General features: G+C 37.5%; 105 protein-coding genes, 3 tRNA genes and 2 pseudogenes (2 of these 110 only partly in view). 45 read left to right on the top strand and 65 right to left on the bottom strand.

Annotation, left to right across the window (positions count from 1 at the left end; all coding sequences use genetic code 11):
- The 8 genes from ACLHG9_RS02180 to ACLHG9_RS02145 form a co-directional block, all read left to right on the top strand.
- Positions 1-1,185, top strand: partial view of a GMC oxidoreductase gene (locus tag ACLHG9_RS02180; RefSeq protein ID WP_410219879.1) — the 3' portion only. It extends 516 nt beyond the left edge of the window; 1,185 of the gene's 1,701 nt are visible here — the last part of the coding sequence; the start codon falls outside the window, past its left edge; its stop codon occupies positions 1,183-1,185.
- Positions 1,186-1,265: 80 nt separating this feature from the next.
- The gene (locus ACLHG9_RS02175; protein WP_410219878.1) at positions 1,266-2,420 is read left to right on the top strand and encodes a Gfo/Idh/MocA family protein; all 1,155 of its coding nucleotides are present in this window, start codon (positions 1,266-1,268) and stop codon (positions 2,418-2,420) included.
- Between the two features lie 3 nt (positions 2,421-2,423).
- Positions 2,424-3,479, top strand: a complete 1,056-nt coding sequence (locus tag ACLHG9_RS02170) for a sugar phosphate isomerase/epimerase family protein (protein WP_410219877.1) — start codon at positions 2,424-2,426, stop codon at positions 3,477-3,479.
- Between the two features lie 44 nt (positions 3,480-3,523).
- Entirely contained in the window at positions 3,524-3,907 is a 384-nt protein-coding gene (locus ACLHG9_RS02165) for a c-type cytochrome (RefSeq protein ID WP_410219876.1), read from the top strand.
- 28 nt (positions 3,908-3,935) lie between these two features.
- The gene (locus ACLHG9_RS02160; RefSeq protein WP_410219875.1) at positions 3,936-5,396 is read left to right on the top strand and encodes a Gfo/Idh/MocA family protein; all 1,461 of its coding nucleotides are present in this window, start codon (positions 3,936-3,938) and stop codon (positions 5,394-5,396) included.
- A 14-nt stretch (positions 5,397-5,410) separates the two neighbouring features.
- Positions 5,411-6,100 carry a DUF1080 domain-containing protein gene (locus tag ACLHG9_RS02155; RefSeq protein WP_410219874.1) on the top strand — a complete coding sequence of 230 codons (690 nt, stop codon included), beginning with the start codon at positions 5,411-5,413 and terminating at the stop codon, positions 6,098-6,100.
- Between the two features lie 62 nt (positions 6,101-6,162).
- Positions 6,163-7,395 (top strand): nucleoside permease, encoded by a 1,233-nt coding sequence (locus tag ACLHG9_RS02150; RefSeq protein WP_410219873.1) that lies wholly within the window; start codon positions 6,163-6,165, stop codon positions 7,393-7,395.
- A 16-nt stretch (positions 7,396-7,411) separates the two neighbouring features.
- Positions 7,412-8,293 (top strand): sugar phosphate isomerase/epimerase family protein, encoded by an 882-nt coding sequence (locus tag ACLHG9_RS02145; protein ID WP_410219872.1) that lies wholly within the window; start codon positions 7,412-7,414, stop codon positions 8,291-8,293.
- Here the strand turns inward: ACLHG9_RS02145 and ACLHG9_RS02140 are convergent.
- Together ACLHG9_RS02140 and ACLHG9_RS02135 are read right to left on the bottom strand one after the other, a co-directional pair.
- A complete protein-coding gene (locus ACLHG9_RS02140; RefSeq protein WP_410219871.1) occupies positions 8,290-9,033 on the bottom strand; it encodes a YdcF family protein in 744 nt (247 codons plus the stop codon). The two genes, ACLHG9_RS02145 and ACLHG9_RS02140, sit on opposite strands and share 4 nt — an antisense overlap.
- Positions 9,034-9,035: 2 nt before the next feature.
- Positions 9,036-11,630: a lamin tail domain-containing protein gene (locus ACLHG9_RS02135; protein ID WP_410219870.1), complete on the bottom strand. Its 2,595-nt coding sequence runs from the start codon at positions 11,628-11,630 to the stop codon at positions 9,036-9,038.
- A 54-nt stretch (positions 11,631-11,684) separates the two neighbouring features.
- Between ACLHG9_RS02135 and ACLHG9_RS02130 the strand changes: the two genes are divergently transcribed.
- The 3 genes from ACLHG9_RS02130 to ACLHG9_RS02120 all read left to right on the top strand — a co-directional run bounded on the left by ACLHG9_RS02130 (position 11,685) and on the right by ACLHG9_RS02120 (position 15,154).
- A complete protein-coding gene (locus ACLHG9_RS02130; RefSeq protein WP_410219869.1) occupies positions 11,685-12,674 on the top strand; it encodes an aspartate-semialdehyde dehydrogenase in 990 nt (329 codons plus the stop codon).
- A 146-nt stretch (positions 12,675-12,820) separates the two neighbouring features.
- Positions 12,821-14,233: a D-alanyl-D-alanine carboxypeptidase/D-alanyl-D-alanine-endopeptidase gene (gene dacB, locus ACLHG9_RS02125; RefSeq protein ID WP_410219868.1), complete on the top strand. Its 1,413-nt coding sequence runs from the start codon at positions 12,821-12,823 to the stop codon at positions 14,231-14,233.
- 9 nt (positions 14,234-14,242) lie between these two features.
- Entirely contained in the window at positions 14,243-15,154 is a 912-nt protein-coding gene (locus tag ACLHG9_RS02120; RefSeq protein WP_410219867.1) for a TIGR01777 family oxidoreductase, read from the top strand.
- Positions 15,155-15,215: 61 nt separating this feature from the next.
- Here the strand turns inward: ACLHG9_RS02120 and ACLHG9_RS02115 are convergent, their stop codons facing one another.
- The 7 genes from ACLHG9_RS02115 to ACLHG9_RS02085 form a co-directional block, all read right to left on the bottom strand.
- Positions 15,216-16,067, bottom strand: coding sequence for an FKBP-type peptidyl-prolyl cis-trans isomerase (locus ACLHG9_RS02115; RefSeq protein ID WP_410219866.1), 852 nt, complete (start codon positions 16,065-16,067; stop codon positions 15,216-15,218).
- Positions 16,068-16,541 (bottom strand): FKBP-type peptidyl-prolyl cis-trans isomerase, encoded by a 474-nt coding sequence (locus tag ACLHG9_RS02110; protein ID WP_410219865.1) that lies wholly within the window; start codon positions 16,539-16,541, stop codon positions 16,068-16,070.
- Positions 16,542-16,741: 200 nt separating this feature from the next.
- Positions 16,742-18,535: an acyl-CoA dehydrogenase family protein gene (locus ACLHG9_RS02105; protein WP_410219864.1), complete on the bottom strand. Its 1,794-nt coding sequence runs from the start codon at positions 18,533-18,535 to the stop codon at positions 16,742-16,744.
- A gap of 46 nt (positions 18,536-18,581) precedes the next feature.
- Complete coding sequence (locus ACLHG9_RS02100; protein ID WP_410219863.1) at positions 18,582-19,757, bottom strand: acetyl-CoA C-acyltransferase; 1,176 nt, start codon at positions 19,755-19,757, stop codon at positions 18,582-18,584.
- A gap of 142 nt (positions 19,758-19,899) precedes the next feature.
- Positions 19,900-20,115, bottom strand: a complete 216-nt coding sequence (locus tag ACLHG9_RS02095) for a four helix bundle protein (protein WP_410219862.1) — start codon at positions 20,113-20,115, stop codon at positions 19,900-19,902.
- Between the two features lie 30 nt (positions 20,116-20,145).
- Positions 20,146-22,551, bottom strand: coding sequence for a 3-hydroxyacyl-CoA dehydrogenase/enoyl-CoA hydratase family protein (locus ACLHG9_RS02090; RefSeq protein WP_410219861.1), 2,406 nt, complete (start codon positions 22,549-22,551; stop codon positions 20,146-20,148).
- Positions 22,532-22,990: a MarR family winged helix-turn-helix transcriptional regulator gene (locus ACLHG9_RS02085; protein ID WP_410219860.1), complete on the bottom strand. Its 459-nt coding sequence runs from the start codon at positions 22,988-22,990 to the stop codon at positions 22,532-22,534. Before ACLHG9_RS02085 ends, ACLHG9_RS02090 begins: the two co-directional genes overlap by 20 nt.
- 182 nt (positions 22,991-23,172) lie before the next feature.
- On the opposite strand from ACLHG9_RS02085, the gene ACLHG9_RS02080 reads away from it, so the two are divergent.
- Complete coding sequence (locus ACLHG9_RS02080; RefSeq protein WP_410219859.1) at positions 23,173-24,381, top strand: MFS transporter; 1,209 nt, start codon at positions 23,173-23,175, stop codon at positions 24,379-24,381.
- A 215-nt stretch (positions 24,382-24,596) separates the two neighbouring features.
- On the opposite strand, the gene ACLHG9_RS02075 is transcribed toward ACLHG9_RS02080, so the two are convergent.
- The 8 genes from ACLHG9_RS02075 to ACLHG9_RS02040 form a co-directional block, all read right to left on the bottom strand.
- The gene (locus ACLHG9_RS02075) at positions 24,597-24,878 is read right to left on the bottom strand and encodes a GNAT family N-acetyltransferase (RefSeq protein WP_410219858.1); all 282 of its coding nucleotides are present in this window, start codon (positions 24,876-24,878) and stop codon (positions 24,597-24,599) included.
- Positions 24,803-25,141, bottom strand: coding sequence for a GIY-YIG nuclease family protein (locus ACLHG9_RS02070; RefSeq protein ID WP_410219980.1), 339 nt, complete (start codon positions 25,139-25,141; stop codon positions 24,803-24,805). Before ACLHG9_RS02070 ends, ACLHG9_RS02075 begins: the two co-directional genes overlap by 76 nt.
- A gap of 66 nt (positions 25,142-25,207) precedes the next feature.
- Positions 25,208-25,287 (bottom strand) — tRNA-Val (locus ACLHG9_RS02065).
- Complete coding sequence (locus tag ACLHG9_RS02060) at positions 25,276-25,527, bottom strand: GIY-YIG nuclease family protein (RefSeq protein ID WP_410219857.1); 252 nt, start codon at positions 25,525-25,527, stop codon at positions 25,276-25,278. Before ACLHG9_RS02060 ends, ACLHG9_RS02065 begins: the two co-directional genes overlap by 12 nt.
- A 63-nt stretch (positions 25,528-25,590) precedes the next feature.
- Positions 25,591-25,665 (bottom strand) — tRNA-Val (locus tag ACLHG9_RS02055).
- Between the two features lie 112 nt (positions 25,666-25,777).
- A tRNA-Val gene (locus tag ACLHG9_RS02050) sits at positions 25,778-25,855 on the bottom strand.
- A gap of 78 nt (positions 25,856-25,933) precedes the next feature.
- Positions 25,934-26,659, bottom strand: coding sequence for a DNA repair protein RecO (gene recO, locus ACLHG9_RS02045; protein WP_410219856.1), 726 nt, complete (start codon positions 26,657-26,659; stop codon positions 25,934-25,936).
- Entirely contained in the window at positions 26,660-27,007 is a 348-nt protein-coding gene (locus ACLHG9_RS02040) for a diacylglycerol kinase family protein (RefSeq protein ID WP_410219855.1), read from the bottom strand.
- A 128-nt stretch (positions 27,008-27,135) separates the two neighbouring features.
- Between ACLHG9_RS02040 and ACLHG9_RS02035 the strand changes: the two genes are divergently transcribed.
- Positions 27,136-29,490, top strand: coding sequence for an efflux RND transporter permease subunit (locus tag ACLHG9_RS02035; protein WP_410219854.1), 2,355 nt, complete (start codon positions 27,136-27,138; stop codon positions 29,488-29,490).
- Here the strand turns inward: ACLHG9_RS02035 and ACLHG9_RS02030 are convergent.
- Complete coding sequence (locus tag ACLHG9_RS02030) at positions 29,487-29,759, bottom strand: isoleucyl-tRNA synthetase (protein ID WP_410219853.1); 273 nt, start codon at positions 29,757-29,759, stop codon at positions 29,487-29,489. The two genes, ACLHG9_RS02035 and ACLHG9_RS02030, sit on opposite strands and share 4 nt — an antisense overlap.
- A 256-nt stretch (positions 29,760-30,015) precedes the next feature.
- Between ACLHG9_RS02030 and ileS the strand changes: the two genes are divergently transcribed.
- The 6 genes from ileS (at position 30,016) to ACLHG9_RS02000 (ending at position 36,500) form a co-directional block, all read left to right on the top strand.
- The gene (gene ileS / locus ACLHG9_RS02025; RefSeq protein WP_410219979.1) at positions 30,016-33,411 is read left to right on the top strand and encodes an isoleucine--tRNA ligase; all 3,396 of its coding nucleotides are present in this window, start codon (positions 30,016-30,018) and stop codon (positions 33,409-33,411) included.
- Positions 33,412-33,415: 4 nt separating this feature from the next.
- On the top strand, positions 33,416-33,799 hold the full coding sequence (locus ACLHG9_RS02020) for a TraR/DksA family transcriptional regulator (RefSeq protein WP_243357563.1): 384 nt from the start codon (positions 33,416-33,418) through the stop codon (positions 33,797-33,799).
- A complete protein-coding gene (locus ACLHG9_RS02015; protein WP_410219852.1) occupies positions 33,799-34,401 on the top strand; it encodes a lipoprotein signal peptidase in 603 nt (200 codons plus the stop codon). Before ACLHG9_RS02020 ends, ACLHG9_RS02015 begins: the two co-directional genes overlap by 1 nt.
- Positions 34,402-34,485: 84 nt before the next feature.
- The gene (locus tag ACLHG9_RS02010) at positions 34,486-35,172 is read left to right on the top strand and encodes a DUF1080 domain-containing protein (protein WP_410219851.1); all 687 of its coding nucleotides are present in this window, start codon (positions 34,486-34,488) and stop codon (positions 35,170-35,172) included.
- A gap of 219 nt (positions 35,173-35,391) precedes the next feature.
- The gene (locus ACLHG9_RS02005; RefSeq protein ID WP_410219850.1) at positions 35,392-36,081 is read left to right on the top strand and encodes an SIMPL domain-containing protein; all 690 of its coding nucleotides are present in this window, start codon (positions 35,392-35,394) and stop codon (positions 36,079-36,081) included.
- 107 nt (positions 36,082-36,188) lie between these two features.
- Entirely contained in the window at positions 36,189-36,500 is a 312-nt protein-coding gene (locus tag ACLHG9_RS02000) for a hypothetical protein (RefSeq protein ID WP_410219849.1), read from the top strand.
- 66 nt (positions 36,501-36,566) lie between these two features.
- On the opposite strand, the gene serS is transcribed toward ACLHG9_RS02000, so the two are convergent.
- Entirely contained in the window at positions 36,567-37,838 is a 1,272-nt protein-coding gene (gene serS, locus ACLHG9_RS01995) for a serine--tRNA ligase (protein ID WP_410219848.1), read from the bottom strand.
- Positions 37,839-37,956: 118 nt separating this feature from the next.
- On the opposite strand from serS, the gene rsmI reads away from it, so the two are divergent.
- From rsmI to lspA, 4 genes are read left to right on the top strand one after another with little or no spacing between them, the layout of a single operon-like run.
- Entirely contained in the window at positions 37,957-38,676 is a 720-nt protein-coding gene (gene rsmI, locus ACLHG9_RS01990; protein ID WP_410219847.1) for a 16S rRNA (cytidine(1402)-2'-O)-methyltransferase, read from the top strand.
- A gap of 1 nt (position 38,677) precedes the next feature.
- On the top strand, positions 38,678-39,319 hold the full coding sequence (locus ACLHG9_RS01985; RefSeq protein WP_410219846.1) for a PH domain-containing protein: 642 nt from the start codon (positions 38,678-38,680) through the stop codon (positions 39,317-39,319).
- A 56-nt stretch (positions 39,320-39,375) separates the two neighbouring features.
- Positions 39,376-41,013 carry an apolipoprotein N-acyltransferase gene (gene lnt / locus ACLHG9_RS01980; RefSeq protein WP_410219845.1) on the top strand — a complete coding sequence of 546 codons (1,638 nt, stop codon included), beginning with the start codon at positions 39,376-39,378 and terminating at the stop codon, positions 41,011-41,013.
- Positions 41,010-41,519 carry a signal peptidase II gene (gene lspA / locus ACLHG9_RS01975; RefSeq protein WP_410219844.1) on the top strand — a complete coding sequence of 170 codons (510 nt, stop codon included), beginning with the start codon at positions 41,010-41,012 and terminating at the stop codon, positions 41,517-41,519. Before lnt ends, lspA begins: the two co-directional genes overlap by 4 nt.
- Here lspA and ACLHG9_RS01970 read toward each other — a convergent pair.
- A complete protein-coding gene (locus ACLHG9_RS01970) occupies positions 41,516-42,097 on the bottom strand; it encodes a DUF4136 domain-containing protein (RefSeq protein ID WP_410219843.1) in 582 nt (193 codons plus the stop codon). The genes lspA and ACLHG9_RS01970 overlap by 4 nt on opposite strands.
- A 187-nt stretch (positions 42,098-42,284) precedes the next feature.
- Between ACLHG9_RS01970 and ACLHG9_RS01965 the strand changes: the two genes are divergently transcribed.
- Positions 42,285-42,644, top strand: a complete 360-nt coding sequence (locus tag ACLHG9_RS01965; protein WP_410219842.1) for a hypothetical protein — start codon at positions 42,285-42,287, stop codon at positions 42,642-42,644.
- 259 nt (positions 42,645-42,903) lie between these two features.
- On the top strand, positions 42,904-45,000 hold the full coding sequence (locus ACLHG9_RS01960; RefSeq protein ID WP_410219841.1) for an ATP-binding protein: 2,097 nt from the start codon (positions 42,904-42,906) through the stop codon (positions 44,998-45,000).
- Between the two features lie 23 nt (positions 45,001-45,023).
- Here the strand turns inward: ACLHG9_RS01960 and ACLHG9_RS01955 are convergent, their stop codons facing one another.
- The 3 genes from ACLHG9_RS01955 to ACLHG9_RS01945 form a co-directional block, all read right to left on the bottom strand.
- Positions 45,024-46,811: a response regulator gene (locus ACLHG9_RS01955; RefSeq protein WP_410219840.1), complete on the bottom strand. Its 1,788-nt coding sequence runs from the start codon at positions 46,809-46,811 to the stop codon at positions 45,024-45,026.
- A 104-nt stretch (positions 46,812-46,915) separates the two neighbouring features.
- A complete protein-coding gene (locus tag ACLHG9_RS01950) occupies positions 46,916-48,556 on the bottom strand; it encodes an NAD+ synthase (RefSeq protein ID WP_410219839.1) in 1,641 nt (546 codons plus the stop codon).
- 18 nt (positions 48,557-48,574) lie between these two features.
- A complete protein-coding gene (locus tag ACLHG9_RS01945; protein WP_410219838.1) occupies positions 48,575-49,228 on the bottom strand; it encodes a porin family protein in 654 nt (217 codons plus the stop codon).
- 24 nt (positions 49,229-49,252) lie between these two features.
- Between ACLHG9_RS01945 and gldB the strand changes: the two genes are divergently transcribed.
- Both gldB and ACLHG9_RS01935 read left to right on the top strand, forming a co-directional pair.
- Positions 49,253-50,287, top strand: coding sequence for a gliding motility lipoprotein GldB (gene gldB / locus ACLHG9_RS01940; protein WP_410219837.1), 1,035 nt, complete (start codon positions 49,253-49,255; stop codon positions 50,285-50,287).
- Positions 50,288-50,315: 28 nt separating this feature from the next.
- Entirely contained in the window at positions 50,316-51,098 is a 783-nt protein-coding gene (locus ACLHG9_RS01935) for a patatin-like phospholipase family protein (RefSeq protein WP_410219836.1), read from the top strand.
- Here ACLHG9_RS01935 and ACLHG9_RS01930 read toward each other — a convergent pair.
- Both ACLHG9_RS01930 and gcvT read right to left on the bottom strand, forming a co-directional pair.
- Complete coding sequence (locus ACLHG9_RS01930) at positions 51,095-51,805, bottom strand: 2-phosphosulfolactate phosphatase (RefSeq protein ID WP_410219835.1); 711 nt, start codon at positions 51,803-51,805, stop codon at positions 51,095-51,097. The two genes, ACLHG9_RS01935 and ACLHG9_RS01930, sit on opposite strands and share 4 nt — an antisense overlap.
- 79 nt (positions 51,806-51,884) lie before the next feature.
- Positions 51,885-52,964: a glycine cleavage system aminomethyltransferase GcvT gene (gene gcvT / locus ACLHG9_RS01925; RefSeq protein WP_410219834.1), complete on the bottom strand. Its 1,080-nt coding sequence runs from the start codon at positions 52,962-52,964 to the stop codon at positions 51,885-51,887.
- An 869-nt stretch (positions 52,965-53,833) separates the two neighbouring features.
- Between gcvT and ACLHG9_RS01920 the strand changes: the two genes are divergently transcribed.
- Together ACLHG9_RS01920 and ACLHG9_RS01915 are read left to right on the top strand one after the other, a co-directional pair.
- Positions 53,834-54,451: a sugar O-acetyltransferase gene (locus ACLHG9_RS01920; RefSeq protein ID WP_410219833.1), complete on the top strand. Its 618-nt coding sequence runs from the start codon at positions 53,834-53,836 to the stop codon at positions 54,449-54,451.
- 16 nt (positions 54,452-54,467) lie between these two features.
- Positions 54,468-55,253, top strand: a complete 786-nt coding sequence (locus ACLHG9_RS01915; RefSeq protein ID WP_410219832.1) for a DUF3050 domain-containing protein — start codon at positions 54,468-54,470, stop codon at positions 55,251-55,253.
- Between the two features lie 5 nt (positions 55,254-55,258).
- Here the strand turns inward: ACLHG9_RS01915 and ACLHG9_RS01910 are convergent, their stop codons facing one another.
- The gene (locus ACLHG9_RS01910; protein ID WP_410219831.1) at positions 55,259-55,681 is read right to left on the bottom strand and encodes a YybH family protein; all 423 of its coding nucleotides are present in this window, start codon (positions 55,679-55,681) and stop codon (positions 55,259-55,261) included.
- Between the two features lie 130 nt (positions 55,682-55,811).
- On the opposite strand from ACLHG9_RS01910, the gene ACLHG9_RS01905 reads away from it, so the two are divergent.
- Together ACLHG9_RS01905 and ACLHG9_RS01900 are read left to right on the top strand one after the other, a co-directional pair.
- Entirely contained in the window at positions 55,812-57,059 is a 1,248-nt protein-coding gene (locus ACLHG9_RS01905) for a metallophosphoesterase (protein WP_410219830.1), read from the top strand.
- Between the two features lie 32 nt (positions 57,060-57,091).
- On the top strand, positions 57,092-57,985 hold the full coding sequence (locus ACLHG9_RS01900; protein WP_410219829.1) for a hypothetical protein: 894 nt from the start codon (positions 57,092-57,094) through the stop codon (positions 57,983-57,985).
- Here the strand turns inward: ACLHG9_RS01900 and ACLHG9_RS01895 are convergent.
- The 3 genes from ACLHG9_RS01895 to ACLHG9_RS01885 are packed head-to-tail and all read right to left on the bottom strand — an operon-like array spanning position 57,982 to position 62,287.
- On the bottom strand, positions 57,982-58,671 hold the full coding sequence (locus tag ACLHG9_RS01895) for a response regulator transcription factor (RefSeq protein ID WP_410219828.1): 690 nt from the start codon (positions 58,669-58,671) through the stop codon (positions 57,982-57,984). The genes ACLHG9_RS01900 and ACLHG9_RS01895 overlap by 4 nt on opposite strands.
- Positions 58,672-58,711: 40 nt before the next feature.
- The gene (locus ACLHG9_RS01890; RefSeq protein WP_410219827.1) at positions 58,712-60,382 is read right to left on the bottom strand and encodes a sensor histidine kinase; all 1,671 of its coding nucleotides are present in this window, start codon (positions 60,380-60,382) and stop codon (positions 58,712-58,714) included.
- A gap of 15 nt (positions 60,383-60,397) precedes the next feature.
- Complete coding sequence (locus ACLHG9_RS01885) at positions 60,398-62,287, bottom strand: alpha/beta hydrolase family protein (protein ID WP_410219826.1); 1,890 nt, start codon at positions 62,285-62,287, stop codon at positions 60,398-60,400.
- A 345-nt stretch (positions 62,288-62,632) separates the two neighbouring features.
- Between ACLHG9_RS01885 and ACLHG9_RS01880 the strand changes: the two genes are divergently transcribed.
- From ACLHG9_RS01880 to rfbC, 3 genes are read left to right on the top strand one after another with little or no spacing between them, the layout of a single operon-like run.
- Positions 62,633-64,438 (top strand): tetratricopeptide repeat protein, encoded by a 1,806-nt coding sequence (locus ACLHG9_RS01880; protein ID WP_410219825.1) that lies wholly within the window; start codon positions 62,633-62,635, stop codon positions 64,436-64,438.
- Between the two features lie 15 nt (positions 64,439-64,453).
- On the top strand, positions 64,454-64,756 hold the full coding sequence (locus tag ACLHG9_RS01875; RefSeq protein ID WP_410219824.1) for a DUF4286 family protein: 303 nt from the start codon (positions 64,454-64,456) through the stop codon (positions 64,754-64,756).
- A gap of 13 nt (positions 64,757-64,769) precedes the next feature.
- The gene (rfbC, locus tag ACLHG9_RS01870) at positions 64,770-65,324 is read left to right on the top strand and encodes a dTDP-4-dehydrorhamnose 3,5-epimerase (protein ID WP_410219823.1); all 555 of its coding nucleotides are present in this window, start codon (positions 64,770-64,772) and stop codon (positions 65,322-65,324) included.
- 114 nt (positions 65,325-65,438) lie between these two features.
- Here the strand turns inward: rfbC and ACLHG9_RS01865 are convergent, their stop codons facing one another.
- Genes ACLHG9_RS01865 through ACLHG9_RS01850 form a run of 4 tightly spaced genes read right to left on the bottom strand, consistent with a single transcriptional unit; the run spans position 65,439 to position 67,634 of the window.
- Positions 65,439-66,281, bottom strand: a complete 843-nt coding sequence (locus ACLHG9_RS01865; protein ID WP_410219822.1) for an OmpA family protein — start codon at positions 66,279-66,281, stop codon at positions 65,439-65,441.
- 36 nt (positions 66,282-66,317) lie between these two features.
- Positions 66,318-66,980: a DUF2461 domain-containing protein gene (locus tag ACLHG9_RS01860; protein WP_410219821.1), complete on the bottom strand. Its 663-nt coding sequence runs from the start codon at positions 66,978-66,980 to the stop codon at positions 66,318-66,320.
- Positions 66,981-66,986: 6 nt separating this feature from the next.
- On the bottom strand, positions 66,987-67,418 hold the full coding sequence (locus ACLHG9_RS01855; RefSeq protein WP_410219820.1) for a DUF983 domain-containing protein: 432 nt from the start codon (positions 67,416-67,418) through the stop codon (positions 66,987-66,989).
- A 15-nt stretch (positions 67,419-67,433) separates the two neighbouring features.
- Positions 67,434-67,634: a hypothetical protein gene (locus ACLHG9_RS01850; protein ID WP_410219819.1), complete on the bottom strand. Its 201-nt coding sequence runs from the start codon at positions 67,632-67,634 to the stop codon at positions 67,434-67,436.
- A 227-nt stretch (positions 67,635-67,861) separates the two neighbouring features.
- Here ACLHG9_RS01850 and ACLHG9_RS01845 point away from each other — a divergent pair, with 227 nt between their 5' ends.
- The gene (locus tag ACLHG9_RS01845; RefSeq protein ID WP_410219818.1) at positions 67,862-68,005 is read left to right on the top strand and encodes a hypothetical protein; all 144 of its coding nucleotides are present in this window, start codon (positions 67,862-67,864) and stop codon (positions 68,003-68,005) included.
- A 105-nt stretch (positions 68,006-68,110) separates the two neighbouring features.
- Here ACLHG9_RS01845 and ACLHG9_RS01840 read toward each other — a convergent pair whose 3' ends face one another.
- The 9 genes from ACLHG9_RS01840 to ACLHG9_RS01800 all read right to left on the bottom strand — a co-directional run bounded on the left by ACLHG9_RS01840 (position 68,111) and on the right by ACLHG9_RS01800 (position 85,573).
- Positions 68,111-68,299 carry a hypothetical protein gene (locus tag ACLHG9_RS01840; protein WP_243357628.1) on the bottom strand — a complete coding sequence of 63 codons (189 nt, stop codon included), beginning with the start codon at positions 68,297-68,299 and terminating at the stop codon, positions 68,111-68,113.
- 201 nt (positions 68,300-68,500) lie between these two features.
- On the bottom strand, positions 68,501-72,466 hold the full coding sequence (locus ACLHG9_RS01835) for a S8 family serine peptidase (protein WP_410219817.1): 3,966 nt from the start codon (positions 72,464-72,466) through the stop codon (positions 68,501-68,503).
- A 158-nt stretch (positions 72,467-72,624) separates the two neighbouring features.
- Positions 72,625-74,190 carry a T9SS type A sorting domain-containing protein gene (locus ACLHG9_RS01830; RefSeq protein ID WP_410219816.1) on the bottom strand — a complete coding sequence of 522 codons (1,566 nt, stop codon included), beginning with the start codon at positions 74,188-74,190 and terminating at the stop codon, positions 72,625-72,627.
- Between the two features lie 361 nt (positions 74,191-74,551).
- Positions 74,552-75,391 (bottom strand): hypothetical protein, encoded by an 840-nt coding sequence (locus tag ACLHG9_RS01825; protein WP_410219815.1) that lies wholly within the window; start codon positions 75,389-75,391, stop codon positions 74,552-74,554.
- A 683-nt stretch (positions 75,392-76,074) separates the two neighbouring features.
- Positions 76,075-77,409: a DUF4302 domain-containing protein gene (locus ACLHG9_RS01820; protein ID WP_410219814.1), complete on the bottom strand. Its 1,335-nt coding sequence runs from the start codon at positions 77,407-77,409 to the stop codon at positions 76,075-76,077.
- 1 nt (position 77,410) lies between these two features.
- Positions 77,411-78,826, bottom strand: a complete 1,416-nt coding sequence (locus ACLHG9_RS01815; protein ID WP_410219813.1) for a substrate import-associated zinc metallohydrolase lipoprotein — start codon at positions 78,824-78,826, stop codon at positions 77,411-77,413.
- Positions 78,827-78,845: 19 nt separating this feature from the next.
- Positions 78,846-80,363 (bottom strand): RagB/SusD family nutrient uptake outer membrane protein, encoded by a 1,518-nt coding sequence (locus ACLHG9_RS01810; RefSeq protein WP_410219812.1) that lies wholly within the window; start codon positions 80,361-80,363, stop codon positions 78,846-78,848.
- Between the two features lie 18 nt (positions 80,364-80,381).
- On the bottom strand, positions 80,382-84,020 hold the full coding sequence (locus ACLHG9_RS01805; RefSeq protein WP_410219811.1) for a SusC/RagA family TonB-linked outer membrane protein: 3,639 nt from the start codon (positions 84,018-84,020) through the stop codon (positions 80,382-80,384).
- 326 nt (positions 84,021-84,346) lie between these two features.
- Positions 84,347-85,573, bottom strand: a complete 1,227-nt coding sequence (locus tag ACLHG9_RS01800) for a FecR family protein (RefSeq protein WP_410219810.1) — start codon at positions 85,571-85,573, stop codon at positions 84,347-84,349.
- A gap of 398 nt (positions 85,574-85,971) precedes the next feature.
- On the opposite strand from ACLHG9_RS01800, the gene ACLHG9_RS01795 reads away from it, so the two are divergent.
- From ACLHG9_RS01795 to ACLHG9_RS01770, 6 genes are all read left to right on the top strand, one after another.
- On the top strand, positions 85,972-86,817 hold the full coding sequence (locus tag ACLHG9_RS01795; protein WP_410219809.1) for an RteC domain-containing protein: 846 nt from the start codon (positions 85,972-85,974) through the stop codon (positions 86,815-86,817).
- 272 nt (positions 86,818-87,089) lie between these two features.
- A complete protein-coding gene (locus ACLHG9_RS01790; protein WP_409965949.1) occupies positions 87,090-87,443 on the top strand; it encodes a helix-turn-helix domain-containing protein in 354 nt (117 codons plus the stop codon).
- 25 nt (positions 87,444-87,468) lie between these two features.
- Entirely contained in the window at positions 87,469-87,750 is a 282-nt protein-coding gene (locus tag ACLHG9_RS01785) for a helix-turn-helix domain-containing protein (protein WP_409965950.1), read from the top strand.
- 99 nt (positions 87,751-87,849) lie between these two features.
- Positions 87,850-89,310: a DUF3945 domain-containing protein gene (locus ACLHG9_RS01780; RefSeq protein WP_409965951.1), complete on the top strand. Its 1,461-nt coding sequence runs from the start codon at positions 87,850-87,852 to the stop codon at positions 89,308-89,310.
- A 6-nt stretch (positions 89,311-89,316) separates the two neighbouring features.
- Positions 89,317-91,413, top strand: coding sequence for a type IA DNA topoisomerase (locus ACLHG9_RS01775; protein WP_409965952.1), 2,097 nt, complete (start codon positions 89,317-89,319; stop codon positions 91,411-91,413).
- A complete protein-coding gene (locus ACLHG9_RS01770) occupies positions 91,403-92,284 on the top strand; it encodes an ORF6N domain-containing protein (protein ID WP_410219808.1) in 882 nt (293 codons plus the stop codon). Before ACLHG9_RS01775 ends, ACLHG9_RS01770 begins: the two co-directional genes overlap by 11 nt.
- A gap of 51 nt (positions 92,285-92,335) precedes the next feature.
- Here ACLHG9_RS01770 and ACLHG9_RS01765 read toward each other — a convergent pair whose 3' ends face one another.
- Together ACLHG9_RS01765 and ACLHG9_RS01760 are read right to left on the bottom strand one after the other, a co-directional pair.
- Entirely contained in the window at positions 92,336-93,094 is a 759-nt protein-coding gene (locus tag ACLHG9_RS01765; protein ID WP_409965954.1) for a hypothetical protein, read from the bottom strand.
- Between the two features lie 18 nt (positions 93,095-93,112).
- On the bottom strand, positions 93,113-95,242 hold the full coding sequence (locus ACLHG9_RS01760) for a DUF262 domain-containing protein (RefSeq protein WP_410219807.1): 2,130 nt from the start codon (positions 95,240-95,242) through the stop codon (positions 93,113-93,115).
- 182 nt (positions 95,243-95,424) lie between these two features.
- Here ACLHG9_RS01760 and ACLHG9_RS01755 point away from each other — a divergent pair, with 182 nt between their 5' ends.
- Positions 95,425-95,862, top strand: a complete 438-nt coding sequence (locus ACLHG9_RS01755; protein WP_409965956.1) for a DUF1896 domain-containing protein — start codon at positions 95,425-95,427, stop codon at positions 95,860-95,862.
- Positions 95,849-97,957, top strand: a complete 2,109-nt coding sequence (locus ACLHG9_RS01750; RefSeq protein WP_410219806.1) for an N-6 DNA methylase — start codon at positions 95,849-95,851, stop codon at positions 97,955-97,957. The genes ACLHG9_RS01755 and ACLHG9_RS01750 overlap by 14 nt, the downstream gene beginning before the upstream one ends.
- 650 nt (positions 97,958-98,607) lie before the next feature.
- On the opposite strand, the gene ACLHG9_RS01745 is transcribed toward ACLHG9_RS01750, so the two are convergent.
- The 4 genes from ACLHG9_RS01745 to ACLHG9_RS01730 form a co-directional block, all read right to left on the bottom strand.
- Entirely contained in the window at positions 98,608-99,411 is an 804-nt protein-coding gene (locus ACLHG9_RS01745) for a helix-turn-helix domain-containing protein (RefSeq protein WP_410219805.1), read from the bottom strand.
- 20 nt (positions 99,412-99,431) lie between these two features.
- Positions 99,432-100,418 (bottom strand): aldo/keto reductase, encoded by a 987-nt coding sequence (locus tag ACLHG9_RS01740; protein ID WP_410219804.1) that lies wholly within the window; start codon positions 100,416-100,418, stop codon positions 99,432-99,434.
- Positions 100,419-100,421: 3 nt separating this feature from the next.
- Positions 100,422-101,069, bottom strand: coding sequence for an NAD(P)H-dependent oxidoreductase (locus ACLHG9_RS01735; RefSeq protein WP_379661224.1), 648 nt, complete (start codon positions 101,067-101,069; stop codon positions 100,422-100,424).
- A gap of 280 nt (positions 101,070-101,349) precedes the next feature.
- A complete protein-coding gene (locus tag ACLHG9_RS01730; RefSeq protein WP_410219803.1) occupies positions 101,350-101,688 on the bottom strand; it encodes a winged helix-turn-helix transcriptional regulator in 339 nt (112 codons plus the stop codon).
- Positions 101,689-101,802: 114 nt separating this feature from the next.
- Between ACLHG9_RS01730 and ACLHG9_RS01725 the strand changes: the two genes are divergently transcribed.
- Entirely contained in the window at positions 101,803-102,567 is a 765-nt protein-coding gene (locus ACLHG9_RS01725) for an SDR family NAD(P)-dependent oxidoreductase (protein WP_410219802.1), read from the top strand.
- Between the two features lie 538 nt (positions 102,568-103,105).
- On the opposite strand, the gene ACLHG9_RS01720 is transcribed toward ACLHG9_RS01725, so the two are convergent.
- The 8 genes and pseudogenes from ACLHG9_RS01720 to ACLHG9_RS01685 all read right to left on the bottom strand — a co-directional run.
- Positions 103,106-103,261 (bottom strand): hypothetical protein, encoded by a 156-nt coding sequence (locus ACLHG9_RS01720; protein ID WP_410219801.1) that lies wholly within the window; start codon positions 103,259-103,261, stop codon positions 103,106-103,108.
- Positions 103,261-103,698: a DUF6010 family protein gene (locus tag ACLHG9_RS01715; RefSeq protein ID WP_410219800.1), complete on the bottom strand. Its 438-nt coding sequence runs from the start codon at positions 103,696-103,698 to the stop codon at positions 103,261-103,263. Before ACLHG9_RS01715 ends, ACLHG9_RS01720 begins: the two co-directional genes overlap by 1 nt.
- A gap of 455 nt (positions 103,699-104,153) precedes the next feature.
- Positions 104,154-104,513, bottom strand: a complete 360-nt coding sequence (locus ACLHG9_RS01710) for a rhodanese-like domain-containing protein (protein WP_410219799.1) — start codon at positions 104,511-104,513, stop codon at positions 104,154-104,156.
- On the bottom strand, positions 104,510-104,821 hold the full coding sequence (locus tag ACLHG9_RS01705; protein ID WP_410219798.1) for a DUF3817 domain-containing protein: 312 nt from the start codon (positions 104,819-104,821) through the stop codon (positions 104,510-104,512). Before ACLHG9_RS01705 ends, ACLHG9_RS01710 begins: the two co-directional genes overlap by 4 nt.
- A gap of 37 nt (positions 104,822-104,858) precedes the next feature.
- Positions 104,859-105,317, bottom strand: a complete 459-nt coding sequence (locus ACLHG9_RS01700; protein WP_410219797.1) for a hypothetical protein — start codon at positions 105,315-105,317, stop codon at positions 104,859-104,861.
- 56 nt (positions 105,318-105,373) lie between these two features.
- Positions 105,374-105,769: a hypothetical protein gene (locus ACLHG9_RS01695; RefSeq protein ID WP_410219796.1), complete on the bottom strand. Its 396-nt coding sequence runs from the start codon at positions 105,767-105,769 to the stop codon at positions 105,374-105,376.
- A gap of 80 nt (positions 105,770-105,849) precedes the next feature.
- Positions 105,850-106,440, bottom strand: a complete 591-nt coding sequence (locus tag ACLHG9_RS01690; protein WP_410219795.1) for a TetR/AcrR family transcriptional regulator — start codon at positions 106,438-106,440, stop codon at positions 105,850-105,852.
- 112 nt (positions 106,441-106,552) lie between these two features.
- A pseudogene (locus ACLHG9_RS01685) lies at positions 106,553-107,944 on the bottom strand (TraM recognition domain-containing protein); the annotation flags it as partial.
- Between ACLHG9_RS01685 and ACLHG9_RS01680 the strand changes: the two are divergent.
- Positions 107,940-110,861, top strand: a pseudogene (locus ACLHG9_RS01680) (helicase-related protein); the annotation flags it as partial. The pseudogenes ACLHG9_RS01685 and ACLHG9_RS01680 overlap by 5 nt on opposite strands.
- Before the next feature lie 9 nt (positions 110,862-110,870).
- Here ACLHG9_RS01680 and ACLHG9_RS01675 read toward each other — a convergent pair.
- The 9 genes from ACLHG9_RS01675 to ACLHG9_RS01635 form a co-directional block, all read right to left on the bottom strand.
- Positions 110,871-111,698 (bottom strand): RteC domain-containing protein, encoded by an 828-nt coding sequence (locus ACLHG9_RS01675; protein ID WP_410219794.1) that lies wholly within the window; start codon positions 111,696-111,698, stop codon positions 110,871-110,873.
- Positions 111,699-111,787: 89 nt separating this feature from the next.
- Entirely contained in the window at positions 111,788-112,159 is a 372-nt protein-coding gene (locus tag ACLHG9_RS01670; RefSeq protein WP_410219793.1) for a cupin domain-containing protein, read from the bottom strand.
- On the bottom strand, positions 112,149-112,700 hold the full coding sequence (locus ACLHG9_RS01665; RefSeq protein WP_410219792.1) for a DUF1572 family protein: 552 nt from the start codon (positions 112,698-112,700) through the stop codon (positions 112,149-112,151). The genes ACLHG9_RS01670 and ACLHG9_RS01665 overlap by 11 nt, the downstream gene beginning before the upstream one ends.
- Positions 112,701-112,704: 4 nt before the next feature.
- Positions 112,705-113,244, bottom strand: a complete 540-nt coding sequence (locus tag ACLHG9_RS01660) for an AAA family ATPase (RefSeq protein WP_410219791.1) — start codon at positions 113,242-113,244, stop codon at positions 112,705-112,707.
- On the bottom strand, positions 113,244-113,594 hold the full coding sequence (locus ACLHG9_RS01655; RefSeq protein ID WP_410219790.1) for a nuclear transport factor 2 family protein: 351 nt from the start codon (positions 113,592-113,594) through the stop codon (positions 113,244-113,246). Before ACLHG9_RS01655 ends, ACLHG9_RS01660 begins: the two co-directional genes overlap by 1 nt.
- 6 nt (positions 113,595-113,600) lie before the next feature.
- Complete coding sequence (locus ACLHG9_RS01650; protein ID WP_410219789.1) at positions 113,601-114,104, bottom strand: DinB family protein; 504 nt, start codon at positions 114,102-114,104, stop codon at positions 113,601-113,603.
- 10 nt (positions 114,105-114,114) lie between these two features.
- Positions 114,115-114,468 carry a DUF6176 family protein gene (locus ACLHG9_RS01645; protein WP_410219788.1) on the bottom strand — a complete coding sequence of 118 codons (354 nt, stop codon included), beginning with the start codon at positions 114,466-114,468 and terminating at the stop codon, positions 114,115-114,117.
- A gap of 3 nt (positions 114,469-114,471) precedes the next feature.
- Complete coding sequence (locus tag ACLHG9_RS01640; protein ID WP_410219787.1) at positions 114,472-114,918, bottom strand: PaaI family thioesterase; 447 nt, start codon at positions 114,916-114,918, stop codon at positions 114,472-114,474.
- Between the two features lie 3 nt (positions 114,919-114,921).
- Positions 114,922-115,343, bottom strand: partial view of a GNAT family N-acetyltransferase gene (locus tag ACLHG9_RS01635; protein WP_410219786.1) — the 3' portion only. It continues 19 nt past the right edge of the window; the window shows 422 of its 441 coding nt (coding positions 20-441); its start codon lies off the right edge, out of view; the stop codon is at positions 114,922-114,924.

Raw genomic sequence — 115,343 nt, 5'->3', positions numbered from 1 at the left:
AATTGGCCGCTCCTTCCCGACGGACAGTTTCTTCCTCCTATGCAGTTAAACTGCGTAGAAAAAAGCGTTAAGGCACGTATAGAAGAACGCTATAACAAGCAAAGAATAATGACCATTGGTCGTGTGGCCAATCTTACAGTTCCACATAAAGGAAGAGGTAGCTGCCAATACCGTAATCTATGCAGCAGAGGTTGTCCGTTTGGTGCTTATTTTAGCACACAGTCTTCTACCCTGCCAGCCGCAATGGATACGGGCCGATTAACTTTAAGGCCTTACTCTATTGTAAACCATATCATTTACGATAAAGACACTAAAAAAGCTAAAGGCGTAATGGTAATTGATGCCGAAACCAATAAAAGCATGGAGTTTTATGCCAAACTGGTTTTTGTAAATGGCTCAACTTTAGGTACTACATTTATCCTTCTTAATTCTACTTCTGATGCGCATCCAAATGGTTTAGGTAATGCAAGCGGGCAATTAGGTCACAATTTAATGGACCACCATTTCCGTTGTGGCGCCAGTGGTGAGGCCGAAGGCTTTGACAACAAATACACCTATGGCCGCAGGGCAAATGGCATTTATGTTCCTCGTTATCAGAATTTTGGAAACGACAAACGTGATTATTTAAGAGGATTTGGTTACCAGGGAGGCGCCAGCCGCCAAAACTGGCAGCGCGATGTGGCCGAATTATCATTTGGTGCAGGCTTAAAAGAAAAAATGACCAAGCCAGGCAAATGGACCATGGGATTAGGGGGATTTGGTGAAATGCTGCCTTATTATGAAAACAGGGTTTACATTGACCACACTAAAAAAGACAAATGGGGTCAGCCGGTACTGGCAATAGATTGCGAGTACAAAGAGAACGAGAAAAAAATGCGTCTTGACATGATGAATGATGCTGCTGAAATGCTTGAAGCAGCTGGTATGAAAAATGTCAAAACTTACGATAACGGTTGCTACCCAGGTATGGCTATCCACGAAATGGGTACCGCAAGAATGGGTAAAGACCCTAAAGAGTCTGTGCTAAACGAATGGAATCAAATGCACGAAGTTAAGAATGTATTTGTTACAGATGGTTCATGTATGCCTTCTATAGGTTGTCAGAACCCTTCATTAACATTTATGGCATTAACTGCCCGTGCTGCAGATTATGCAGTTAAAGAACTTAAAAAAGGTAACATCTAATTGAGCCAAAAGATACGAAGTATAAGATTTAAGGTACTCCAACCCTAAATCTTATACTTCTTACCTTACACCTTAGAAACATGGAACAAAAAATAAGAATGGGGATGATTGGCGGTGGCAGAAATGCTTTTATAGGCGCTGTTCACCGCATGGCTGCTAATTTAGATGGATTAATAGAATTATGTTGCGGGGCTTTAAGTTCTGACCCTGAAAACGCAAAAATATCGGGAAGAGAATTATTTCTTTCTGAAAACAGAATATATGGCAGCTACGAAGAAATGATAGCAAAAGAACGTAACCTGCCTGTACATGAAAGAATGCAGTTTGTGAGTATTGTTACACCTAACCATAAACACTTTGAACCAGCTATGCTGGCTTTATCAAACGGCTTTCATGTACTGATTGATAAGCCCGTTGCCTTTAGCCTTGCAGAAGCAAAAGCTTTACAGCAAAAGGTTAAAGAAACAGGTTTACAACTTTGCCTTACCCATACTTATTCGGGTTACCCAATGGTAAAACAGGCAAAACAAATGGTTGCTAACGGCGATTTTGGTCAAATTAGAAAAATCTGTGTATTGTACCCGCAGGGCTGGTTAAGCGAAAATACAGACAGCAGCAACAAACAAGCGGCCTGGCGTACCGATCCTTCAAAAAGTGGTATTAGCGGTTGCATGGGCGATATAGGTACACATGCTGCACATTTAGCAGAATACATCTCTGGCTCAAAAATAACCAAAATCTGCGCAGACCTGAATACAGTAGTTAAAGGAAGAAAACTGGACGATGATGGTAACATTCTGCTAAAATTTGACAATGGTGCCAATGGCATATTGATGGCTTCGCAGATTGCAGCCGGAGAAGAAAATGCATTAAAAATTTCTGTATATGGAGAAAGAGGCTGTTTAGAATGGCATCAGATGGATCCTAATAACTTAATTGTACGCTGGTTAGATCAGCCTATGCAAATTTACAGAACTGGTAATGCCTATCTGCTCGAAATTGCAAAGCAAAACACACGTACACCTGCCGGCCATCCCGAAGGTTACCTCGAAGCCTTCGCTAATATTTACAGAAACTTTGCCTTAACCTTAAACGCTTTACAAAACCAGGAAAAACCTTTGCCTCAGTATTTAGATTTTCCAGGTATAGAAGATGGCGTAAGAGGAATGGCCTTTATCGAAAATGTGGTTGCCTCTGGCAAATCAGATTTAAAATGGCATAATTTTGAAATATAGAATATGAAAACCATACAAGGACCCGCAGTATTTTTAGCCCAGTTCATTAGCGACGAAACACCTTTCAATTCATTAGATTCTATTTGCAAATGGGCAGCCGATTTAGGTTTCAAGGGCATACAGATGCCTACTTTAGACTCTCGTTTTATTGATTTGAAACTGGCAGCCGAAAGCAAAACCTATGCTGATGAGTTAATCGGAAAAGTTGCTGCTCACGGATTAAAAATAACAGAACTGTCTACACATTTACAAGGACAACTCATTGCCGTACATCCGGCTTACAACGAGCTTTTTGATGCATTTGCTGCACCTGAAGTAAGAAATAATCCAAAAGCACGTACCAAGTGGGCCGTGCAGCAACTTAAATATGCGGCTAAAGCTTCTCAAAATTTAGGATTAAAGGCACATGCCACTTTTAGCGGCTCTTTACTATGGCAGTTTTTTCATCCCTGGCCGCAACGCCCTGAAGGTTTGGTTGATGAAGCTTTTACCGAACTGGCCAAACGCTGGTTGCCTGTACTAAATGAATTTGACCGATGCGGCGTAGATGTATGTTATGAAATCCACCCCGGCGAAGATCTTTTTGATGGCATTACCTATGAAATGTTCTTAGAAAAAGTAAACCAGCACCCACGTGCCTGTCTATTATATGACCCTTCTCACTTTGTACTTCAACAGTTAGATTATATCCAGTATATCGATTTTTACCATGAACGCATTAAAGCATTTCATGTTAAAGATGCCGAATTTAATCCAACGGGCAAACAAGGTACTTTTGGAGGTTACCAAAGCTGGCTGAACAGAGCGGGCAGGTACCGCTCACCAGGCGACGGACAGGTAGATTTCAAAACCATTTTCAGCAAATTAACTCAATATGGATTTGAAGGTTGGGCTGTAATGGAATGGGAATGCTGTCTTAAAAATCAAGAAGACGGAGCCAGAGAAGGTGCTGAGTTTATTAAAAAGCATATCATCAATGTAACACATAAAGCATTTGATGATTTTGCTGCAACCAATGCCGATGATAACCTCAACAAAAAAGTATTAGGCTTATTATAAATTAATTTTTTGCTCCTATATTTAACTAACAAAAACTAACACACATGAAAAAGAGATTTTTAATAGTAGGAACCGTAGTTTTATTTGCCATATCATTTACCAGAGCAGATAGTAAAGTTAAAACCGAACCCGATAGCCCAAACCCGGCTATTAACATTACCCCGATACAAATGACCGGAGGAGAATTACTAATTGCAAAAGCAGATTGTATTGGCTGTCACCACAAAACAAATAAACTGATTGGCCCTTCTTATACCGATGTGGCAAAAAAATATCCTAACAACGAGAAGAGCATCAGTTATCTGGCCGATAAAATCATCAAAGGCGGTTCGGGCGTTTGGGGAAAAATACCAATGACCCCTCATCCAAAAGTTACTAACGCAGATGCTAAACTGATGGCCAAATACATTTTGTCCTTAAAAAAATAAACATAATCAACCCAAACCTATTTAAAGTATGAGCACAGAAACTGACCAAAAATTGGCTCAAAGCAGAAGAAGTTTTTTGAAAAACAGCGCCATTGCCGGAGCTGCTTTCATGATTGTTCCAAGACATGTTCTGGGAGGTAAAGGCTTTTTAGCCCCCAGCGACAGGCTTATCGTAGCCGGGATTGGCGTAGGTGGAAAAGGCGACTCTGATTTGCGTATGATCAGCGAAAGCGGAAAAGCCGACATTGCTTATTTATGTGATGTTGATACCCGACGAGCGGCAAACAGCGTTAAACGTTTCCCCAAAGCCAAATTTTATAAAGACTGGCGTGAAATGTTCGACAAAGAACATAAAAATTTTGATGCCGTTACAGTTTCAACCCCAGATCATAATCACGCCATACAAGCACTTGCCGCTATGCAGCTCCGTAAACACGTGTACGTACAAAAACCGCTTACACATGATATTTACGAAGCCCGTATTTTAACGGCAGCCGCCAAAAAATATAAGGTAGTAACTCAAATGGGCAACCAGGGTGCCAGTAATGATGGTCCCCGTTTATTGAGAGAATGGTATGATGCAGGCTTAATTGGCGATGTGCATACTGTTTATGCATGGACAGACCGTCCAGTATGGCCTCAGGGAATAGCATGGTCTAAAACCAGTGCCGAAGTACCGAAAGAATTAGACTGGGATTTATGGCTGGGTACCGCGCCTTACAAAGATTATGTAGAAAAATTAGTTCCTTTTAACTGGAGAGGCTGGTGGGATTATGGTACCGGCGCTTTAGGTGATATGGGCTGCCACTTATTAGAAACCCCTTTCAGCGTGCTTAATCTTAAATACGCTACAGAAGTTGAAGCCAGCGTAGGTTCAGTATATGTAGATGAATTTAAACGTGGCTATTTTCCTGAAAGTTGCCCACCATCAAGCCATGTTACTTTAAAATTCCCTAAAACAGATAAAACAGCAGGAGATGTGACCGTACACTGGATGGATGGTGGTATACAACCTACACGTCCTGAAGAATTAGGCGCCGATGAAATGTTTGGAGATGGTGGTAACGGTACGCTATTTATCGGTACAAAAGGCAAAATGATGAGCAACACCTATGGCGATAAAGCCCGTTTGTTACCTTTGTCGAGAAACGAAAATCTAAATGTTCCGCAAAAATTCGCCCGTGTACCTAATCAGGCTTCAGGCCATTATGCGCAATGGGTTGAGGGCTGTATTGCCGGCTATGGTAAAAAAGAACTGAGCTCGCCATTTGAAATTGCAGGTCCATTAACAGAATGCTTACTGATGGCCAATTTAGCTATCCGTGCTGCCGATATACAAAACCTCGATGCAAAAGGAAAAGTGAGCTATCCTGGCCGTTATAAAAAATTATTATGGGATAATAACCAAATGAAGGTAACCAATTTTGACGATGTAAACCAGTTTGTAAAAAGACAATACAGAAACGGCTGGTCTTTAGGCGAAAAATAACATTAACTAAACAGATGAAAAAATATATCACAACTTTTATACTTTTTACAGCCTTAGGCTCAGCAGCATTTGCTCAAAAAGCTGAAAAAGGATTTAAAGCCATTTTTGATGGCAAAACCACAAAAGGCTGGCATACTTATGGAAAAGATTTTGCAGGTAAAGGCTGGACCGTAGAAGACGGTGCCATTCACTTTGACCCTAAAGCCAAAAATAACGATGGCGGCGATCTGGTTACAGACAATGAATACGGCAACTTCCATTTAAAATTAGAATGGAAAGTAGCCCCTAAAGCAAACAGCGGCATCATTTTTTACGTACATGAAGACCCCGCTAAATACAAACAAACTTACCTTACAGGCCCCGAAATGCAGGTTCTAGATAATGAAGGTCATCCTGACGGCAAAATAACCAAACACCGTGCAGGCGATTTGTATGATATGGTAAAAAGTAGCAGCGAACCTGTAAAACCTGTGGGCGAATGGAATGAGGCAGAAATTATTTCAGATAAAGGAAACCTTACTTTAATTCTGAACGGGGTTGCCGTAGTAAAAACAACTTTATGGGATGACAACTGGAAAAACCTGATTGCCAACAGCAAATTTGCAAAATGGGAAGGTTTCGGCACCTATAAAACCGGTAAAATCGCTTTACAGGACCACGGCGATGAAGTATGGTACCGCAACATCAGAATCAAAAAACTATAAAAACCTTAAAAGTGTAAGCGCTCAAAAGCCTTACACTTTTTTACTGAATAAAACTAACAAACATGAATACTACTATACGCTTTAAACTATCATTTATGATGTTCCTCGAATTTTTTATTTGGGGAGGATGGTTTGTAACCCTTGGTACATTTCTGGATAAAAATCTTACGGCTTCGGGGCCAGAAATTGGTGCTGTATTTTCTACCCAGTCATGGGGGGCGATTATTGCTCCGTTCATTATTGGTTTAATTGCCGACAGGTATTTTAATGCCGAAAGAATATTAGGTATTTTGCACATCATAGGCGCCATATTAATGTACCAGATGTATAATGCAACCAATATTTCGGTATTTTATCCTTATGTATTTGGATATATGGTATTGTATATGCCTACTTTAGCATTGGTAAACTCGGTTTCTTTTAACCAGATGGGCGATCCTGAAAAAGAATTTTCAAGTATCAGAATTTGGGGAACTCTTGGCTGGATTTTCGCGGGTGTGCTGATCAGCTACTTTTTCCATTGGGACTCACAAGCATCAACTGCAAACGGCGCGTTAAAAAACACTTTCTTATTATCAGCAATTGCTTCACTGGTCTTAGGTTTATTTAGTTTTGCTTTACCAAAAACACCACCTAAAAACCAATCGACAGAAAAGGTAAAAGTGTCTGAAATTTTAGGTTTAGATGCTTTAAAACTACTCAAAGACAAGAACTTCCTGATTTTCTTTATCTCATCAGTATTAATCTGTATCCCATTAGCTTTTTATTACCAAAATGCCAATTTATTTCTTTCTAAGATAGGCGTAGATAATCCGACAGGAAAAATGACCATCGGTCAAGCTTCAGAAGTGTTATTCTTATTGGCAATTCCGGTTTTCTTTAAAAAATTTGGTTTCAAAAAAACCATATTGGTAGGTATGCTGGCATGGACAGTAAGGTACTTGCTATTTGCTTTTGGTAATGCCGGCGAATTGAGCTTTATGCTTATTTTGGGCATTGCACTCCATGGTATTTGCTATGATTTCTTCTTTGTATCAGGACAAATTTATACCAACTCTAAAGCAGGCGAGAAATTTAAAAGTTCAGCTCAGGGACTTATCACTTTGGCTACCTATGGTGTAGGTATGTTAATTGGCTTTATTGTTGCTGGACAAATTACCGAAACTTATAAGACCAATGGTCTTGAAGATTGGAAAATGATATGGACAATTCCAGCTGTTATTGCTGCATTTGTAGCCTTGTTATTTATCCTCTTATTTAAAGATAAAAACAGCGCCTCATCTCAGCAAAACTAATTTATATTGTAAGAGTATGACAAATTCCCGCAGAGATTTTTTAAAAAACGCCATGTTTGCTGCTGCGAGCATGGCTGTATTACCCCAATGGCTAAACGCTGCCGAAAGAAAAGGCAAAGCTGTGGGCATTCAATTATATACCTTAAAAGATATAATCAATAATAACGTTAAAGAAGTTATTGAAAATGTGGCAAAAGCCGGTTATGGCGAAGTAGAATCTTATGGTTATGTACCTAAGGGCAAATTCTGGGGGCTTACGCCTACTGAGTTTAAGACTTTGCTTGATCAGCATGGATTAAAGGCTCCGAGTGGACACTATGATTTTGAGAGCTACATTGAAACAGGCAACCTCGATTCGATCAAAGCTTACATTGACGTAGCCAAAACTTTAGACAGCAAATACATTACAGCCCCTTGGCTGGCTACCAAGCTCCGTAAAAATGCGGATGATTATAAATCGATTGCGGAAAAATTAAATATTGCAGGAGAGTTGGCTAAAAAATCGGGATTGGCAATTGCTTACCATAACCACGATTTTGAATTTAAAACCTTTGATGGCAAAACAGGCCTGAAGCTTTTATTGAGCCAAACCGACCCTAAACTGGTGAGTTTTGAACTGGATCTATACTGGGCAGAACATGCACAAAATCACCCATTAGATCTGTTTGCAAAATACCCGGGCAGGTTTAAAATGTGGCATGTAAAAGACATGAATAAATTAAACCGCAACGATAATACCGAAGTTGGTAATGGCACTATAGACTTTAAACCCATTTTTAAAAAAGCTGCTACTTCTGGTATGGAGCACTTCTTTGTAGAACAGGAAAATAACTATGTGCCTACCATTTACGATTCGATTAAAACAAGTTGCACTTATATTAAAAGCAAGTTAATCTAATTTACACCTATTTTTATGGCCATACAACCTACCCATTCTTTGATGAGCGAGGTCCATTTATCCAAAGCCTGAACATCAGGGATTAAATAATCATTCCATTGATGGTCGGAGTGAGCGATAAAATCTGTAGGGTAAAGATCAACATTGCTGTAACCCATTTCTTTTAATAAAAGCTTTGTACGCGGAATATGCCAGGCACTTGTAATAATAAGTATCCTGGCATTTTTATTATTAATGAGCTTAAAGCTGTACAGTAAATTCTCTCTTGTATTACGGCTATTGTTTTCTACTAGAACAGCACTATCAGGCACACCTATTCTCTGCAAATAAGCTGCAACATCATCAGCCTCTTTTGGTCCCTTTACAAACAAGTTTGCACTACCGCTACTGATTAATATTTTAGCGATTACCCCATCTTTATACAATCTGTAAGTTTGGAGAAAACGATCGGCAGAATCATGAAATTCAATCTCGTTATTTCTAAGGTTTTTACCCGAAAAACCACCTAACAAAATGCCATAATCGTAGGTCTTTAAAGCAGGATATTCAGCCTCGTAAAGCTTAGCAACACTTGATGCAATAAACGAATTGCTAAAGAAAAGCAAAGTACATAAGGCTGCAATCAAATAATATTTTCTGCGCTGTAGCCGCTTAGAAAAAAGCGCAGCCAACAACAATACAATAACCCAGGTAAGAGGTCTGATGGCTACTACCAATAATTTAGAAAAGACAAAGGACATGCTCAGTTCAGTTTAGCGGCCAGGACACAGGTTTTAGTAAAGCGCTCCACCTCACCTTCCGCGGTAAAAGTTTCAAATTTAACAACATAAACACCTACTTTACATAACTTACCATTATTATCCAATCCATCCCATTCCAAACTCCCCTGTATAGGCATAGAACTGTTCCTGATCAGGTTTCTTACCAATACCCCCTTATCTGTGTAAATATTAACGGTTGCCAGATTTCCGTTCTGCTTAAAACGATAATTAATCTGCAAAGTATCTTCAAAACCATCCTGGTCAGGAGAAAAAGTTTTACTTGACAAAACCACCCCATTCTTTAGAATTCCATTTTCCTGTTGCGAATTTTCTGAGGTAGGTGTAGCATAACCTGCTATGGCTGCTGCAGATTGCCAGTTTGTGCTTTCATTTGTATTTCTGCTAAAAGATACCCTTTCAAGAGATACACCTTTATAATTTTTCAGCAAGTGATGATGCATCTTTTCATGATAAGAAAAACTGTCTATAATTTTATCTTCCACATATAGCATCACTGTTCCTTTATCATTATTATATGCTGGCATACTTTGCATTTTTATCATTTGGGCGGGATATTTAACCGGGTAGGTTTCTTTTACATGCTCAATATTGGCACTTAACACCCAATAGGTTTTTGGATGGATGAGCAAAGAAACCTCACTGATGTTTTTATCGTTCTTTCTATCAGCGTTAGCTATTTTTAAGTCTTTTAAGTCTAAGATATCATCTGTATTGTTGTAAATTTCTACAAATTCGGCTCCCCTTACCTTGGGATTAAATAATACCTCACTGATCAGAATACCATTAGGCAATATATCTTTAGCATAAAAGCACTTCGATATATTTTTCCCCGCCTGCATTTCTGCTCCCGAGCAATTGACCAAATTACTACAGGTTAAGGTATATTCAATTCCTTTGGTTAAATCCTTCTCAAAGGCGAGGATAACGGTTTTATAAAGCGGTTCGATCAATTCTATAGAAATTGGTACACCCACACCATTATTCACGTTATAATTAGTGATATTTCCTGCTATATGAGCCACCAGCGATTTATTAAAATCTATCTGGATAGTACGAGGGTTTATAATCTTTGTTAAAACGATTTGAGGTCCCTGAGTATCATTAGCATTATTATAAACAGAGTTCTTGCTTCCCGGTGTACCCCCATTTTCGGCAATTGCTGCTATCCAGTTTGCCCCACCTGTACAATTGCTGTAAGGATTAATCAGTTCCAATGAAAATCCGCCCGTTTTCTTCTTTGCATCCTGATACCATGTATCGGCATAGCTTACCTCATCTATCAGGTTATCTTGCGCATCATATATTTTAAGACTTGCTTTGGCATTGGTTAAAGCTGGCCAAGAGGTCAAACCCATTGTTTTACCAAAAGGTTTTAAAAGAGGTACATTTGCATTTGCACATAAAATGAGGTATTGTTTGGGTGCAAGTGTATCTGCATTAAATACAATTGATTTTGTTACCGCATCTTTACTGTATTTCCAGCCGTTTACAATAATGTATTCATCAGATTTATTCCAAAGTTCTATATACTCTACATCAGGCAAACCCTTTGCTCCTTTAGGATTAGCCATGATTTCATTGATGGTTACATCACCTCTCTTTACTATATATTTCTTAATATGCAGAAAGTCCTTACTCTGAGGAACAGACATAACATTGTTTCTTAAATCTGCTATATTGCTAACTGTTAAGGTATAATTTCCTGAAGGAATTGCATCTGGATAACTCAATTTAATTTTAGCTGGATTAATACCTGATTCTGCCTTTTTAGGAGTACCCAAACCTGAAAGGACATAGTTCGAAATATTTAGGGCTGTTGAGTTTACAGCTTTATCAAAAGTAAGCTCAAAAGACTGGTCATCAAGCGATTTCACATCCAGTAATTGCGGAGGAGCGGGCACATAATTTTCAATTTTAAAATCAGTAAAATAGAATTGGTCAAATCTGTTTGCAGTTGAATATCTGCAATATACCCCAAAATATGAAGTAGAAATAAAAGTATTGTCTATTACTGAGCCATCAAAAGTAAAATTCCTGTTTCCTGTAAAATCAGTATAGATATCCCAACGTCCGTTAAGATCTCTTTCTATCCTAACTCTAACTGTTACCATATTGGCATTGGGTCTGGGTTTATCGGCTAAACTAAGCAACGTTGTTGATATGGTACCATTCTGTTTAACCAGAAAGAAATTCTCTGCATTAGAGGGAGAACCTAATTGCAAGTAATAGCCTTGCATGCCTGAGGTTGAGCTGAGATCTTCTTTATTGGAAATAAGGTAAATACGTGGATAGTTGGTAGTACTGGGGTCAAAACCTAATTTTAAATAAAACTCCCATACCGCAGCTGAGGCCAAAGCATTAGGTGTACTTAAATAAAGCGTTGAAGATGCTTGCGGCCCGTTAGATTGAAGATAACCGTTACTAACCCTGAAATAGTTCACAGTTCCCAACCACTTGGGGCCGGAAGTAAAATCTCCGTCAGAAAAATCATCAATTAGCTGAGCAGAAACCAGTTTAGAGCATATTATTAGAAATAAAAGTAAAGTTTTTCTCATATTTGAGAATTCAACATCCTTAATATTAAATATAGTAAATAAATCAAGAAAAAAATGAAAGTTGCAGTAGTAGGTGCCACAGGCTTAGTGGGTACCGTTATGTTAAAAGTATTGGAAGAGAGAAATTTCCCGATGACAGAATTGATCCCCGTTGCTTCAGAAAAAAGCGTTGGTAAGAAGATTATGTATAAGGGTAAGGAATTTCCAATTGTTAGCATGGAAACTGCCATACAATTACGTCCAGATATTGCTTTATTTTCTGCCGGGGGGAGTACTTCTTTAGAGAACGCACCTAAATTTGCCGCAGTAGGCACAACGGTTATTGATAATTCATCGGCCTGGAGAATGGATGAAACCAAAAAATTAGTGGTTCCAGAAGTTAATGCCAAAGTTTTAACCAAAGAAGATAAGATCATTGCTAACCCTAACTGTTCAACTATACAAATGGTAGTAGCCTTACAGCCTTTGCACGAGAAATATAAAATTAAACGTGTTGTGGTTTCTACTTATCAGTCTGTTACCGGAACAGGGGTTAAAGCAGTTGATCAGTTGATGAATGAACGTAAGGGAATTGATGGGCCTAAAGCTTATCCTTATGAAATTGATCTAAACGTACTTCCTCACATTGATGTTTTCCAAGATAATGGGTACACTAAAGAGGAAATGAAAATGATCAAAGAAACCAACAAGATCATGGGCGATGACCATATCAAAGTAACTGCTACCACAGTGCGTATTCCGGTAATGGGCGGACACTCAGAATCTGTAAATGTTGAATTTGAAAATGATTTTGATTTAAGCGAACTACGCAGCATTTTAGAAAATGCCCCTGGTATTATCGTAGTTGACGATGTGGCCAATCTTAAATACCCAATGCCAAAAGATGCGCATCAAAGAGATGAGGTTTTTGTAGGCCGTTTACGCAGAGACGAATCACAGCCTAATACTTTAAATATGTGGATCGTGGCTGATAACCTGCGTAAAGGTGCGGCCACAAATGCTGTACAAATTGCCGAATATTTAGTAGAAAAGGCTTTAGTATAAAATTGACAGAGGTTGTTTAAAATAAAACTTAACGTCATTCCATACTCAATATGGAATCTTCATTAACTTCATTTAGATCCCTGAAACAAGTTCAGGATGACGAAATGTAATTTTAAACAACCTCTTACTTGCCAAACCCAAACCATATGAAATTCCTGAAACTATCTTTCCTTTTTATTGCCATTTGTCAGATGAGTTTTGCACAATCTGTTGCGCAAAAACTTGAAACAGCATTTAAAAATTTCGAGAACGATGAGCAGAACAAATACGCTACAGCCTCGTTGTGTGTATTAGATGCCAATACCGGAAAAATCATCTACGCAAAGAATGAAAATACCGGACTGGCTACTGCTTCTACGTTAAAAACCATTACCTCTGCAACGGCTTTTTATCTTTTAGGAAAAGATTTCAAATATGAAACTTTATTAAGCTATACAGGTGTTATTGATAACAAGGGCACTTTAAAAGGAAATATTATTATCAAAGGTTCTGGAGATCCTACTTTGGGTTCTTGGCGTTACGAACAAACAAAAGAAAATAATATACTGAACCAATGGGTTAATGCAATCAGAAATGCGGGTATTAAAAAAATTGATGGCTCAGTAATCGCTGATGATTCTGCCTTTGGCACTCAGACCATGCCTGAGGGATGGACCTGGCAGGATATGGGTAATTACTATGGTGCGGGCGGCGGTTCTATTTGCTGGCGTGAAAATCAGTTCGATGTAAATCTTAATCCCGGAAAAAATGTTGGAGATGATGTAAGCATAAGTTCTATCTCGCCTGCTATGCCTTATTTAATGCTTGTTAACGAGCTGAAAACTGGCAGCAAGGGTTCTGGTGATAACGCTTATGGTTTTTTACCTCCTTACACCAATGTTGCTTATATGCGTGGCACATGGGGTCTCGATATCAGCAAAAAAGGTATTTCTTTAGCTCTGCCTGATGGTGCTTTTGATGCGGCCTACAGGCTACAGGATACCTTAAATCGTTTAGGCATCAATGTAGTTGAACAAGCCGCTACTTCACGCCTATTATCGCTGGCAAAAAAAACATTAGATACGGCCAACAAACACCAATTACATTCTTATCTTTCACCTAGTTTGAGTGAAATCGTTTATTGGTTCAACAAAAAAAGTATAAATCTATATGGTGAGCAACTTTTAAAAACCATTGCTTATCAGCAAAATAAACCCGGCACCACAAGAAGTGGGGCCAATACCTTAATTAATTTCTGGGGTTCAAAAGGCATAGATAAGAAAGCACTTAATATTATTGATGGCAGCGGCCTTTCTCCGGGCGACAGGGTAACCACTTTTGCCATGGCTTCGATATTATTTCAGGTGCAGAAAGAAAGCTGGTTTGGCGATTATTATAATTCGTTACCTGAGTACAATGGCATGAAAATCAAAAGTGGAAACATAAGCGATGTTACGGCCTATGCAGGCTATCATACCGATAAAAAAGGAAATAAGTACGTGGTAGTTATTAATGTTAACAATTACTACGGATCGGGTATTAGTCGTAAACTTTTTACTGTACTGGATGTTTTAAAATAAACATTTGACATGGATAAACGCATTTTAATTACAGGTGCAACCGGTCTGATCGGTAAAGAATTAGTTCAACTTCTTTTGCTACATGGGTACAAAGTTTCTATTCTTAGCAGACATGCTATTTCGACAACAGGAGTTGATGTTTATCTATGGGACATCGCTAACAACCAGATTGACCTTAAAGCTTTTGACAATGTAGATGTTCTGGTACATCTGGCAGGAGAAAGCATTGCAGCCAAAAGATGGACTAAAAGGCAAAAGAAAGAAATCATTAACAGTCGTGTAAATTCTGCGAACCTCCTTTTCGAAACGGTTAAAAAACACCAGATACCTCTAAAAAAATTCATATGCTCATCGGCAGTGGGCATTTACGGCGATAGAGGAACAGAAGTGCTGACCGAAAACAGCAGGTTGGGCAATGGCTTTTTGCCGCTTTGTTGTAAACTATGGGAAAATGCTGCCGACCAGTTCAATACCTTAGGCATAGATGTAGTAAAAATAAGAACAGGTTTTGTTTTATCTGATCAGGGAGGAGCTTTAGGTCCTATAACCAAAATGATACGATGGTATTTAGGCGCACCCTTGGGTTCAGGTAAACAGCTTGTTCCTTGGATACATTTAAACGATTTAACCGCAATCTATTTAAAAGCCATTAGTAATAATAAGATGAAAGGCACGTATAATGCCTGTGCCGCTAATCCCGTTACCAATAAAACACTTACAGTTGAAATTGCCAAAATTTTAAAGAAGCCTATTCTGCCACTTCATGTGCCCAGCTTTATGCTTCGTTTATTGATGGGAAAAATGAGTATTTTACCTTTAATGAGTACCCTCACAAGCAATCGCAAACTGGAACAAACAGGTTTCAGCTTTAAATTTGATACGCTGCAATCTGCATTAAAGGATATATTTCATAAAAACTAAAACTAAAAAAGCGTTACCGGAAACCCTGTAACGCTTAGACTATTTTATATAATTTCTTTTATTAGTTAGTTACTTTTATAATATCTATGGTAAAGTCTAACACTGAATTAGGTGTTATGGCTCCTGTTGATGCACTTCCATATCCATATTTTGAAGGCAAGAAAATACGCACTTTTGCACCTGAATTAAATAACGGTAAGATTGTTCTCCAACCTGAAATTACCCCATTTAATGTAGTACTAAAAGAATCGCTCGAATCGAAAGTTGTTCCATTCAGCAATTTACCCACATATTTAACTTCAAGTGTAGAATAATCATCTATAGCATCTGAACCTGTACCCGGTGTAATTACCTGATAATAGATTCCTGATGAATGTCTAACTGCATTAGTAATATTATTTGCGGTTAAAAATGCTTTGATCCTGTTTTCATCTAATTCAACCTGAGAAGCTTCTTTAAAGATTTTCAGGTCGGTTACAATTACCTCGTTAGATGGAATATTTCCATTACCATTCTTACCAAAAGCTAAATAAGACGGAATAATAATTTTAGCATGTCCTCCGCGTTTTAATTTATACATCACGGTTCTAAAAGCCCCTGGCGAAGTAACATAACCTACATAGGTAGCACTGTTTGAGTAGATATCATTACTCTGGTATACCTGTCCATCTAAAGATTTAATATCAAAATCATACAGTACGGAATCAGTATTTTTAAGAAAATTACCTGTACCCTCATTAATAATCTGGTAATAAAACCCCAACGTATCTTTCATTGAGAGGTTATTTTTCTTGATATAAGCTTCAATTTTAGCTTTATCAACGCTTTCTATGCTTTCGTACTCTTTTGTACATGAGTTAAACACTACAAAAGAAACCAGCAATATGGCTGTATATAAAAATATTTTACGCATTTATTTTACGCTTATTAAATCTACTGTAAAATCTAAAACTGAATTTTTGGGTATACCTGGGCCTGGCGATTCGTTTCCATAAGCTAAAGTTGATGGGATCAATAGTCTTATTCTTCCCCCCGGTTGTATCAAGGGAATCCCGATAGTCCAGCCTTTAATTACCTGTGATAATGAAAAAGTAATTGCCTGCTTTGATTTATCAAACACGCTTCCATCTAACAGCTTACCTTCATAATTTACGGTTACCGTAGAAGACGCATTAATCTTAAAATCTCCCGTACCCGGCGTAATAATCTGATAATATAATCCCGAACTATGCTTTGTGGCACTGATGTTATTCTTCTTTATAAAATCAACAATCAGACCATCGTCAATACCGGCCTGCTTCTCAGCATTATATTTATCTTTACTGCATCCTGTAATTAATCCGGCAACTACAAAAAACACCAATAATAGTTTGGCTTGAAACTTCATGAAGCAAAAATAATCTTTTAGAACGGTTACTACAATTTTTAACCAATTTTAACAAATGAAAAAGAGGCTGTTCAAAAATCAAACATCATTCCCTACTCGATATGGAATCCTTTCAGTCAAAATATGACTATTTTTAAGACCCCTGATACATTCAGGATGAAGAAGAATTGTTTAAACAGCCTCTTTGGTATAGGATATGATTAGAAACAATATTTATTGGCTTCTATAATTTGTTTTGCCACATTCTGACGGGCTTCTTTAACATTAAATGGTTCAACTTTAGTAAATCTGCGTAAACCTACCAACATCATGCGTAATTCATCGCCCTCTGCAAAGGCCCATAATGCTTCTTTACCAGCCTTGGCAACTCCGTCAACAGCTTCTACCAAATAAATGCGCATTAAATCCAGCTGACCTTTACAAGCTTCTTCTCCTTTTAAGCTCACCAGCTTCTCTGTTCTTAATATTGTCGATTCCAGCACATATACATAACCTGCCATATCTGCAATATTCATTAAAATCTCCTGCTCTTTGCTTAGGCTCATCATTAATTTCTGTACAGCCGCTCCTGCAACCATCAAAGTAGCTTTCTTAAGGTTAGCTAATACTTTTTTCTCGGCAGCAAATAAAGTATCATCTTCTTCACCAAATTCAGGAATAGCCATCAGCTCGTTTGCTACTGCTGTCGCCGGGGTCATTAGATCTAGCTCTCCTTTCATAGCTCTTTTCAGCATCATATCCACAGTTAGCAAACGGTTGATTTCATTAGTGCCTTCAAAAATTCTGTTGATACGGGCATCTCGATAAGCTCTGTCCATAGGTGCATCTGCGCTAAAACCCATACCACCATAAATCTGCACCCCCTCATCTACCACATAATCTAAAGCCTCAGATCCCCAAACTTTCAGAATAGCACATTCAACAGCAAATTGCTCTACCGATTTTAATTTTGCTTTAGAAGGTTCCATTCCTCCTGCTACCAATGCATCGTAGGTGTCGTCAATATTTTGTCCCGCACGATAGTTAGCTGCATCAACAGCATATACTTTAGAAGCCATTTCGGCTAATTTATAACGGATGGCACCATATTTAGATATCTGACGGCCAAATTGCATACGTTCATTTGCATAATTTACAGCCGTGCTTATGGTCTGTTTTGATGCACCTATAGCCGCAGCCGATAATTTGATACGCCCTATATTCAAAATATTTACAGCAATCTTAAACCCATTTTGTCTTTCAGAAAGCATATTCTCTATCGGAACAGGACAATCATTAAAGAAAATCTGTCTTGTAGAAGAACCTTTAATACCCATTTTATGTTCTTCTGGGTTCATGGTTATGCCACCAAAATCACGTTCAACGATAAATGCGGTCAGGTTCTCATCTTCATCAATTTTGGCAAATACAATAAAGATATCAGCAAAGCCACCGTTGGTAATCCACATTTTCTGTCCATTGATGATATAATGCTTCCCGTCATCGCTTAATTTCGCTTTGGTTTTACCTGAGTTTGCGTCAGAACCCGAATTAGGTTCGGTTAAGCAATAAGCTGCTTTCCATTCGCCAGTTCCTAACTTAGGAATATATTTTGCCTTTTGCTCTTCATTACCATAATACAAGATAGGCAGTGTACCGATACCTGTATGGGCAGATAAGGCTACAGCAAAGGAATGTCCAGCTCCTACAACATCTGCTACCAGCATGGAAGTATTAAAATTCTTACCAAAGCCCCCATATTCTTCAGGAACAGATACACCTAAAATACCCAGTTCGCCTGCTTTTGTTAACAAATTCGGCATAAATTCCGGATCTTCCTGCTTATCGATCTTTTCAAGATTAGGAAAAACTTCTGCTGCCAAAAAATCACGACAGGTTTGGGCAATCATTTGCTGTTCTTCGTCAAATTCTTCTGGGATAAATACATCCTGATAAGATGTTTCTTTGATTAAGAATTCTCCGCCCTTGATTATCTTTTTATCTGTATTTTCCATTATTTCAGCTATTTTAAGATTTATGTCTTTCTAATAATTTTATTCGTTAAAGCAATTCAAAAATACCTGCAGCTCCCTGTCCCGTACCCACACACATGGTAACCATGCCATATTTCTGCTTTCTTGCTTTAAGTTCATTCAGGATTTGAACGGTTAATTTTGCTCCGGTACAGCCAAGTGGGTGCCCTAACGCAATCGCCCCACCATTTACATTTAGCTTATCTGTATTCAGATTCAAGTTTCTGATAATAGCTAAAGATTGAGAGGCAAAAGCTTCATTCAGTTCTATCAGGTCAATATCATCTTGTTTTAAACCTGCTTGTTTTAAAGCTTTCGGAATAGCCTCTATAGGTCCAATACCCATAATACGTGGTGGAACGCCTGCAACTCCATAGCTTACTAATCTGGCAATAGGTTCAACCCCTAATTCTTTCAGTTTTTTTTCTGAAACCACTATCACAAAAGCGGCCCCGTCTGATGTTTGCGAAGAGTTACCTGCTGTGATACATCCACCAGCCGCAAAAACAGGTTTTAGTTTAGCCAATTTTTCAATAGTCGTATCTGCTCTTGGTCCTTCATCGGTATCTACTATATATGAGCGGGTTTTCTTTTTCAGATTTTCATCCAAATAGGTTTCATTTACCGTTATAGGGGCAACTCCTGCTTTTAGATGCCCGTTTTTTATTGCATTGATAGCTTTTTGGTGCGAATTGAAAGCAAAGACATCCTGATCTTCGCGACTTACATTAAATTCTTTAGCTACCGCTTCTGCAGTTAAGCCCATTCCCCAATACCAATCCGGATGATTTTTAGCAACCACAGGATTGGGCACTAATTTCCAGCCACCAAATGGCATACCACTCATTACCTCAACACCTCCCGCAATGACACAATCTGCCATACCTGCTTTTATTTTTGCTACAGCCGTAGCAATGGTTTCCAGTCCTGAAGCACAGTATCTGTTCATCGTCACCCCTGGTACTTTATCGGTACCTAAAGACATGAGGCTGATCATGCGGGCCACATTAAGCCCCTGCTCTGCTTCAGGGGTTGCATTACCCACAATAACATCGTCAATTTCTTCTTTATTTAAATTAGGTACAGATGCAATCAGTTGTTTAATCACATCTGCTGCTAAATCGTCTGCTCTTGTAAAGCGGAACACACCTCTTGGTGCTTTTCCTACCGCTGACCTAAGACCTGCAATGATATATGCTTCCATATTGTTTAGTATTTAGATGTTAGTATTCAGATTATTTTTGAGTCTTAAATGAAAAGCATAATTCATTTTTTGCTATTCATTTATTTTCTCTGATAAGACATCTAATTCATTTGTTTTAAATAATTTAAGCTGAAAGAGATAATTAGTTGTGTTTTACTTCGTAAGAAGATGCACGAGCAATTGAAAGAAAATATGAAAACCCCTTAACCGAGTTTCTACCTGCTCCTTCTGCTATATTAGAGCGAATTGAAATAGAGGCTCTATTTATCTGACTAATAAGTCCAAACTCCTCTTGTTTAAAAAATCTGGCCGTAATGCAATAGTTCTGCCATATTTTCAATTCCTTATACTTATGCATTCTTAAAGTTTAATCACTATCTAACTACTATTAATTTCTCAACGGTTTACCTTTTGTAATAATAGACTGGATACGCTCTAATGTTTTTCGCTCTGTACATAATTGCAGAAACGCCTCACGCTCCAGATCCAATAAATATTGTTCAGACACTTCTGTAGGTGCAGACAAATCTCCTCCGCACATTACGTAACCTAACTTTTCAGAGATTTTCTGGTCATGTTCAGAAATGTAATTTCCGGCCCGCATGCTGTTTGCCCCTGCATAAACAATACCCAAACCCTGGTTACCTAAAACCTTAATATCTTTTCTTTGAACTGGTTTTGTATAACCTGCTTCTGCCAATTCTATAGCTTTTGCTTTTGCATCTGCCAGTAAACGTGACCTGTTCATGGTAATACTTGCTTTTTCTTTTTGTATGTAACCTAGCTCTATAGCTTCTTGCGCTGATGTTGACACCTTAGCTGTGCCAATGGTCAAGAAACGTTCTTTTAACGTATTTTGTGCAATTTGATCATCTTTTAACTCATCTCCGGCTCTTAAAGCAAATTCTTTGGTACCTCCGCCACCTGGTATTACACCTACACCAAACTCCACCAATCCCATATAAGTTTCGGCACTCATCTGTACATGATCAGCATGCAAACTAAATTCGCAACCACCGCCCAATGTTAAATTAAAAGGAGCTACAACAACCGGAACCGCTGAATAGCGGATACGCATTGAAGTATTCTGGAACATTCTAATTGCCATATTTAACTCGTCCCACTCCTGCTCTACGGCCATCATAAAGATCATTCCAACATTTGCTCCCGCTGAGAAGTTTCCCCCATCGTTCCCAATTACCACTCCACGGTATTCTTTTTCGGCCAGGTCAATGGCTTTATTGATTGCTTGCAACGTATCCCCTCCAATGGTATTCATCTTAGAATGAAATTCTACATTTAAAATACCATCTCCTAAATCGATAATAGAAGCTCCTGCATTTTTATAAATGGTTTTGGCAGCTCTTAAATGATCCAGTACAATCAAATCCTCAGTACCAGGAACATTTTTATAAGATTTGGTAGGGATATCATAATATTGCCTTACCCCGTTTTCTACTCTGTAAAAAGTAGTAAATCCTGCCGCGAGCATTTCATGTACCCATGCTGCAGCCTCATGCCCGTAGGACTTCATGCCCTCTATAGCTTCTTTTACGCCCACAGCATCCCAAACTTCAAAAGGACCTAATTCCCAAGCAAAACCTGCCCGCATTGCATCATCTATACGATACAACTCATCTGATATTTCGGGAATACGGTCTGATACATACTCAAACAAGCCATAAAAAGAAGTTCTGAACAGCTCTCCGGCTTTGTCTTTAGCCGTTGCGAAAACCTTCATCCTGTCTGCAACCCTGTCAATGGTTTTTGTCATTTCTAAAGTAGCAGACTTAACTTTTTGCTGAGGTTTATATTCTAATGTCTTTAGGTCTAAAGCCAATATTTCGCTTTTTCCTTCAGCATCCTTTATCTTTTTGTAGAATCCCTGCCTGGTTTTATCACCCAGCCAGTTGTTTTCGGCCATTTTCTCAACGTAGGCAGGCAGCTTAAATAAATCATGTGCTTTGTCATCAGGACAATTATCATACAGACCTTTAGCAACTTTGATCATAGTATCCAAACCTACCACATCAGAAGTACGGAAAGTTGCAGATTTAGGACGCCCTAAAGCCGGCCCGGTATATTTATCTACTTCTTCTACGGTAAGATTTAGTTTTTCAACGGAATGAAGTAGGGCCATGATAGAATAAACACCTACCCGGTTGGCAATGAATGCCGGAGTATCTTTACAAAGTACAGTAGTTTTTCCCAAGAATTTATCTCCGTACTCCATCAGAAAATCTACCACTTCTTTTTTGGTATCTTTTGTTGGGATGATTTCTAACAGACGCAGATATCTTGGTGGATTAAAAAAGTGGGTGCCGCAAAAATGAGCTTTGAAATCTTCTGAACGTCCTTCTTCCATCATATGGATAGGAATACCTGAAGTATTTGAGGTAATCAGTGTTCCCGGCTTGCGGTATTTTTCTACCTGTTCAAAAACAGATTTTTTAATCTCCAGATTTTCTACAACCACTTCTATTACCCAGTCGCATTGTGCTATCTTAGGCATATCTGTAGTAAAATTACCTGTAGTAATCTTATGGGTTACTGATTTTGAATATACAGGCGAAGGATTGCTTTTTAAGGTATTTTGCAATGCAGCATTTACAATTCTGTTTTTAACCACCTCGTTTTCTAGTGTAAGCCCCTTAGCCTGTTCTTCAGGTAAAAGTTCTTTAGGCGCAATATCGAGCAGCAAAACTTCTACGCCTATGTTTGCAAAATGACAGGCAATACGCGAACCCATAATACCCGAGCCCAATACTGCTACCTTACTTATATTTCTGTTCATAACCATCTTTTAATGCCGAATAATTTAATGTAAGCTTGTTAACTTTCTCTAAAGTTGCTATTAACTGTTCTTTTTCTTTTACCGATAGCTTATCGTTAAGATATTCATTAAATGAAACAACCACGTCGCGGGCCAGTTTTCTCTTTTCCACTCCAAAAGGGGTTAAAAATATTTTAACCGAACGCTTATCTTCAACATCTGTTTCCCTATAAATAAGCCCCATTTGTTCCATACTATTTAACATCCGGGATAAAGATGTAGATTTGACGCCAAGTAAAGCCGCCAAAGCCGATACTTTGGTACCTGTTGCTTCAATATTAATAAGCACATAACCTATAGCTTGCGTAATACCAAACCCCGATGCTATCTGGTTGTAGGTGTTTGAAATATTTTGCCAAACTATCTTTAAAAAATAATCTACTGTTTCTTTCTGCTTCATAAATTTATTATGCTTGCATAACAAATTTATGTAAAAATTTTATTTATATCAAAAGATTAAAATTATTTTTTCGTGGTTTTTTGTGTCTTATCTCCGATTTACACAATAAGCTTTCAACTTTGCTGTTTTTTTATCTTATGATTACAAAAAAGCAATTGTAGATTTGTGCTTTATTTTGGAAAATGGAAAAAACCACAACGTCGACACAGGACCTTAGCTCTACCGTATACCCTATTTTATTTGCATTAAGCTTTTCTCATTTATTAAATGATACCATACAATCATTAATACCTGCCATATACCCGATTGTAAAAACCAGTTACCACCTGAGTTTTTCTCAGATTGGACTAATTACCTTAACCTTTCAGCTGGCAGCCTCGCTATTTCAACCTTTTGTAGGTTTATATACAGATAAAAAGCCACAGCCCTATTCGCTAGCTATAGGAATGGCCTTTACGCTTACCGGACTGATTACATTATCTTTTGCGAATAATTTTTACCTGATTTTACTTTCTGTAGCCCTAATCGGAACAGGTTCTTCGGTTTTTCATCCCGAAGCGTCGAGAATGGCTCACGCAGCCTCGGGCGGAAAAAGAGGGCTAGCCCAGTCTGTTTTCCAATTAGGCGGAAATGCTGGAAGCTCATTAGGCCCCTTACTTGCTGCATGGATTATTGCCCCGAAAGGGCAGCACAGCATCATATGGTTTTCTGCAATTGCATTGATTGCGATTGTAGTATTAAGGTATGTCGGGAACTGGTATAAGAACTATGTGTTAGCGCATCAGCTTTCAAAAAAAGGCAAATCAGGCTCTTCTGAACATCATCTACCTAAATCCAAAGTAATTATGGCTGTATCCATCTTATTGATTTTGATTTTTTCCAAGTACTTTTACATGGCCAGCCTTACCAGTTATTTTACTTTTTACCTGATAGATAAATTCAGCGTATCTGTTCAAACCTCACAGATTTACCTTTTTGTATTTTTATTTTCAATCGCTGCCGGAACTTTATTAGGTGGACCTATCGGCGACCGAATAGGAAGAAAGTATGTAATCTGGTTCTCTATATTAGGCACAGCGCCTTTTGCCCTTTTATTACCTCATGCTAACTTATTTTGGACAGGCATTTTAATTGTGCCCATAGGTATGATTTTAGCTTCTGCTTTTTCGGCAATCTTGGTTTATGCACAAGAATTGATCCCCGGAAAGGTAGGCTTAGTAGCAGGCCTGTTTTTTGGTTTTGCCTTTGGTATGGGCGGCTTAGGTTCTGCCTTAATTGGCAACCTGATTGACAAAACCAGCATAAGCCATGTTTTTTCTATCTGTGCTTACCTGCCTCTTATTGGATTATTGACCGCATTTTTACCTAATATCAGGACTAACAAAAAGTAATTGAATCCCTAATACAAGCTCCACACACAGGCTTTCCTGCCCTCATGTCGGGCATTGACATGCCATTTTGAGCGACCAAAATGGAGAAAAAAGTCGTCGGCTGCGCCCTTTGCCATAAGCCTTCTGCTAAAGTTTCTGCATTACTACCGCAAAGACCAAGGCCGATTCCAAGCTTATTAATGGTTTTTACCAAGGCTTGACTTAATTACCAAAATTTAAGCTAACACATCAGCATAATCGGGTGTTTTGTCAAAAACTGATTTGGCATAAGGGCAAAGCGGTATAACTTTAATATGCTGCTCTCTTGCATATTTTACAGCCGCTTCTACCAGTTGCCTCCCCACCCCTTTGCCCGAGAAATTTTCATTTACTTCGGTATGGTCTATGATCATTTTTTCGGGGCCTGCCCAGGTATAGGTCATTAGGCCAGCTTCCTGATTGTTATCCACCGCTTTAAAAAAGCCTTTATGTTCTCTGTTAAATTGTTGTACTTCCATGATTTTGTTTTTAGTTTAAACAAACTTATAACAGTCTCGGCATTAAATTGTTGATGTACATCAAGAAAGTAAAAGTATCTTTTGAAACAGAAGTAAGAATTAGCCTGATAAACCTCATTATACTCCAGTTCCCAATCCAAAGCACCGCCTGTAAAACCTTTATGATGGGTATTGTGCTTAGATAGACGAGAATTCGGGTCAGAAGTAGAACCCGTATAATATCCATCACGAGAAACAGAATAAAGTATGTAAGTGTACCACATCATATAAATTTAATACGAAATACCTATAAACAAAAAAGCCCTAACCAAATTTGGCCAGGGCTTACGTGGAGAATACTGGATTCGAACCAGTGACCCTCCCGATGTAATCGGGATGCGCTGAACCAGCCAGCAACCTAAATCTCTCCAGAAATCAATTTCTCTATCATTTTACGGCTTTTCCAGTTTTTAATCTCTTTTTCTCTCAGAAGTGCTTCATGTTTAGTCTGATAAACCTCATTATACTCTAATTCCCAATCCAAAGCACCGCCTGTAAAACCTTTATGATGAGTATTGTGCTTAGATAGACGAGAATTCAGGTCAGAAGTAGAACCCGTATAATATCTATCACGAGAAACAGAATAAAGTATGTAAGTGTACCACATCATATAAATTTAACACGAAATACCTATAAACAAAAAAGCCCTGGCCAAATTTGGCCAGGGCTTACGTGGAGAATACTGGATTCGAACCAGTGACCCCCTGCTTGTAAGGCAGGTGCTCTGAACCAGCTGAGCTAATTCTCCAATTTTTATTTCAACTTAACCAGTGAACCTCCCGATGTAGTCGGGATGCTCTGAACCAGCTGAGCTAATTCTCCTTGTGCTAACTTTCAATAATTAAAAGTTTGCTTTGTAATGGTGGAGAATACTGGATTCGAACCAGTGACCCCCTGCTTGTAAGGCAGGTGCTCTGAACCAGCTGAGCTAATTCTCCATTTTAAAAACAAAATCCTTTGTTTTGGGACTGCAAATATAGAGCGTTTATTTAATTTCACAAAAAAAACTAAAAATTTTATGATAATACTTCTTCTAATATCTGATGAGAACTAATTTGACCAAAAGAAGGTGTATGTAAAGAAAAGTAAATCAACACCTTATCTAAAAGCAATCTCCTCAATGCATTGTTCAGTTTTACATCTGCAGAATTTTCAAAAGAAACATTTGACAGCAAAATCAGGTATTGCGCCTCATCAGCGTCTATAAAATAAGGATGAACTGGAGCCAGTGAGGTAAAAACACCCTCCTGCAAATCAAAATATTTCTGGTCGGTTCTTTGTGCTGCCTGCGGTCCAAAACCCAAAAACTTGCTGAGCTTCATTAAAAAGTTAAGGTGAAAATTCACATTCACATCTTCTGTTTCATCAAACCAACAGAGAGAGGTATAAATAAAATCGAATAGTTTTTCGTCTATATGATGCTGTCTGATACATTTATACAAAACCTCATTTAAAAATTGTATAATGGTATTTTTCTGCAAATCGTAAGGTATAGTCCTAAAAACAGGCGACAATTTTGCTTCTGAAATACGTTGAAGCTGCATATTAGGTTTATGGTACACCACCAGATCCAGTGTATGCAGTGACTGCAAAACACTCATAGGTATTTTTGCCTTCGGTTTTCTTACACCATTAATTAAATAAGATTGCATCCCAAATTTCTCTGTAAAAACCTGAGCAATCACACTTGTTTCACTATACTGTGTAATTTTTAAAACAACTCCACGCGTCTTATGCAACATCTAAAAAAACTTTGGCACAAAAATAAGTAATGCAACAATGAAAGACGAGATTGAAGCAACTAAAACGGCTCCGGCAGCAACATCTTTTATTTTCCCCGCTATAGGATCATATTCGGGAGATATTTTATTAACCAGTAGCTCAATTGAAGTATTTATCAACTCCAAAGCAAGCACTATACCAATGCAAATCAATACTGCAACCCATTCCAGAACAGATAGTTTAAAAAACAGTCCTAATAACACCACAATCAAAGTGGCTATAAGCTGTAACCTAAAATTAAGCTGCGTACCTAATGTATAGGCTATACCTTTACCCGCATAAATAAATCCTTTAAGAAACTTTGCCATAAATTTACCGGCACTCCAAACTATTTACTTGTATGTACCGTTGTTAAGGTAAATTTATCATAAAAATTTATCAATTCGTTTTTGTAATGCAGCATAATAATTGCGTTCTTTACCTTTTTTAAAAAGATATGTGGAGCAAACTTTCTGAATTCATCTTAAAAAACCGGATTCTTCTAATCATTTTTTTTCTGGCAATCACCCTGTTCATGGCTTTTAAGGCCCAAAACATCAAGCTCTCTTATGCCGGCAGCAAGATATTGCCTTTAACCGACTCTGCATTCGTAAAATATACCGCTTTTAAAAAGCAGTTTGGTGAAGATGGCAGCATGGTAGTTATTGGTATCCAAACACCAAAAATTTACGAAAAAGACACTTATAATAAGTGGGCACAGTTATCTGAAGACATTAGCAAGCTAAAAGGAATAAAAGGTGTGCTCTCAATAGGCAAGTTATTTCAGTTACAAAAAGATAGTGTGCACCAAAAATTTACCGCGCACATTTTACCTGGCGGCATCATTAAAACAGATGCCCAGATGGATTCATTAAAACATACTTTGAAACAACTACCTTTTTATGAAGGCTTATTGATCAATAGGCAAACCAATGCTACTTTAATGGCTGTTTCATTCGATCAAAAAATATTGAATACCGCAGCCCGCAATCCTATTTTAAAAGAGATAGAAGAAAAAGCATTGGCTTTTGGCAACAGCGTACAAACAGATGTCCATATATCGGGGCTGCCTTATATCAGAACTGCTACCAGCAAGTTGGTATCTAACGAGTTTGTTTTGTTTTTAGGCTTATCTATATTGGTCTCGGCCATCATTTTAGTTATATTCTTTAGGAGTTTTGCCGCAGTTTTCTACCCTGTTCTTATTGTGATTATGGGTGTAATATGGAGTGTAGGAACTTTAGTGTTATTTGGTTATGAGATTACCATCTTAACAGGGCTCATCCCTCCGCTTATCGTAATCATAGGTATTCCAAACAGCATATTACTGCTGAACAAATACCATAACGAATTGAAAAAACATGGTGATAAACATAAAGCTTGGCACATTACGATCGAACGCATATCTGTAACCACTTTAATTGCCAATATTACCGCCGCAATTGGCTTTGGGGTATTGTATTTCACCGGAAGTGAGCTACTTATGCAATTTGGGAGTGTAGCCGCCCTAAATGTAATGTTTACCTGGTTATTAAGTTTATGTCTTATACCTGCCGTATTTAGTTTTTTACCTGCCCAAAAAAACAAGATCAATGCAGAACACAAAACTAATTTCCTGGATAAACTTTTAACTAAAACTGATTTTCTTGTCCAGCATAAAAGCAAGCTCATCTATTTAGCAACGCTTATTGTTGCTCTTATTTCATTGATAGGGGTTTACCGCATCAATGTAAATGGTTATGTGGTTGACGATCTGCCTAAAAGTTCTCGCATCTTAACCGATCTGAAATTCTTTGAAAAAAACTTTGAAGGTATTTTACCTCTCGAGATCAGTGTAGATACCAAAAGAAAGAATGGCGTGCTTAATTTGGCTACACTCAACAAAATTGATGAGATGGAAAATATGATCAGCTCCTACCCTGAGTTTTCTCGTTCTATTTCTTTAAATCGGGGGTTAAAATATGCTACTCAGGTATTTTATGATAATGATACTTCTTACTATCGCTTACCTACAGATTTTGAACGTGCTTTTATCTTAATGTACATTGCCAGTTCAGGTAAAGGAAATGGAAATATGCTCACAAATTTTGTAGATAAAGATAAGCAAACTACACGTATCAGCTTCCAAATGGCTGATGTAGGTTCTAAAAGATTGGACCACCTGTTAGAAGAAATTAAGCCGAGAATAGATTCTATTTTGCCTCCTAAACGCTTTGATGTAACATTAACAGGTTCCAGCATCATATTTTCAAAAGGCACAGATTACATGTTGCGCCATTTATTCGAAAGTATTTCTCTGGCTATTGTATTGATTTCATTATTACGTCTGGCACAATTCAGAAGCATGGGTATTATGTTTATCTCCTTACTTCCAAACGTAGTTCCGCTAATTATTACCGCAGGTTTGATGGGCTTTTTTAATATCCCCTTAAAACCCTCTACCATATTAATCTTTACCATTGCATTTGGATTAGCTTCTGATCAGACTATCTATTTCCTAACCAGATACCAACAAGAGCTGAACCTTACCAATTACAGCGTAAGCAAAGTTATTACAGATACGATTACAGAAACCGGCGTGAGCATGACACACATTGCGCTGATCTTATTTTTTGGTTTCGGCATTTTTACCGCATCAACCTTTGGTGGAACAGTAATATTAGGTTTATTATTGTCTATAACCTTGATCATTGCATTGGCGTTTAACCTTACCTTATTGCCTTCTTTGGTGCTATGGTTAGCTAAAAACAAGAGACGAAAACTTATTTCGGATGAAGAAATGGCCAAAAATGATTTAGATTTTGATCATTAATCTGTCTCAGAATCTTTTTCAACTGATGTAGGGTTATCACCAACAGGTGTTAGCTCTACAATGTCTTTACCTTGTTCATCAATCTTTTTGGCAAATAAAACCGGATACAACAACATAAAAGCTCCGGTTATAAATAAAACACCTGCAACAGCCAACAAAGTTTTACCGCCTCTGGTATGAGCGGCATCTAATATTTGGGCAATTACCATTATAAGCACACCTAAGATGAGTAGCCATACCGCTTTATTTAGTTTTAGCTTTTTGATCATTTTGCTGCTGGTTACGTTTAATTATACTTATTAAAACAAGCAACAAACCAATAAGTTCTGCCCCAAAGCAAAAAAGTAGAATAAAATTACCAAAAGCAGGTCCTACAAAAAGCTTAACAGGGAATAAAAGTACCGTTAGTACCATTGCCTGCACCTATTTTAAATAATTTATCCATAACAAAATAAGTTCAAAGCTACTATTATTAAGTATAAAAGCTTAACTTTGCAACCTTTAATTTTTTACGATACTTTATTGATGTACAGGGAATATAAACAATTAGAACTGGCCAAAATAGGCAAAGAGATATTAGATTTCTGGAAAGCTCAAAACATATTTGAAAAAAGTATTAGCTCACGTCCTAAGTCTAAACCTTTTACTTTTTACGAAGGTCCACCATCGGCAAACGGAATGCCTGGTATTCACCACGTAATGGCCCGTGCTATTAAAGATATTTTCTGCCGTTACAAAACCCTTAAAGGCTATCAGGTAAAACGTAAAGGTGGATGGGATACCCATGGTTTACCAATAGAGCTTGCTGTTGAAAAAAAATTAGGCATCACTAAAGAGGACATCGGTAAAAAAATCTCTGTTGACGCTTATAATGCCGCTTGTAAAGAAGAGGTGATGCGTTATACCGATGTTTGGAATGACCTGACCGAGAAAATGGGTTATTGGGTTGATCTTGAAAACCCTTATGTAACTTATCATAACGAATACATTGAAACCTTATGGTGGATCTTACAACAGCTTTATAACAAAGGTTTACTATATAAAGGTTATACCATACAGCCCTACTCTCCTGCTGCTGGTACGGGTTTAAGTTCTCACGAATTAAATCAACCGGGAACTTATCGTGATGTAAGCGATACAACTGTTGTAGCACAATTTAAAGCAGTTGATAGCACTTTACCCGATTTTCTACAAGGATTAGGAACCCTACATTTCTTAGCTTGGACAACCACTCCATGGACCCTGCCGAGCAATACCGCTTTAACCGTTGGCCCTAAAATAGATTATGTACTGGTTAAAACCTTTAACCAATATACTTTTGAGCCTGTACAGGTTATCCTGGCCAAAGCTTTAGTAAGCAAACAGTTTAGCGGTAAATACTTTTTAGCAGAAAGCCCAGCAGATTTAGAAAATTACAAAGCAGAAGACAAGAAAATACCTTATTTTATTGTAAAAGAATTTGCAGGAGCAGATCTTGTAGGCATTAAATACGAACAATTATTGCCACTGGCCCTACCATACCAAAATCCTGAAAATGCATTCCGTGTAATTTCGGGTGATTTCGTAACAACAGAAGACGGTACAGGTATTGTACATACTGCCCCTACTTTTGGTGCAGACGATGCCCGTGTTGCCAAACTGGCAACGCCAGAAGTACCTCCAATGTTGGTTTTAGATGAAAAAGACAATCCTGTACCTTTGGTAAACCTGCAAGGTAAATTTATTGATAGTTTAGGCGGTGGTTTGGGAGGTAAATACGTTAAAAACGAATATTATACAGACGGACAGGCCCCTGAAAAATCTGTTGATGTAGAAATAGCCATCCGGTTAAAAGAAGAGAATAAAGCTTTTAAGGTTGAAAAATATGTACACAGTTATCCACATTGCTGGCGTACAGATAAGCCTGTTCTATATTATCCTTTAGACAGCTGGTTTATTAAAACCACTGCCTTAAAAGATAAAATGGCAACCTTAAACAAAACCATCAACTGGAAACCAGAAGCTACCGGAACAGGTCGTTTTGGTAACTGGTTAGAAAATCTTGTTGACTGGAATCTATCACGTTCACGCTATTGGGGTACACCGCTTCCCATATGGAGAACTGAAGATGGAACTGAAGAAAAATGTATCGGTTCTATTGCAGAACTGAACGCCGAAATACAAAAAGCTGTTGAAGCTGGTTACATGGAAGCTGGCTTTGAATTGAAAGATATGCACCGTCCGTATGTTGACGATGTAATTCTCGTTTCTCAAAGCGGCAAGAAAATGCTTCGCGAAACAGACCTTATCGACGTATGGTTTGATAGTGGCGCTATGCCTTATGCGCAATGGCATTTCCCATTTGAGAACAAAGAAGAATTTGAGAACGCCTATCCTGCCGATTTCATTGCAGAAGGCGTTGACCAGACCCGAGGATGGTTTTTTACCTTACACGCGATAGCAGTCATGTTAAGTGAAAGCAGCGCCGAAATCAAAGCCATAAACGAGCGTGTAAACAACCCTGGTATTGCATTTAAAAATGTGGTATCAAATGGTTTGGTATTAGATAAAAATGGCAACAAAATGTCTAAACGTTTGGGCAACGCTGTTGATCCGTTTAGTACCATTGATACTTACAGTGCAGATGCTACACGCTGGTATATGATCAGTAACGCATCTCCTTGGGACAATCTTAAATTTAACCTGGAGGGATTAGATGAAGTACGGCGAAAATTCTTCGGCACGCTTTATAATACCTACTCGTTCTTTGCGCTTTACGCCAATATAGACAAGTTTGTAATCGATATCAACAACCAGACCCCTGTTGCAGAACGCAGTGAGTTAGATCGTTGGATATTATCGCTTTTACAAACCCTGATTGCTGAGGTAGATGAAAGTTATAATACTTACGAGCCAACCAAAGCGGCCCGTGCTATACAGAACTTTGTTGATGAGCATTTAAGTAACTGGTACATCCGTTTATCTCGTCGCCGTTTCTGGAAAGGAGAAATGACCGCCGATAAAAAAGCTGCATACGAAACCTTACATACCTGTTTAACCAGCATAGCGCAGTTGATGTCGCCGGTTGCCCCATTTTTCTCAGACTGGTTATATAAAAATATGACTGAAAGTCTTTCTGAGGAGCAAAAGGCAGAATCGGTGCATTTAACCCTGCTCCCTGAAGCCGATATGAGCATTATAGACCTTGCCTTAAACGAACGCATGGAACTGGCTCAGAATATTTCTTCAATGATCTTATCATTACGCAAAAAAATGGGCATCAATGTACGCCAGCCTTTGGCTAAGGTACTTATTCCTATTTTGGATAACAGTTTTGAAAGCAAAATTGAATTAGTTAAAGATTTGATCTTATCAGAAACCAATATCAAAGAAATTTCATATATTACCGACACTGCCGGTTTCATTAAGAAAAAGGTAAAACCAAACTTTAAATCTTTAGGGGCTAAAGTGGGTAAGGATATGAAGCTTGTAACCGAAGCCATCCAAAATATCAGTCAGGAAGAACTTGCATCATTTGAAAAAGAAGGTACGTTTACCATAAAAAACACAGCGTACACTATTCTTTTAAGTGATGTTGAGATTATTGCCGAAGACATTCCTGGGTGGCAGGTAACCAATATGGGTAGCTTAACTGTTGCCTTAGACGTAAACATAACGCCTGAACTTAAAGATGAAGGTTTATCGCGTGAGTTAATTAACCGTGTGCAAAATCTTCGTAAAGAAATGGCTTTTGAAGTTACCGACAGGATAACCGTAAGTTTACAAGAAGATAACATTGTATCGCCTGCGGTACTTAAGAACAAAACATACATTTGCAACGAAATCTTAGCAGATGATGTTGTTTTAACATCAGCGCCTTTAGATGGTACCAAAATTGTAATAGAAGATATTGAACTCGAAATTGTGATTGCAAAAAAATAACATTATGGAAAAAACTGAAAAGACACGTTATTCTGACAGTGAGCTACAAGAATTCAAAGAGATAATTTTAGAAAAACTAAGAACTTCCAGAGAAGAATTATTGTCGTTAACCTCTACTTTAAGTAATCCAAATTCTAATGGAACAGAAGATACTTCTGGCGCTTATAAAACCTTAGAAGATGGTTCTGCTACGCTCGAAAAAGAACAAACTAACCAATTGGCAGCACGTCAAAAGAAATTTATAGATAATCTTGAAGCTGCCCTGGTACGTATTGAAAATAAAACTTATGGCGTTTGCAGAGAAACCGGTAAACTTATACCTAAAGAGCGTTTAAGAGCTGTACCTCATGCTACATTAAGTATGGAAGCAAAACTTAAACAAGGCTAATGAAAGGTTATACAAAACCATTAGTATTAATATTTCTGGTTTTACTAGTAGATCAGCTAAGTAAAACTTGGGTAAAAACCAACATGTACCTTGGCCAGGAATTTAAAGTTCTTGGCAACTGGTTCATTATCCATTTTACCGAAAACAACGGCATGGCCTTTGGGCTTGAATTTGGGGGCGAATTTGGCAAGCTTGCTCTTTCACTTTTCAGGATTGTGGCTGTTGCCGGAATTGGATACGGTTTACATTACCTTATTAAACATAAATATCACAGAGGTTTAATACTTAATGTAGCCCTGATTTTTGCCGGAGCATTAGGTAACATTATAGATTCGGTATTTTATGGGGTAATCTATAAATATGAAACACTTTTTCACGGCCGTGTGGTAGATATGCTGTATTTCCCTATTTTAAAAGGTCATTTCCCAAACTGGTTTCCAATTTGGGGCGGACAAGAATATGAGTTTTTCAGACCTGTATTTAACCTTGCCGATGCAGCAATTTCTATAGGCGTAATTTGTATTCTAATTTTCCAGAAGACCTATTTTAAAGAAGAATTTAAAGACGAAGTGGGCATCAATAACGAAACCGTAGAAGAATAGTTTAAATTACTATCCTATTTAAATTTTATAAGCACTGCAAAATTGCAGTGCTTTTTTGTTTAATATTGTATTAAAACTTTAAATATGAAAGCACGTTTTCTATTATTTGTTCTCGCACTTGTTACTATTAATTACGGGCATGCACAAACCATTAAATTGTTTAACGGCAAAAATCTCAACGGCTGGTATGCTGATGTGCCTGATAAGGACAAAGATCCGCAGGTAGCCCCTTCTTTCATCGTAAGAGATCAAAAACTGGTAAGTATGGGCGATCCAAGAGGCCATTTAATTACTAACGATAGCTTTTCAAACTACCGCATAGAAGCAACTTACCGTTTTCCGGGCAAACCCGGCAATTGTGGTATTCTTGTTCATGTATCTCAGCCACGTGTACTTTATAACATGTTCCCAAAATCAATAGAAGTACAAATGCAACACCTTGATGCAGGCGATTTTTGGTGTATAGGTGAAGATATTTCAGTACCTGATATGGAAGAAAGACGTGGAGATAAAAGTAAATGGGGTACTACAGCGGGTAAATTACGGAGGATTAAAAACCTTACAGACAGCTCAGAAAAGCCATTAGGTCAATGGAACAAAATGATTATAGAATGTCTGGATAATAAGATTAAAGTGTGGGTTAATGGCGACTTAGTAAACGAAGGTTACGATTGTACAGCAAGTGAGGGAAAAATTGCCGTACAAGCTGAAGGAGCTGAAGTAGAGTTTAAGGAGCTTAAGCTCAAGCACATCTCAAAATTTAGCAAATAAGTAACGTAACCTTGTTCTCTTTTATACTATAAGAATGTAAGATCCTGCACATCCTTCATACAGATGCTGAAACAAATTTGGCATAATGACTAAATATTTCAAAATATATAACCCTGATTTCTTGGTGTTTATCTTTTTTTCTTTCCATTCGTTTTTTTACTGGTATGGAATTGGCTTAGAACTTTCATCTAAATTACAAACACACAAAAAAATAAGTATATGAAAAAATTATTCACACTGGCTTTAGTATCATTATTAAGTATAGGTGCTATGGCTCAACAGACAGATCTGAGAAGAAAAATAAATGTTAGCGGTACAGCCGAAACAGAAGTTACGCCTGATATCATTTACATCAGCATATCACTTAAAGAGTATTTAAAAGACAATCGCAAAAAAGTAGAGATCAGCGATCTTGAAAAACAATTGTACAATGCTGTTGAAAAAGCAGGCATCAACAAAGAAAATTTAACCATCAGTAACCTGAGCAGCTGGAATTATGCTACAGAGAAAAAGAAAAATCCTGATTTTATGGCCAGTAAACAATACAGATTAAAAGTTGCTGACCTGAATAAATTTAATCAGATTATTGACGCTATTGATGCCAAAGGAATTGCCAGCACCAATATAGACAGCTATGATTACAGTAAAATAGAAAGTTTAAAAAAAGAATTAAAAATTAAAGCTTTATTAGCCGCTAAAGAAAAAGCAGCCTACATGGTAGAAGCTTTAGGCGATAAACTAGGAAAAGCTCTTGAAATTCAAGATGGTGGAGATAATTATTCTCAACCGGTGTACAGAAACTACGCATTAAAATCGGCTGCAATGGATATGGGCGCTGCGGATCCTGAAATCGATTTTAAAAAGATAAAATTGAGTTTTAGCGTAAACGTAATCTTTGAGGTGATCTAAAATTTCAACCGTTTTAAAAATAAATGAAAAGCTGCATAGAACATATATGCAGCTTTTTTGTTTTATTCTTAATCCATTAAATAGTTAACTAAAATCAGGAAGTAAATATGAAAAAGTTAATTTGTTCTTTGATCTTAATGATGAGCTTGTCATTAACGGTAAATACAGTTTTTGCCAGCGATAAACCTAAAGTAAATACAGAGCTCACTACCGAGCAAAAAGCTGAGTTGGAAAGAATCACATCCAGAGTAGCTGAAATTAAAGCAATGGATAAATCCAATTTAAGTAAAGATGAAAGAAAAGCATTGCGCAAAGAGTTAAAAGAAATGAAAAAGAAAGCTGCCGCAATGAGTGGAGGTGTTTATCTTTCAGTTGGTGCCATTATCATCATTATATTATTGTTGATTCTTATTTTATAAGACGGCATAAAATAAAAAAGCCGGATCTTCCGGCTTTTTTATTTAGAGAAAGTGATTGATCAAAAATTAATCAATCCTATCAAATCCTGTATATTTTACCAATGTCTCAGGTATTTTGATACCATCCTCGGTTTGGTAATTTTCCAAAATTGAGGCTACGATACGTGGAAGGGCTAAAGCACTTCCGTTTAAGGTATGTGCCAATTGCGTTTTACCTTCTTTACCTTTGAAGCGTAGTTTTAAACGGTTGCTCTGATATGTTTCAAAGTTTGAAACCGAAGATACCTCTAACCAACGTTGCTGTGCAGCACTCCATACCTCCATGTCATAAGTCATCGCCGATGTAAAGCCCATATCACCGCCACATAAACGTAAAACGCGATAATGCAAACCCAGTTCCTGTAATAGAGATTGTACATAATTACTCATGTCTTCCAAAGTATCATAAGATTTCTCAGGATGTGTAATTTGCACAAGTTCAACTTTATCAAACTGGTGTAAACGGTTTAAGCCACGTACATGCGATCCATAAGAACCTGCTTCACGTCTGAAACATGGCGTATAACCTGTATTTTTAATCGGAAGATCTTCTTCTTTTAAAATTACATCCCGATATAAATTGGTTACCGGAACTTCTGCAGTAGGGATCAGGTATAAATCATCAACGCCTACATGGTACATTTGCCCCTCTTTATCTGGCAACTGCCCTGTACCAAAGCCAGAAGCCGCATTTACCAAATGAGGCACCTGCATTTCCCTGTATCCGGCAGCAATAGCTTTATCTAAAAAGAAATTAATCAGAGCTCTTTGTAAGCGTGCGCCCTTTCCTTTGTAAACCGGGAAACCTGCTCCGGTAATTTTAGTTCCTAATTCAAAATCAATGATATCATATTTTGCTGCAAGCTCCCAATGTGGTAAAGCATTTGCAGGAAGCTCTGAAGCAGTTCCATGTGTTAATACCACTTCATTATCATCAGCAGATGTGCCAGCCTTAACCAAATGGTAAGGCAAGTTTGGCAATTGTACAGTTAAGTTATGTTGCTGTTCTTCTAATGTATTTAGCTTTTCTGTAAGATCTCTGATCTTGTCTTTGTTGGCACTGGTTTGTTGCTTTATGGCTTCAGCTTCTTCTTTTTTGCCGTTTCGCATTAACTCTCCTATCTGTTTAGCAGCTGCATTGGCCTCGGCGGACAGGTTATCCAACAAATTCTGAGTTTGGCGACGTTCTTCATCTACTGAAATAATCTGATCTACCAATTCAAGTTGTTTAAAATTACGAACACTTAATCGTTCTAAAACTTTCTCTCTGTTTTCGCGGATATAGTTAACTTGCAACATTATTTATTATTTTTTTACAAAGATAAAATTGATTTACAATTATACGACTGACGATTATAGAATTCATCATATTAACTTGATAACTTTGCCCGTCGCTTTATAGTTCAAAATCCAAAATATGAAAACAACTGGTAAGCTTTATCTTGTCCCCACTCCCATTGGTAATCTGGAGGATATGACTTTTAGGGCCATTAATGTGCTAAAAGAGGTTGATCTTATTTTAGCGGAAGATACCCGCACCAGTGCCCCTTTGCTTAAGCATTTTGGTATTGATAAGAAAGTTTACGCCCATCATCAGCATAACGAACATAAAGCCAGTACTGAAATCATTAAGTTTTTAGAACAAGGACAGCAAATTGCATTGATTTCTGATGCAGGAACACCAGCTATATCAGACCCTGGTTTTTTCTTGGTAAGAGAGGCTTTAAAGCACGGTATAGAAGTATGTTGTTTGCCCGGAGCAACAGCATTTGTTCCTGCCTTGGTTAATTCAGGACTTCCGAGCGATCAATTTGTTTTCGAAGGTTTTCTTCCTGTAAAAAAAGGCAGACAAACACGCCTAAAAAAATTAGCCGAAGAAGATCGCACGATGATCTTTTATGAAAGTCCGCATAGGTTGTTGAAAACGCTCAGTGAATTTGCAGCGTTTTTTGGAACCGAAAGACAAATATCGGTAAGCCGCGAGTTGAGTAAATTGTACGAAGAGAATGTACGTGGCACTGTTTTAGATGTAAAATCACATTTTGAAAACAATATTTTAAAGGGAGAATTCGTAATTTGTGTTGCAGGAGCACCCGAAACTCCAAAAGTTAAAGAGAAATTCTATAAAGAAAAATAAAATGATAAACGTAGATAGATTTTTAGCCGACGAACAGGATCCAAAGGCTGTAGAAAAGGTAATTGGCAAATTAAATGACTTATTAACCAGCGGTGAAGAGATTTTATACCTTGCTGTACAAAAAAAACCTGCGGTTAATCTTTTACCAGATTGCATAGCCATTACCAATAAACGCATTTTTTACTGTGAACCCGGCAATTTGGGTTTAACCATGAATTTTAAAGATATCTCATGGAAAAACATCAAAGAAGTGTCTTTTAAAGAAGGCTTATTGGGCTCCAAATTTATTTGTGTACCTACATCGGGCGAGAATATTGTTACAGAATATATCCCCAAAGTACAGGCCCGCAAACTTCACCAAGCCGCTAATGAGCAATTAGAGCAATATAAAGAAATGCTTCGTCAGCAAAAACTAGAAGAAAATCGTGCCTCTGCTACCTCATTTAGCATGCCTGCTTCGCAAAACATTATTGATCTTCCTGTTGAAGAAGCTATTGTAATTCCTGAAACAAGCAGTGCCGCACCCGAAACAGAAGACGATGCCACACTTAAATTGAGAAAACTAAAAACACTTTATGATAAGCAACTCATTACATTAGAAGAATATGAAAACAAAAAAGCTGCTATTTTAGACAGTTTGTAATCCATTCTTCTATTCATATTGATAACTGATACACTATAAACAGGTTAATAATATTAATGAGCTTCAAAGAAAACTATTTACCAGCCCTGCTCAGTGCTTTTTTAATGTGGCTGGCCTGGCCTCCCCATCCTTATTTAGCCCCCTTACTGTTAGTTGGATTATTGCCTCTTTTTACTGCATTGCATCAAATCATTACAACGAGCGGTAGCAAAACAGGTAAGAAAATATTTCTTACCGCTGGTTTAACCTTTCTGGTATGGAATACCGCTTCTATTTATTGGGTTTTCAATTCAATTAATGCTGTAAATAAGGGTTTTACAGGAACAATAGTTTCTTTTCTGGTTTCGCTTATTCCTTATGGTTTAGGGGCTTTTTTAATGACCTCTGCCTTTTGGTTGGCTTACCGGCTGTATAGATATACAAACTGGCTTATCGCCTCCATCGGATTGGTATCTTTCTATATCTGCATGGAGTTTTTACATGAGAGCTGGGATCTTGCTTTTCCTTGGATGACCTTAGGCAATGGTTTTGCTACGATGCACCAGTTAGCACAATGGTATGAATTTACAGGGGTATATGGTGGCTCTTTATGGATATTGCTGAGTAACATTTTGATTTTTGCAGCTTACCATCAAATTAAAAATGGCAGAAAATACTCCTTAAGTGCTGCATGGTTGGCATGGGTACTCGTGCCCATAGGCTTATCGCTCTATATGTACAAGAGCTATAAAGAAAAATCTGTACCGGTAAATGTAGTGGTGGTTCAACCCAATATAGATCCTTATGAAAAGTACGGATCAGTATCGGCCGGAGATCAGTTACGCATTTTAACTCATCTTTCAGATTCTATTGCACAGGTAAATACCGAATACTTTATATGGCCAGAAACAGCTATACCTAATTATGCAGATGAAGACCGCATACGTACAAACAGTGATTTTTTATTTATCCAAGATTTCCTCAAAAAGTACAAAAACGGCACGGTAATTACAGGCATAGAAAGTGTAAAGTTTTACAATGATAAAAAAACACTTTCGGCCAAAGTAAATCCTAATGGTGGTTTTTATGACAATTATAACGCGGCTATGCAGGTGGAGAATTCTGCCAACGTAGATTTTTACCATAAATCTAAGCTGGTTCCGGGTGTAGAAAAAATGCCTTTTCCTAAAGTATTTGCTTTTTTAGGTCCGGTATTTGAAAAATTAGGCGGAAGTGTTTCTGGCTGGGGATGGCAGGAAGAACCGGGTGTGTTTTACAGCTATAGCGGCATTGGTGTTGCACCAGTAATCTGTTATGAAACTTTATGGGGCAACTGGATTGGAGGTGCTGTAAAAAATGGCGCACAATTTATCGCCATTATTACCAATGATGGCTGGTGGGGCAATACCAGTGGTAAAGACCAGCATTTTCAATATGCAAAATTAAGAGCCATAGAAACACGCAGGTATGTGGCGCGTTCTGCTAATACCGGAATATCAGGTTTTATCAATCAACGGGGCGATGTACTTAAACAAAGTACTTGGTGGACCCGGTCTGCATTGAAAGAGGATATTAATTTGAACGACAATCTTACTTTTTATGTAAAGAATGGCGACTTTATTGCTAAGCTTTCTGTTATTTTAACTTTTGCCCTGGCATTGGTTATCATTTACTTCAGGTGGATAAAAAACCCTATATCTGCTCATAAACCATGAAAACACATAAACCTTTAACCTTACTTACGCTGATTTTTTTGCTGTGCTTAAATTTGGGCTGTGACCAGATATCTAAAATAGTGGTACGCAAAAACATAGACACTTACCAGCAAATCATCCTGATCAAAGACAGGTTCATCTTAACCAAAGTTGAAAATACAGGTGCTTTTTTAAGTGCGGGAAGTAATCTGCCTGATTTTGTACGAGCCATTTTACTTACGGTGTTACCTATTGCAGTTCTTTTGTATGGGCTGTATTTTTTATTTACACAAAAGAGATTGTCGAGGTTAATGCAGATAGGCTTATGTTTTTTAATAGGTGGAGGTATTGGTAACGTATTCGACAGAATTATTTATGGCTCTGTTACAGATTTTATGCATATGGATTTTGTTCTGTTTAGAACAGGTATCTTTAACATGGCCGATGTTTCCATTATGACAGGTATAGGGTTGCTGCTTACAGAGGCTCTATTAAGGCCTAAAACAACAACCCCAGCTCAGGTTTAATTTAATTTTTTAAAGATATTACTGATCACATCCGGAATATCATTAATGGCTTTTTGGGGATCATTTACCTCTCCCTCTGCCCAACCACGCCAAATTAGCTTAGAAGTACTCCTGTCTATAATATCTATTACGATACTGCCTTCTTTAACCTGCATTTTTTGTGCCCTAGTACCTACATAAACGGGAAGCGGATCTATATATGTATAATAATAACGGGGTCTGCCTTGGTAATAAGTTACACGAGGTAATATTCTGGCAGGCGGGTTATAATAAACCGGTTCGTACATGGTTTTGGTTTCTTTATTTACTGTAACTGTATATTTAACCAGCAAATCTGGTTTATTGTGATCCAAAACAAAACCTCGTTTATCTAACTCGGCACTGGCAGCCTGTACAATTTTATCTGTTGCAATATCATTATTATATACAGATGTTGTCTTGCTCTGTGTTTCGGGTATCCAGGCGTAAGTTTTATATTTTATATTATTTACTGCATTATTTGAAAGCGAATAATATTCATAGCTTGAGCAGGAAGCCAATCCGACCACCAAACCCAAAAATAGCAATAACCTTTTCATGATTTTATACATTTTAACTATTAAACCTATTAACTTTCAAAAAGTTTAAATAAAATTATCAGATTAAAAAATCTTCATAAAACATTCATTTTTAAGCTATTCCGCAAACAGCTAAAAATCCTCAAACAACTTTGCTCAGGTTGGTGTTGTTTCATTGTCAAGACATTAGAATTAAGGAGAAATTACTATGGAAAATCAAAATCAGGAACAGCAAAAAGGTTTCATGGACAATCTGAAAGACAAATTTGAACAGGTTAAAGATCAGGTTCAGGATAAATGGGAAGATGTGAAAGATAAAACCGCAGAACTGGCCGACCAAGCTAAAGATAAGTTAGAAGAACTTAAAGATAAAGCTGAAGATACTTGGGATGGGATTAAAGACAAGTCCCAGCATCTTACCAATGAGGCCAAAGATAAAATGGAGAACATACAGGACAGGGCTGATGATAAGGTTACTGAACTTAAAGACAAAGCTAACTTAGAAATGGCTAAAGCTAAAGTAGAATACAATGAAATTAAAAAAGACGTAAAAGATAACTTGCGTTAAAAATCATTTAGCTTAAGCATAAAAGGTAGCTGAAAGCCCGAACATGTCTGTACAAGGAAGAGTTTTTATAAATGAAACTTTAATTCTTTTATGAACGCAAGGTTTTAAGCTACCTTTATTATATGCCATTACACAACCAGAGAACTTAAGGCATTTTAACATTCTCAAAGGTTGTATATCTGTATTTCCTTACTTCATGCTTAAGTTAATTGATAAAAGTTTGATACTTTTGGGAATATTATAATATACCTTTACATTATTGAAAAAGTATAGATTTACCTATTTAGAAGGTGTTTTAATTCATTTTTCATCTAAAAGCTTTGTTTTAAGTTTACTTAAAATATTTTTCCTTTTTAATTTTTGGATTGTTTTTTCGGGTTGTAATTTCCAGAACGAAAAAGAAGATGATCCTACCCCTGCTTCAGTGTCTGAAGTAATGAAAAAAGTGGACAGCGTTTATATGTCTGGTAATTTAACCCGGGTAAACCATATTCTCGATTCATTGAAACCTCATTTTGCTCCTTCAGACATCGAGAATCTCACTGAGTACTATATTTATAAAACCAACATTAGCTTATCAGACAAGAAGAGTAATCCTAATTTATACACAGATAGTCTGTTAAGTATTTTCCAGCAGTCCCATATGCAGGAAAAATACAAAGCGCAATTTATTAAAGCGCTTATGCTTAAGGGTGATATCCTTATTTTGAATAAGCAATATGATGCAGCGCTTGAATTTTATTTTAAAACCAAATCTCTTGCCGATAAGGAAAAAGACCCCTTTAATTATAGTGATTTTATTGCTAAAATGGCCCAGATCTATTATACCCAGGGCAAATTTGCTTTATCTGCAAGGTATCAGAAAGAAGCTTATGAAACTGTATTAAACGCTAAAAATCTTACACCATCTACGCGGTTTTATATTATACAAGGTTGTTTGAATAATGCAGGTTTCTCTTATGAACAGGCACACATGTTAGATAGCGCGCTCTATTTCTATCTAAAAAATATTAACTACATAGAAAAAGAAGGAAAAGCAGGCCCTATCGGCGAAAAGCAATATAACAACTCTAAAATTGTGGCTCTTGATAATTTAGGTGGCTTATACCTCAAAAAGGAAGATTATCCTCTTGCATTAAAGTACCTTGAACAATGCATAGCCATTAACAACTATTCTCTAAGCCCTGTTAAGATAACTGCTTTTTTAAAGCTGGCCAAAACCTATACCCGAACAGGCAACATTACCAAAGCAGATTCTATCCTTAATCTGGCTTACAGAGTTATAAATAAAGATTCTGTAAATCTTTATGCCAACAAAGTAAAGTTTTATCAGGCCAAAAGCGATATTTTACTCGTACAAAAGAAATACAAAGAAGCGATTGAAAACCTACAGAATTACAAACTGGCTTCTGATACACTTAACCGTATCAATAATGCGGTTCATAAAGTAGATGTAGCTCAAAAATTTCAGTTCCTGCAAAATCAGGAATACCTGAAATATTTAGAAAAAACCAACGAAAGTAAAAGCTTATATCTGGTTGGTGCACTCATGTTTGTTTGTATGCTCATTCCTATCATTGTATTATCGTTAACCAATGCCAGGCAGGCAAAAAGAGCCCAGAATGCGGCCACTGAGCACAGTAAAGCGCTTGAAGAAACGATGAAAAACCTAGAGCAGCGAAATAAGGATTATGCTAAAATGATGAAAGTTATGGCGCACGATCTGAAGAACCCGATTGGGGGTATTGTAGGTGTTGCCCGGCTTTTATTGGAAGAAGACCATTTTTCTGAAGAAGACAAGGAAATGTTAAGCCTGATTGCCAGTTCTGGAGAAAATTCTATTGAAATGATGAACCAGCTCTTAAATTCGGGATTGGCTATAGAAAACGAGGTTACCATTAAAGAAGATACGGATTTGAACCAGCTGCTGCATCAATGTTGCGAATTGTTGCAATACAAAGCCGATGAGAAACAGCAAAAAATTATGTTTACAAGCTCTGGTCCGGTTTCTATTTTAGCCGGCAAAGAGAAAATCTGGCGTGTATTCAATAATCTGATCGTAAATGCCATTAAGTTCAGTCCACGTCAAACGGTAATCAATGTAGTATTAGAACAGCTCAATAAAAGTGTGCGCATAGCTGTAATTGATCAGGGAATTGGGGTACCGGAAAAGAACAAGCAAAAAATATTTGAGATGTTTACAGATGCTAAACGTTTAGGCACAGCAGGCGAACAGCCTTTTGGCATAGGATTGTCTATCAGTAAACAGATTATTGAAAGTCACGGTGGCAAAATTTGGTTAGAAGATAACCCTAAAGGCGGTACTATCTTTTATGTTGAGTTTCCTCTAGTATAATGCTTTCCTTAAGGGAAAATCTTTTATTCCTGCATAAATTTCTGTAAGGCCGCAAACAGATCCTGCGGATGAAAAGGTTTTGAGAGATAGCCGTTCATACCCACACTCAATACTTCTTCTATTACCTGATTACTTACTGTGGCCGTAAGCGCAATAATCGGCACATTAGCTTTTACAGGATCACCAAGGGCTCTGATTAATTTTGTGGCTTCGTAACCGCCCATTTCAGGCATATGCAAATCCATCAGAATAACATCATAATTATTTCTACTAAGCATATCTAACGCAATCTTTCCATTTTCGGCTACATCGGGTTCTATACCGTGTTTATTTAAGGTTTTCCTCATCACCAGTATATTAATGGCATTATCTTCTACTACCAGTATCTTCAATGCTGAAAGATCATTTTTAGAAAAACCTTGTTGTAAACTGTTATTGTTATCATCTAAAGCCATAGTCTCAAATGGAAATGTTATGTCAAAACTAAATGTAGTGCCTTTACCCAAACTGCTTTGGAGCTGAATAGAAGAATCATAAAGATCCAGCACTTTCTTCACAATGGATAAGCCTAAGCCTGTACCTCCGTAATTTCTGTTGATGCTGGCCGATGCTTGCGCGAAGGCTTCAAAAACACTTTTTTGGCGGCTTTCTTCTATACCAATACCCGTATCTTCTATAATAAAACCTACTTTTACCTGATTATTGCTCTGCTCTAAGTTAACACAACTTAGCTTTACAAAGCCCTTTTCCGTAAATTTTATGGCATTATTTAAAAGATTAAGCAGAACCTGCGTTAAACGGGTTGGATCTCCATACAACCGCTTATTCTTAAGATCTTCTGCTATTTCCAACTTAAAGGTTAACTGCTTTTCTAAGGCCTTTATTTTAATACTTGCGTAAATATTCTCTACCAACCAAGCTAAATTAAAAGGTGTGTTTTCCAGTTCTACCTTTTCTGAATCCAGCTTGTTAAAATCAAGGATGTCGTTAACCAACGTTAAAAGATTTTCTGCAGAGAATTTTAGGATAGAGAGGGTTTCTTCCTGATCTTTTCTTGGGTCTTGAGACAATAAAGCATTGGTTAAACCAATTACGCCGTTTAAAGGTGTCCTCAGCTCATGCGACATGGTCGAAAGGAAATTCATCCTCGCATTAGAAAGTTGCTCTACTTCAGTAAGAGTTCTGTTCAGTTTTTTATTGGCCGCATTCAGTTCATTTTTCGTATCGTTTAATTTAATGAAGTTTCGCTTAAACGATTTAAAGAAAAAGTAATGCAGAAAAATAATCAGAAAAAAATCAAAGGTAATTACAAATATATGCACCGGACGTGTAACTACCTGGGGAATGCTGCTCAAAAAGAAATAACTCTTGTTGGTAAACGCCCCATCTATCAATACCGGTATAATGTTAACGATGGCATAAAACCAGCCCCATCTTGAGCCAAGCATGTAAAAGCCTAATGCAGATGCCAGCCAGATATATTGTAAAGTGGCTACATTAACACCATGAACAAATATCATGAGGTTGCCCCATATACCTAAAACCGTAAGCAGAATTAAAATAACATGCGCTACCAGTTTCCATACATTAGCAAAATACAGAGCCCCCAAAAGTAGAATGGCAAAACAGAATATGATACTTGCCCTGGTTAACTGTAAATCCTGATGGTTATAGGCATAGGCAAAAATCAAACAAAGCGAAAAAAAAGTATAAGCAATAATAAGATACAAAAGCATAAGAATACGTGCCTGATTGATCGGATCGGTCTCTCGTGCAACAATTCTTGCTATGTAATTTCGCCTCAAGCTCATGTAATGAACTACATCTACATTTTTAACAACACAAAAATAGCATAAATAAACTTCTTGAAAGGGCTAAAAACCTTGTGTAACTGATTGGTTGCTTTGCATTGAAACTAATCCATATACCTGCCTACTATAGGCATGCGTCTGCCCATGCCAAAAGCTTTGCTCGAAACTCTTAAAATAGGTGGTGTTTGGTAACGTTTAAATTCTGCAATATTTACCATTTTCAAAACACGCTTTACCAAAGCCTCATCAAAACCTTGTGCAATAATAGCTTTAGTGCCTTGTTTTTTCTCAATATGCTGGAATAAGATACGATCTAAGATGGCATAGTCTGGCAGGGAATCAGAATCTTTTTGGTCAGGTCTTAATTCTGCCGAAGGAGGTTTTACAATGGTATTTACAGGAATAATTTCTCTTTCTTCATTGATCAATCTGGCCAGTTCAAACACCTGTGTTTTATACACATCGCCCAATACACTCATGGCACCGCACATATCACCATACAAAGTACCATAGCCTACAGCACATTCGCTTTTATTAGAAGTATTTAATAAGATATAACCAAATTTATTAGACATGGCCATAACAACTACTCCCCTACATCTGGCCTGGATATTTTCTTCTGTAATGTTAAAAGTCAGGCCTTTAAAAGGTTTAGCCAGCATTTGGTCAAAAGCTTCGGTTGCCGCTTTAATTTCAATGATCTCGTGCTTACAGCCTATATTATTTACAAGATCTAACGCATCTTTAACCGAGTGGTCGCTAGAGTATTTAGAAGGCATAAGCACGGCCATTACATTTTCTGCTCCTAAAGCTTCGCAGGCCAGGGCACAAACTACAGCCGAATCTATGCCTCCAGATAGGCCTAAAACCGCTTTACTAAAGCCCGATTTTTGAAAATAATCTTTGATACCCAAAACCAGGGCATCATGAATTTGCTTAATATCACGATCCCTGGCCGGAGCCGGATATTTATTTTTTACATTTTGAACCTCAGCTACCTCAAAAACCTGCAGATCTTCTTCAAAGTACTTCATTTCTGCCTTTAGTTCACCTTCCTGATCAAAAACCAGAGAACCGCCATCAAAGATAAGCTCTGTCTGCGCACCTACTTGATTTACATAAAAAAGTGGCAGTTTATATTTTTTCGCATTAGCAGAAAGTATACTGATGCGATCTTCATCATGATGATAATCAAAAGGAGATGCGGCAATATTGATCATCAAATCAGGCTGCTGCAAAATAAGTTCGTCCATCGGGCACGAGATGTACATTGGATTATCGTTAATATTCCACAAATCCTCGCAAATGGTCAACGCTATTTTCTGCCCCTTAAACTCCACACAGTCAAATTGGGTGTTGGGCTCAAAATACCTATACTCATCAAATACATCATAAGTAGGCAGAAGAGTTTTCTTTACCACTTGTTTGATTGTTCCATCGGCAATAAAATAAGCTGCATTAAACAAATCTTTTCCTGCCAAGACTTCATTCTTTACAGGTAGTCCTATAATGCAAGCTATATCTTTACAGTGTGCAGCAATTTCTAAAGCACTTTTTTCACAAAGTGCTATGAAGTCTTCAAACTCCAGAAAATCGCGTGGCGGATAACCGCATACAGCAAGCTCGGCAAAAACCACCAGATCAGCCCCTTTCTCTTTGGAAAGAAAGATATGATCGATTATCTTTTTCGTATTCAGCTCAAAATTACCAATGTGGTAATTGATCTGCGCCAACGCTATTTTCATATGTAAAATGATAAAAGATTAAAAGAATACACCAATATTAAGCGCTATGTAGTGGTTGCGTACGCTGCCATTGTCTCCTTTTGCAATATTGGTCAAACCGTTGTTATAAGTTAAACCACCTGTAAGACTGGTTTTACCATCTATTTTATATTCTGCACCACCTCCAATAATCATACCTGCCCTGTAAAAACGAGTTTGTTTATCGGCTTTAGCATCGTCAGCCAGTACTGTATTATTAGAAGAAACATCGTATTTTGCTCTTATTGCAAAATCATTAGATAAACCAAACTGACCATACCATTTTAAGCCCTTTAGTTCATCTGTTTTCAGTTTAAGCGAAAGCGGCACTTCTATATATTGCATTTTGTATTTTACATTATATTCTCTTGAGCCCGTGCTACTTAATAATGCATGATAGGGTTGAAAATCTAAGATTTTAGCAGCACCGTTGATACTGGTTACAGTTAATCCTGTAGCAAAACAGTAATTTTCTGCAAATTCAAAATCGCCCATTAAACCATAAGAGAATCCTACGGTCAATCCATCGCCTTTACCATTTTCTGCTTTTAAAAATCCAAAATTTGGATGTGCGGTTAAACCTAGTCTGAATGATTGCGCATAAGTTGTAACAGAGACAACTGCCAGTAGAAATACAAATACTATTTTTTTCATGTGAGTTGTTTTTATCTTTGTTTTATGATGATAAAAAAGTTTATTAACTGGCAAAGTTATTTATTTTTTCTTTGTGCTATCGTTTTTTTTTCATGCAAGAACAACAAAAAGCCGGATGTAAGTAACATAAATTTAGATATTAAAGTAGAAAGATTTGATCACGACTTATACGCTGGCAAAGGAAAAGACATCACAGCAACCCATGCTTTCTTAGAAAAAAAATATGGGGCTTTTTATGATGATTTCATCCACCAGATGGTAGGCAATTCATCATACACAGGTGTGGCTGTGCTTGAAGGTTTATATAAAGATAAGGCTTATACAGATCTTACGCAGGAAGTTGACAGCGTATTTCCAAATCTGAACAAAGTTGACCGGGAGCTTACCGAAGTTTTTAAATACATTAAATATTATTACCCAAAAGCAGAAATTCCACGTTTTATTGCTTTTGTTTCAGGCTTTGCTTACCAAACACCCATAGGCGACAATTATTTAGGTATTGGCTTAGATATGTTTTTAGGTAAAGACAGTAAATTCTATGCCGCATTGGTCGAAAGTCTTCCGCAGTATCTTACCAGAAAATTTACGCCAGAGTACATCGTGCCTCGGGTTAGCGAGTATTATGTACGCGAAAACCTCATCAAAGAACAAGATCAAGACAGATCTCTTCTTTCTAAAATGATTTATAACGGTAAGATCTTATATTTCATGGAACAGGTTCTGCCAGAAGCTACACCTGATACTGTTAAAATTGGATATACTTCGCAACAACTAAGTTGGTGCAAAACTTTTGAACCCGAAATATGGGCATATTTTATGGAAAACAATCTGCTATATAATACCGATTACAGCAAAATACAGGTTTACCTGAGCGATGGCCCGTTTACGCCGGGTATTGGAGAAAAACGTGAATCTGCACCAAAATTGGGGGTGTGGATTGGATGGCAAATTGTAAAACAGTATATGAAGCAGCATCCAGATGTGACATTGAAGCAGTTAATGGCCGAAAAAGATGCGCAAAAAATACTGAGCGATTCCAGATATAAACCCAAAGGCTGATATTGATAATCTGATTAAATTACTAAACATGAAAATAGGAATTGTGCTAAGTGGCGGAGGTGTAAGAGGCATTGCTCATTTAGGTGTTTTAAAAGCCTTTGATGATGCGGGGATTAAATTTACACATGTATGCGGAACCAGTGCAGGTTCTATTGCCGGAGCCTTTTATTGTGCGGGTATTGATCCTGAAGAAGGTCTAAATATCTTCCTTAGAACACGATTGCTCAAATTTGTAAGGCCTGCTTTAGGTTCTTTAGGGCTAATTAGCATTGAACATACCAAAACCATATTTGAACAATATATACCTTACCAAAATATAGAGGACCTACCTGTAGAACTAACTATTTGTGCAACCAACTTTAGTGAAGGTCACATCAGTTACTTTACCGAAGGACCATTAACACCGGCTGTGCTTGCCTCAAGCTGTATTCCGGGCATTTTTAAACCCATCATGATCAATGATGAAATGTATGTTGATGGTGGTGTACTGAACAATTTTCCGATAGAACCTTTACTGAACAATTGCGATTATATCATTGGTTCTTCATGCAACCATTTAAATAGGGCCGAAGAAATACAAAGCATTTCAAAACTGATGCAAAGAGCCGGTCTTATGTCTATTAACCACGATATGGAACGCAAGGCCAAACTATGCAACTTGCTTATAGAACCTAAAGGCTTGGGCGACATCAGTACTTTTGATACTAAAAAAGCTGAAACCATTTATTGGCTTGCCTTTGACAGTACCTTACGGGCTATGAAAGAGAGTGAAAGTTTACAGGAATTGCTAAGTGAGCTGAAGAAGCATTAAATTAAACGAACAAGCTTTTCGTTTCTCAGTACGGGTATAGCTGTGCACAGATCGGGTTTCAGACAAAACTGAACATCCTCTTCAATATTTAATTTAATTAGACGGTGGCTATGTGAAGATTTTTTCAGGTACTCACGCAGATCATCTTTGGCTAATTGGTACATATCTAAAGCCGCTACGCTTGCATCGTCAGCCACAGCAAGGTTATCTGTAAGCTGTGCTATTACTGCTCCAGCAAACAAAGTATCTTCCAGATTAAAGTTATCTTTCCATCCGGCACACAACAATAAAACATCTTTATTCTGCTGTTTCAAGTAATTACATACTGCCGTAATATTTAAGAAAGAACCTACTATTACTTCGTGTGCACGCTCCTGAGCCATACGCATGGCTTTTGTACCATTTGTTGTAGTCAGTACAATCGTTTTATTTTCTACTTTTTCTTTTGTGTAAGAGAAAGGCGAATTACCAAAATCAAAACCTGTTACCACTTCACCATTACGCTCAGCTGCTAGCAGATAACCTAAATCTCTGTAGGTTTCACAGTCTTCTACATCCATTACAGGGATAATAGCTGTAGCGCCGTTCTCAAAGCCATAAGTAATAGAAGATGTTGCTCTTAAGATATCAATCACCACAACAATACTGTTTTCTATATTGTAAAGATGTAGTAATGCAGGAGTTAAACAAACTTCTATTTTAGACATATATGCTAATTATGATTAAAAGGGCGCCTCGATAAACTCATGCAAAAAACACAGAAATTAGACGCCCTATTATGAATTCTTATTTGTAAAAAGGAAATTTAACGACTTTGGCTTTTACCTTGTTGTTTCTGATATCAATATAAATATCGGTACCTTCTTTGGCAAATTCTTTGGCCACATAAGCCATTCCTATTGCTTTTTGCAGTGATGGAGATTGTGTACCCGAAGTTACTTTACCAATTACATTACCTTCAGCATCTACTACAACATAATCATGACGAGGAATACCTCTATCGATCATTTCAAAACCAACTAGCTTACGGTTAACACCTGCTTCTTTCTGAGCTAACAATGCTTCAGAATTGGTAAATGGCTTAGTAAATTTAGTAATCCAGCCCAAACCCGCTTCTATAGGTGAGGTGGTATCATCTATATCATTACCGTATAAGCAGAAACCCATTTCTAAGCGAAGTGTATCACGGGCACCAAGACCGATAGGCTTAATCCCATATTCTGCACCTGCTTCAAAAATTGCATCCCAAATCTTGTTTGCATACTGATTTTCAAAATAAATCTCAAACCCTCCTGCTCCCGTATAACCCGTTGCCGATACCAATACATTATCTATCCCTGCAAAAGTGCCTTTTTTAAAGGTGTAGTATTCCATAGAAGCAAGATCCATATCTGTAAGACTCTGTAATGCATCTGCTGCTTTAGGGCCCTGTATGGCCAATAATGAGGTCTGATCAGATATATTGTGCATCTCAACATGATTGGTGTTGAATTTTTGTATCCAGTTCCAATCTTTTTCAATGTTCGAGGCATTTACAACCAGCATATAAGTTTTCTCATCCAGTCTGTAAACCAATAGATCGTCAACAATCCCGCCTGTTTCATTGGGCAAACATGAATACTGAATTTTGCCATCATATAACTTAGAAGCATCATTACTGGTAACACGCTGTATCAAATCTAACGCATTTTCGCCTTTTAAAATGAATTCGCCCATATGGCTCACATCAAAAACGCCTACAGCATTTCTAACTGTTGCGTGCTCAGCGTTAATCCCTTCGTACTGTACAGGCATATTGTAGCCTGCAAACGGAACCATCTTAGCTCCTAACTGTATATGCTTTTCTGTTAATGCGGTCTGTTTCATACTAATCATAAAATACTTGGTGGGCAAAAGTAGTAAGAAAAAGGCAATTAATTACCCCATTTTATAATGTTAGTTATTTAAATAGGCTTAATATTTAGAAAAACTGTACAGACTTATGCTAATTGCATTATGCAGTAGTTTTACAGGATTTTTTTTGTACTGTAACATTCGCGTTAAAGCAATAATACCTGGAATCAAAATATTTACAAAGAGTAATACGCTCTCCCTACTGTAAGAGGTATTAGTTTTTATAGTAAATTTTATTCATTTGATGAAGGGTTTCAATAAATTCCGGATCAGAGGGCTTTAAAAAATCGGGATCTATAAATTGCCCTTTTGAATTTATAAGGATATACCTTGGTATTTGAGTAATCTTAAACTCACTGAACAAGGGATTGGATTTAGGGCTTAATAGCCTATAATGATTAGTTGCCTGAATCAAGCCATCAGCTATCAGGGCTTTTTTCCAGTCATCAATTTATTATCCTCATCTAAACTTATGCTTAAATATACAGTATCCTGTTGATATTTTATGTGAAGCCTCGCCACAAAACGTAAACAAATGTTACAACACATACATTAATTAAGAGATCAGCTTCTTTCTATGATATGGGTATTAGCCTGCTCATAAGGTTATTAAAAGATAACGAGATAAATCCAAGCATATCAGCAAAATATAAAAAATAGCTACAAATCTTTTAAAATCAAGGTTATACACTTACAATTTTTGTTCTTAGCGGTGTGGTATAAGATAAAATCCGTATGCCACAAAATAAGGAGTATTCGCGTTAAAGCAATAATATCGTAAAAACATAGCTCGTGTAGATTGACATCAGCTTTATTTCACTAAAATTGTCTCAAAAATCTACATGGAAACACCTTCTTTAACGGAAAAAGAGAAAATGATTATGGGAATGGCTTATCGCCCTTCTGACAAACAATTATCTGCTGACAGGTTAAAAGCACGTGAACTGATTTTTGAATTTAATCGCCTGCCACCAAAAGGCTTTAAGCAGCGAAAATCTATCATTAAACAGTTATTTGCACATACAGAAAACATGTTCTATGTAGAAGCTCCATTCAATTGCGATTATGGATATAATATTTCCATCGGCCAAAATTTTTATGCCAATTTCAACCTTACCATTTTAGACTGCGCACCTGTAAACATTGGCGATAATGTGTTTATTGGACCTAATGTGAGTTTATTTACCGCCGGGCATCCTATGCATCCTCACCTGCGCAATCAGCATATAGAATGGGCAAAGCCCATTACTATTGGCAACAATGTATGGATCTGCGGCAATGTTTGCATTAATCCCGGTGTAACAATAGGTGCGGGCAGTGTAATAGGAACAGGTAGCGTAGTTACAAAAGACATTCCCGAAAATGTGTTTGCCGCAGGTAATCCTTGCCAGATAATCAGAACTATTACAGACGAGGAAAAAGACTTTTTTTATAAAAAACACACAATACCAAGTTTTTAATTATTGTTTGACACAAATGAATATACAGATAGAAAAAATCAATCAGCTTACAGCTGATTTAAAATCACAAATTGTAAATCATGAAATCTACAGAGAGATCAATAGCTTAATTGAACTCAGGATTTTTATGGAACACCATGTTTTTGCCGTTTGGGATTTCATGTCTTTACTAAAGGCTTTACAGATTAATTTAACCTGCACCTCTTTGCCTTGGTTTCCGGTGGGCAATGCTAAAACCAGACAACTGATCAACGAAATTGTAGCAGGAGAAGAATCTGATTTAGATGAGAAAGGTGAAGTAAAAAGCCATTTCGAACTTTACATAGAAGCCATGAAACAGGCAGGAGCCAATACCCAACCCATATTAAACTTTATAGAAACCTTAAAGAATGGTAAATCTTTTGCTGAAGCTTACACCATTGCCCACGTACCTGTTGCTGCACAAAAATTTGTAAATGCAACGTTCGACATTATCCATCAAAATAAGACTCATAATACGGCTGCGGCATTTACCTTTGGTCGCGAAGATCTTATACCCAACATGTTCTATAGCATAGTTAATGATTTAAACGCAGAAAACCATAACCAAGTTGCCATTTTTAAATATTATTTAGACCGTCATATAGAAGTTGACGGAGATCATCATAGCCATTTGGCCTTGGAAATGACCAGCGAGTTATGCGCAACAAATGAAACTTATTGGACAGAAGCATTAACTACTGCTCAAAATGCTTTGCAGAAAAGAATAGATCTTTGGGATGCCGCCTTATTCGAAATCAGGAAAATACAAGAACCTGTATAGTTACATCAGGAAGAATGATCTACTATAACTTTCCAAAGACCGTTTATCTTCTTAAGGAGTAACGTAAAATAACCTTTAGGTTCGTCTTTTTCTCGCTGCAGATGCCAGCTACCCAATACAAAGGCTTTATCTTTGGCCAAAAACTCAACTTTTTTAATACCAAAAGTTAAAACGCCCATGGCTGCCTTATCAGGGTAGCCTTTTTTATAGTTATCTAAAGTTTTTTGCCAGCCATACGTCGGGCCATTTTTTCCCACAAATAGCAGGCTATCGCTTTTCCAGTAGCCCTGCATGTATTTTTCTACATCGCCTTTGTTCCAAGCTTGACGTTGCTGCTCCAGCACATTTAATATGGCTTCTCTATCTTTCGGGCTTTGCGCACTCACTTTAAGGGTAACCAAAAGCAAAACAATGAGGATATTATTCATCTCTAAAACTTTATTTTGTATAAGCGGTTAAAAAATTATGCAACAATATGACAGAGTATCTTACTAAAATAAGTTACTTTAAGTTTATTTTCGGATTTATTTTTAAATCTGCTATCAATTCAATTGAAAAATGGGGCGTACCGGACTGCTTACTATACTTTGTTTTTTTGTCATACTTTTAGATTTTTATTGCTATAAAGCTATTCTGGCTGTTTTTAAAAACTGGACGCAAAAAACAATCACTTATTTTTCAAGAGCTTACTGGTTCATTAATGGAGCATTGATTATTGGCGTATTCTGCGCTATTTATCTTAACCTGTTCCTCACTTTTAGAGCGGTTATTTTGGTTGCTTTCTTTCTGATTACGGTTGGCAAGCTTTTCATGCTCCCTTTTCTGCTTATTGATGATTTGAGAAGGCTTGTAATCAAGTTAAAAGGCCGTAAAGAAAAAGCACTTGAACCCAGCGAACCTATTCCCGGTGACCCAATCAGTAGATCAAAGTTTTTGGTAAAAGCTGGTTTAGTAGTAGGCGCTGTTCCTTTAACTTCCTTAAGCTGGGGCATTATATCAGGAGCCTATGACTATAAAATAAAAAATGTAAAATTGGTTCTGCCTAACTTACCTAAGGCTTTTGATGGCATCAAACTGGGGCAAATTTCAGATATACATTCAGGTAGTTTCTATAATAAAACGGCTGTAAAAGGAGGTGTAGATTTACTTTTAGCACAAAAACCTGATTTTGTATTCTTTACAGGCGACCTGGTAAACAATGTTACCAGCGAGATGAAAGATTATCAGGATATTTTTACCAGGGTGAAAGCTCCGCTTGGTGTATATTCGGTATTAGGCAATCACGATTATGGCGAGTATTATTTTGGAAAAGAAAGTTCTGCTGCCAAAACAAAAAATTTAAACGATCTGATTGCCACGCATAAAATTATGGGCTGGGATTTACTGATGAACCAAAACAGGCGTTTAAAAGTAGACGGGGAAGAAATTGGTATTTTAGGTATTGAAAACTGGGGAATGGGTCGTTTTCCTAAATATGGAAGAATGGATCTGGCTACACAGAATACTGATGATTTACCGGTTAAGTTGCTGCTATCGCATGATCCTTCGCACTGGCGCGGACAAGTGCTACAGCAATATCCACAAATTGATGCGATGTTTAGCGGACATACCCACGGTATGCAGTTTGGTGTTCGTTTAGAGCATGTACAATGGAGCCCAATTCAATATATTTACAAAGAATGGGCAGGCTTATACCGCAGCCAGCAACAACAATTATACGTAAATGTAGGCTATGGGTTTTTGGGTTATCCCGGCCGGGTAGGTATTTTGCCTGAAATTACCATATTTGAATTAAAACGAAGTTAAGTCTGCGGATGAGGTCAATCAATTAAAAAGATATGTTTAAAAGAGCTGGCATCCAATTTCTCGATTTTCTTCTCTTCAGCAATCTGTTTATTGCAATTTGTGCTGCTGCACAAGCATTGGTTACCTATCACTTGCTAAAGCTTGAGCCCAACCTTTACATTGTTGGTTTCGTTTTTTGTTCTACCCTACTCATCTATAATTTAAGCATGGTATTGTCTAAACCTATGCACCCTGAGCAGTCTCCTTTTAGAAGGGTGCGCTGGATTTTCGGACATTATAAATTTATTGTTTTTATTACCATTTTATCTGGTGTATGCTTAATTCCTTTAGGCCTTTTTTATTTAGATATAAAAGGTAAATTGTTGATGGCTTTTTTAGGCGGGCTCTCCTTTGCTTATAATTTACCATTGATCAGATTAAAGAACAAAAAAATAGGTCTGCGCAATTTACCGGGCATTAAACTTTTCTTGATTGCTCTGGTATGGTCTTTCAGTTGTGTATTATTGCCCATTACAGAAGCAGAGAGCGATCCCCGTATTCACATATCATGGATCACCACCACCTTACTGGTGGTAAAAAGATTTCTGTTTGTTTGCGCTATAACCATCCCTTTTGACATCAGGGATTTGTTTCAAGATAAGATTTATGAGCTTAAAACCATACCGGTAATCTTAGGCGAAAAAAAAGCCTGGATCTTTTGCCAGGCTCTTCTGATTTTGTATATCGTACTATTGTTCTTTTTTAGCAATAAACCCGATATTGATACGATAGGTTTGTCTTTAACAGTAATACTAACAGGTTGGTTGATTTTTAAGTCAAACTTTAAACGTAATGAATACTATTATTTCCTGTTTTTAGATGGCACTTTACTCTTACAATATATCATGCTGTCATTTACAAGTTATGTAGGTTCTGTTTTCGTTTAATGTCCGTTAAATTTATAGCCTACACCTCTTACAGTTTGCAATAATTGTGGATTATCAGGATTAATTTCTATTTTCTTACGTAATCTTACAATGTGCATATCTAAGGTACGGGTGTTTACATCCGAATTATAACCCCATACTTCCTGCATTAGGTCATCTCTACTGATTACTTTACCTGGATTACGGAGAAAATAAAGTAAGATCCTGTTTTCTAAAATGGTTAATTCAATCTTTTTACCATCTCTAATGAGGGTATGAATGTTAGGATGGTGTTCCATATTACTGAACTTGTGTATTTCAGACCTGTCGGTATTCAGCAAAAATTTAACTTTACTCTCTAACATAGCTACCAATACATCCATATTAAAAGGCTTGGTTACATAGTCTGAAGCACCAAAATTATAGGCATCGATTTTATCTACATCTTGTGCTTTTGCTGTAAGCATGATAACCAGACCTTCAAAACCTGCTTTTCTGGCTTCCTCACAAACTACTGATCCTTCTTTACCAGGCAACATCCAATCCAACAGGACAATGTCTGGCTTTTCCGTATTTATCATCTCCAATCCCTTGTTGCCTTCGTTAGCTTCACTAACTCTGTAGCCTTCGCTTTTTAAACGCTGGCCAACCAGGAATCTTAAATTATCATCATCTTCTACAACTAATATTTTAATTTCTTTAGACATGTTGTGTGTTTTTAGGTCTCAAAAATAATTCTGATGGTGTTTATGCTTTGTATGGTAAAACAATTTTAAATTCTGTCCCTTTATCCAATTCGCTTTTCACAAAAATCTCTCCTTCCATAAAGTTAACAAGTTCTTTACAGAAAGCCAAACCAAGGCCTACGCTGCCATTCTGGTTATATTGATTCTGTAATCTGTAAAACTTCTTAAAAATATTCTTGATCTCTGCCGATGGTATGCCTATGCCTTGATCTTTAAAGCGCAAAACTACATGTTCTTTAACCAAAGAGGCTGTAATATGTAATTTTTTACGGTCTACAGGTGAATATTTATAGGCATTTTCAATTAAATTATCGAATAAGCTGGCTAAGAGTACAGGATCTGAAATAAAAGTTTTTAAACCATTAACACTATACGTTAACTTGAAATCTGGATTTTTAAGGGTATGTACATCTATAGTACTCTCAATAAAGTCAACGATGTGGATTTCTTCTTCTTTGAGCTTGATTACCTTATTCTCTATCTGAGTAAAAGCCAATAGTTTATTCATTAATCCATTTAGCTTTTCGGCCTCATCATCTAAGATTTTACCGTACAGTTTCTGATCTTTTTCAGATATAAAAGCCGCACTTTTAATATTATTTCCTGCTATTTTAATTACACTTACCGGAGTTTTAAATTCATGAGTAAGGTTGGTCAAAAAATCATATTGTAGCTTATACATTTTACGGTTAATGTTCAGGTTACGGAAAATTAAAAACGCAACCAGCATAAGCACACCGTAAAATAAAATAATAATCAGCGCTATAGGTAAAAAGTAACTGAAGATCTCCTTCTTAATAAATGCCTTTGATGATATAAAGAAGAGTTTATAATCTGAGAATGGACCTCCCAGATTTATTTCTCCGGTAACATATTCAGAATCGGCATCTAACGGATCATAAGTAACAGGAACAATTTTTATCGACTGATAAAGATTATTTCTATTATTCTTAATTGCAATCTTTAATGGATCAAGCTCAAACGAAAACATATCCTGCTGGTATATAGGTTCTGATTCGAGCTTTTGTCTTACCATTTTTTTATAAACCTTCAAATCTTCAAAAGCAGGTATATTCAGGTAATCTATCCTGTTGGGTTTTATATTGGTAAAATTGGCAAACAGTTGTTCTTGTGTGGGTATTTTAGTGGTATCTAATTTCTGAATAAAGGTATAAAGCTTCAATGCCAGCTCGTTAAAATTTTCGAGTACTCCGGTATTTGTTAAGGCATTTTTACCAAATAAGCGTATGGCATGCTTGGCTGGTTTAGGATTAAATAAATAAGCGTTTTTCATCCCTACCGAAAAATCACCTACGTTTAAGCCATTATCTTCAAATCTGAAATTCCTGACTTCTGTATCGTAAAAAACCACTCTTTTTACAAAGGGGTATTTAAGCAAAATGGTATCGACCAGTTTGGTTGCCGCAGCAGAATCAAGAAAACCATTGTAATAAGAAATCTCAGGAAGTTTATTCAGAAAGAAATCATTATAAGGCCTGATACTTTCTTCGAGCACATTAGCTTTTGCAGAAACAAAATCGCTTTCTATTTTCTTTTTGGTAAAGTTAAAAGCCAAAAATAGCGACAGGATAAAAATAACAGAGATAAGTACTATAAAAGTAAGTATCAATGAAAAGTTCTTTCTATATCCGTTATCTTTCTCTGAAACCATCTATTGCAGATCAAACTATCTTTTGCCCAAATTACTTTCTAAAAATTTCTCTAAAGCGGTGTAAGCCTTTTGTCTTTCAGCTTCGCGGTTTGGAGAGCTTATTCCATCATCTCTGTCTATGTAAGTAACGGGTACATTGTTTTTCTTCAGTTCTTTTATAAACTGTATAGCATCATTAGAATTTACACGCGGATCTTTAGAATTTAAAGTAATAAAAACCGGGATTTTTAATTTATCTGCATGAAATACAGGCGATACCTGACGCATGTTATCGGCATCTTGAACCGGATTACCTATTACTTCATAATACATCTGCAAGCTCGATTGGTAAAAAGGCGGTATGCTTTTAAGATAGCTGAACAGGTTTAACACACCTTTGTTTGCTCCTACGCATTTAAACATATCGGGGTTTTCTATAGCTGCATTCAGGGCAATGTAGCCTCCAAAACCCGTTCCATAAATGGCAATGCGTTTAGGATCGCCAATTTGCTTCTGAATAACCCACTTAACTCCGTCTTCTATGTCGTTCTTTATTTTATGTCCCCATTGCTTAAAACCCGCAGCATAAAACTCTTTTCCGTAACCTTTTGATCCTCTGTAATTAACCTGCAATACCGCATAGCCTCTGTTAGCTAAAAACTGTACGTCTGCATTGTATTCCCAAACGTCGCGAAGACCAGGTCCATTATGTGGTAAAACTACGACCGGAACCTTTTTGCTCTTACTGTTTTTAGGCAGAGTGAGATATCCTGAAATCATCAGACTATCACGCGTTAAGAAACTGATGGGTTTGGTCTCGCACATGTACTCAGAATCTATAGCCGAGTTGATATCACTCAGTTTCTTTAAATTATTGGTGTTAGAATTATAGAGGAAATAAGATCCGGGGTTGCGATCTGTAAAAGATCTTACCACAAAGTTCTGTTCATTTTTGTCACGATGAATAATCCTGAACTCATTTTTAGGTAACAGACTACCTATTTTCTTGTATAATTCTTCAGATGATCTATTTAGGTAGAAATTGCTTTTTTTCCAGGTTTCATATACTACAAAGTCCACCATTTTACGGTGTTTAGAATATTGCGCATCAACTACGTTAAGGCTATCGTTTGCAAACAACACATTAATTTCTTTTCCTGTTGAACAATCAAATTCTACCAGTGCATTTTTATCGCGGTTCACATTAGAAATAGCATAAACTACATTAGATTTACTTTCTGAAAACGCTACTGGCCAGATCTTAGTTTTAAAGTTATTGGTAACAATTTTCTTAAAAGGCTCTGCTTCGCTATTCCGGTACCATAAAGACTCATCTACGCCATCAGTTGATATGGCCATTTTTAACCTGCCTTTTGAATCGCTTAACCAGTTGGTAAAATTACCCGGATTTTGGGCCGCCATTTCTATTTTACCATCTCTCACATTTAGCCTGTAAACATCAAAAACTGTAGAATCGCGTTTATTGCTCGATATAAGTATAAATTTATCATCAATCAGCTGATCGTCGATAATTCTCATACGGGTATTTTCATTAGAAAAAAGCTCTTTCTCCTGTTTCCCGTTCTTATTCACAATAAACAGGTTAGATAAAAACCGTTTATCGTTTTTTTCTTTATAATAAATTAACTCATCATCACTTACCCAGTTGTAAAAAGTTATTTTCTTTTCTTTTAAATGGGTTAATTGTGTGACTTCTCCGGTTTCAATATTCTCAACTACAAGATTTTGTATATTATTATCCTGCAGTTTTAAATAAGAAAGAAATTTACCATTAGGCGATAAGCGGTAAATTGAGCGGTCTTGGCTCTTAAAAAAATCGTTTACAGGTATAACTACATTTTTATCATTCCAGTTACAGGCAGATAAAACTATTGCAATCCATATCAAAACTATTCCTCTTCTCATAAGTAGTTATCAAAATACAAAAATAATTATATGCACGAGCGCTTTCTGCTATAACTTAAGATTGTTACATTTTCGTAAAGACGCGTATATTCAATTGTAGCGATATTTAGGTTTAAAAAAAATACATCATGCGTAACATTTAAAATACAGTGTCTTTATTGACCTTTATTTTTACATTATCTCTCTTTTATGAGGCAAAAAAATTAATTTTAGGCAAAGTTTTTATTTCTGATTTAAAAATTTCGCCGTTCCGGTTGTTGAAGAAATATGAATTGAAACAGGCGAACAATAAGCGATAAGTAACAGAAATACAAATAGTTTCTGCAAAGCATAGAAAATATTATTGTGAGAATTATATTATCTTTTTTATTCTTTATTTTATCTCTTAACACCTTTGCACAGGGGTTTCCTGAAGAAAGCTTAGCTTATCAGTATTACCAGCAGGGCAGCTATGATAAAGCCGCAGAAATATTTCAGAAACTGTTTAATAAGGATAAAAATGAAAATTATTTTGACCTCTTTTTTTCATCTCTTGTAAAAGGCAAGAAGCTGAAAGAGGCCGAAGAAATTACCAAAACCCTGAACAGGCAATACCCCGACAAACTAAACTACCAGCTTGCCTTAGGTAAAATTTACCTTGAACTGGGTAAAAATACGGAAGCCAACAAAATCTTTCTTAAAGCAATTGAGAACTGTGCCAAAGAAGAATATGCTTACCGCGATCTAGCTAATTTATTTTACAAGTACGAGGCTTATGATCTGGCAATACAAGCTTTTTTACAAGGTAGAAAGGTACTTAATAATGATACGCTTTACACTTATGAGCTGATTAACCTTTATAGGTATAAAAAAGACAAACCTATGCTGGTGCAAGAATATGTAAATTTGCTTGCTGCTGAGCCCACTTTATATAACCAGGCCCAAACTGTGCTGGCTTCTGTATTAGAAGACAATACAGATTATATGCTTTTACAGACTGCCATTTTAAAAAAGCTGCAAAAAGACCCTGGCAATGATATTCTAAATTCGCTCTTAACCTGGCAATTTATACAACAACGTGATTATGAAAGTGCTTTGAGGCAACTTATTGCTCAGGATAGAAGAAGTAGTGGTACCGGAATAGCTATTTATAATGCCGCTAATATTTTTTTAGCAAATAATGCTTACAATACAGCCACAAAAGCTTATGAATATCTAGTGAGTAAAGGAGCACAGAACGAACTCTATCTGCCTTCGCAGATCCAACTGATTAATACCCGTTATGAAATGGCCATGAATGCCAAACCAGATAGTATCTTGCTTAAAAATCTGGCTGTACAGTTCAATGACATCATTAACCAGCACGGACTAAGCACTAAAACACTTTTTGCGGCCAAAAAATTGGCCAATATTGAGGCTTACCACTTAAAGAATTTTACAAAAGCCGAGGCGATACTTGAGCAGGCTTTAAAAATACAGAATTTACCACCCTTGGAAACAGCTCAACTTAAGCTTGACCTGGGAGATATTTATCTTCTGAACAAAGAACCCTGGGAAGCCTTGTTGATGTATGAACAGGTATCAAAAAGCTATGAAAACCAGCCCATAGGCAGCGAAGCCCGTTTTAAATCTGCCCGCCTATCATTTTTCCAGGGAAATTTTAAGTTTGCCAAATCGCAGGCAGACATACTAAAAGCTTCTACTTCACAGCTTATTGCTAATGATGCCCTGAATTTAAGCCTGCTAATCTCTGATAACCTACAAAATAAAAACGACAGCCTGGCACTGATCATGTATGCAGACGCGGAGTTACTTTTATTCACCAACCAAACTACTGATGCACTTGTTAAACTGGATAGCATTCATTCAAAATATCCGGGTAACAGCCTAAGTGATGATATTCTGCTCAGCAAAGCTAAAATCTATACCAAAACCACCCAGTATGATCTGGCCGTTAAGCAATTAAACGAAATCATCAGCAATTATTACGATAGTATCTGGATTGATGACGCTATTTTTATGCTTGCTGATCTATACGAAAAGAAACTTCACCAAAATGAAGAAGCGGCTAAATTATACCAGAAACTTATTACTGATTTTCCGGGAAGCATGCTCATTTCTGAAGCCCGTAAGCGTTTTAGAAATCTACGTGGTGATAATGTAATACCGTAAGCTTATCTTTGCGCAATGTATTTATATAATATCACTGTTATTGTTGAAACAGATTCCGCATTTAATTTTCTGCAATGGGTTAGCGCAAACTTTATTGACAAGATTATGCAAACTGAATGCTTTGTGTCAAACCGTTTTCTAAAGATTGTAGACTCTCCTAACGACGGCGTATCTTATTGCTTGCAATTTATTGCCGAAACTTTAGAGAGCTATTCTGATTATAAAGAAAATCATGAGCAAATGCTTTTAACCGAGCTTTATAGCCAATTTGATAAAAAACTTGTAACCTTCAGTACTTTAATGGAATTTCTTCCATAATTTACCAGACATCATGACCATATTAGAAACACCTATAAAAGATCTGCTAATTTTTGAACCTAAGGTATGGAAAGATAACAGGGGTTATTTTTACGAAAGTTTCAGCACTAAGGTATTTGCCGATGCAGGCATTGATTTAACATTTGTACAGGATAATCAGTCGTTCTCGCAAAAAGGTACGCTGAGGGGTATGCATGCGCAAAGCCCTCCTTTTGCACAAGGAAAATTGGTACGGGTAATTAAAGGCCGGGTAGTTGATGTAGCTGTAGATATCAGAAAAAACTCACTTACTTACGGACAGCATTTTGCCATTGAACTGAGTGGCGACAACCATAAACAGCTATGGGTTCCTCCAGGTTTTTTACATGGCTTCTTAACCCTGGAAGACAACACCATTTTTACGTATAAAGTTACGGGATTTTACAGCAAAGAAAGTGAAATTGGTGTAATGTACAACGATGTTACTCTTAACATCAACTGGGCTCAGTATTTAAATCCTGATTTGTTCTTGCTATCTGATAAAGACATGGTCTTATCTTCTTTTGAGGATTTTAAAAGTCCTTTCTAAGATAAGGAACTGGCCTATTGGGGTTTCTTTCTAGTGAAAAAGTATATTCAATAAGCTCAACACAACAAAGAGCTGCTTTTTAGGCAGCTCTTTGTTAATTTCATTGCTATAAAATTATTGTTTGATCAGGTTGTACAATTCATCTAACTTAGGTGAGAGTACAATTTCAATTCTTCTGTTTCTGCTGCGGCCTTCTGCTGTAGCATTATCTGCTAAAGGCTGATACTGACCTTTTCCGGTTGCGGTCATGCGTACACTTTCAACTTTTTGTTCCTCTGTTAAGAATCTTACTACCGATGTCGCTCTCAATACACTTAGATCCCAGTTATCTTTAATTTGGCCTAAGTTGCTGATTTTCTGCGTATCGGTATGTCCTTCTACTGCAATGTTAATATCAGGCTGCTGTTTCAGAACTTTAGCCAATTCTGCAAGTGCTTGTTTTCCTTTCTCATCAATAATGATACTTGCCGAAGGGAAAAGTAATTTATCTGTTAATGAAACATAAACTTTTCCGTCTTTCATTTCTACTGTAAGTCCGCTTTTAGCAAAACCCAACAAGGCTTCCTGTAATTTTGCTTTAAGTTGATTGGTAGCTTCATCACGTTTACGCAAAACCTCTTCTACTTCTTTTAATCGTTGTTCGCGTTTAGCCAGATCGCCCGTAAGTTTATTGATTTCTGAAGAACTGTTTGTACGTAACTTGCTATAGTTAGCATCCAATTCGGCATATCTGCTTTTTAAATCGTTTAACTCGCTATGTAACTTAGCTGTATCTGTACGTAAGCGACTTATACGCTGTTCGAGTGTTTCGTTAGCAGATTGAGCCCCTTTCCAGCCCATATTAAGAGAGTCTTGCTGTGCTAATAAGGATTTGTATTTTTTGGTAGAGAGCACCACGCATGAACTTAAGGCTGAAACAATAATAAAGGCGAATAGTAAAAAGTTTAGCTTTCTCATTAGCTTGCTGTTATGTTATATGTATTTTATGAATTTTTATTCTCCAACTGCTGAACGCAAAAATGCAATAAATGGCTGTACCGCGCCAAAGGCTTTTTTCAACTTATCTACAATATCATCTTTATAAAAATCTTCTTCTTTAAGCGGGTATATGGCAATAAAACTTTTCAGCTTTAAATACTCTATATGGGGATGCGTAATTTCATAGCCTTTAGGAGCTTTTTTCAGTTTATCTTCCTGACTAAGCGTGAACAGGCTCTTAAATTCTTTATTAGATATGGCTTCTACAAAAGTATCTCCGCTATAGTCAATCTCTTCTCTTACAGATTTCAGCACTCCTGTTTCGGGCATCCAGAAACCCGATCCGAAAAAGCAGTTGCCCGGTTGTAGATGCAGGTAATAACTCGGCGTTTTTGGCCCGTAGTTCTTCACATCGAACGCAATACCATAATTTAATTTGTACGGATCTTTATTGGCACTAAACCTAATATCTCTGTAAATGCGCATGAGGCATTTTTTAGGCGCTGTATCTGCGGCAAATTCAGGATCTATTGCTGATAATTCTGCTATTAAAGTGGCTATAAGAGGGTACAGATCCTGCTTTGCGTTTTCATACCTGAATTTGTTTTCGGCAAACCACTCGCGGTTATTGTTTTTGGCCAGATCTCTTAAAAAGTCGAAAGTTGCTTTGTTCAGCATTTTAGTTTAAGCTTTATGTTTTAAATGTTCCACATCTAACTCGGGCTTGTATTTTATCTTAGGTGATAGCCAATGTAATAAAATTATTCTCGAATAACGATAATTAAAAGGAGATAAAACTATTGAAACCAGTAAAATAGAGATTACATAAGTCCAAAGCGTTTCCCAGGCAAGGTTCCCATCTAAGAGATAATAAGTAACGATACCTGCTATCAGCATTTCTGCCATATTCATAGCATAGCTTACATACATAGCCGCATAAAAATAACCAGGTTCTATTTCAAAACGCTGGTTACAATTGCTACAGAATTCGTTGGTCTTTTGTAAAGCAAAACCATACATAGGGCCGGTAAAAACATCTCCCCTACGGCATTGCGGGCATTTACCTTTTATAAAGGCAAGCGATTTGGGTGTTTTTGAATTTGAAAGATGTTGCATAGCCAAACCGATGCTTTATAGCAATGGCTGATTATTTTGCTGTTTTTTCTTATACTTTAAGTACCACACCACGCCCACGCCGGTAATGAGTAAATAAGGTATAGATAAAAGATACAAGATTCCTGAGTTTAAGCCTTTACCTTGTGTATTACCATTTTTTATGCCTTGTTCTGCATTAATGGTACACATAGAGCATTGCGCCTTCGCTTTTGGCATAATGCCAAAAGTTATCACAAGAACAAGCAGAGTAAAAATGGCTTTTTTAAACATGATTGCAAATATACGTATTAACTCATTATAGGCACAAAAAATTATGTCATAAGGGTGTAGGTATTTAGCTTAAAATTAGTTGCAAATGGAGTATATTTTTTTGTTAATTTTAATTAAATCAAATCATTACAAATATGGCTCTTTTAAAAATGAAATCACTTTCCAGAAGTGAAATGAAAAAAATTATGGGCGGAGACGATCAAGTACCTGCATTATGTAAATTATGCATAGAAGCACCTCTTCCTTATCATGGCTATTCAGAACCACCTTGTTTAGAATGGCATTGCCCTATAGAAGATCCTGTACCTGAAGAATAATCTTCAGCTTTTATGGATTAAAAGAAATGAATTATACTCACTTTATCTAAAATCCATTTGACTGATCAAATAAGCCCTTTCAATAGACTTGAAAGGGCTTATTTTTTAAAAATCGTCTGCTGGTGTAGCATCATCACTACATTCCCAATTTTCGCACCAACGATAAAAATCTGGGTTAAATCGTGGATCATTAGTACAAATAGGGCATAATACTAATTTTTGTTCATCGCCATCAGAACCACCAAAGATTTGTTTCATTTCTTTACGAGAAAGAACCGTTAATTGAGTTTTCATATAGTTTTTTTTTAGATTGTATTGAATTTACAAATTACAATAAACAAAATCAAAAACTCCTTAAACCCTGTCTTTTAGAGATTAAGCACCAAGATATACACAGGCATTTAACAAAGGCAAGCATTAATTCCTTTTTAAGTATAAAAAAAGGAGCTTTAAAAGCCCCTTCTTCTTAATTAATCCTAACTGCACTTTATCAATCTATTGTTTAACGAGCTTAGCCTGAACCAGCTCTTTTCCATTGATTACATAAAGAATATACATTCCCTTAGGTAATGAACTACTCACAGCAATCTTGTGATTCTCTGTATTATTGTTCTCAAGATTTCCCTCTTGAATTATTTTACCTCTTACATCTGTTAGTTTATAACTGTAATTACCCTTTGCATAATTCAATAAACTAAGGTTAATGGCATTACCGGTAAGAGGATTTGGATAAACTCTTACTTCTTTTGATGCTAAGGTCTCCAGTTTTACGCTTCTTAATTCATTAAAATAGCTCAAGGTTTCATCATTATTTATAGCTTTTAAACGATAATAATTCATACCCAATTCTGGTTTGACATCTATTGCGGTATAGTTTGATGAACCGTTAGCTGTTACTTCTGCTACTTTTGTAAAATCAGTTCCATCCAATAAACGCTCAACCTCATAACGGTTCACATTTACTTCTGTACTTACAGTCCAGTTTAAGATAACTTTGTTGTGATCTGCTTTGGCGGTAAAGCTGTTTAAGTTTACAGGCAATGTATTTAGCTGATATAAGTTTGAAGTAATCGTTAATCCACCCTGCAAAGTTATTTTAACCATATAATTGCCTTGTTGAACAGGTTGATAAATGGCTGCTGTAGCTCCATTTATAGGATTGCCATTTAAATACCATTGATTGCCAGTAGCTATAGGTGATATCAAAGCACCATTTTCTTGTGTAATGGTTAAATTGCTTAAGATTACAGCTTGTTTTGTGGTAAGGGTTTCTCCAATCGGTTTGGCCTTTAAATCGTAAAAGAAATACCAGAAATTGTTCATAGAAAGGCCGCTTGCTCCTGTATGTGATACAAGTGAGAACAAACCAGTATTTTCTGTAAACGGATATGCTGCAGTTCCCGCAGCTCCGTTATTTCTAAACAGCGTTGCACCATTGTTAAATTCGGCAACGATATAAAAAGAACCTGCATAAGGAAAAATAATATCTAACTGATATACTTGTCCAACATCAGTTGATATATCTGATGCCGAAGTTGAAGTGCTGGCCGGATTACGGGTATTATTTACACTAATGGTAGAAGATGATACTTTTACGCCTATATTAGCATCGTAAACGTTAAAAGTAACTGCACCCCGATAACCTATGTACAAACGGGCGCTCTCTATCTTTAAAGGGACTTTAGTTGTAAAATATAAGTTATACGGTGCTTGTCCGTAAGTACCACTACCATATACAGCTTTACTTGCCGGCCCCATATTACCCAGATAATTATTAAGCCCTACGTAATAGGTATTGTTACCAGCAGGTGCTTGCGTAGTAATTACAGCGTTACCTGTACTGAACGAAGTCGTTGAACTCATCGCATCATACCAAAACAAAGTACCGTTATTTTGCCCAGAGGTTAAATAATAAGTGCCTGTAATATCTGTATAATAGGCTTTTGTATCACCAACAGATGGAGCATTAGAAATCATGATGGTTTTGCTGGTCAGATTGTCGCTGGTAATGACATCACCACTCAAAGCTGTTTGGGCATCTATGGTATAGGTTTTTCCAGATTGTGCATTAAATGTGGTCTGTAGAAGAAATGTAGTCTCGTTATTAGGTGCAATACTACCGTAATAAGTTTCATTAATCGTAGTCACAGTAACTCCTTCTTCTTTTACTAAAATATTAACCGGTACAGCCGATGCCGTATTTGCCCCGTAATTTTTAAGCTTAACCATTATTCTTTTTGCAGGTCCTGCCATTTCTCCATTAATAGGGCTTACAATTTCATTTAGGCCCACATTAACCGCAGTTTCTGTAAACTTAACCCTATAATCCTGAGTTTCGCCCTTGGCATAAGTACCACAAGCTTGCACATCATTTGCTGCCGACGTTTCTACAAGTACTATTCTTAATAAAGTATAATTATCAGGTATCACTGTAGTTGGAACTGTTACGGTTGCTCCATACATACCATTTGCATTTATAAGCCCTGTATATGCCACAGCTTCATCCGCATCATCAAAATCACCATCGCCGTTCCAATCTATAAATACTTTGGCTATTTTATTAAAATCTGAACCACATGTACCTACAGACAAACTCAAATTATAGCTTCTTCCTCTTTCCAGTGTTATGGTCTGAGCTGTATTATCGGTATAAGAAGTACAACCAGCAGCAGCATTATAAACCAGATTAGACAGCGTAAAAGCGGTAATCTTAGAATCTGCACTGGATGCAGGTGCCGAAGCGCAATAAGCCGTACCGCCTACTCCCGTAACAATTAATGAAAAAGGCTGGCTTCCACTTTGTAAATTATTTTTATGACCAATGGTAATTGTATATGTTTTTCCGGGTATGGCATTTGCAATGTAGATTTGCTCTACATTATCTCTAAAATTATCTCCCGTAGTTGCCGCCGCTGCCGGATTTGACGGATCCAGTATCCATGGATAATAAGTAGCAACACCGTCACCTATTCTCATATCCAAATCGTTTATCAATCGTAGCGTAGGATTATTTAATGCATTAGTAGTTGATATAGGTGTAACGGCAGGATCTGTCCAGCAAATGGTTGCTAGTAATGGGCCATTACCCGAAGCTACTACCTGAATAGTTTGTGTTTGTCCCTGCGTTAAAGTGCGTTCTGAAATTAAGCTCTTTGTTCCATTGTTCAGAATAGCTTTAGCAGCTTTTTCGGCATTCAATAATCCCCATCCAAACTGGTAATCGGGTCCTAAACCTGGCCCAGCCTCATTTGTAGTGGCTATGGCTAAGCCTTTTAAGGAGGCTGAACGCATAAACGCTCCATATTTTTGATAATAAAGTTCTTGTAGTAACACCAATGAACCTGTTACATTAGGAGCAGCCATAGATGTACCCGACATGGTAACATATCGATCGTTGCCTGTGTTATTTGCCGAAATCACACTAACTCCATCGGCTACCAGATCAGGCTTAATACGTCCGTCATCTGTTGGTCCCCAGGAGCTAAAGCTCGACATTATAATCTCACTTGGTAGCGAAGCACCGTATTTCAGGCCGTATATTGCGCCTACGGTAAGAATATTCTTTGCCGTTCCATAACTGGGGATGATATCATAACCATCATTATTGCTCATACCTGCAGGTCTTGCTCCTGCATTTACCATTACTCCGCTTGTATTATATCGGTAATAATTCCCTCCGACAACTGGCCCATTGTCATTACGGTTATTGCCTGCCGATTTTATAGGCAGATAGTAAGGCGCATTATAGCATATATTATCCCAAGTTTGGGCCTTGCTATCGTAGTAGCCAAAATTATAATCCTCATTATCACCCCATCGCCCATAAAACTCCCATCTACTGCTTACATCGTTATAACTCCAACCACTTATCCGGCCATATGAATGATTGGATAACAGCAAATTTGCTGCCTCTAAAGACATTTCAGAGTTATCGTTATTAAAATCGTAAGATAAAAGTTGTGGCAAGCCATAAGCCATACCTTTGGCTGAATTATTTATACCTGCCGCAGCAATTGTACCTGCTACATGAGTACCATGCGAAGCGTTTGCCGCACCATCCTTAACTATTATTCGTGAACCTGCAAATTCCTGATGAGTGGTTAAAACAGAACCACCGTCCCATAAGGCCACCTTGTTATTGGGAATAGTACTTCCATTGAGGTTTAACCCCAAAATACCTCCGGTGTATAGCTTATTCGTTTGAGTAGTACCTGCGGCCGTTTCATTGGTTGTTGCCTCATATATAGGCAAGCCTTCACCATCTACCCCTACCAATTGTATGATTTTACCCTGTTTGTTTGCTCTAAATGTGGTCCATCCTTTTTGTTTGGCTATATCCCAAGCTTTTTTACGCTCTTTATTCATTACCTTGGCTAAATCTTTACCATTTTGCCTCAAAAAAGCAGTATTAGTTGTAAGTGATTTATTATCCTGAGCTGAGGCTATTTGAAATAATATCATGCAAAAGAACCATGACAAAAAAATAGTACGGCTCAAAGATTGTTTTTTAATAAAAGGTATAGGGGGCATGTAAATATTTTTAGCGGTAAACAAAAAACTGCCACATCAATTAAGAGAGCGCCTTAATGATATGACAGTTATGTATAATTGTTTTTGATTTATTGCTTAACCAGTTTAGATTGAATGACTTCTGATCCGTGTACAATCTGAAGAACATAAACACCTTTTGGCAATTGACTGTTAAATGCAATCGAACTGCCTTCAGAACCATTATGATCAAAGCTACCTTTCTGTATAACTTTACCTGCCACATTGGTTAATTTGTAATTATATGTTCCTTTGATGTAGTTTACCAAACTAACCTTAAGCGTATTGCCCACTAATGGATTTGGATAAATCTGTGCTTCCTGTACTGCTAATGAAATAACCTTAACGGATCTCAGTTCATTAAACGGGCTTATTGTTCCATCGTTATCCACTCCTTTTAAACGGTAGTAATTCACACCCAGTTCTGGCTTAACATCTAAAGCTGCATAATTTGATGAGCCATTAGCCGCTACTTCTGCCACACTTATGAAGTCTGTGCCATTTTGTGAGCGCTCAACCACATAACGGTTTACATTTGTTTCTATGCCCACAGTCCAGCTTAAGTTTACTTTGTTATTATTGAGCTTAGCGGTAAAGCTACTAATGGTTACAGGCAATACTTCATCTTCTGTTATAGCCGAAATCATGTATCTATAAAGTGCCGAGCTAAGGGTTAATGTATTGCTGGTACGTGCTCTGGTGTAATATGCCCCTGTTCTGGCCGGATTTTCTGTCTGCACACCGATTGGGTAGAATTGTTGTGCAGTTTCTAATGCTATTCCTACCATAAAATTTTGGTTGGTAATGGTAGTAGGAGTTTGCAGTAAGAAATCCTTATCTGTATCCAAATCAGCACTTTGTATAATATAACTATCTGATTGGGCTACAACATTTCCATTTCCATCAGTTAGTACAGCATATATGCTTTTACCTGTATTTGCGGCATTAGAACCAATTCTAAGCCTAACAGCTTTAATTTTTTTTGTTCCTGTTAAGCTGTGTTTTACAAGAAAAATAATATCACCATTTGATGCACCATAATTTGATGTACGTGGTGCTTCATTGGCATAAGAAAAAATTCCATCTGTAATTACCTGATTAATACTCAATGCTTTGGCCGTTTCGTTATTAGAAGTTACTGTTATAATATTAGTTCCTTTGGCTGTAGCAGTAAATGCTCCAAAAGACACCGTAGCCGATTGACCTGCACCTAACTTTACGATTGTTTGCGCACTTGCAAAAGTATTTGCTCCTGATATGGCAAGACTCACAGGTACATTGTTCATAATAGTTTCACCGTCGTTAGTAATAACGGCCTGCATTATTTCACCTGCACCAAGGGCAAGTGGGTTTTTACCTAACGCATATACAGCGTTTACCGTAGTGATATTGCTATTTAGAACCGCATTAGAGGTTATCGCCTCTATCATTGGCTTAACCGATGTACTGCCAAAAGTTGTGGTAGCTCCACCATCATAGGCATTTCCTGTAGAATAGAAAGTACCTGGCCTTACCGGACTCTCCGGCTGTACAGCTATAGGGTAAAACTTATTTACTCCATCTCCCATAAGTGCCACGCCTACATAAAATTCTTCATTGGTTAGGATTGCATTAGCCGGAGTAAAGTTTAAAACCAAAAACTTATCGATATCACCAGCTTCTATATTATATATGGCTGATGTTGCCAGAGTTACACCAGCACTATTAATAAGTACAGCCTGTATAGGTTTTCCAATACTGTTATCTGCATCGTTGCCTACCTTAAATTTGAGCGCTTTTACATTAACTGTACCATTAGCTTTATACTTGGCCGCATAAACACCAGTACCATCATTGTAACCATAGGCCCCTGAAGAAGCTGTACCAATATTATGTGAAAATCTGCCATCTGTTACTTCTTGTGAAACCTGAAGACTATTATTAGCATTATTATCATCTGTGGCAGTGCTTATGCTTACATTAATGGTATTAGTACCTTTAACTGTAGGTACAAAATCATCAAAAAGTTACCACTGTTGATGCTTCAGATGCCAGTGTTGCAATATTCTTAGTACTCGTAAAGGTATTCGCTCCCGTAATCGTTAGGGTAACATCAATATTATTTTGTATAGCAAGTCCATTATTTGTGATCCTAGCAGCTATTTTTTGCAAGCCCTCATTTACCGGTGCAGTACTCATTGCATATACAGATGAAACTCCTGCATCATTAGCCGGTAACTGATAAGCAAAACGTGTATAGGGACGAAAAGGACTGGTAGCTATGGTATTACTTGCTCCGGTAGCACTAGATGTTGATGAAGAAGAGAACAAACCATCTTTTCCGTTTATCTGCGAATTGTTACAGAAAGCGGTGTTAGCCGTACCCAAGGTACCAGCATTACTCCACTCAAAAGCTACATACAAGCCTCCACCCGCATAGGTAAAAGCATCTCCGTTTTGAAATTCAAAATCGGTAGCCGCTGTTGATGTTAAAGTAACAGTACCATCACTTACCTTTGTCATTGTGGCTATGGCCGCACTAAAACTGGTTCCTTTTTGATAATCTGCATCAGTAGTGTTCTGAAGATAGATTTTTAAACTACCCGTTGCGGTCATTGCGGCAGTGGCATCTTTATAACTGAAACCAATGCCTTTCAGTTGAGTACCTGCTCCTACACCCCCATCTGACATTTCTGATGCAGGAATATAGTAAACACATTTGGTATTTCTGTGCGAAGTTTGCGGAGCCCGCCCATTGGCCGAAGTATTTGTACCTATAATTATGTTTTTGTAGGTAAGTTGCGCATCGACCACCGATGTACAAAATGCCAGTATTAATAAGAGTAAAAGTTTCTTCATAACAGTTAGTTTTTTGGTTTAGTTGGTTGATTTTTCAGGTAATAAACAGCCTGGCCTGTATAAAAACCAAGCTGTTATTTGAATTAGATTTCTTATTTCGGTTAGAAAAAAGGTAAGCTATTCTCTAAGCATATTATTAAGATTTGATTTTAACTTACTTTGATTTAGAAAAGAGATGAGATCTTCCAATGAAGCATGTTCAATTAAGGTTAGATTAATAGATGTTATCTTTCCTTTACAAACTATGTTTAAAACATCTTCCTTGATTTCACAATCAGTAACTTTGTTTAAGTTAATACGTTTAGAAAAAAATCTCCCTAGTACCACAAAGTTTTCATCATCAATTAAAATATATTAGCTTCCCTATCAAGGAAAAGAAATAATGTAAAAGAAACTCCAAGAAAGAAATAAGAGTAAGATCTCCAAGTGTGGTCTGTTTGCAAAAAAAGATCCAGAATAAACACTATAACAAACAGTGGACCAACGAAATAACTTAACTTATACCTTCTTTTTTTGAGTTTTATTTTAATCATCTAACAATATTCTAAAATCAATAAGCTTCACTTCTTTTTATTGGATAGTATAGGACATCATTGATACTTTATCTACATATAATAACTTATGGATAAATTTGATTTTGCACTGGCAATCTGACACTTTAAACCGCCAGTGCAATTCTATCATTATTCTCCTAGCCTTCCGTATAGCATATTATTAAGATTAGTTGCTGATTTAATAGCACCTATTGGGAATTTCACAGAAATATCTGAGCTCGCTGCCCAATCCAATACAAACTCTCGCTCATCCCCAGTACCAAATAGAGCGTCTACAGGTGCTACCTGTACTGATCGAGTATTCCAGTTATTTCCACCATCTATTCCTGTGCGTTTTAACCATAGTCTATTACCCTCTCTTCTGTACTGATAGGTTGCTGATGCAACAAAAGGGCTTGTTCCAGAAGTATATGCAATGTAAAAAATGGCCGTTGTACTGTTGGTGAAAGCAAAATACATTGTATTAATGGTACGACCAGATGTAGTAAACAATTCTCTTACCTTATCAAAAATAGGCACATTGGCTGTAACTCCCGGAATAGGGTCACCGGCTACTAGTTTTTTAAAGGTTTTATTGTAATCAAAAACCAGATCAAGCTTGTACAAAGGCGAATTTTGCGAAGCGAGTTCTGTTGTTGTACCATCTGTAAATATCAGTTGTACCTTATTACCCTGATAGGTCAATCCCTTTATCAGTTTTCCATTATAAGGCACATAATAAGAACGGACTAAATTAAGCGCCGAGGTTGTATAATAGAAAGGCGAACTAACTATGGAAGTAACGCTACCAGAGGCATTTACATAGCTAAATTTGATAATTTTGCCTGCATAATCCACATCTACTGCTAAATTGCCATTCTGCCCCCCGGATAAATATGAGAACATATAATTATTATTATAAGCAGCCGCAAAATTTGTTTTATAGCTGTTGATGCCTCCGTTTAGATATGATTGTTGTTCGTTTTGCCCCAGCTTGATCAGTGTTAAGGGATAACTATATTTTTTACCCTTGAACAATAGTGAATCGCCTTTTTTACCTACATATATAAATTCAATATCACTTTTATAACCCTGCCCGGCAGTACCGCCTGCCACACCTGGCACAGGATCTTGCATAATAGAAATATAATTATATGTATCAAATAATAATGAAGGTGTATTTGTAGGTGATACTCTGTAGGTTGATTTCTTGAGGTCCGTACCCGAAGTGGTTGAATAATCGCTCAGCATGGAAACATTTTGGTCTGCATCAAACTGGAAGTAGAAACCATAACCTCCTTTTAATCCGGTAGCGAAACCTCCTTTCCAACCATATTGCGCCGTTTTTAACTCGTTTCTGATAAAATTCAGCGTATCTGCCATTCTTTGCTCTGGGGAAGCATAAAAAATATCCTCAACCTCAGTTTTACGACAGGCTGTAAACCCTAACAATAGCATTACAGCATATATAAAATTCTTTCTCATGTTATTTTAATACTATTGGTCCGTAGAAATAATTAGAAGGATTACCTTTCTCTGAAAAGCCTGCAAAAGTTTTATATAATGGACTTGTACTTGGAAGAGTTGCCGGTAAGAAATCTGCAACGAACACACGGTTCGTAAAAAATGGTAACAGATAAGTCTCAAAACCGGAGAGCATTCCTGACAGTTTTCCATTATTATAGGCCGAAGTTGTCGGATCAGGATTTCTCTTCGCAAATGTAATCTCATTTGCAGGTGCATTAACAATCATATCAAAATCATATGATGCAGTATAAACGGTTGTGCCTGTTCCTTGAGTAAAGGTTACGTTCAATGTCATCATAGTTGCACTTGGGAAAGTTAAGGTCATTGTGCGAATTTTGTTCGCATTAGACATACTTCCTGCCAATGTTGTATAGTTAGTAAACATGGTTGTGAAAGAAGCAGACTTGCCATAAGTGGTATAATGTGCCGCAGCCGGATCATAAGTAAGCGTATTTACTTTGTTCTGAGCTAACCAAGTTTGGAAAGTCTGTGATAAATCTACAGGATCTTGTGCTCCATAAATGGTTTTCAACGCGTTTTGTACTTCGGCCTGTAAAGTTCTGAAGTTGATACCAAAAGCATCCTGGAAGTATTGTACTACCAGTTCTTCTTTTCTACGCAGTTTCTTTTGCGCGTCTACAGGTGCCGATATCACATAATTATTAAACCAAACCTGCCCCATTACCAATAAGTGAGCAGTCATTTCAGCAAAATCTTCAGTATATACCATTCTGGCATAACGGCTTACAAAACCCAGTGATTTTGCAATCTCTGCCGAATTTTGGGTAGCATTGGTCCAGTCAGAATAGTAATCTGCCTTAGTTATTTCAGAAAACTCAGGTGGGATGATCACATTTTGGTTTAAAATGTGGGTAAACTCATGGTGCATGGTTCTGATTTTCCGCCTCACACCACTTTCACTTTCCAGATCGGTTATTTTAAAATTATTTACATCGTAAAATACCACTTTGCGGCCACCTTCGGCTGTAGCCAGCTGTACTGAGCCGTTAGAATTGTAAGATACTGAACCATAAAGCACATACTGTTTTGGGCATAGGGTCTTAATAAAAGCCTTACCTGCAACCTTCTCGTAAGGCTTAAGGTAATTATTAAGTACAGCTTCTAATACTGGCTGCACTTTATCAATATCAACAGGTGATATATCTTTAGATACATCGGTAAGATTTCTGTTAAAACGATAAATAATTTCTATGTTATATGGAGTGGTAATATTTGTCGCAATCCAACGGTCCAAGTTATTTTCGACATTAAAGTCTGTATTATACTTGCTCATATCCACATCCAGGGCTTCTTTCTTTTTACAAGCAGAAAGCGTTAGCGTTATTGCTATGATGTATAAGAATATTTTTTTCATGATCTCTACTATATTTAAGTTATCTTGGATTAGGGGTTATACCTGCATTAATGGCATCTTGAGGAATTTGAAATACTCTTCTTTTATCTCCAGGAGCAAGCGGCTTAAAAGTTTCTGTACCATCAGTTGCTATAAAATTATGCTTAACTGTTAGCTTATGCCTCAAAATATCCATCCATCTTATTCCCTCCTGCATAAAAGCAATACGCTTAGTTTGTAATAAAGCCTGTATCATGGCTTCATAGTCATCCGTTACATTAAAATATGTTTTAGCTTTAGCTATGGTAAGGCCATGAGTTGCCTGCGAATAGTTTACAATACGGGTACTTGCAAAATCGTTTAGATCATTAATGGCCAGCGTATAATAACTCGCATCTGATGTTTCTTTAGCCAGGCGGATATAGGCTTCAGCTCTGTTCAGCAAAGCTTCATCAGCAGTTAAAATCGGAGCCATGATATAGGGTCTTCCGGTATTGGCCTGTATATTGGTTACATAAAAATATTCGTTAAACTTATTGGTAGTGTAATTTGGCGGCGATGAAGAATAGATACCATACCTGTTTCTAAATGGGGCACCGAACACTGTATTTGCCGCATAATAATTTTTAACAGTCTCGCCAAAACTATATCTGGCATAACCAGCTCCGCCCTTACCTCTCTGATAGGTTGAATATGTGCTTGCCAGTAATAAATTCCATGATTTTTCTGCTTTTGTATAGGCTATACGATGCTCATCGTAAGAAAGTGGATATAATTCTCCTGTATATTGACGGATCTTAGTTTTAAAATTACCATCGGTATAAATTTCATTTACATTGGTAACTACCTTGTTCCACTCTCCGGTAAACAGATAAAATCTGGAAGCAAAAGCTTTTGCGGCTTGTTCTGTAAAATGATAATGTGGTACAAGATAGGTAGAGCCTTTTAATAGCGGCAGTCCTTCTTCCAGATCTTTTCTGATCTGCGCATAAGTTGAAGCCACGGTTCCTCTTTCATAAGTAGGTCTGGTAGTGGTTTCAGGCACCAATGGATAAGGCACTCCCATGCCACTGTTAGCGCCTTTTATTTCATATGGATCGGAAAAGAAAGTTACCAGCATAAATTCTGCATAAGCTCTGGCAACCAAGGCCTCGCCTTTATACTGGTTTGCAGCCGCACCAAAATTGTTTTGCTCTATGGATTGTAAAGCCTGATTAGCATTTGATATGGCACGATAACAGGCATTCCAGTATTCGGCCGGTGTACCATTATCACTTCCTTCGGGTACATTCCAATTATAGAGGCTAATGAAAGGCTCATTGTTCTCTAATGCCAGCGGGCCGCTTTTATCTTCTGCATTATCTGAAGCAGTTTCTGCAAAGGTAAAATAATGCCTGTCTGGATAAGCACTTACAAGCAGTTGTGATAATTTATCTATGGTATTGATTTCCGTACGTCTATCCGGATTTTCGTCTAAAAATTTTTTACAGCCGATGCTAAAGAACACCATTCCTAAGCCCAAGCTTAATATTCCTATTTTAATTGATCTATTTTTCATTATGCTCTGGGTTAATGATTAAAAATTTGCCTTAATTGATAATGTGTATTGCTTTGGTACAGGCATAGCTACCCCTCCGTTATTGAAAAATTCAGGATCGGCACCATTTAGCTTTTTATCAGCATATAATAAAGCAATATTATTTCCCGATAATGAGAGCTGAACATTTGACATTTTAAACTTAGAAGATATTTTTTGAGGTATCTGATAAGCTAACGATACATTTTTTAATCTTACAAAATCACCTTTTGCTACACGCTGATCAGAATAGTTATAAGCATTATAAGCATATCTGGCATCAGTTGTAGTTCCATTTACCCTATATATCCTATTGGTCATGGTAAATGCATCAAGAAGAGCCGGAATATTGGTGTATTTTTCATCACCCGGCATTACCCATCTGTTTGCCATCTCTTTTGACATAGAATTCAGGTCGCTATATGAAGGGGCGTAAGTAGGTTGTAAGCGTACAAAATTGCCTGTAGCAAACGTAAATAGAGCAGAAAGTGTAAAGTTTTTGTACGCGAGCTGGTTATAAAATCCTCCTGTAAAAGTTGGATCTACCGGGCCATGATATTTCAAATATTTAACATCTGTAGTATTCTGGAAATAAATATAAGGCTCATGCCTTGTGCCATCGGTACCTATAAAAGTTGGATAACCATAATTTGGATCTAAGCCATCAAACACTACCGAAAACAATCCTCGTTGCGCATACCCTTTCATTGGCGCTCCCTCTGCACGTACCAAAGCCCAGATATTAGGGTTTACATCTAATTGCGTTACCTCATTGGTATTGTGGGCAAAATTTAATTGAGTTCTCCATTTAAACCCATTTGGTACATTGATAGGGTTACCAGCAACGGTAAGCTCAAATCCTTGTGCTTTCATTTTACCATAGTTGGCATATTTGGTATTTTGTCCGCCAACGCCAGAGGTTTTAAGATCGCCCAATAAGTCAAAAATGTTACGTTTGTAATAATCAACAGTAACGTTGATTTTGTCTTTAAACAATCCCAAATCAGCTCCCACATTTAACTCATATAATTTTTCCCAGGTTAGTTCACTGTTAGCCAGGCTTGAAATGTAAACCGCTGTTTCTTTCTCATTATCATAAGGACGGTAAGTAATACGGTTATAATATAAAGTTGATGAGTTAGAAGCATCGCCCATATTGGCAACTAAACCATAAGTAGCTCTTACACGAGCTGAGCTTAAGATATTATTTTTAGGATAATATGATTCCTGATCTATGTTCCATGCTCCCGATACATTCCAGGTTGGTAACCATCTCACAGCTCTAGAAGAACCCATTCTGTTAGAACCATCATATCTGAAAGTAGCATTTAAAGAATATTTTCCATCATAACTATAAGCAGCACGGCTCATAAAGGCTACGTTTCGTTCGTTATTATAGTACATACTAAAATAAGGCGTTCCCGCTTCTGCTATTTTTTTGAAATACAAATAACTTGGGTTAACTAAGCCTCCGTTTTCATATTGATAACCCACCCCATCGTAGCTAGAGTTTTGCCTGTCAGTATAACGTACCTCCATAGAGCCAAACACATTTAGGCGGTGTTTACTGGCAAAAGTCTTATCGTACTCCAGATTTTGTCTGAAATAGTAGTTTTTGATATTGTTAAGCGTAGTATTGTAAAAACCTCCTTTAGGTAACACTACAAAAGCAGGTTGTGCCGGATTATCAGGGTCTTTGTATAAGAAATCATTGTTGCTGTTTACAATAGTAGTTCCATTGGCACGAAAAGCAGAAACCATGTTAGAATTTTCCAGTGCATAATGGTTACGCTCAGAAGCTGCATAGCGGTAAGCTCCATCAACAGAATACACTAGTTTAGGAATGACCTCATACTTTAATCCACCCTGAATTTTGATATCGAGCAAACGCAGTGTCAAATAGTTGCTTTGTAACTCATTTATAATGTTAAAAGGGGCATAATTACGCGTAAAAAACTCTAAATCTCCATTTTGATCATATGGTGTAATTAAACGGCTGGTATTTAACGCATAAGAATAAGGGTTAATATCAAAATCTCTGGAGTAAGACCCATATACTGCATCTGATTTACGTGTCAGGGTACCTGGGGCCCTTTGATCGCGGATAGATCCGTTCATCAACAGTTCCATGCTCAGTTTATCACTAAATTTAACGTTGTGCCTTACATTTCCGGTAAATCTTTTCACTTTGTCACCCATGGTTTGGCCATTATCGGATGTGAAACTGGTAGAAAAGTAAGATTGTGATTTTGCCGTACCCGAGGTGGCACTTAATGAATGTTCTTGCAGTAAAGAATTTTTGAACAATACATCAAACCAATCGGTATTGGCTTTTGCATAGCGTTCTAAAAAGTTCAGCCTGCTTTGAGTGGTATTTTTTAATGCAAAAGAATCGCTTGCCGGATCATAATCGTACATCAAATTGTACATCTTTGTAAAAATACCTCCTGTTGAAGAATTAGCCATTGAGCTATGATTTAGATAACCTTTGTTTTCTAATTCAAGCAAAACAGACATTTGTTCTGCCGAATTCATAATATCAAAATTATCGTAAGTAGGTTTGAGGTATGTTGTAAAGGTGCCCGAATAGTTAAGATTGGTCATGCCTTCTGTGTTTCTACCTTTCTTTGTAGTAACGATCACAACTCCATTCATAGCCCTTGCTCCATACATAGCTGTAGCCGCGGCATCTTTCAGAATATTGAAAGATTCGATATCATTAGGATTCAACCCTGCTACAGAAGAACCCAAGAGTGTATTTGCGTCACCAGTTGAAAGAGCTTCGTTAGAAATGTTTACCACATCTTCTAAAATAATCCCATCAACTACCCATAAAGGTTTATTGTCTCCGGATAATGAGGTAGCTCCACGGACACGGATCTTTGGTGCTGCACCAAAAGTACCCGAAACGTTTTGAACTGAAACTCCTGCAGCCTGTCCTTCTAACATACGGCTTACATCAGGAATACCATTTCGCTCCGCATCTTTTGCATTGATCTTGGATGTAGAACCTGTAAACAACTTTCTGTCCAGATTCTGATAACCTGTAGAAACCACATTAACCTCCTTTAACTGGGAGGCGTCTTCTTCAATAGTAATATCTATTCTGGTTCTGTTATTAACATTAACTTCAACCGTCTTGTAACCAATGTATCTATAAATTAAAATAGCATCTTCCGGAGCTGTAATCTGGTATTCGCCTTTTTCATTGGTTACTACAGTTTGCGTAGTTCCCTTTATGGTTACACTAACACCAGGCATGGGTAAACCATCCTTTTTATCCTTTACCGTCCCCATTACTTTTACAACCGAGAAATAATCGATAATCTTGTCAATGATCGTTTTTTCTTTGGGTTTGATCAGGATAGTTTTGTCTTCAATAGTATAAGTTAAATCTTTTCCGGCAAGGATTTTATCCATTATGCCTTCTACAGATACATTACTAAAGCCCGCATTAACAACGGTGTTACTTTTCATCTTATCTGTTGATAATAAGACATCGTAACCCGCTTGTCTTTTAATTTCTTTAATAACTTTTTCCAGAGTTGCTTTCTTTTCTTTTATAGTTACCAGCTGCCCAAATGAGGCTGCGCTTACCTGAAGAAAGGAAACGAGCAATATGACTGTAACTAATTTCATGATGAGTAAAAATTTTGGTAGGTACCCAAAATGCCTACATAGAATTTTGGTATAATTTCTATACATTTGATAGTCTGTTTTTTTATAGGCGAATCTTAATTGATCATACATCAATTAAGTTTTCGCAGTTAATTCAATAATTGTTTCCTAGAGATACGCCAATATTTTAGGAACGATAAACAGATACATAAAAGGGGTGTTACGAGCACCTCTTTTTGTATTCGAATAGAGGATGGTTTAAGTCTGATGCGATTTTTTCATATTAATTAGTTTTTTGGTTAGTTGATATTTTCTTTTACAAAGAAGACAGGCTTGGTTAGAACCTTTTATTCATTGTCTTCTTTATATACGGTTATTTTATTGTTATTTATTTCAAATCTTACTTCGCCAGTCTGCTCAAATTTTCTCAATACTTTAGATACATTTTCAAAACGGCTGATGCTACCGTAATAGGTTACCTCCTTAGCGCTCGGGTTGGCATATTCTACTTGTACATTGTACCATCTGGCAATTTTTCTCATGATACTTTCCTGTTTCTCATTGTTAAACATAAAGTAACCATTCTTCCAGTCTATTGCTTCATCTACGTCAACCTGCTTAATGTCAAAACCTTTTGCGGTTAATATAGATTGCTCTCCTGGTTTTAATATTTCGGGTTCATGCTCTGCCTGATAAGAAGCAACTTTTACACTGCCCTCTAAAAGTGTTGTTTTTACAGTAGTTTCATCAGTATAAGCATTGATATTGAAATGCGTACCTAAAACTTCTACTTCCTGCTTAACCGTTTTCACTACAAAAGGATGAAGTTTATCTTCTTTCACTTCAAAATAGGCTTCTCCTTTGAGTTCTACCATACGTTTTTGACCTTTAGAAAAAGATAAAGGATAGGTTAATGAAGAAGCTGCATTTAACCATACCGACGAACCATCTGGCAGCTTCACTTCCCACATTCCGCCTTTAGGGGTTTCTATGGTATTTAAGGCATTATTTAGGTTGCTATTATTTCCTTTATCAGCCGCTATATCAGAAACCGTATAAACTAACTGGCCATCCGAAGTTTTTGTGATTGATAGTCCTGCTTCTTTCAGTACATCACCATTATTAATATCAGTAAGCGATACTTTACGCCCATTTGCCAATACCAGCACGGCTTTATTACTGCCCGGCAAAGCATCGGAAGCATAGGGCCTTATTTTTCTCCCTAAAATACCTCCAGTATTATAGAAATAAGCTGTGGTAGCCACTGCTATAATTATAGCTGCCGCTGCCCAACGGGTTAATTTTGTAAAACGAAGTTTAGCTTTTTTAGTTGTTTTATCTTGAGGAATTTCGGATAAACGTTTTTGAAGCTTTAATGCTGCTCTATTTTGATCTATTGAAGCCAAAATAGTAGACTGACCTGACAAAAGCCATACTTTCTCTATTTCTTTAAAGAAGGCTTCATTTTCTGCTGATTGTTTTATATAACTGTCAACCTGCGATTTGCAGTCTAAATCTTCAGGATTGTCCAAATATCTAGCAATCAACTCCAGTATTTCTGGTTTGTCTGTCATGTCGTTTGTTTAGTTGTATTTCTAAGACAAACGTATTTGAAAAAACCCCTAATTATTTTTTTGTTTTTTTTTTTTTAAGATTAGTTTAACCTAAATAGGTTCAATAAGAGTAGTTTACAAGAGTGGGAAACTCTATCGGTAACGATTTAGTAATGGTGCTTACTGCACTTACTTTCATCTGATTACCTTGTAAATCATTAATGCAAATATAATAAATTAAAGGGTAAAGCAGGTGTTCTGCTTTGCCCTTTTTTTAAGTCCGTTCTTACAAATAAAAACAGAAAAAATTCCCACACTGGGGGAAACCTGTGAAATTAAATTCAGAAGTATTTCCAAATTTTGACATAGCAACCACAGATGTAGCTCCGAAAAGTAGCAATGTCTAAAATTATAAGGCTATGGAAATCGTGTTGAGTAAAATATTATCGCAAATCCGCCGTCAGAAAGACAAACTTACTTCCCAAATGATGCGACCGGCGGAAGAGGCTTACCAAATGACCTTGTTTCTGAATGAAATGCTGGGTGCTTTAAAATCGCAAGTCACGCAGGACGGTTTTAAAAATGAGCAGCAGGAAATAGACTTTTTCAAGAACATCAAATCTCAGATTTTGGGCAAACTCATTTTCTATAATAAGGTCTTCCGCATAGAAACCACCTGCCCTGTCAACAATGGTACATTACACCAAAACTATTATGAAAACCAGTTCAAAGCCCTACAAGCGGAATATATGGAATGTATTTGCGATGGGGATTTTTACAGGTATTACCGTGCGGGAAGGACAGACCGTGACCATCTTTATTTCAGGCTCGGACAAATCAATTACCACGATGGCTTAAAGAGTGCTGTGTTTGAAATTGACCTTAGTTTCTCCACCTATTATGACAATAAGATAGCCCGTATCGTTGCCAATGAATTGCTCTATACCTATTTGCTGAACAAAGTCAATCCCGAAGAAAACCCCGACATGGTCTTGGTAGGCGGAAAGACCAACAAAGATATTTCGTGGACTAATTCACAAAATGCACTTATTGAACTGATTTACGCCCTGTATGCTTCCAGTTCTGTTTCCCACGGCAATATAGGCATCCGGCAATTGGCTTTGATTTTTCAAGTGCTATTCCGAACGCCATTGAACGATATTCATCACGCCTTTCACAGAATGAAAACCCGAAGTGGTTCCCGAACGGCATTTTTAGACCAGCTTAAAATCTCATTGGAAGAATATATGGACAAAGACCTTTAATTCCGGGTAAATCATCATACATCAGGAGCAGTACCCTTTCGTGTACTGCTTATTTTTGCCTCGTTTTTCACGCTTTGCCCATGTCTGCCAATTGGCAAAGCCAACCTATTTCCACACCTTTTTTTATCCGATTTCAACAAAACTCTTAGTCCATAAGAGTTTACACGAATTGCAAAAATCTTCAAAAAACTGCAAAACCAATTGGCGAGGGTTGGCGGACAAACTCTGCCACTCTTGGCAACTTTGCACAGTGAATATTAAATACTTGTGCAATGAAGATTATAACAATTGAAGAAGAAGCGTGGCAACAACTGAATGCCCGTATTAATGCAATCAGTGACTACCTGAAAAGATTAGAGAATAACAGTTATGACGACCTGTGGCTCAATAACCATGAAGTATGCCAATACCTCCACATAAGTGAAAAAACATTGTGGCGTATGCGTACCAAAGGTGAGATATCTTATTCAAAAATATATGGTCAATACTTCTATACCATCGGTGCTATCAAGGATATGCTCAATGCCAATGCTATACAGAGCAGTGACGAATATGTACAGGAACTTATGACAAAAGGCAAGAGCTATATAGGAAAAGGCAGAAAGCTGAACACAGGCAAAAAATAGATATGAACCCTCAAATGTATATCCTATGAATATTGACAGAATGGATTTTTTGGCGTGGATGGAACGCATAATGATCCGCTTTGATATGCTTAGCGAACATATTGAAGAACTGAAAAAGAAACACAACAGCATTGACGGAGAGGTACTGCTCGACAACCAGGATTTATTACAAATGCTGAAAATCAGCAACCGTTCTCTGCAACGGTATCGTTCTATCGGTAAGCTACCTTATTATACGATAAGCGGAAAATTGTATTACAAACTATCCGATGTACACCAATTCATCAGGGAAAGTTTCAACAGATAGAAAGCCAATGAACGCCAAACGCTGCCTCTGAGTTCCACTTCAGGTTATAAAGTGTACGCTTCCGCTACTTTCGGCGGTAAACTTTAAATTTTCAAGATTATGAGCGAAGAAACAACAAACAAGCAGGAAATGCCCGAACAACTTTCGGACATATTGCTGGTGCTGGATAAAGAAAAAATGAAAATACAAGCCGTAAAGAGCATTGATGAAAACGGGAAAATGGAAACTGTTGATCCCACGAAAAAGAATCAAAGCCAGTTCATGCGCGTGGACAAACACGGTGATTTCATTTCCAATTTTCTATCCAATTTTTGGAGACAGTTGAAAGATCCCACGCAGTTCTCATTTTTCAAGGTTCCGGCTGACGAGGCCGTAAATAAAGCAAAGGAATTTCAGACGCAGGTAGATAATCCGACTTCCGAAGGTGAAAAAGTGATGAAAGAACACGAGGTAAAACCGGAAACCCCGCAAGAACAAAAACAAGAAAACAAAAAAGATATGGAAACAACACAGACACCGGAAACAAGCGAATACCGCTTCAAGCCGGAACAGATTGATTGGGAAACAATGAACAATATTGGATTAAGCAAGGAGTACCTGGAAAAAAGAAACCTGCTCGACCCTTTATTGAGGGGGTACAAAACCAATGAGCTTGTGCCTATCGGTGTAAACCTTGACACTGCCATTGTCCGTACAGATGCACGATTGTCATTACAGCTTGCCGAAAACGGTAAGGTCGTGGCGGCAATACATGGTGTACGCAGGGAACCTAACCTGAATATGGAATTTTTCGGACACAAGTTTACCGATGAGGATAAGAAAAACTTACTCCAAACAGGCAATATGGGACGCATTGTGGATTTGAAAAACACCAAAACAGGGGAAATGATGCCGTCCATTGTCAGCGTGGACAGGCTGACCAATGAGCTGATTGCATTAAAGACAGATTTCATCAAGATTCCCAATGAGATTAAGGGTGTGAAGCTGAATGACCAGCAAAAGCAAACCTTGATGGAGGGCAAACCGCTCTATTTGGATGGGATGACTTCCACGAAAGGCAAGGAATTTTCCGCAACTGTACAGTTCAATGCGGACAAACGTTATGTAGAGTTCCTGTTTGACAGAAGCAACAATAATCGGCAGTCGCAAAGCAACCTGCAAAATAACCAACAACGCCAATCCAATGAAATTCCGAGAACTTTCAGGGGCAAGGAACTCAATGATGAACAATACGATAAGTTCAAAGCCGGGCAAACCGTCTATGTTGATGGTTTGGTAGATAAGAAAGGTCAGAAATACCAGGGCTATATCACGCTCAATAAGGATACTAATAGAACGGAATTCTCCTTTCAAAACCCGAACAAGCTCAAAGAGCAGGCGAAACCGACCGAAGCCAACAAAACGCAGACCGCCGTCAATTCTGAGGGCAAGACCAACGAAGCAACCAAGAATATCAAAGAGCCTTTGAAGACTGGTCAGCAAACCCCGAAAGACAAAAAGCAGCAGGAACAACAAGAAAAGCCAAAAGCACCTGCAAAGTCCAAAGGCAGAAAAATGTAAAATAGTATGAAAACAATCATTGCAGAAAAACCAAGCGTAGCAAGAGAAATAGCCAGCCTGTTGGGAGCATCTGAAAAGAAAGATGGCTACCTGACGGGCAACGGCTATTTTGTTACCTGGGCATTCGGTCACCTTATCGGGTTGGGAATGCCCGAAGATTACGGCATATCTGGATTTGATAAATCAGCCTTGCCGATATTGCCAAACCCTTTTTTGCTGACCGTTCGGAAAGTCAAAAAAGACAAAGGCTATACAGCCGATGCAGGTGCATTAAAGCAACTGAAAGTCATCAAAGAACTATTCAATAAAAGCGATAGCATTATTGTAGCAACTGATGCAGGACGTGAGGGCGAATTGATATTTCGCTATATCTACGAACACCTGAAATGTAACAAGCCCTTTGAACGCCTTTGGATAAGCTCGCTCACCGAAAAAGCCATCAAGCAGGGATTTGACAACCTGAAAGACGGAAAGGAATTTGACGGATTGTACCAGGCTGCACAAGGCAGAAGCCGTGCCGATTGGCTCGTAGGCATCAATGCTACACAGGCTTTATCCATTGCCGCAGGAAACGGCGTGTATTCACTCGGCAGGGTGCAAACACCTACACTCGCTTTGATTTGCAAACGCTATCTGGAAAACAAAAACTTTTCGATAAAACAATATTGGCAGATACAGCTATTACATAACAAAGAGTTCATTGATTTTAGAAGCCTTTCCAAAACCAAATGGGACGACCAAAGGCAGGCAGAAGATACGCTCAGGTCTATTGAAAGGAACGGGAATACGATTACCGTTACATCGGTAGCAACCAAAGTCGTTACAGAGCAACCGCCATTATTGTTTGACCTGACAGGTCTGCAAAAAGAAGCCAACAAAAAGCTCAACCTTTCCGCCGAAGAAACACTCAATATTGCCCAAAACTTATATGAAAAGAAATTTATTACTTATCCCCGCACCGGAAGCAAATACATACCCGAAGATATGTGGGCGGAAATCCCCAACCTTGTAAGGGCTTTGCAGGACCGGGAAACCTGCAAGCAAGCCGTAACCAAAATGAAATGGGGGCGCTTCAATAAACGTATCGTAAACGATTTACGAGTTACCGACCACCACGGTTTGTTGATTACGGATAAAATTCCGTCAGCTCTGAACGTAAAGGAAAATGCGGTTTATGATATGATTGCCTTTCGGTTGCTCGAAGCCCTTTCACAATCCTGCATCAAAGAGATTACCGATGTTGGTTTACAGGCATTGCATTACGATTTTGCGGCAAAAGGATGTAAGGTTACGGAACCGGGCTGGCGTTCTATCAAAGGCAGTTTCACGGACGATGATATCGAACCGATACAGGATTTGCCCGACCTGAAAAAGGGCGATGAACTCAAAATAAAGGAAGCTGCCGTTCTGGAAAAGAAAACCAAACCGCCTGTGCTTTATACCGAGTCCGGACTTTTGTCGGCAATGGAAACTGCCGGAAAGGATATAGAAAACGAGGACGAGCGGAAAGCCTTGCAAAATATTGGTATCGGCACTCCGGCTACAAGGGCATCAATCATTGAAACCCTGTTTACACGAAGTTATATCAAAAGGGAAAAGAAATCCTTAATCCCTACTGAAAAAGGTTTGCAGGTATATGAACTCGTCAAAGAACGTAAGATTGCAGACGTTTCTATGACCGCCGAATGGGAATTGGCTTTGCAAAAAATTGAAAATAACGAAGGCGATGCGAGTGCGTTCCAAAAGGAAATGGAAACTTATGCTTCATCTATTACCGATGAACTGTTGCAGACTTCCATTGCCAATACGAACCTGTCAAAACTTACCTGCCCGAAATGCAAAAGCCAACATTTGATTATCCGTGATAAGATTGTTAAATGCCCCGATGAAGTTTGCAGTTGGGTACAGTTCCGCAATGTGTGTGGTGTACAAGTTAGAGTATCCGATATTGAAAATCTTGTGAATAAGGGTAAAACTTCACTCATCAAAGGAATGACCAGCAAATCCGGAAAGAAATTCGATGCCTACATTGTGTTGGATGCTGACTGCAAAACCTCCTTTGAGTTTGAGAAAAACAAAAGCAATAAACGCAATGGAAAATAAGCCGACTATTGTTCCACAAGAAATCAGAAATCTGATTTATACCATACGTGGCAGACAAGTGATGCTTGACAGCGACCTCGCTGCCTTATATCAGGTGGAAACCAAAATACTGAACAAAGCGGTAAAACGGAATATAGAGCGGTTTCCCGAGAAATTCTGTTTTCAATTGACCGATGAGGAAGCCGAATTTTTGAGGTTCCAAATTGGAACCTCAAACGTAGGGCGAGGCGGAAGACGTTACCTGCCCTACGTTTTCGGCGAACAAGGGATAGCGATGCTATCCGCAGTGCTTCGCTCCGATGTGGCTGTAAAGGTCAGCATTGAAATTATGGATGCGTTTGTAGAAATGCGGAAAATGCTTATCAGCAATGCGGCTTTGTTTCATCGTTTGGATAAAATTGAGCTGAAACAATTGCAAGCCGACCAAAAGATTGAGGAAATTTTTAAGGCTTTGGAAAGCGACAAGCTCCAAAGTGACAAAGGCATTTTCTATAATGGTCAGGTCTTTGATGCTTATACATTTGTATCGGATATAATCAGAAATGCCGAAAGTTCCATTATCCTGCTGGATAATTACGTGGACGATACCGTACTGACCTTATTGGGTAAACGTAATACAAATGTAACCGCAACAATCTATACCAAAAGTATCAGCAATCAGTTACGGTTAGACCTGCAACGTTACAACAGCCAATATTTGCATATCGAAGTAAAGATTTTCTCCGATTCACACGACCGATTTTTGATTATTGACGGTACGGAACTGTACCATATCGGAGCATCACTCAAAGACTTGGGTAAGAAATGGTTTGCCTTTTCACGAATGGATATAGAGGTTGGTAGAATGCTTCAAATCCTGAACACTCCATAAAACAAAACCCTCCGAATTTCCAGAGGGTTTTGTTTTAGACTTTAGATACTTTTATATTTTCAATTGAGCAGTAATGCTTTTATAATAAACTTTTAGTGCATCACGTTCATCTTTGCCTACATAACTATTGTGAGCAACTAAACACCTAATCTTGTACAATTCATCAACCATTACATTTAACCAATGTTCATTTTGTTTAGGGAAATACTGTCCAAAAATACTCCAATTACCAACAATGATTTTTCCCAATTCTATAAAATCACAATAAAACAAATCACTATTGCCCCTTAATGGTAAATATTTGCTTTCTTGTTCACTTCTCTTTAGCTTATCTATTGTATCTTGTACTTTTTTTGGAATATTTATCGTTTGTGATTTCATAATTTCTTCGATAAATATTCTTAAAGAATTTTCGATACAATATAAATACAGATAAACCTCCGACATTTCTCGTCCTTTCTGCTGTATATCTTGGGGCAAAAGGTTTAAATGTCCAAAATTTACACTTTGCTGTATTTCTTCTATACTATCCAGCAAGGAGTTTTCATCTGAAATTAGCGGATAAAATAGCTCATTAATATATTTTCTACGTTCTGCATATCCACCTTTAGCTTGCATTTCTCTTCTAAATTCTTGAAGCGTAAGGCAAATTTTAAATTCTTTTGGCTGGTTAGTTTTGAACTTAGCAGATTGGTTGAGTTCACTTTTCAGCCTTTTATATTCTGCTTCATTCTCACTTGTGATAGTAACATCGGTGGATGCACCTGTAAGTAGTATTTTTAGACGTTCAATGTTTTCTGTATAGTTCATTAAAAAAGTATTTTTAAGTTATTCTTCTTCATTACTATCTTCTTCAGGAAGCATAAAATCAAGGAATAATAATTCCGCTTTGGCAGTTTCATCCTCAAATTTCAAATCCCATCGTTTTTCCATAAATTCCAACAACCTGTTGCCTCTTTCAAGAATGGTATCAGGGTTCCAAGTATCATATCCAGCGACCTCGATTTCAGAGTGAGAGCCGTCAGAATAACCTTGTCTTATTTTTTCATTCTTTTCATTATACTTTGCATTTTTCTTGTCATCAAAGCAATCATTTTGTAAACTCGAATTTATACTTTGTGATAATGGTAAAAGATTACCTAAAGTTCCTTGGAAAAAAGGCAATTGCAATTTTTTGTAATTTTTAAAACTGTCTTTCCAGTTTTTATGTGTTGGTGTTTGAGGATAAATATGTTCAATGGAAACTTTATCCTTTTCACTTTTCACAAACAATCTCCAATCAATTTTTTGACTTCCTCTTCGTCTAACTTTTTCCATTTCATATTCATACAAGAAATATCGAAGCCCGTTCCAGTAATAAAAACCTCCTCCGCTTTTAAATTTCTTATCAATAAATTTTTGAAAATATGTGTAGTCAAAGTAGGTTTCTTTAGAATTTTCAGGAGTATAAAAACAATAGTTCATTCTATCATTCAATCGTTGAACGATATTGTCAATCGTCAATTCTCCGTTTCTCAGTTGCCGTGCAGCACGGTAAAATTCACTATTTCTATATGTTGAAAATGCCCGGCTAAGCCTAAATGTAATGAATATAAAGCGTTCGATTGAGCTGAATAGCTGAACTCTCTTGTCTGAATTGACACCTTTGCTTAAATAGGATACCGTTACGAGTGGACGGAAATAGATTATACCAATTCTGTTCAAACGGTCTATCCAAAGACTTTCCTGTTCGGTTAAGTCTGGATTGTTTATAGGATTGTGCGTATTATACCAATGAACGGCAGCAGCTTTTAAGCTGTTCACATAATCCTCAATCTCTTTCGGAGAAAGTTGAGAACGCAAAACTGTTATTTCTTCATCTCCATTTACCTCGACTTCCTCTTGGTCGATATCTTCGTCTTCGCGAACTTCTTCAAATTCTTGCAAAGAACTTAGTTTCACTTCTGTTTTTGCATAGATATTTTGTGGTGTAAACTTCTGTTCTAATAGAAACCTAATATAGTCATCGCCTTTTTCTCTTGTATATTGAAAATACATTATCCAATGAGCAACTAAAAAATCATCATCATTAAGCGGATTTTGCTTATTTCTTCCCAGTTGATAATAGACTTCTTTCCAAGCATCATTAATTTTTTCACGCAGGGAATTTCGTTCATCATTCTTTAGCTCTTTTTCATCGTATAAAGTGGTTAAATAAATCAGCCTATTTTTTAGAAGCTCTAAATTTGAAAGCTTCTTACCACGATTATTCATTGTTTCAAATGCAACGAAAACGTCAAAATCATCGCTTATTTCATAGACGTTGAACATCAGATTTTGAGTAACTTTCTTAAATAATGCTTCTATTTCGCTCAACCCGTATTTATCATAATAGTTTTGTAGATTTTCCTTGAAAAATCGTTTAGCGTTTTCAAGATTAAGGGTATAAAAAGTTTCCTGAACTGTTCCGCTATCAGGCTCTAAGAAAACCTTATGGCGTAAGTATTTAAAACTTGGATTATCAACCTCGTATCCAAATTTATATGTTGTGATGATAAATTGGGGTGGTTTTTCTATTACCAAATATTCTTCCTTAATAGCCTTTAAGCTAAAAGAACCAAGATATATTTCTTCATCTTTTTTATCCTTATTTTCAGGTATGGCTCTTAGTTGTTCCGAAATTGCTTGTATGAAAATTACAAATGTTGTCAATCGCTGCTGCCCATCGACAATATGAAAGGGTTTAAAACCTCTGTCTTCAATCAACCATCGTTCGTCGTTCCAATTAGCCCAGATATTTCTATCCACCTTTTTTAAAGATAACAGCCCTGTATAATGAAATCTGTCAACAGGAAGATTAACCAAATCCTCCCAAAAATCTTTTAACTGTCGTGTTGTCCAGGCATAACCACGTTGATAATCCGGTATTTTAAATATTCTGTCTTTAAAAATACTTTTTAGGGGTTCTAATTCATTCATTATTTTATAGCCACTATTTAATTGTAGGTTTTGTTAAGTTCAAAAATACAATTAATTCCTCTTGTATTTTGATTTAATACGCCAAATCCTGCCTCTCAACGCCAAATCCTGCCACATTTTCAAATGCACTCATCTACCGCTATAATTTTAGGCTTTCAGTAAAATCTAAACAAAATTATAGTATGAGTACACAGCAGAAAGACCTATCGTATTTCAGATTGCGATTGCAGGAATTAGTAAACAGTAGCTTCCCCGAAAAGGCACACGACCAAAAATTCATTGATCAGCGTTCATCATGGGCCGCCAATGCCTATGAGGGTGCTTTCCGTTCGGGAAACCCCATTGAGCAATGTAACGAGATAGCCAATTACATACTCTTTGAGGGTTTGCACTTCTCCAAGTTTGATACGGTTTTCCAAGTGGTGTGCAATGAGTTTGACACCCTGATGGCAGACGAGGAACTGCGGCCGTTCGCCCTTAAAATGCTCCCCGTCTGCGATCCTGTTTTTGACCGATATGAACTAACCGATGATTTCGCATACGGTTATGAGTTTGACCTGCTCTACACCGAAATAACCGGAGCCATCGCAATATGGATTGAGGAAAATGGGCTTCAGTAAAAAGCAACATCTCCAACAGAACATTGATGCCCTGCGAATTGCTTTTACACTTGATAAGGAGAACCGGCAAGCCACCGTAGGCGAAAGACTGTCAATGATGCAATACAGCGGATTTGGCGGTCTTAAATTCGTCCTGAACCCCATAGCCGAAGATATAGACATCAACCACTGGCGGAAAAATGACCACGATCTATTCCCGATTACGCAGGAACTCCACCAACTGCTCAAAGAAAATTCCGAAGACGACAAGCAATACCGCCGATATGTGGATGGTATGAAAAGCTCTATACTGACGGCTTTCTATACCCCGCCACAGGTCATTGATGCCATTTCAACCGCCTTGCGTGAAAGCGGTGTAAAGATTGACAAGTTCCTCGAACCCTCCGCAGGTATCGGCTCATTCATCCAATCCTTTTCTGAAAACCAACAACCCAAAGTTACTGCTTATGAAAAGGATTTGCTGACAGGCAAAATACTAAAACACCTTTATCCCGAAAGCACTATTCGCATAAGCGGTTTTGAGGAAATTCCCGAAAAGGAACAAAACAGCTATGATGTAGTTGCAAGCAACATTCCGTTTGGTGATACTTCGGTGTTCGATTTGTCCTTTTCCAGAAGCAAGGACAATGCAAAAGTACAGGCTTCCCGAAGCATTCATAATTATTTCTTTCTGAAAGGGAACAATATGCTCCGTGAGGGCGGTTTGCAGGTTTTCATTACTTCACAGGGGATTTTAAACAGCCCGAAAAACGAACCGATTCGCAGGGCGTTGATGGAAAACAATAACTTAGTTTCGGTTGTCCGACTGCCCAACAACCTGTTTACGGAATATGCAGGTACGGAGGTCGGAAGCGACCTGATTATCCTGCAAAAAAATACAGAAAAACAAAGTCTGACCGAAACGGAAGAACTGTTTTGCCTAAGCAAACAGACCAAATACGATACGCCAAGCAATGCTTTCTTCCGCAATGGTACAAGGGTAATCCATACCGACCGTAAAATAGATACCGACCCGTACGGAAAGCCTGCCATCATCTATACTCATAAAGATGGTGTAGAGGGGATTGCCAAAGATTTGAAGCAAATGCTTTCCGAAGATTTTGGGAAGTACCTGAATTTGGATTTATACAAGGGCGAACGGAACGATGAGCCTGTTATCCAAATTCCGGTTGAGCCAAAGGTAACGCCTCCGGTGATCGAACCTGTTATAGTTCAGCCAAAACCTGTACCAACTCCGGTTATACATCAGGAAAGCCCGCAGGAACTAAAACAGTTGAGCATTTTCGACCTGTTTGAAAATGCGGGCGAGCCAGTAATGGTATCTGCTCCACCCCAAAAAAGAATACAAACCAAAAGACAAAATGCTAAGAAATACAATCGTGAAACAGGTAGTCAAACCGACCTGTTCGGTGGTGCGATGCAGCAACCTTTACCCGCCCCAGTTACGACTAATGCAGCCAATGGAAGTACATCATCCAACGGCAAAAAACTGGAAGTCATCGGCGACCTGTTTTCACAGGCAAACGGAAATAGCCGGGTGGATACACTGGTCGTTCCCATCGTTGCCAACAACACCATTCCTGAGCCTGCTCCGTACAGTGGTGAAGTGCAACCGTTCCACCGAAATGATTGCCTTGTAGAGGATAACGGCTGGGTCGGTCATCTGCAAGACGTAAATACCGCAGACGGTACGGCTGTTTTCCACCCTTTGCAATTGCCGTCCTTGCAAAAAGCAAGAGCCGAAGCGTATATCGGGGTGCGTGATATTTACCAACAGCTTTACAACAAAGAAGCGGAACTGCACACGGAACACAGAGAGGAACGGGAAACCCTTAACCGCTTGTACGATGCCTTTGTCAAAAAGTACGGAAACCTCAACAGTGCCGACAATATCAAGCTCATAAAGACGGATAGTGCAGGTAAGGAAATGCCCTATCTGGAGCGTAATGTTGGCGGTGTCATCCATAAGGCGGATATATTCAACCGCCCCGTAAGTTTCTCTACCGCAACCATAGCAACCGACAATCCCGAAGAAGCGTTAGCGGCTTCGCTGAACAAATACGGAAGGGATTGGATTTGGAATTATATATCCTAAAACCAACACTACGCTCTTAGGTAAAGAACGCTATGACGAATTTCATTTAGCTGGATTAGGTACTTCTGTCAAAGCCGGGCTAAACATTACCTTTTTTAAACACTTCTTTGTTCAGACAGAACTAAAAGGCGGATATATAAATATGTATGACGTACGTACTACTGCCAGTAAAAAAGACAAAGCCATGCACGATTTCTTTTTTGGCGAAACCGTGATTGCTTTTGGAGGTATATTTAGATTATAAAGATTGTACATATAGTGTAAAAGAGCAGTTTTAGAATATCTAAAACGGCTCTTTTAATATATTCCTTAATAAAATGTGCTCAAATTAAAAGCTATTTTGTACTTCTTAAAAATAGTGACAGTAATTTTTTATACAGTTCAGACAAAAGCACTTTAAGATCACAGAATTTAACAGGAGGGCAAATAACAAGCTAATTACATCAAGTCAAACCCTTGTTGCTTCTTTTTAGGTGTCAATCCATCAAAGAGGTTAGTTTTTATATTTTAAGCAAAAATAGGAGTTATATAACGGTTACCGATGTTAACGGAAGGTGTTATTAGTTCCAAATTTTATTCATTTTAATAAATAGTATTGGGTTTTATATTGCGAAAATTGTATGTTACGCAAGCAGCTTTGTTTCTAATACTTACCTATTATATTTTTTATTTAGCTCTGTAAGTTCAGTGGGGGATATGCCAAATTGTTTTTTGAAAGCTGTTGAGAAATGCGATAACGTTTCAAATCCTAAATCCAGATAAATATCAGAAGGCTTTTTGTCTTTTTTTTCGATTAAAAAATAGGCTTCCTGCAATCGTCGTTTTACCAACCAGCGATTAGGGGTTTCGTTAAATATGATTTTGAAATCTCTTTTGAAAGCGGATAAACTGCGCCCTGTAAGATAAGCAAAGCGTTCGATGTTTACGTTGAACATGAAGTTCTTATTCATAAAGGCTTCCAGGTTTATCTTATCGGGAATACCATAATCAAAAAATAAACCTGATAATTCCGGTTTTAATTTCAATAATATGAGTAACAATTCTTCCCGTTTCAAATCTGCAAATGTTTCATCTATCTTTCCAGCTGAATTGTAATAAGGAATTAATGAGCGAATGAAATTCGTCAATAATGAGTTCTTTGGAATGTGCATAAACGTTTCATTTGACCTGAATACGACTATTTCGGATGCATATCTTTCTTGAAATTTTTTAAGAAACACTTCATCTAAAATAATGAATGTTGTTTTTGCCTGACTGTTCTTTTCCTTACTGTATTTTGATAATCGGTTTTTGCGGATAAGTCCAAAATCGCCTGATTTAAAGGTGTGCATTTTATTTCCGTCATAACATTTGGTAGTTCCTTCTTTCACAAAAAAGAAAGTATGCTCGTAAATAAAATGTTCTCCCGAAATTTCTGAACTTACACAATCAGATGATTTTATCGTTGCCCTCATAATAATTGCAAATTTAAAAATTATGACGCTGCCCAAGCCAAAAATGCAGGCGGATAACGGTCTCCTTTTATTGCACCTTCTTTAAATTCGTTGTTTAAGCACTCCATTTCTTCTCTCGTAAAAATTATTTCCAATGCTTTTAAGTTATCCGCTATCCTTTCAGGTTTTGTCATTCCAACAATGGGAATCATATCGTTCCCCTGATTTAATAACCAAGCCAACGCTACCTGACTGGCAATCATTCCTTTGTTTGCCGCAAATTCTTTTAGCCATTCTACTTTCCGTAGATTATGTTCCAGATTTTCTCCCTGAAATCGGGGGAACATACTTTTGTAATCGTTTGGCGCTAAAGGCAAACGCATTTTACCTGTAAGCAATCCATAATAAAAAGCAGAATACGGAACGATAGCGGTTCCCAACGTTCTCGCTATCGGCAAAATCTCTTTTTCAATAAAACGTGTTGCCAAAGAGTATTCAATTTCCAACGCAGCTACTGGATGAATTTTATTGGCACTTTGTAATTGTTCTGCATTGGCTTCTGACAAACCCAAGTATCGTACTTTCCCTTCATCAATCAAATCCTTGACAGCACCCACTGTTTCCTCAATCGGAATGTTTGGGTCAATACGGCAAGGTTGGTACAGATCAATCTCATCCACACCTAATCGCTTTAGCGAATACGCACAATAATTTTTTATAGCTTTCGGGCTACCGTCCAATCCTATAAAGTGTCCCTCAGGATTGATGACAGCACCAGTTTTAACACTTATGAACACTTCTTTTCTTCTTTGTTTAATGACTTCGCCAATCATTAATTCACTAATTCCACAGCCATAAAAATCGGCGGTATTGATGAAATTAATTCCTGCATCTATTGCTTTGTACAATGTATCAGTAAGCTGCTTTTTGGATTGATTCCATGCTGTCATATTATTAATACCCCAGCTTGTTCCGATAGATATTGCAGAAACTTCCGGACCGTTTTTCCCTAATTTTCTTGTGTTCATTCCTTACTTTATTTCCGTTATAAATTCTTCTTTTGGCGTTCTCCATTTTTTTAGTTTTACTAACCAATCATTTTCTTTATCCCGATATCCAATCGGTAATATGACTACACTTTTCAATCCTGATTGATTAAGCCCGAGAAATTCATCCATTTTGGTGTTGTCAAAACCTTCCATTGGCGTAGCATCTACTTTTTGTTCTGCCGCTGCTGCAATAGCCAAGCCATATGAAATATGTGCTTGTTTTGCAGTATGATTTTCTTGCCACTCTTTTCCTAATGATTCATATAAGTTTAAAAGTCGCTGTTTATAGTCTTCTGAGGAATCAATCGGTAAATTACGTTTAGTGGAAGTATTACGCAGTACATTACCTACTCTTTCATCTGTATATTGATCCCACGCAGCCCACACCAATAAATGAGAACAGTCCGCTATCTGATTTTGATTGAAAGGATGATTGTTGAATACAAAATCTTTTAGTTGTTCAAGTGTTTTCCCATTTTTGACGACAAAAATCTTGTATGGCTGCAATCCAGATGATGAGGGTGCGTATCTTGCAGCTTCTAAAATATAGTCTAATTTTTCCTGAGGAACAGTCTGACCGTCCATACGTTTGGTGGCGTAACGCCATTTCAAATCTTCTAATAAAGCCATTGTGAAAATTATTTTATACTGCAAAGTTCGGTACAAAAAATCCAAATAACTTTCCTGAAAAGTCCAAAGTTTGTTTTCTGAAAAGTCCAGATATTTAGGGAGAAAAGAAAACGTATTGTTTTTGGATAGCGAGGACTTTTTTATTGGCTTACGGGGTTTTTACGTGCTGCGTATTAACAATGAACGGGATTTAGCACTGAACTTTAATCGAAGAACAGAAGTTGAATTTTGTACTTCCCTTGATACGAAACCGTTCCGTCCTCCTATTGCCAATACGATGTTAGTCGCTGCTCTTTTTATTTACATTCTGTTGAAATTCTGTTGCCCATTGGTTCATTTGGTCAAGCAGGGGTTTCATGGTTAAACCCTCTTTTGTCAAGCTGTATTCAACTGTTATCGGAACGGTATTGAATGTTTGTCGATTTACAATTCCTGCGGCTTCTAAGTCTTTTAATTCTTTGATGAGCATTTTGGCTGAGATTCCTTCTATTTCTCGTTCCAACTCTTTAAAACGTTTCTTGCCAAAATACAGTATTGAAAGAATATGCAATTTCCATTTCCCACCCAAAACCTGCAAGATAAACTGCAATGGCTCCACATTTTTTTTACATTTTTCCATATCTATCTAATTAATTATCAACTAAAGTAACTTTTTGGTTATTAGTATACTTTATTGTAACTACTTTCAAAAGTATATTATTAGTTTTACATTTACAACTCAAAACGAAAAATTATGCTGAAAGGTAGAACGATTTTAATTACAGGTGGTGGTTCAGGAATTGGCGAAGCACTTACAAACAAGTTGTCAAACGACAACAAAATAATCATTTGCGGAAGAAATGAAGATAAACTTAAAAAGGTTGTCGCTGCAAATAAGAATGTGTCCTATTATGTTTCCGATATTTCTGTTGCCAGCGAAATTGATGAACTTTTTAAAAGGATAAAATCAGACGGAATTGTCTTAGATGTTTTGTTCAATAACGCAGGTGTCGTTGAGCAATGGAATATTACAAAATCTACCTTGTCTTCTACTCAAATTTTTGAAAAGATAAACACCAATTTGTCGGGCGCTATTGCGATTACGCAACAGTTTGTCAGCCAGGCAAACAAAACTGTGGATAATGTAATAGTAAATATCAGCTCTACAGTTGCAATCTTTCCTTTTTCTGCTTTAGGTCTGTATTCCACGTCCAAGTCAGGTTTGAGCATATTTACAAAAATGATACGGCAACAACTGAAAGGAACAAATTTCAAAGTTGTTGAAATTCTTCCGTCCCAAGTAGAAACTGAAATGCCGAAAAAAGTAGGATTTACCTCAAAAGGTGTAAATGTTCAGGATTTTGCAAGTAAAACGATTAAGGCAATTAATAAAGGAAAAACAGAATACTCGCCTGACCCGAATGTTTTCATGCTTAAATTTTTTAATAGACTGTTACCCAAAAGTAGCTTGTTGAATATGGCTGATAAAATCGGTAAAAAAATACTAAAAAGTCAGTAATAACCGCTTTTTGTGTTTCCTTAATCCTGTTGTACCAAATGCTGCAAGTATGGATCATTTTTAATACGTTCCAGCTCGGTTTCGACAACATGCACAACATCTGATTTTATTTGACGTTAGTTGCTCTCTATTTCCTGTTTCATTTTGTCCTCACCCTGTTCATTAACAAAGGACAAGTTTTAAATAACCTATTTGTTTGTGCCTGTTTCATAATGTTTTCAAGCTAAAGTTTTTGGCAATCATCTGCTTTGTAAATTCTTGCTATTGTATATCATTATTTTCGATTACAGGTTGTTGTCTCATATCAGTATTAAAGGATTTTTCTCTCAATTGCAGAACCGAATAGAAACTATTATCGGTTCTTCAACGATTTCAAATGCTGTTCCAAACTTGTAAAAGTCGCTTCATCCATTTTTATATACAGGGTTAGCAGTTTTGTTTATCGTTTTCCATTCGAAGCAGTAAACCGAAGGGAAAACGATAACTAATTTTAGCATTAAAGTTCAGTTTTTAACATTAGCTTTTATCTATACTTAGACTACGGAGTATATTTAATCAATATAGAAGGTCTTAAACGGAATTGTAAATTTTCTATATTTAAATAGGCTACTACCAATCTATAATTAGTATATCCACCAGAAATTGCAACAAAGAACCTGATTGCTGTCTGCAATAATAGTAATGCTGTCTGCATTATGATGTCATTAATTTACGCTTTTTAAAAAAATCAAAAACAGAAGGAGCTCCCATGAAAAACCAAATTGCTATAACAGGATCACACACTGCACACCCCGCGGACGAAGTAGGCGCTAAATAGACAATGGGATTACCATATAAATGATGTAGAATATCCCAAACCGTATGGAGCAACCAGCCTATCCCGATAAAATACTTATGCTTCAGTCCTTTATAAGCTACAAATATCATTAGAGCTCCGAAAAGAAATTCCCAGAGTCCTAAACCTCCACTCCAATAAACAGCTCCTGCTCCAGCAATTATCAAAGCATTAACTTTTTGTCTGGTTGGTTCCTTCAATAAGGACATGATTGTAATAAAAGCGAAAGCAATTGCGATCGCCGATAAAGCATTAAGGAATGTAAATTCCGCTACGGTGTGAGAATGTGTATTCATTGTTTTAAATTTTAAGTTATTATATGAATCAATACATACCAATTGGTATGTGTTTTTTTTTAAAAACATCCTAAAAACTGTAAATAATTCATGAGCTCTTTTAAGTATGGTAAATAGATGCTAGAGTTGGTCTCAAAATTCCTTTTGGAATCTCATTTTTATTGTTTTACTATTGGTAATAATATAAAACGGTCTTTATCTGCATCATCTGTAAACATAGGATAAGCTATTTCAAAAGGTAAAGCCTCCTTTATAGGAATTAACTTATATATTTATCCCTTAAAAAAATTGTATTTGGAAAGCTTTTCCTTTAAAACAATTGTATTCTTTATGTCGTAGTTTAGAAATGTGTGATTTAAAAACACTTTAAATGCTACAACACCTACAGAAATAGCAACAATGTAAATTTTCTTCATAAAAAACTTTTCAGTAACTATAATATGTTGCTGGTTCTCCTACTTCTTGTTAATAATCTTTTGCAAATCGCTCCACGCACCACCATTATAGACATTTTTAAATCCACGTTCTTTCAATAGGTTTTCTACTTTTACGCTTCTTAATCCGTGAGAACAAGTGGTTATGTAGGTTTTTGAGGAGTCAAGCTCGATATATCTATCTCTGATTTCACCTAAAGAAATATTAACAGAACCGTCGATGTGGCCAGTTGCATATTCTCCTGCTGTTCTAACATCAAGAATAATAGCTCCGTTTTCAATTTTCTTATCCAATCCATCTGCTAAGTTTATATAGCGATAAGTACGGTAAGCCAAATAAATGAGCACAATACCGATAGCAGTAATCAACAGGTATTTCATTTGTCGCCTATATTTTTTAGAAATTTATAATCCACGTAAAAAGTGCCAAAAGGTATAAGGCATGACGCCAATATCATTCCCGTAGTTTTAGCTTTCCATTTTTGTTCAATACCGGCGCTAAATGTATTTAGCAGAAACAATAAAAAAAGTGCTCCGTGAATCGGTCCCATCATTTTAGTTAGCGATTCATCATTGTACCAGTATTTCATGGGAACCGCAATAAATACCAAAACAATCAGTGAAATTCCCTCTAAAAAACCCATTATTCTGAGTCTTCCAATTTTTGTTCTCAAGAGTTTTAATATCATTGTCATAAATTTAGAATGTTAATTAATATCCTCATAATCATCTGAAATAAGGCCTGTTTGCTAAGGGAGAAAATGGCCAAGGTATAGCTATGAATATAATGACCAATGCAACAGTAAACCAAATCATCATTGTTTTAAATTTAGCCACATCAGTTTCCTTTCTTTTTGCGACAGCAGAGCCTATAGTAATCAATACTATAGAAATCAACATTAAAGAACTGTGAATCACTCCAAAAAATAACATGTTGAAATCCTTACCCGTTGTTTTGGAATTGGCAAGAAAGTATTGCACCAGTGGGCTTTGAAAATATAGAACCATACCAATCATTAGTTGGATGTGGGCAATCGTTGCTGTCCAATGTCGTATTACTTTATCAGTTTTGGTAAATTCTGATTTAGTGAAATAACCTTTGTAGGCTCGATACAGTGCTAATAACAAACTTGCCAATACAAGCCATCGCATCGAGTTGTGATAAAATGTGAGTGTCTGATACATTGTTTTAAATAAAAAAAGATACTAATCAGTATGTTTTTGGTTAAAAAATATGTTTATTATAATAGTTTTAATTCTTTATTGACTGAAAACAAATTCAGTCTAACGCACCAGTCGAAAAAGCGGTGCAGTTCAGATTTATCCAATCTTTCAAATTGGAATATTCTATGTGGAAATGGTATTAGATTCGTATAAACGCCTGTTGTTGAAAAATGAATTAGTATATATTTAATTTCTCTTTCGTCGATTACCATCTGATTTTGGCTTTCTGAAAAATCGTTTTCATCAATAGTTATTACACACGGTTTTTTGCGTAAAAAAGTTGAGTAATAGTTATCGTCATAGAAATTACCTTGTACAATTACTTCATTTCCATTGTTCCAAAAGAAGTCTGCTATATCATAAAGCAATTCCTCCTCCTGATTATTTTTTATTATAAGGTATCTGCCATTCATTATTATCTATTCTATGTAAATCGTCATCAGCAAAGATAATTAAAAAAACATACCATTCAGTATGTTTTTTGTAAAAAAAATTATTTTAACGTATTCAAATACATTTTAAGCTCTTTAAGATAAGATAAATACACTTTTTTACTGTTTTCCAGTTTTCCGAAATTTCGTATGCCCCAATAACCAGACATTACGAAGTAGGTTACTTGTTTTGCATTTATATCTCTGCGGATGTGTCCCGATTTTTTCCCATTTTCAATAACAGTTGTTATCATTTTTATCCATTCCTGCGTTATTTCATTCAGAGCAATACTAAACTCTGCGTTCCATGGTGTCATTTCTTGGGTAAAATTGGATGCAGGACAACCAAATTCTACCCTCATAAACTCATCTTTTATCAATAAATGGTACATCAGGTCGTAAATCGCTTCTATCGGGTTTTCAACGTTCCGTAATGGTTCAATAAAACTTTTTGTTAATGCAGGCTTCATCAATTCATTGATGATGGCTAATCCCATTTCATCTTTGTTTTTGAAATGATAGTAAAACGCCCCTTTGGTTACCTGAGTTGTAGCCAATATATCGTCAATACTGGCGTTTTGATATCCTCTGGCGTAAATCAATTCAAAGGATTTTTGTAGAATATTTAAACGTGTTGCTTCTGCCTTTTTCATTAAAGATACTATTTAGTATTTTCTGTAAAGTAAGGGAAAATTATATTTTAAACAAAACAGGATATAATTTTACTACTTAACATCATTTTTTGAAGTAGAATAAAAACTATCATTATTCTAATAAATGCTGTAAATTCGGGTCATTCTTGATACGCCCCAGTTCGCTTTCCACAATCTGAACAACGTCTGCTTTAATCTGCCTGTAATTGGCTTCGATGACCTGCTTCATATTGTCGTTACCGTCTTCATCTGTAAAGGATAATATCTGCGGTATCTTTTTATAGGCTTTGGTTTCGGAGGCTACCTTATCATTGTCCACCACGATTTCAGCATGAAAGATTTTCTGCTCGATACGTTCATCGAAGTTGTCTGCTACCGCTCCGACAAACATACCCTGCGTAAGCGTGGATATTTTCGATGCAGGTATAAGGGTGTCCAATTGGGTGGATATAGACGTGGATTTATCATTCCGATTGATGGTCATGCTTTGGCGTTTTTGTAACACCTTGCCAAAACGCTCACTTAGGTTTTTTGCCGTTTCGCCGACCACCTGACCAGAGAAAACATTACCAACGGTATTTTGGATAACCTTGCTTTCCTTATCGCCGTAATCCCTTGTTAATTGAGAATAGTCTTGGAAACCCAAGCAAACAGCCACCTTATTGCTACGTGCAGTTGCGATAAGGTTGTCCAGTCCTCGGAAATATATCGTTGGCAACTCGTCTATGACAACGGAACTCTTTAACTGTCCTTTCTTATTAATGAGTTTTACAATCCTTGAATTATACAATCCCAAAGCGGAGGAATAGATATTTTGACGGTCGGGGTTATTCCCGACACAAAGTATCTTCGGCTCTTGTGGGTTGTTGATGTCCAGTGAAAAATCATCGCCTGTCATTACCCAATAGAGTTGCGGGCTAATCATTCTTGATAATGGAATTTTTGCGGATGCAATTTGTCCCTGTAACTGGTCTTGTGCTCCGCCTTGCCAGGCATCCATAAAGGGCGACAAATAATTTTCCAGATCTGGATATGAGGTTAAAATGGTGAATACGTCCGAATACTTTTTGTTCAGCAATTCAATGGCGTGCGGGAATGTGCAATACTTGCCGTCTTCATAGATTTTCAGATACCAGATAATGGCTGCAAGCAAGATAATTGGACTTTCCACGAAGAAATCCCCTTGTTTCTGTATCCACGACCTGTTCAAATTAAGCATGATGGTATAGGCCGCTTCATAGGCGTCAGAGATGTCCGTCATGAAATCAGGATTAAGCGGATTGCAACGGTGGCTCTTGCGTGGATCGTCGAAGTTTATCACGTAAAACTTCGGCTGAATTTTGTACTTGTCTCGATGCTTCAGCAAATGATTGTAGGCAATGGTGGAAAGGTCATCGAACTTGAAATCGTAGATATACATTGAAAATCCCTTTTCAATCTGCTGTTTGATGTAGCTGTTTACAATGGCATAAGATTTACCTGACCCAGGGGTTCCCAGCAGGACGTATGACGGGATTGCCCTGCTCAAACACGCCCTTGTCAATACCACGCCGGATATTTCCAAAACAGTACAGGTAGATGGCAAAGATGTGAAGGTGCGGGATATGGAAGCCGTACAAATGGCGAACACCAAGATTGACGAAATCCGAACCGCCTTTACCGATTGGCTTCATGCCCAGAATGATGAGTTTAAAACAAGGCTGACCGATCAGTACAACGATACGTTTAACTGTTTTGTCCGACCGGACTATGACGGCTCGCATCAGGAATTTCCGGGATTAGACCGCAAGGGATTAGGCATTGGCGATCTGTATTCGAGCCAAAAGGATGCCGTCTGGATGATAAAGCTGAACAACGGTGCTATCTGCGACCACGAAGTGGGGGCAGGAAAGACGTTGATCATGTGTACGGGTGCACAGGAAATGAAGCGTTTGGGGTTAGCCCACAAACCAATGATTATCGGGTTGAAAGCCAATATTCCGGAAATAGCCGAAGCCTACCGTACCGCTTATCCCCATGCCAAAATTCTATACCCTGGCATTGATGATTTTACACCCGAAAAGAGATTAAGAATTTTCGGAGATATTAAAAATAACGAGTGGGATTGTGTGATACTCACACACGACCAGTTCGGAATGATTCCCCAATCGCCCGAAATACAAAAGGGAATTTTGCAAATCGAACTAGACAGCGTAGAGGAAAACCTGGATGTTATGCGAAGTCAGGGCGATGACATCACGCAATGGATGCTAAAGGGAGCTGAAAAACAAAAGGAAAACCTCAAAGTCAAGCTAAAAACCCTGCAACACGATATTGAAAACCGCAAAGACGACATTGTGGATTTCAAGATGATGGGCATAGACCATCTGTTGGTAGACGAAAGCCACCAGTTCAAGAACCTGATGTTCAATACAAGGCATTCGAGGGTGGCAGGATTAGGCAATCAACAGGGAAGCCAAAAGGCAATGAACCTGCTTTTTGCTATCCGTACCATACAGGAGCGTACCCAAGCGGATATGGGAGCAACGTTTCTTTCGGGTACAACGATCAGTAATTCGCTTACCGAATTATACCTGCTTTTTAAATACCTGCGACCACGGGCATTGGCAAAACAAGGCATCAATTCTTTTGACGCTTGGGCGGCAATCTACGCAAAGAAAACAACCGATTATGAGTTTTCGGTGGCTAACAATATCGTGGCAAAAGAGCGTTTCCGCTATTTCATCAAAGTACCGGAACTGGCTCAATTCTATTCGGAAATCACGGATTACCGTACTGCCGAAATGATCGGCATCGACCGCCCCGAAAAGAACGAGATATTTTATAACATACCGCCTACGCCAGACCAGGAAGAGTTTATCCAAAAGCTGATGAGGTTTGCCGAAAAAGGCAAAGGCGAATTATTAGGAAGAGCACCTTTATCACAATCGGAAGAAAAAGCAAAAATGCTTATTGCTACAGATTACGCCCGTAAGATGTCATTGGATATGCGAATGGTAAGCCCACATTACGAAGACCATCCCGAGAACAAGGCTTCGCATTGTGCAAAGAATATTGCCAAGTATTACCATAAGTTCAATGCACAGAAAGGCACGCAATTCGTGTTCTCGGATTTAGGTACATATAAACCCAACGAATGGAATGTTTATTCCGAAATCAAACGCAAGCTCGTAGAAGATCACGGCATACCTGCACACGAAATCCGATTTATACAGGAAGCAAAGAACGACAAGCAACGGAAGGCATTGATTAAGGGAACGAACGATGGTACCATCCGTGTGTTGTTCGGCTCTACAAGTATGTTAGGAACAGGTGTCAACGCACAAAAAAGAGCCGTTGCCGTACATCATTTGGATACGCCGTGGCGACCGTCAGACCTTGCCCAACGGGACGGTCGGGCTATAAGAAAAGGCAATGAAATCGCTAAACATTTTAACAACAACAAAGTGGACATAATTATCTATGCCGTAGAAAAGTCGTTGGACAGTTACAAGTTCAACCTGCTGTACAACAAACAGCTATTTATCGACCAACTGAAATCCAACAATCTCGGCAAACGAACGATTGACGAGGGCAGTATGGACGAAAAATCAGGGATGAACTTTTCTGAATATGTGGCTATCCTTATGGGCAATACAGACCTGTTGGACAAAGCCAAGATAGAGAAACAGATTGCCGGATTGGAAAGCGAAAGACAATCGTTCAACCGTTCAAAATCTAATGCCAGATACAAATTGGAAGACTATACGGCTGAACTGGAAAAGGCTCAATCCCGCTTTGACCGGATGAGTCTTGATTGGAACAACCTGCAAGGACGTATCCAAAAACATGCGGACGGCAGTGTTGCCAATCCTGTTCAGTTGGACGGCTTATCGCCCAATCCGGACATCAAACAAATCGGTGCAAAGCTCAACCAGCTTGCGGACAAATCCCGCACAGGCGGAGAATATGAAGAAATCGGCAGCCTTTACGGTTTTCAGCTTTTGGTAAAAACGGAAATGTCGCAAAAAGACGGTGTGGATATCCGTGTCAACCGTTTTCTGATACAGGGCGAGGGAAATATCAAATACACCTATAATAACGGCATCATTGCCAAAGATGAGAAATTGGCATCAATGAATTTCCTTAACGCATTGGAAAAGCTACCGGGCTATATCGAACAGGAGCAAAAGAAAATAACCGAAATTCAAAAGGACGTACCCGTTCTTCAGGAAGTGCTTAACGGTACGTGGAGCAAGGAAAACCGGTTGAGCGAACTTAAAACGGAACTGGCGGCTGTGGAGCGGAAGATACAGCTATCTATTACGCCCGAAACCAAGGAAGAACCTGCGGAACAAGTGGAAAAACCGAAAGAAGCTCCGCAGATTTCAGAAAGTATTGTACGGACAAAAGGTGTTCATCTTCCACGCGGTATATTGTAATCACAATAGTTATTGCTCATCCTGTTCGTCCATTTTCCTGATTAGTGCATCACGCAAACTGTCAATGAATTTGGTACGGTTTATTTTTCGCAATTTCAATTCCATAAATGTATGGTAAAAATCTCCCAAATCAATATTAAAGGCTATTTCAAATGTTCTGGCGATAAGTTTGATGTCTGCACTCCCGTTGTCAAATACACCTTGCGAATACAGGGCGTAAATCAGTTCGGTTAGAGCCGTTTTGCTCCCTGTCCAATTTACACTTGGTGTTACTGATTTGTTTTGGTGGGGTACTTTATAAAGCTGGCCTTCAAGATATACCTGTATCAAATCGTTGGCAATAATCTTGGCAACCTTATAATCGTGCGAGGTGGAGAAGCTGTGGTCAGCTTCAAAATAAAAAGTGTCCAAGCTTAATTTAATGTCGTGTTTGCCCCGAACAAAATATTTATGGTCTAAATAGGTACTGTTTGTCCTGTAATATTTATAAAATTCCAGGTTATTGTCAAAGAATCGCTTTAGCTTCTCCAACTCTTTATGCAGGTATTTCCTAAGAGTTTTCTCGCATCCAAATGGTTTTTTTGTCTCAATTTTGAATATGGCATTATAGTAGATAAGTTTAGAAAGTATTTGAGGCTTTAGGCATTTAAAAAAATATATTTCTTCTTCATCATTTTTAAATCTTCTTTCTAAAATGAATTTCTTCAACTCTGTTAAGCAATCGAGAGTTGTTTTGATTGCTATTTCGGATAAAAAGATTGGTTCGTCTATCTCAAGTGATAATTCCTTTAATTTTTCTTCTAATTGAAAAAGATTTTCATTGCAGTATTTTTTCATCAAAACCAGTCCAACTTTTTGAAATTGTGTACATCTGATAAAAAGGGTGGCATATATATATGCTCAATAAGAGGTATAATACGAATAGATTATTGAGTACTCGAATTTACTCTATCGTTTACATTCCCGGGAAAAGACATCACTAAAAACCGCAAGTCTTCAGAAGTTTCATTTCCAATTTTGTGTATTTGCTTAGCGGAAATTTTAATCCCTTCGTTTTTTAATAAAGAAACTTTTCCATTCTCTAATAAGAATGTGGCCTTACCTTCAAGGATATAGAAAAATTGCTCTGTTTCATTATGAAAATGAAGCTGTTCCTCCGTATGTGGTGGCATTAATTCTTCTTTGACAATAACGTTTTCAGATTGTATAAAAGTCCACGCCTGACAATTATTACCCCATTGATAATATTTTGTATTCTTTGTATTGATAATCATATCACTTTCTTTTTTATAAATCATCTGTATAATGCCGTCTGTCTTTATCCTGCGAAAACTTGCGGCTGTTGTAATCTGCTGATTTGTTTCTTGCTATAGATAACGTTTTCCAATCTTCATTTTTCAGCATTTTGGCTATGAAAACCATTTGTCCGATATGATAAGGATAATGAGCCAATTGCCTGTTAATCGCTTCAGTTACAGTATGACCGTCATTTCGGATGTAAATGATTTTCTCTAAATCTGCCTCCGCAAGTTGGTTTAAAGCATTCATCAGGCAATCCCAACCATTATTCCAATGCTCCATTAATTCAGCTTTGTTCTGAAACGGATTGGTAAATTCCGCATCACGATTTCGCCAGGGCTTTTCTCCGTCTGTGGTCAGGAAATCGGTAAATCGTGACAACATATTTCCTGCAACGTGATTGACCAGAATAGCAATACTGTTGCTTTCCTCGTTATACTGCCAGAATAATTGTTCTTCCTGTAATTGTTCCATTGCTTTTTCTCCAAGCATTTTGTAATACAGGAATTGCTTTTTAATACTTCCTAAATAGCTGTCCATTTCTCTATTTTATTCGGGTTAATACAAATTCTTTTCTTTCATTGATATTACCTATCGGCACGTTTATGACTTCATAACCGTACTTTTCATAAGTACTTTTCATTTGGAAATAAGTGTGTTCTGCCTCCTGCCAATCCTGTTTTCGTTCATTATCTGTTTGATAAATTTCTTTCCAGGGTGGCAGGATAAATACCTTAGGATTATATGAACAATTCAGCACTTTTTTCATAGTTTCTGTTGAAAGTGCATAACCAATCATATCCGCATAACAAACGGCATCCAAAATACCTCGGTCGAAAAAGCAAATTTCATTTGGCAGGCTTGCTGTTGCTCTGTTGTAATCTAAAATGGATACGGCTATCATTTTATCGGTATAAAGTTGTTTGTTTTTCCAAGGCAAAGCATCTCCGTCCGTTTCTGTTTCTTCACGAATAATGCCTCTGGCAGCCTCCGGAATGGTTTTATATCCATTTGCTGACAGAGCATCTAATAAGGTTGTTTTTCCTGCTCCGGGTCCACCCGTTATGACAAAAAAATCCTTCATTATTCGTCAAATTTATAATGTGCTCTCACTTTACTTACTTTCCCATCATTATTCAATTCCATATATTCTGACGAATAGGAATTATTGACGCTTTTGTAAAACAATACGGTTGAATTAGCTCCTTTGAGTTCGTGGTACAATTCAAAGTGCAGGTCGGGGTATTTTTGAAGGGCTTTTGAAAAGTAATTCTTTAAATCACTTTTATTGGAAATTTTACCTTCTGCGTTTATTCCCATTTGCTGGATAATGGGCGAAACAAAATCAATGTTTTCGCTGTAATGTTCCATTATTTTATCCAAATCGTGGCTGTTCCAGGCATCAAGCCATTCTTTTGCAAAGTCTGTATTCATATCCTTTTACTTTAATTGACTGTTTTGAATTACTTCTTCCGAACTCAACCCAAACATTGGCGGTGTTTTAACATCTAATAAATTCAGATAAATATATAGCTGTGCTCTGTTGTGAATTTCGTGTTCGGTCATCGCTCGAAGCCACTTCCAAATCGTTATGGGAGCATTGCCGGGTGTCAGGCATTTGCGTTGTAAATCTTCATCACTCAGACTTTTGAAAATAGCTAATGCTTCTTCGTGTTTCTCGTTGAAATAACTGATTACATTATTGTACCCGTCTGCAAGTTCTTTCCCACACCCATTGTACGTACAGGGATTTCCTGATATGGTTTCAGCAAACATATACCGCTCAATGGTTGCAATGTGTCTTATCTGGTCAGCAATGGTAAATTTGCCGGGCTTGTATGCCCAATCCATATATTTCGGTGGAATAACGGCAATCAGACGATTGGTGCGTTGCCTGATTTTTCCATAGTACTCCAGAAAATTTTCCATATTGGTTATTTCCATACTTATCCTTTTAATCATTTATAATTCTATCGGTTTGCCGAGAGATATAAACCATCTCTTTAAAATCGGGTGCTGTATAACTGAAGTCAATGCATTCTTTGGCAAACCCAAGATGAATTCGGTCTATCTCAAAAATGCCTTTGGCATACTGTTCCAAAGCAAATTCAATATCATCTGCCAGCATATAGAAATACAACCACTGAAAACCTTCTTCTTCCAAAAGAAAAATGTTTTCGAAATAGACTTTTTCGTGTTCGATGGTTTGCAATAATTCTTCTTTTCTACTGTTAAGCGTTTGCATCCATTGATGTAACTGCTCAACTTTTTCGGGTAGAATACGGTATTTGAAGAGCTTTCTTTCCATTGCCTAATCTATTTGTTTGTCGGGTGATTTTTTTGACAACTGCATCAGCGTAACCAATGAAGTCGCTGCTAAAGTTTCTTTTCCTTCAGTTGTAATGGCAAATACATCTGAACGAACTACCGTCAACACTTTTCCGTTTTTGATAACCTGTGCTTTAGCCACAAGTTGTTCACCAATGGCAGGATTTAGGTAGTTTACTTTCAGCTCAACTGTTGTAAAATAACTGTCTTCCGGTTTAGCTGACGCTCCTGCGTAACCTGACGAAACATCCACCAATGAAGCAATGGTACTGCCATTGAACATTCCTGCCGGACGAGCCATAAAATCCTGTTTGGGAACAGTGATTTCAAAATAACCTTCGTCCATTCTGGTTACTTCCGCACCGAATAATTGCATTATTTTGGAACGCCCGAAACTTTCCAATAGTCGTGTTTTTCTTTCATCGTTCATAGCCTAAACATCTTCATAAAGATTATTTCTTTTTATTTCCATCAATCGCTCCGGATTCTCAGGAAGTTGAAATCCAAATTGGCTGTAAAGCAAATGAGCATCTAAGGTTGCCAATAATATCCTTCTCAAACTTCCTGCAAAATCCAATTCCATTATGTATTTCATCATCATTTTTGATAATCCCTTACCTCTGTATTCTTTCAAAACATACACATCCGCCAAATAGCCGAAAGTGGCATAGTCCGTTACCAATCGGGCAAAGCCAATCTGTTTTTCATCTTCAAATAGCCCAATACAAAATGAATTTTGCAATGCCGTTTTTACAGTTTCCAATGGAATACCTTTTGCCCAATAACTTTCCTTACTCAAAAACTGATGGACGGCATTAATATCCATATTTTCAAAGCCAGTTTTTATTTCAATCA

It is taken from the genome of Pedobacter sp., from assembly GCF_046462515.1.
Classification (GTDB): domain Bacteria; phylum Bacteroidota; class Bacteroidia; order Sphingobacteriales; family Sphingobacteriaceae; genus Pedobacter.
This window is presented reverse-complemented; position numbering and strand designations above follow the sequence as displayed.

What these genes read in the sequence shown, in the direction of transcription:
- ACLHG9_RS02175 (WP_410219878.1), top strand. Translation starts at nt 1,266, where the DNA reads ATGGAACAAAAAATAAGAATGGGGATGATTGGCGGTGGCAGAAATGCT.
- ACLHG9_RS02170 (WP_410219877.1), top strand. Translation starts at nt 2,424, where the DNA reads ATGAAAACCATACAAGGACCCGCAGTATTTTTAGCCCAGTTCATTAGC.
- ACLHG9_RS02165 (WP_410219876.1), top strand. Translation starts at nt 3,524, where the DNA reads ATGAAAAAGAGATTTTTAATAGTAGGAACCGTAGTTTTATTTGCCATA.
- ACLHG9_RS02160 (WP_410219875.1), top strand. Translation starts at nt 3,936, where the DNA reads ATGAGCACAGAAACTGACCAAAAATTGGCTCAAAGCAGAAGAAGTTTT.
- ACLHG9_RS02155 (WP_410219874.1), top strand. Translation starts at nt 5,411, where the DNA reads ATGAAAAAATATATCACAACTTTTATACTTTTTACAGCCTTAGGCTCA.
- ACLHG9_RS02150 (WP_410219873.1), top strand. Translation starts at nt 6,163, where the DNA reads ATGAATACTACTATACGCTTTAAACTATCATTTATGATGTTCCTCGAA.
- ACLHG9_RS02145 (WP_410219872.1), top strand. Translation starts at nt 7,412, where the DNA reads ATGACAAATTCCCGCAGAGATTTTTTAAAAAACGCCATGTTTGCTGCT.
- ACLHG9_RS02140 (WP_410219871.1), bottom strand. Translation starts at nt 9,033, where the DNA reads ATGTCCTTTGTCTTTTCTAAATTATTGGTAGTAGCCATCAGACCTCTT.
- ACLHG9_RS02135 (WP_410219870.1), bottom strand. Translation starts at nt 11,630, where the DNA reads ATGAGAAAAACTTTACTTTTATTTCTAATAATATGCTCTAAACTGGTT.
- ACLHG9_RS02130 (WP_410219869.1), top strand. Translation starts at nt 11,685, where the DNA reads ATGAAAGTTGCAGTAGTAGGTGCCACAGGCTTAGTGGGTACCGTTATG.
- dacB (WP_410219868.1), top strand. Translation starts at nt 12,821, where the DNA reads ATGAAATTCCTGAAACTATCTTTCCTTTTTATTGCCATTTGTCAGATG.
- ACLHG9_RS02120 (WP_410219867.1), top strand. Translation starts at nt 14,243, where the DNA reads ATGGATAAACGCATTTTAATTACAGGTGCAACCGGTCTGATCGGTAAA.
- ACLHG9_RS02115 (WP_410219866.1), bottom strand. Translation starts at nt 16,067, where the DNA reads ATGCGTAAAATATTTTTATATACAGCCATATTGCTGGTTTCTTTTGTA.
- ACLHG9_RS02110 (WP_410219865.1), bottom strand. Translation starts at nt 16,541, where the DNA reads ATGAAGTTTCAAGCCAAACTATTATTGGTGTTTTTTGTAGTTGCCGGA.
- ACLHG9_RS02105 (WP_410219864.1), bottom strand. Translation starts at nt 18,535, where the DNA reads ATGGAAAATACAGATAAAAAGATAATCAAGGGCGGAGAATTCTTAATC.
- ACLHG9_RS02100 (WP_410219863.1), bottom strand. Translation starts at nt 19,757, where the DNA reads ATGGAAGCATATATCATTGCAGGTCTTAGGTCAGCGGTAGGAAAAGCA.
- ACLHG9_RS02095 (WP_410219862.1), bottom strand. Translation starts at nt 20,115, where the DNA reads ATGCATAAGTATAAGGAATTGAAAATATGGCAGAACTATTGCATTACG.
- ACLHG9_RS02090 (WP_410219861.1), bottom strand. Translation starts at nt 22,551, where the DNA reads ATGAACAGAAATATAAGTAAGGTAGCAGTATTGGGCTCGGGTATTATG.
- ACLHG9_RS02085 (WP_410219860.1), bottom strand. Translation starts at nt 22,990, where the DNA reads ATGAAGCAGAAAGAAACAGTAGATTATTTTTTAAAGATAGTTTGGCAA.
- ACLHG9_RS02080 (WP_410219859.1), top strand. Translation starts at nt 23,173, where the DNA reads ATGGAAAAAACCACAACGTCGACACAGGACCTTAGCTCTACCGTATAC.
- ACLHG9_RS02075 (WP_410219858.1), bottom strand. Translation starts at nt 24,878, where the DNA reads ATGGAAGTACAACAATTTAACAGAGAACATAAAGGCTTTTTTAAAGCG.
- ACLHG9_RS02070 (WP_410219980.1), bottom strand. Translation starts at nt 25,141, where the DNA reads ATGTGGTACACTTACATACTTTATTCTGTTTCTCGTGATGGATATTAT.
- ACLHG9_RS02060 (WP_410219857.1), bottom strand. Translation starts at nt 25,527, where the DNA reads ATGATGTGGTACACTTACATACTTTATTCTGTTTCTCGTGATAGATAT.
- recO (WP_410219856.1), bottom strand. Translation starts at nt 26,659, where the DNA reads ATGTTGCATAAGACGCGTGGAGTTGTTTTAAAAATTACACAGTATAGT.
- ACLHG9_RS02040 (WP_410219855.1), bottom strand. Translation starts at nt 27,007, where the DNA reads ATGGCAAAGTTTCTTAAAGGATTTATTTATGCGGGTAAAGGTATAGCC.
- ACLHG9_RS02035 (WP_410219854.1), top strand. Translation starts at nt 27,136, where the DNA reads ATGTGGAGCAAACTTTCTGAATTCATCTTAAAAAACCGGATTCTTCTA.
- ACLHG9_RS02030 (WP_410219853.1), bottom strand. Translation starts at nt 29,759, where the DNA reads ATGATCAAAAAGCTAAAACTAAATAAAGCGGTATGGCTACTCATCTTA.
- ileS (WP_410219979.1), top strand. Translation starts at nt 30,016, where the DNA reads ATGTACAGGGAATATAAACAATTAGAACTGGCCAAAATAGGCAAAGAG.
- ACLHG9_RS02020 (WP_243357563.1), top strand. Translation starts at nt 33,416, where the DNA reads ATGGAAAAAACTGAAAAGACACGTTATTCTGACAGTGAGCTACAAGAA.
- ACLHG9_RS02015 (WP_410219852.1), top strand. Translation starts at nt 33,799, where the DNA reads ATGAAAGGTTATACAAAACCATTAGTATTAATATTTCTGGTTTTACTA.
- ACLHG9_RS02010 (WP_410219851.1), top strand. Translation starts at nt 34,486, where the DNA reads ATGAAAGCACGTTTTCTATTATTTGTTCTCGCACTTGTTACTATTAAT.
- ACLHG9_RS02005 (WP_410219850.1), top strand. Translation starts at nt 35,392, where the DNA reads ATGAAAAAATTATTCACACTGGCTTTAGTATCATTATTAAGTATAGGT.
- ACLHG9_RS02000 (WP_410219849.1), top strand. Translation starts at nt 36,189, where the DNA reads ATGAAAAAGTTAATTTGTTCTTTGATCTTAATGATGAGCTTGTCATTA.
- serS (WP_410219848.1), bottom strand. Translation starts at nt 37,838, where the DNA reads ATGTTGCAAGTTAACTATATCCGCGAAAACAGAGAGAAAGTTTTAGAA.
- rsmI (WP_410219847.1), top strand. Translation starts at nt 37,957, where the DNA reads ATGAAAACAACTGGTAAGCTTTATCTTGTCCCCACTCCCATTGGTAAT.
- ACLHG9_RS01985 (WP_410219846.1), top strand. Translation starts at nt 38,678, where the DNA reads ATGATAAACGTAGATAGATTTTTAGCCGACGAACAGGATCCAAAGGCT.
- lnt (WP_410219845.1), top strand. Translation starts at nt 39,376, where the DNA reads ATGAGCTTCAAAGAAAACTATTTACCAGCCCTGCTCAGTGCTTTTTTA.
- lspA (WP_410219844.1), top strand. Translation starts at nt 41,010, where the DNA reads ATGAAAACACATAAACCTTTAACCTTACTTACGCTGATTTTTTTGCTG.
- ACLHG9_RS01970 (WP_410219843.1), bottom strand. Translation starts at nt 42,097, where the DNA reads ATGAAAAGGTTATTGCTATTTTTGGGTTTGGTGGTCGGATTGGCTTCC.
- ACLHG9_RS01965 (WP_410219842.1), top strand. Translation starts at nt 42,285, where the DNA reads ATGGAAAATCAAAATCAGGAACAGCAAAAAGGTTTCATGGACAATCTG.
- ACLHG9_RS01955 (WP_410219840.1), bottom strand. Translation starts at nt 46,811, where the DNA reads ATGAGCTTGAGGCGAAATTACATAGCAAGAATTGTTGCACGAGAGACC.
- ACLHG9_RS01950 (WP_410219839.1), bottom strand. Translation starts at nt 48,556, where the DNA reads ATGAAAATAGCGTTGGCGCAGATCAATTACCACATTGGTAATTTTGAG.
- ACLHG9_RS01945 (WP_410219838.1), bottom strand. Translation starts at nt 49,228, where the DNA reads ATGAAAAAAATAGTATTTGTATTTCTACTGGCAGTTGTCTCTGTTACA.
- gldB (WP_410219837.1), top strand. Translation starts at nt 49,253, where the DNA reads ATGATGATAAAAAAGTTTATTAACTGGCAAAGTTATTTATTTTTTCTT.
- ACLHG9_RS01935 (WP_410219836.1), top strand. Translation starts at nt 50,316, where the DNA reads ATGAAAATAGGAATTGTGCTAAGTGGCGGAGGTGTAAGAGGCATTGCT.
- ACLHG9_RS01930 (WP_410219835.1), bottom strand. Translation starts at nt 51,805, where the DNA reads ATGTCTAAAATAGAAGTTTGTTTAACTCCTGCATTACTACATCTTTAC.
- gcvT (WP_410219834.1), bottom strand. Translation starts at nt 52,964, where the DNA reads ATGAAACAGACCGCATTAACAGAAAAGCATATACAGTTAGGAGCTAAG.
- ACLHG9_RS01920 (WP_410219833.1), top strand. Translation starts at nt 53,834, where the DNA reads ATGGAAACACCTTCTTTAACGGAAAAAGAGAAAATGATTATGGGAATG.
- ACLHG9_RS01915 (WP_410219832.1), top strand. Translation starts at nt 54,468, where the DNA reads ATGAATATACAGATAGAAAAAATCAATCAGCTTACAGCTGATTTAAAA.
- ACLHG9_RS01910 (WP_410219831.1), bottom strand. Translation starts at nt 55,681, where the DNA reads ATGAATAATATCCTCATTGTTTTGCTTTTGGTTACCCTTAAAGTGAGT.
- ACLHG9_RS01905 (WP_410219830.1), top strand. Translation starts at nt 55,812, where the DNA reads ATGGGGCGTACCGGACTGCTTACTATACTTTGTTTTTTTGTCATACTT.
- ACLHG9_RS01900 (WP_410219829.1), top strand. Translation starts at nt 57,092, where the DNA reads ATGTTTAAAAGAGCTGGCATCCAATTTCTCGATTTTCTTCTCTTCAGC.
- ACLHG9_RS01895 (WP_410219828.1), bottom strand. Translation starts at nt 58,671, where the DNA reads ATGTCTAAAGAAATTAAAATATTAGTTGTAGAAGATGATGATAATTTA.
- ACLHG9_RS01890 (WP_410219827.1), bottom strand. Translation starts at nt 60,382, where the DNA reads ATGGTTTCAGAGAAAGATAACGGATATAGAAAGAACTTTTCATTGATA.
- ACLHG9_RS01885 (WP_410219826.1), bottom strand. Translation starts at nt 62,287, where the DNA reads ATGAGAAGAGGAATAGTTTTGATATGGATTGCAATAGTTTTATCTGCC.
- ACLHG9_RS01875 (WP_410219824.1), top strand. Translation starts at nt 64,454, where the DNA reads ATGTATTTATATAATATCACTGTTATTGTTGAAACAGATTCCGCATTT.
- rfbC (WP_410219823.1), top strand. Translation starts at nt 64,770, where the DNA reads ATGACCATATTAGAAACACCTATAAAAGATCTGCTAATTTTTGAACCT.
- ACLHG9_RS01865 (WP_410219822.1), bottom strand. Translation starts at nt 66,281, where the DNA reads ATGAGAAAGCTAAACTTTTTACTATTCGCCTTTATTATTGTTTCAGCC.
- ACLHG9_RS01860 (WP_410219821.1), bottom strand. Translation starts at nt 66,980, where the DNA reads ATGCTGAACAAAGCAACTTTCGACTTTTTAAGAGATCTGGCCAAAAAC.
- ACLHG9_RS01855 (WP_410219820.1), bottom strand. Translation starts at nt 67,418, where the DNA reads ATGCAACATCTTTCAAATTCAAAAACACCCAAATCGCTTGCCTTTATA.
- ACLHG9_RS01850 (WP_410219819.1), bottom strand. Translation starts at nt 67,634, where the DNA reads ATGCCAAAAGCGAAGGCGCAATGCTCTATGTGTACCATTAATGCAGAA.
- ACLHG9_RS01845 (WP_410219818.1), top strand. Translation starts at nt 67,862, where the DNA reads ATGAAAAAAATTATGGGCGGAGACGATCAAGTACCTGCATTATGTAAA.
- ACLHG9_RS01840 (WP_243357628.1), bottom strand. Translation starts at nt 68,299, where the DNA reads ATGAAAACTCAATTAACGGTTCTTTCTCGTAAAGAAATGAAACAAATC.
- ACLHG9_RS01835 (WP_410219817.1), bottom strand. Translation starts at nt 72,466, where the DNA reads ATGATATTATTTCAAATAGCCTCAGCTCAGGATAATAAATCACTTACA.
- ACLHG9_RS01825 (WP_410219815.1), bottom strand. Translation starts at nt 75,391, where the DNA reads ATGAAGAAACTTTTACTCTTATTAATACTGGCATTTTGTACATCGGTG.
- ACLHG9_RS01820 (WP_410219814.1), bottom strand. Translation starts at nt 77,409, where the DNA reads ATGAGAAAGAATTTTATATATGCTGTAATGCTATTGTTAGGGTTTACA.
- ACLHG9_RS01815 (WP_410219813.1), bottom strand. Translation starts at nt 78,826, where the DNA reads ATGAAAAAAATATTCTTATACATCATAGCAATAACGCTAACGCTTTCT.
- ACLHG9_RS01810 (WP_410219812.1), bottom strand. Translation starts at nt 80,363, where the DNA reads ATGAAAAATAGATCAATTAAAATAGGAATATTAAGCTTGGGCTTAGGA.
- ACLHG9_RS01805 (WP_410219811.1), bottom strand. Translation starts at nt 84,020, where the DNA reads ATGAAATTAGTTACAGTCATATTGCTCGTTTCCTTTCTTCAGGTAAGC.
- ACLHG9_RS01800 (WP_410219810.1), bottom strand. Translation starts at nt 85,573, where the DNA reads ATGACAGACAAACCAGAAATACTGGAGTTGATTGCTAGATATTTGGAC.
- ACLHG9_RS01795 (WP_410219809.1), top strand. Translation starts at nt 85,972, where the DNA reads ATGGAAATCGTGTTGAGTAAAATATTATCGCAAATCCGCCGTCAGAAA.
- ACLHG9_RS01790 (WP_409965949.1), top strand. Translation starts at nt 87,090, where the DNA reads ATGAAGATTATAACAATTGAAGAAGAAGCGTGGCAACAACTGAATGCC.
- ACLHG9_RS01785 (WP_409965950.1), top strand. Translation starts at nt 87,469, where the DNA reads ATGAATATTGACAGAATGGATTTTTTGGCGTGGATGGAACGCATAATG.
- ACLHG9_RS01780 (WP_409965951.1), top strand. Translation starts at nt 87,850, where the DNA reads ATGAGCGAAGAAACAACAAACAAGCAGGAAATGCCCGAACAACTTTCG.
- ACLHG9_RS01775 (WP_409965952.1), top strand. Translation starts at nt 89,317, where the DNA reads ATGAAAACAATCATTGCAGAAAAACCAAGCGTAGCAAGAGAAATAGCC.
- ACLHG9_RS01770 (WP_410219808.1), top strand. Translation starts at nt 91,403, where the DNA reads ATGGAAAATAAGCCGACTATTGTTCCACAAGAAATCAGAAATCTGATT.
- ACLHG9_RS01765 (WP_409965954.1), bottom strand. Translation starts at nt 93,094, where the DNA reads ATGAACTATACAGAAAACATTGAACGTCTAAAAATACTACTTACAGGT.
- ACLHG9_RS01760 (WP_410219807.1), bottom strand. Translation starts at nt 95,242, where the DNA reads ATGAATGAATTAGAACCCCTAAAAAGTATTTTTAAAGACAGAATATTT.
- ACLHG9_RS01755 (WP_409965956.1), top strand. Translation starts at nt 95,425, where the DNA reads ATGAGTACACAGCAGAAAGACCTATCGTATTTCAGATTGCGATTGCAG.
- ACLHG9_RS01750 (WP_410219806.1), top strand. Translation starts at nt 95,849, where the DNA reads ATGGGCTTCAGTAAAAAGCAACATCTCCAACAGAACATTGATGCCCTG.
- ACLHG9_RS01745 (WP_410219805.1), bottom strand. Translation starts at nt 99,411, where the DNA reads ATGAGGGCAACGATAAAATCATCTGATTGTGTAAGTTCAGAAATTTCG.
- ACLHG9_RS01740 (WP_410219804.1), bottom strand. Translation starts at nt 100,418, where the DNA reads ATGAACACAAGAAAATTAGGGAAAAACGGTCCGGAAGTTTCTGCAATA.
- ACLHG9_RS01735 (WP_379661224.1), bottom strand. Translation starts at nt 101,069, where the DNA reads ATGGCTTTATTAGAAGATTTGAAATGGCGTTACGCCACCAAACGTATG.
- ACLHG9_RS01730 (WP_410219803.1), bottom strand. Translation starts at nt 101,688, where the DNA reads ATGGAAAAATGTAAAAAAAATGTGGAGCCATTGCAGTTTATCTTGCAG.
- ACLHG9_RS01725 (WP_410219802.1), top strand. Translation starts at nt 101,803, where the DNA reads ATGCTGAAAGGTAGAACGATTTTAATTACAGGTGGTGGTTCAGGAATT.
- ACLHG9_RS01720 (WP_410219801.1), bottom strand. Translation starts at nt 103,261, where the DNA reads ATGCAGACAGCATTACTATTATTGCAGACAGCAATCAGGTTCTTTGTT.
- ACLHG9_RS01715 (WP_410219800.1), bottom strand. Translation starts at nt 103,698, where the DNA reads ATGAATACACATTCTCACACCGTAGCGGAATTTACATTCCTTAATGCT.
- ACLHG9_RS01710 (WP_410219799.1), bottom strand. Translation starts at nt 104,513, where the DNA reads ATGAAATACCTGTTGATTACTGCTATCGGTATTGTGCTCATTTATTTG.
- ACLHG9_RS01705 (WP_410219798.1), bottom strand. Translation starts at nt 104,821, where the DNA reads ATGATATTAAAACTCTTGAGAACAAAAATTGGAAGACTCAGAATAATG.
- ACLHG9_RS01700 (WP_410219797.1), bottom strand. Translation starts at nt 105,317, where the DNA reads ATGTATCAGACACTCACATTTTATCACAACTCGATGCGATGGCTTGTA.
- ACLHG9_RS01695 (WP_410219796.1), bottom strand. Translation starts at nt 105,769, where the DNA reads ATGAATGGCAGATACCTTATAATAAAAAATAATCAGGAGGAGGAATTG.
- ACLHG9_RS01690 (WP_410219795.1), bottom strand. Translation starts at nt 106,440, where the DNA reads ATGAAAAAGGCAGAAGCAACACGTTTAAATATTCTACAAAAATCCTTT.
- ACLHG9_RS01675 (WP_410219794.1), bottom strand. Translation starts at nt 111,698, where the DNA reads ATGAAAAAATACTGCAATGAAAATCTTTTTCAATTAGAAGAAAAATTA.
- ACLHG9_RS01670 (WP_410219793.1), bottom strand. Translation starts at nt 112,159, where the DNA reads ATGATTTATAAAAAAGAAAGTGATATGATTATCAATACAAAGAATACA.
- ACLHG9_RS01665 (WP_410219792.1), bottom strand. Translation starts at nt 112,700, where the DNA reads ATGGACAGCTATTTAGGAAGTATTAAAAAGCAATTCCTGTATTACAAA.
- ACLHG9_RS01660 (WP_410219791.1), bottom strand. Translation starts at nt 113,244, where the DNA reads ATGAAGGATTTTTTTGTCATAACGGGTGGACCCGGAGCAGGAAAAACA.
- ACLHG9_RS01655 (WP_410219790.1), bottom strand. Translation starts at nt 113,594, where the DNA reads ATGAATACAGACTTTGCAAAAGAATGGCTTGATGCCTGGAACAGCCAC.
- ACLHG9_RS01650 (WP_410219789.1), bottom strand. Translation starts at nt 114,104, where the DNA reads ATGGAAATAACCAATATGGAAAATTTTCTGGAGTACTATGGAAAAATC.
- ACLHG9_RS01645 (WP_410219788.1), bottom strand. Translation starts at nt 114,468, where the DNA reads ATGGAAAGAAAGCTCTTCAAATACCGTATTCTACCCGAAAAAGTTGAG.
- ACLHG9_RS01640 (WP_410219787.1), bottom strand. Translation starts at nt 114,918, where the DNA reads ATGAACGATGAAAGAAAAACACGACTATTGGAAAGTTTCGGGCGTTCC.